Annotated in this window: 115 protein-coding genes, 1 pseudogene and 1 other annotated feature (1 of these 117 running past the window's edge); of the genes and pseudogenes, 13 read left to right on the top strand and 103 right to left on the bottom strand. The window is 42.6% G+C overall.

Going from position 1 to position 115,343, the window contains the following annotated elements:
* The 13 genes from NFR56_RS02205 to NFR56_RS02145 all read right to left on the bottom strand — a co-directional run.
* Positions 1 to 931, bottom strand: the 5' portion of a protein-coding gene (locus tag NFR56_RS02205; protein ID WP_251457396.1) for an ABC transporter ATP-binding protein. Its footprint begins 824 nt before the window's first position; only the first 931 of its 1,755 coding nucleotides appear in the window; the start codon lies at positions 929 to 931; its stop codon lies off the left edge, out of view.
* Entirely contained in the window at positions 918 to 2,672 is a 1,755-nt protein-coding gene (locus NFR56_RS02200; protein ID WP_251457393.1) for an ABC transporter ATP-binding protein, read from the bottom strand. The genes NFR56_RS02205 and NFR56_RS02200 overlap by 14 nt, the downstream gene beginning before the upstream one ends.
* Position 2,673: 1 nt before the next feature.
* Positions 2,674 to 3,339: an MmcQ/YjbR family DNA-binding protein gene (locus tag NFR56_RS02195; protein WP_155167682.1), complete on the bottom strand. Its 666-nt coding sequence runs from the start codon at positions 3,337 to 3,339 to the stop codon at positions 2,674 to 2,676.
* Positions 3,340 to 3,442: 103 nt separating this feature from the next.
* The gene (locus NFR56_RS02190; RefSeq protein WP_070665323.1) at positions 3,443 to 4,078 is read right to left on the bottom strand and encodes a copper homeostasis protein CutC; all 636 of its coding nucleotides are present in this window, start codon (positions 4,076 to 4,078) and stop codon (positions 3,443 to 3,445) included.
* 21 nt (positions 4,079 to 4,099) lie between these two features.
* Positions 4,100 to 4,702, bottom strand: coding sequence for a hypothetical protein (locus tag NFR56_RS02185; protein ID WP_070665322.1), 603 nt, complete (start codon positions 4,700 to 4,702; stop codon positions 4,100 to 4,102).
* Positions 4,703 to 4,977: 275 nt separating this feature from the next.
* Entirely contained in the window at positions 4,978 to 5,934 is a 957-nt protein-coding gene (locus tag NFR56_RS02180) for an ABC transporter permease (protein WP_021153355.1), read from the bottom strand.
* The gene (locus tag NFR56_RS02175; protein ID WP_049489017.1) at positions 5,934 to 6,995 is read right to left on the bottom strand and encodes an ABC transporter permease; all 1,062 of its coding nucleotides are present in this window, start codon (positions 6,993 to 6,995) and stop codon (positions 5,934 to 5,936) included. The genes NFR56_RS02180 and NFR56_RS02175 overlap by 1 nt, the downstream gene beginning before the upstream one ends.
* Positions 6,988 to 8,523 carry an ABC transporter ATP-binding protein gene (locus NFR56_RS02170; RefSeq protein ID WP_195326813.1) on the bottom strand — a complete coding sequence of 512 codons (1,536 nt, stop codon included), beginning with the start codon at positions 8,521 to 8,523 and terminating at the stop codon, positions 6,988 to 6,990. The genes NFR56_RS02175 and NFR56_RS02170 overlap by 8 nt, the downstream gene beginning before the upstream one ends.
* A gap of 135 nt (positions 8,524 to 8,658) precedes the next feature.
* Positions 8,659 to 9,720, bottom strand: a complete 1,062-nt coding sequence (locus tag NFR56_RS02165) for a BMP family lipoprotein (RefSeq protein WP_023918305.1) — start codon at positions 9,718 to 9,720, stop codon at positions 8,659 to 8,661.
* Positions 9,721 to 9,795: 75 nt separating this feature from the next.
* The gene (locus tag NFR56_RS02160; RefSeq protein WP_049498278.1) at positions 9,796 to 10,185 is read right to left on the bottom strand and encodes a cytidine deaminase; all 390 of its coding nucleotides are present in this window, start codon (positions 10,183 to 10,185) and stop codon (positions 9,796 to 9,798) included.
* Positions 10,172 to 10,834: a deoxyribose-phosphate aldolase gene (gene deoC, locus NFR56_RS02155; RefSeq protein WP_021153359.1), complete on the bottom strand. Its 663-nt coding sequence runs from the start codon at positions 10,832 to 10,834 to the stop codon at positions 10,172 to 10,174. The genes NFR56_RS02160 and deoC overlap by 14 nt, the downstream gene beginning before the upstream one ends.
* A gap of 17 nt (positions 10,835 to 10,851) precedes the next feature.
* Positions 10,852 to 12,129, bottom strand: a complete 1,278-nt coding sequence (locus tag NFR56_RS02150) for a pyrimidine-nucleoside phosphorylase (protein ID WP_251457390.1) — start codon at positions 12,127 to 12,129, stop codon at positions 10,852 to 10,854.
* On the bottom strand, positions 12,126 to 12,719 hold the full coding sequence (locus NFR56_RS02145; protein ID WP_037615364.1) for a class I SAM-dependent methyltransferase: 594 nt from the start codon (positions 12,717 to 12,719) through the stop codon (positions 12,126 to 12,128). The genes NFR56_RS02150 and NFR56_RS02145 overlap by 4 nt, the downstream gene beginning before the upstream one ends.
* Before the next feature lie 90 nt (positions 12,720 to 12,809).
* Here NFR56_RS02145 and coaA point away from each other — a divergent pair, with 90 nt between their 5' ends.
* From coaA to NFR56_RS02130, 3 genes are all read left to right on the top strand, one after another.
* Positions 12,810 to 13,730: a type I pantothenate kinase gene (gene coaA, locus NFR56_RS02140; RefSeq protein WP_118228093.1), complete on the top strand. Its 921-nt coding sequence runs from the start codon at positions 12,810 to 12,812 to the stop codon at positions 13,728 to 13,730.
* A 96-nt stretch (positions 13,731 to 13,826) separates the two neighbouring features.
* Positions 13,827 to 14,075 (top strand): 30S ribosomal protein S20, encoded by a 249-nt coding sequence (gene rpsT / locus NFR56_RS02135; protein WP_003007640.1) that lies wholly within the window; start codon positions 13,827 to 13,829, stop codon positions 14,073 to 14,075.
* Between the two features lie 66 nt (positions 14,076 to 14,141).
* The gene (locus NFR56_RS02130; RefSeq protein ID WP_251457387.1) at positions 14,142 to 14,651 is read left to right on the top strand and encodes a DNA topology modulation protein; all 510 of its coding nucleotides are present in this window, start codon (positions 14,142 to 14,144) and stop codon (positions 14,649 to 14,651) included.
* Between the two features lie 317 nt (positions 14,652 to 14,968).
* Here NFR56_RS02130 and ldcB read toward each other — a convergent pair whose 3' ends face one another.
* From ldcB to hemW, 16 genes are all read right to left on the bottom strand, one after another.
* Complete coding sequence (ldcB, locus tag NFR56_RS02125; RefSeq protein ID WP_003007645.1) at positions 14,969 to 15,748, bottom strand: LD-carboxypeptidase LdcB/DacB; 780 nt, start codon at positions 15,746 to 15,748, stop codon at positions 14,969 to 14,971.
* 10 nt (positions 15,749 to 15,758) lie between these two features.
* Entirely contained in the window at positions 15,759 to 17,546 is a 1,788-nt protein-coding gene (locus tag NFR56_RS02120) for a TcaA second domain-containing protein (protein WP_251457385.1), read from the bottom strand.
* 66 nt (positions 17,547 to 17,612) lie between these two features.
* Positions 17,613 to 18,752: a DUF6574 domain-containing protein gene (locus NFR56_RS02115; protein WP_070594893.1), complete on the bottom strand. Its 1,140-nt coding sequence runs from the start codon at positions 18,750 to 18,752 to the stop codon at positions 17,613 to 17,615.
* 445 nt (positions 18,753 to 19,197) lie between these two features.
* A complete protein-coding gene (locus tag NFR56_RS02110; RefSeq protein ID WP_070594894.1) occupies positions 19,198 to 19,482 on the bottom strand; it encodes a rhodanese-like domain-containing protein in 285 nt (94 codons plus the stop codon).
* Between the two features lie 13 nt (positions 19,483 to 19,495).
* On the bottom strand, positions 19,496 to 19,987 hold the full coding sequence (locus NFR56_RS02105) for a prolyl-tRNA synthetase associated domain-containing protein (RefSeq protein WP_155167664.1): 492 nt from the start codon (positions 19,985 to 19,987) through the stop codon (positions 19,496 to 19,498).
* Positions 19,988 to 19,999: 12 nt separating this feature from the next.
* The gene (locus NFR56_RS02100) at positions 20,000 to 20,584 is read right to left on the bottom strand and encodes a uracil-DNA glycosylase family protein (RefSeq protein ID WP_070594896.1); all 585 of its coding nucleotides are present in this window, start codon (positions 20,582 to 20,584) and stop codon (positions 20,000 to 20,002) included.
* 52 nt (positions 20,585 to 20,636) lie between these two features.
* Positions 20,637 to 22,043 carry a dipeptidase PepV gene (gene pepV / locus NFR56_RS02095; RefSeq protein ID WP_070594897.1) on the bottom strand — a complete coding sequence of 469 codons (1,407 nt, stop codon included), beginning with the start codon at positions 22,041 to 22,043 and terminating at the stop codon, positions 20,637 to 20,639.
* Positions 22,044 to 22,077: 34 nt separating this feature from the next.
* The gene (locus NFR56_RS02090; protein WP_134974693.1) at positions 22,078 to 22,683 is read right to left on the bottom strand and encodes a nitroreductase family protein; all 606 of its coding nucleotides are present in this window, start codon (positions 22,681 to 22,683) and stop codon (positions 22,078 to 22,080) included.
* Positions 22,684 to 22,831: 148 nt separating this feature from the next.
* Positions 22,832 to 23,674 (bottom strand): metallophosphoesterase family protein, encoded by an 843-nt coding sequence (locus NFR56_RS02085; protein WP_134974694.1) that lies wholly within the window; start codon positions 23,672 to 23,674, stop codon positions 22,832 to 22,834.
* A 95-nt stretch (positions 23,675 to 23,769) separates the two neighbouring features.
* Positions 23,770 to 25,602, bottom strand: a complete 1,833-nt coding sequence (gene uvrC / locus NFR56_RS02080) for an excinuclease ABC subunit UvrC (RefSeq protein ID WP_134974695.1) — start codon at positions 25,600 to 25,602, stop codon at positions 23,770 to 23,772.
* A gap of 197 nt (positions 25,603 to 25,799) precedes the next feature.
* On the bottom strand, positions 25,800 to 26,783 hold the full coding sequence (locus tag NFR56_RS02075) for a CPBP family intramembrane glutamic endopeptidase (RefSeq protein WP_251457383.1): 984 nt from the start codon (positions 26,781 to 26,783) through the stop codon (positions 25,800 to 25,802).
* A complete protein-coding gene (locus tag NFR56_RS02070) occupies positions 26,780 to 27,400 on the bottom strand; it encodes a TIGR01906 family membrane protein (RefSeq protein WP_251457381.1) in 621 nt (206 codons plus the stop codon). Before NFR56_RS02070 ends, NFR56_RS02075 begins: the two co-directional genes overlap by 4 nt.
* Positions 27,393 to 28,163: a TIGR01457 family HAD-type hydrolase gene (locus NFR56_RS02065; RefSeq protein ID WP_003016193.1), complete on the bottom strand. Its 771-nt coding sequence runs from the start codon at positions 28,161 to 28,163 to the stop codon at positions 27,393 to 27,395. Before NFR56_RS02065 ends, NFR56_RS02070 begins: the two co-directional genes overlap by 8 nt.
* On the bottom strand, positions 28,164 to 28,850 hold the full coding sequence (locus NFR56_RS02060; RefSeq protein WP_003016180.1) for a hypothetical protein: 687 nt from the start codon (positions 28,848 to 28,850) through the stop codon (positions 28,164 to 28,166).
* The gene (locus tag NFR56_RS02055) at positions 28,840 to 29,595 is read right to left on the bottom strand and encodes an acyl-ACP thioesterase domain-containing protein (RefSeq protein ID WP_227197433.1); all 756 of its coding nucleotides are present in this window, start codon (positions 29,593 to 29,595) and stop codon (positions 28,840 to 28,842) included. The genes NFR56_RS02060 and NFR56_RS02055 overlap by 11 nt, the downstream gene beginning before the upstream one ends.
* Before the next feature lie 3 nt (positions 29,596 to 29,598).
* Positions 29,599 to 30,729 (bottom strand): radical SAM family heme chaperone HemW, encoded by a 1,131-nt coding sequence (gene hemW / locus NFR56_RS02050; protein WP_251457379.1) that lies wholly within the window; start codon positions 30,727 to 30,729, stop codon positions 29,599 to 29,601.
* A 317-nt stretch (positions 30,730 to 31,046) separates the two neighbouring features.
* Between hemW and NFR56_RS02045 the strand changes: the two genes are divergently transcribed.
* Positions 31,047 to 32,570: an ATP-binding cassette domain-containing protein gene (locus tag NFR56_RS02045; protein WP_251457377.1), complete on the top strand. Its 1,524-nt coding sequence runs from the start codon at positions 31,047 to 31,049 to the stop codon at positions 32,568 to 32,570.
* Positions 32,571 to 32,602: 32 nt separating this feature from the next.
* On the opposite strand, the gene proC is transcribed toward NFR56_RS02045, so the two are convergent.
* From proC to NFR56_RS01925, 24 genes are all read right to left on the bottom strand, one after another.
* Positions 32,603 to 33,418 carry a pyrroline-5-carboxylate reductase gene (proC, locus tag NFR56_RS02040; RefSeq protein WP_251457375.1) on the bottom strand — a complete coding sequence of 272 codons (816 nt, stop codon included), beginning with the start codon at positions 33,416 to 33,418 and terminating at the stop codon, positions 32,603 to 32,605.
* Between the two features lie 3 nt (positions 33,419 to 33,421).
* Positions 33,422 to 34,669, bottom strand: coding sequence for a glutamate-5-semialdehyde dehydrogenase (locus NFR56_RS02035; protein WP_251457372.1), 1,248 nt, complete (start codon positions 34,667 to 34,669; stop codon positions 33,422 to 33,424).
* Between the two features lie 10 nt (positions 34,670 to 34,679).
* Positions 34,680 to 35,789, bottom strand: a complete 1,110-nt coding sequence (proB, locus tag NFR56_RS02030) for a glutamate 5-kinase (RefSeq protein ID WP_003016508.1) — start codon at positions 35,787 to 35,789, stop codon at positions 34,680 to 34,682.
* Between the two features lie 74 nt (positions 35,790 to 35,863).
* A complete protein-coding gene (locus NFR56_RS02025) occupies positions 35,864 to 36,754 on the bottom strand; it encodes an RluA family pseudouridine synthase (protein WP_251457369.1) in 891 nt (296 codons plus the stop codon).
* Entirely contained in the window at positions 36,744 to 37,205 is a 462-nt protein-coding gene (lspA, locus tag NFR56_RS02020) for a signal peptidase II (RefSeq protein WP_251457366.1), read from the bottom strand. The genes NFR56_RS02025 and lspA overlap by 11 nt, the downstream gene beginning before the upstream one ends.
* Before the next feature lie 3 nt (positions 37,206 to 37,208).
* The gene (locus NFR56_RS02015; RefSeq protein WP_251457363.1) at positions 37,209 to 38,111 is read right to left on the bottom strand and encodes a LysR family transcriptional regulator; all 903 of its coding nucleotides are present in this window, start codon (positions 38,109 to 38,111) and stop codon (positions 37,209 to 37,211) included.
* A gap of 127 nt (positions 38,112 to 38,238) precedes the next feature.
* Positions 38,239 to 39,645 carry a 6-phospho-beta-galactosidase gene (lacG, locus tag NFR56_RS02010; RefSeq protein WP_338146942.1) on the bottom strand — a complete coding sequence of 469 codons (1,407 nt, stop codon included), beginning with the start codon at positions 39,643 to 39,645 and terminating at the stop codon, positions 38,239 to 38,241.
* A gap of 87 nt (positions 39,646 to 39,732) precedes the next feature.
* Positions 39,733 to 41,430, bottom strand: a complete 1,698-nt coding sequence (locus tag NFR56_RS02005; protein ID WP_251457357.1) for a lactose-specific PTS transporter subunit EIIC — start codon at positions 41,428 to 41,430, stop codon at positions 39,733 to 39,735.
* A complete protein-coding gene (locus NFR56_RS02000) occupies positions 41,430 to 41,747 on the bottom strand; it encodes a PTS lactose/cellobiose transporter subunit IIA (protein WP_003007713.1) in 318 nt (105 codons plus the stop codon). The genes NFR56_RS02005 and NFR56_RS02000 overlap by 1 nt, the downstream gene beginning before the upstream one ends.
* A 34-nt stretch (positions 41,748 to 41,781) precedes the next feature.
* Complete coding sequence (locus NFR56_RS01995; protein ID WP_195423368.1) at positions 41,782 to 42,615, bottom strand: PRD domain-containing protein; 834 nt, start codon at positions 42,613 to 42,615, stop codon at positions 41,782 to 41,784.
* Between the two features lie 450 nt (positions 42,616 to 43,065).
* Complete coding sequence (gene lacD, locus NFR56_RS01990; RefSeq protein ID WP_251457354.1) at positions 43,066 to 44,046, bottom strand: tagatose-bisphosphate aldolase; 981 nt, start codon at positions 44,044 to 44,046, stop codon at positions 43,066 to 43,068.
* Position 44,047: 1 nt separating this feature from the next.
* Complete coding sequence (locus NFR56_RS01985; protein WP_049515165.1) at positions 44,048 to 44,977, bottom strand: tagatose-6-phosphate kinase; 930 nt, start codon at positions 44,975 to 44,977, stop codon at positions 44,048 to 44,050.
* 10 nt (positions 44,978 to 44,987) lie between these two features.
* Complete coding sequence (gene lacB / locus NFR56_RS01980; RefSeq protein ID WP_003002763.1) at positions 44,988 to 45,503, bottom strand: galactose-6-phosphate isomerase subunit LacB; 516 nt, start codon at positions 45,501 to 45,503, stop codon at positions 44,988 to 44,990.
* A 16-nt stretch (positions 45,504 to 45,519) separates the two neighbouring features.
* Positions 45,520 to 45,945, bottom strand: a complete 426-nt coding sequence (gene lacA / locus NFR56_RS01975) for a galactose-6-phosphate isomerase subunit LacA (RefSeq protein WP_251457351.1) — start codon at positions 45,943 to 45,945, stop codon at positions 45,520 to 45,522.
* Positions 45,946 to 46,147: 202 nt separating this feature from the next.
* Positions 46,148 to 47,623, bottom strand: coding sequence for a PTS transporter subunit IIC (locus tag NFR56_RS01970; protein ID WP_251457348.1), 1,476 nt, complete (start codon positions 47,621 to 47,623; stop codon positions 46,148 to 46,150).
* 99 nt (positions 47,624 to 47,722) lie between these two features.
* Positions 47,723 to 48,028: a PTS sugar transporter subunit IIB gene (locus tag NFR56_RS01965; protein WP_003002828.1), complete on the bottom strand. Its 306-nt coding sequence runs from the start codon at positions 48,026 to 48,028 to the stop codon at positions 47,723 to 47,725.
* 35 nt (positions 48,029 to 48,063) lie between these two features.
* Positions 48,064 to 48,540, bottom strand: coding sequence for a PTS sugar transporter subunit IIA (locus NFR56_RS01960; RefSeq protein ID WP_023918370.1), 477 nt, complete (start codon positions 48,538 to 48,540; stop codon positions 48,064 to 48,066).
* A 189-nt stretch (positions 48,541 to 48,729) separates the two neighbouring features.
* The gene (locus NFR56_RS01955; protein ID WP_049498244.1) at positions 48,730 to 49,476 is read right to left on the bottom strand and encodes a DeoR/GlpR family DNA-binding transcription regulator; all 747 of its coding nucleotides are present in this window, start codon (positions 49,474 to 49,476) and stop codon (positions 48,730 to 48,732) included.
* A gap of 216 nt (positions 49,477 to 49,692) precedes the next feature.
* Positions 49,693 to 49,986, bottom strand: a complete 294-nt coding sequence (gene rpmA, locus NFR56_RS01950; RefSeq protein WP_003002805.1) for a 50S ribosomal protein L27 — start codon at positions 49,984 to 49,986, stop codon at positions 49,693 to 49,695.
* 17 nt (positions 49,987 to 50,003) lie between these two features.
* The gene (locus NFR56_RS01945) at positions 50,004 to 50,348 is read right to left on the bottom strand and encodes a ribosomal-processing cysteine protease Prp (protein ID WP_049498243.1); all 345 of its coding nucleotides are present in this window, start codon (positions 50,346 to 50,348) and stop codon (positions 50,004 to 50,006) included.
* Between the two features lie 15 nt (positions 50,349 to 50,363).
* Positions 50,364 to 50,678 (bottom strand): 50S ribosomal protein L21, encoded by a 315-nt coding sequence (gene rplU / locus NFR56_RS01940; RefSeq protein WP_003002830.1) that lies wholly within the window; start codon positions 50,676 to 50,678, stop codon positions 50,364 to 50,366.
* 34 nt (positions 50,679 to 50,712) lie between these two features.
* Positions 50,713 to 50,800, bottom strand: a sequence feature (ribosomal protein L21 leader region).
* Between the two features lie 137 nt (positions 50,801 to 50,937).
* Complete coding sequence (locus tag NFR56_RS01935) at positions 50,938 to 51,480, bottom strand: membrane lipoprotein lipid attachment site-containing protein (RefSeq protein ID WP_049498242.1); 543 nt, start codon at positions 51,478 to 51,480, stop codon at positions 50,938 to 50,940.
* 52 nt (positions 51,481 to 51,532) lie between these two features.
* The gene (thiI, locus tag NFR56_RS01930) at positions 51,533 to 52,753 is read right to left on the bottom strand and encodes a tRNA uracil 4-sulfurtransferase ThiI (protein ID WP_049498241.1); all 1,221 of its coding nucleotides are present in this window, start codon (positions 52,751 to 52,753) and stop codon (positions 51,533 to 51,535) included.
* Between the two features lie 18 nt (positions 52,754 to 52,771).
* Complete coding sequence (locus tag NFR56_RS01925; protein ID WP_201087738.1) at positions 52,772 to 53,914, bottom strand: cysteine desulfurase family protein; 1,143 nt, start codon at positions 53,912 to 53,914, stop codon at positions 52,772 to 52,774.
* A 192-nt stretch (positions 53,915 to 54,106) separates the two neighbouring features.
* On the opposite strand from NFR56_RS01925, the gene NFR56_RS01920 reads away from it, so the two are divergent.
* Positions 54,107 to 54,541, top strand: coding sequence for a DUF6556 family protein (locus NFR56_RS01920; protein ID WP_049498239.1), 435 nt, complete (start codon positions 54,107 to 54,109; stop codon positions 54,539 to 54,541).
* Positions 54,542 to 54,762: 221 nt separating this feature from the next.
* Here the strand turns inward: NFR56_RS01920 and NFR56_RS01915 are convergent, their stop codons facing one another.
* From NFR56_RS01915 to NFR56_RS01860, 12 genes are all read right to left on the bottom strand, one after another.
* On the bottom strand, positions 54,763 to 55,206 hold the full coding sequence (locus NFR56_RS01915; protein WP_049498238.1) for a hypothetical protein: 444 nt from the start codon (positions 55,204 to 55,206) through the stop codon (positions 54,763 to 54,765).
* Positions 55,207 to 55,240: 34 nt separating this feature from the next.
* The gene (locus tag NFR56_RS01910; protein WP_049498237.1) at positions 55,241 to 55,678 is read right to left on the bottom strand and encodes a hypothetical protein; all 438 of its coding nucleotides are present in this window, start codon (positions 55,676 to 55,678) and stop codon (positions 55,241 to 55,243) included.
* Between the two features lie 30 nt (positions 55,679 to 55,708).
* The gene (locus NFR56_RS01905; RefSeq protein ID WP_049498236.1) at positions 55,709 to 56,170 is read right to left on the bottom strand and encodes a hypothetical protein; all 462 of its coding nucleotides are present in this window, start codon (positions 56,168 to 56,170) and stop codon (positions 55,709 to 55,711) included.
* A 38-nt stretch (positions 56,171 to 56,208) separates the two neighbouring features.
* The gene (locus NFR56_RS01900; RefSeq protein ID WP_049498235.1) at positions 56,209 to 56,679 is read right to left on the bottom strand and encodes a hypothetical protein; all 471 of its coding nucleotides are present in this window, start codon (positions 56,677 to 56,679) and stop codon (positions 56,209 to 56,211) included.
* Between the two features lie 120 nt (positions 56,680 to 56,799).
* On the bottom strand, positions 56,800 to 57,870 hold the full coding sequence (locus tag NFR56_RS01895; protein WP_003016505.1) for an ABC transporter substrate-binding protein: 1,071 nt from the start codon (positions 57,868 to 57,870) through the stop codon (positions 56,800 to 56,802).
* Positions 57,867 to 58,640, bottom strand: coding sequence for an ABC transporter permease (locus NFR56_RS01890; protein WP_003002847.1), 774 nt, complete (start codon positions 58,638 to 58,640; stop codon positions 57,867 to 57,869). Before NFR56_RS01890 ends, NFR56_RS01895 begins: the two co-directional genes overlap by 4 nt.
* Positions 58,637 to 59,443: an ABC transporter permease gene (locus NFR56_RS01885; protein ID WP_049475040.1), complete on the bottom strand. Its 807-nt coding sequence runs from the start codon at positions 59,441 to 59,443 to the stop codon at positions 58,637 to 58,639. The genes NFR56_RS01890 and NFR56_RS01885 overlap by 4 nt, the downstream gene beginning before the upstream one ends.
* Positions 59,424 to 60,581 (bottom strand): ABC transporter ATP-binding protein, encoded by a 1,158-nt coding sequence (locus tag NFR56_RS01880; RefSeq protein ID WP_003002881.1) that lies wholly within the window; start codon positions 60,579 to 60,581, stop codon positions 59,424 to 59,426. The genes NFR56_RS01885 and NFR56_RS01880 overlap by 20 nt, the downstream gene beginning before the upstream one ends.
* Positions 60,582 to 60,788: 207 nt before the next feature.
* Positions 60,789 to 61,685, bottom strand: a complete 897-nt coding sequence (gene murB / locus NFR56_RS01875) for a UDP-N-acetylmuramate dehydrogenase (RefSeq protein WP_023918387.1) — start codon at positions 61,683 to 61,685, stop codon at positions 60,789 to 60,791.
* A gap of 118 nt (positions 61,686 to 61,803) precedes the next feature.
* The gene (locus NFR56_RS01870; protein WP_155167645.1) at positions 61,804 to 62,784 is read right to left on the bottom strand and encodes a hypothetical protein; all 981 of its coding nucleotides are present in this window, start codon (positions 62,782 to 62,784) and stop codon (positions 61,804 to 61,806) included.
* Positions 62,785 to 62,867: 83 nt separating this feature from the next.
* Positions 62,868 to 63,734, bottom strand: a complete 867-nt coding sequence (thrB, locus tag NFR56_RS01865) for a homoserine kinase (RefSeq protein WP_155167643.1) — start codon at positions 63,732 to 63,734, stop codon at positions 62,868 to 62,870.
* Between the two features lie 2 nt (positions 63,735 to 63,736).
* Entirely contained in the window at positions 63,737 to 65,023 is a 1,287-nt protein-coding gene (locus NFR56_RS01860; protein WP_251457345.1) for a homoserine dehydrogenase, read from the bottom strand.
* A gap of 175 nt (positions 65,024 to 65,198) precedes the next feature.
* Here NFR56_RS01860 and NFR56_RS01855 point away from each other — a divergent pair, with 175 nt between their 5' ends.
* On the top strand, positions 65,199 to 66,077 hold the full coding sequence (locus NFR56_RS01855) for a polysaccharide deacetylase family protein (RefSeq protein ID WP_251457343.1): 879 nt from the start codon (positions 65,199 to 65,201) through the stop codon (positions 66,075 to 66,077).
* A gap of 185 nt (positions 66,078 to 66,262) precedes the next feature.
* Here NFR56_RS01855 and NFR56_RS01850 read toward each other — a convergent pair whose 3' ends face one another.
* A complete protein-coding gene (locus NFR56_RS01850) occupies positions 66,263 to 66,832 on the bottom strand; it encodes an HD domain-containing protein (RefSeq protein ID WP_155167637.1) in 570 nt (189 codons plus the stop codon).
* A 99-nt stretch (positions 66,833 to 66,931) separates the two neighbouring features.
* The gene (locus NFR56_RS01845; RefSeq protein ID WP_003010925.1) at positions 66,932 to 67,501 is read right to left on the bottom strand and encodes a TetR/AcrR family transcriptional regulator; all 570 of its coding nucleotides are present in this window, start codon (positions 67,499 to 67,501) and stop codon (positions 66,932 to 66,934) included.
* A 129-nt stretch (positions 67,502 to 67,630) separates the two neighbouring features.
* Here NFR56_RS01845 and NFR56_RS01840 point away from each other — a divergent pair, with 129 nt between their 5' ends.
* The gene (locus NFR56_RS01840) at positions 67,631 to 68,473 is read left to right on the top strand and encodes a DegV family protein (RefSeq protein WP_155167635.1); all 843 of its coding nucleotides are present in this window, start codon (positions 67,631 to 67,633) and stop codon (positions 68,471 to 68,473) included.
* A gap of 193 nt (positions 68,474 to 68,666) precedes the next feature.
* On the opposite strand, the gene NFR56_RS01835 is transcribed toward NFR56_RS01840, so the two are convergent.
* Genes NFR56_RS01835 through NFR56_RS01820 form a run of 4 tightly spaced genes read right to left on the bottom strand, consistent with a single transcriptional unit; the run spans position 68,667 to position 75,851 of the window.
* The gene (locus NFR56_RS01835; RefSeq protein WP_201087741.1) at positions 68,667 to 70,313 is read right to left on the bottom strand and encodes a hypothetical protein; all 1,647 of its coding nucleotides are present in this window, start codon (positions 70,311 to 70,313) and stop codon (positions 68,667 to 68,669) included.
* Positions 70,303 to 71,046 (bottom strand): ABC transporter ATP-binding protein, encoded by a 744-nt coding sequence (locus NFR56_RS01830; protein WP_003010968.1) that lies wholly within the window; start codon positions 71,044 to 71,046, stop codon positions 70,303 to 70,305. Before NFR56_RS01830 ends, NFR56_RS01835 begins: the two co-directional genes overlap by 11 nt.
* Before the next feature lie 39 nt (positions 71,047 to 71,085).
* Positions 71,086 to 72,717: a M20/M25/M40 family metallo-hydrolase gene (locus NFR56_RS01825; protein ID WP_251457340.1), complete on the bottom strand. Its 1,632-nt coding sequence runs from the start codon at positions 72,715 to 72,717 to the stop codon at positions 71,086 to 71,088.
* Between the two features lie 23 nt (positions 72,718 to 72,740).
* Entirely contained in the window at positions 72,741 to 75,851 is a 3,111-nt protein-coding gene (locus NFR56_RS01820) for a CocE/NonD family hydrolase (RefSeq protein ID WP_134974573.1), read from the bottom strand.
* 172 nt (positions 75,852 to 76,023) lie between these two features.
* Between NFR56_RS01820 and NFR56_RS01815 the strand changes: the two genes are divergently transcribed.
* Entirely contained in the window at positions 76,024 to 77,505 is a 1,482-nt protein-coding gene (locus tag NFR56_RS01815; protein WP_251457336.1) for an alpha-amylase, read from the top strand.
* A gap of 331 nt (positions 77,506 to 77,836) precedes the next feature.
* Here the strand turns inward: NFR56_RS01815 and trxA are convergent, their stop codons facing one another.
* From trxA to NFR56_RS01655, 32 genes and pseudogenes are all read right to left on the bottom strand, one after another.
* Positions 77,837 to 78,151: a thioredoxin gene (trxA, locus tag NFR56_RS01810; RefSeq protein WP_003002728.1), complete on the bottom strand. Its 315-nt coding sequence runs from the start codon at positions 78,149 to 78,151 to the stop codon at positions 77,837 to 77,839.
* A gap of 97 nt (positions 78,152 to 78,248) precedes the next feature.
* On the bottom strand, positions 78,249 to 81,278 hold the full coding sequence (locus tag NFR56_RS01805; protein ID WP_251457333.1) for a CocE/NonD family hydrolase: 3,030 nt from the start codon (positions 81,276 to 81,278) through the stop codon (positions 78,249 to 78,251).
* Positions 81,279 to 81,397: 119 nt separating this feature from the next.
* The gene (locus NFR56_RS01800) at positions 81,398 to 83,383 is read right to left on the bottom strand and encodes a peptide ABC transporter substrate-binding protein (protein WP_251457331.1); all 1,986 of its coding nucleotides are present in this window, start codon (positions 83,381 to 83,383) and stop codon (positions 81,398 to 81,400) included.
* A 403-nt stretch (positions 83,384 to 83,786) separates the two neighbouring features.
* Complete coding sequence (locus tag NFR56_RS01795) at positions 83,787 to 84,824, bottom strand: M42 family metallopeptidase (RefSeq protein ID WP_049506597.1); 1,038 nt, start codon at positions 84,822 to 84,824, stop codon at positions 83,787 to 83,789.
* A gap of 63 nt (positions 84,825 to 84,887) precedes the next feature.
* Positions 84,888 to 85,334: a riboflavin biosynthesis intermediates N-glycosidase gene (locus tag NFR56_RS01790; RefSeq protein WP_277612643.1), complete on the bottom strand. Its 447-nt coding sequence runs from the start codon at positions 85,332 to 85,334 to the stop codon at positions 84,888 to 84,890.
* Positions 85,321 to 85,965 carry a hypothetical protein gene (locus tag NFR56_RS01785; protein ID WP_251457328.1) on the bottom strand — a complete coding sequence of 215 codons (645 nt, stop codon included), beginning with the start codon at positions 85,963 to 85,965 and terminating at the stop codon, positions 85,321 to 85,323. Before NFR56_RS01785 ends, NFR56_RS01790 begins: the two co-directional genes overlap by 14 nt.
* A gap of 33 nt (positions 85,966 to 85,998) precedes the next feature.
* Positions 85,999 to 86,382 (bottom strand): hypothetical protein, encoded by a 384-nt coding sequence (locus NFR56_RS01780; protein ID WP_251457325.1) that lies wholly within the window; start codon positions 86,380 to 86,382, stop codon positions 85,999 to 86,001.
* Positions 86,383 to 86,466: 84 nt separating this feature from the next.
* Positions 86,467 to 86,796, bottom strand: coding sequence for a hypothetical protein (locus NFR56_RS01775; protein WP_251457322.1), 330 nt, complete (start codon positions 86,794 to 86,796; stop codon positions 86,467 to 86,469).
* Positions 86,797 to 87,065: 269 nt separating this feature from the next.
* Positions 87,066 to 87,488, bottom strand: coding sequence for a hypothetical protein (locus NFR56_RS01770; RefSeq protein ID WP_251457320.1), 423 nt, complete (start codon positions 87,486 to 87,488; stop codon positions 87,066 to 87,068).
* A gap of 188 nt (positions 87,489 to 87,676) precedes the next feature.
* Complete coding sequence (locus NFR56_RS01765; RefSeq protein ID WP_049499501.1) at positions 87,677 to 88,360, bottom strand: enhanced serine sensitivity protein SseB C-terminal domain-containing protein; 684 nt, start codon at positions 88,358 to 88,360, stop codon at positions 87,677 to 87,679.
* The gene (locus NFR56_RS01760; RefSeq protein ID WP_251457317.1) at positions 88,350 to 88,598 is read right to left on the bottom strand and encodes a hypothetical protein; all 249 of its coding nucleotides are present in this window, start codon (positions 88,596 to 88,598) and stop codon (positions 88,350 to 88,352) included. The genes NFR56_RS01765 and NFR56_RS01760 overlap by 11 nt, the downstream gene beginning before the upstream one ends.
* 26 nt (positions 88,599 to 88,624) lie before the next feature.
* The gene (locus NFR56_RS01755; protein ID WP_251457315.1) at positions 88,625 to 90,562 is read right to left on the bottom strand and encodes a hypothetical protein; all 1,938 of its coding nucleotides are present in this window, start codon (positions 90,560 to 90,562) and stop codon (positions 88,625 to 88,627) included.
* Positions 90,559 to 90,912: a DUF3958 family protein gene (locus tag NFR56_RS01750; protein ID WP_118228051.1), complete on the bottom strand. Its 354-nt coding sequence runs from the start codon at positions 90,910 to 90,912 to the stop codon at positions 90,559 to 90,561. The genes NFR56_RS01755 and NFR56_RS01750 overlap by 4 nt, the downstream gene beginning before the upstream one ends.
* Positions 90,913 to 90,914: 2 nt before the next feature.
* Positions 90,915 to 91,262, bottom strand: a complete 348-nt coding sequence (locus NFR56_RS01745; protein WP_200773422.1) for a TIGR04197 family type VII secretion effector — start codon at positions 91,260 to 91,262, stop codon at positions 90,915 to 90,917.
* A gap of 210 nt (positions 91,263 to 91,472) precedes the next feature.
* A complete protein-coding gene (locus NFR56_RS01740; RefSeq protein WP_251457314.1) occupies positions 91,473 to 91,850 on the bottom strand; it encodes a hypothetical protein in 378 nt (125 codons plus the stop codon).
* A 67-nt stretch (positions 91,851 to 91,917) separates the two neighbouring features.
* Positions 91,918 to 92,415: a hypothetical protein gene (locus NFR56_RS01735; protein ID WP_251457312.1), complete on the bottom strand. Its 498-nt coding sequence runs from the start codon at positions 92,413 to 92,415 to the stop codon at positions 91,918 to 91,920.
* A gap of 48 nt (positions 92,416 to 92,463) precedes the next feature.
* The gene (locus tag NFR56_RS01730; protein ID WP_251457310.1) at positions 92,464 to 92,958 is read right to left on the bottom strand and encodes a hypothetical protein; all 495 of its coding nucleotides are present in this window, start codon (positions 92,956 to 92,958) and stop codon (positions 92,464 to 92,466) included.
* A gap of 161 nt (positions 92,959 to 93,119) precedes the next feature.
* A pseudogene (locus NFR56_RS01725) lies at positions 93,120 to 93,404 on the bottom strand (hypothetical protein); the annotation flags it as partial.
* A gap of 12 nt (positions 93,405 to 93,416) precedes the next feature.
* On the bottom strand, positions 93,417 to 93,839 hold the full coding sequence (locus NFR56_RS01720) for a hypothetical protein (RefSeq protein ID WP_251457308.1): 423 nt from the start codon (positions 93,837 to 93,839) through the stop codon (positions 93,417 to 93,419).
* 12 nt (positions 93,840 to 93,851) lie between these two features.
* Positions 93,852 to 94,274: a hypothetical protein gene (locus NFR56_RS01715; protein ID WP_251457306.1), complete on the bottom strand. Its 423-nt coding sequence runs from the start codon at positions 94,272 to 94,274 to the stop codon at positions 93,852 to 93,854.
* A gap of 95 nt (positions 94,275 to 94,369) precedes the next feature.
* The gene (locus NFR56_RS01710; protein WP_251457303.1) at positions 94,370 to 94,801 is read right to left on the bottom strand and encodes an Imm63 family immunity protein; all 432 of its coding nucleotides are present in this window, start codon (positions 94,799 to 94,801) and stop codon (positions 94,370 to 94,372) included.
* A gap of 104 nt (positions 94,802 to 94,905) precedes the next feature.
* A complete protein-coding gene (locus NFR56_RS01705; RefSeq protein WP_251457301.1) occupies positions 94,906 to 95,214 on the bottom strand; it encodes an ABC transporter in 309 nt (102 codons plus the stop codon).
* 156 nt (positions 95,215 to 95,370) lie between these two features.
* Positions 95,371 to 95,955 (bottom strand): DUF1307 domain-containing protein, encoded by a 585-nt coding sequence (locus NFR56_RS01700; protein WP_251457297.1) that lies wholly within the window; start codon positions 95,953 to 95,955, stop codon positions 95,371 to 95,373.
* Positions 95,956 to 96,083: 128 nt separating this feature from the next.
* Entirely contained in the window at positions 96,084 to 97,082 is a 999-nt protein-coding gene (galE, locus tag NFR56_RS01695) for a UDP-glucose 4-epimerase GalE (protein ID WP_118095322.1), read from the bottom strand.
* Between the two features lie 63 nt (positions 97,083 to 97,145).
* Entirely contained in the window at positions 97,146 to 98,618 is a 1,473-nt protein-coding gene (gene galT / locus NFR56_RS01690) for a UDP-glucose--hexose-1-phosphate uridylyltransferase (RefSeq protein WP_251457294.1), read from the bottom strand.
* Between the two features lie 12 nt (positions 98,619 to 98,630).
* Positions 98,631 to 99,809, bottom strand: a complete 1,179-nt coding sequence (locus NFR56_RS01685) for a galactokinase (protein WP_207185578.1) — start codon at positions 99,807 to 99,809, stop codon at positions 98,631 to 98,633.
* A 239-nt stretch (positions 99,810 to 100,048) separates the two neighbouring features.
* Positions 100,049 to 102,460: a glycoside hydrolase family 3 N-terminal domain-containing protein gene (locus NFR56_RS01680; RefSeq protein ID WP_251457291.1), complete on the bottom strand. Its 2,412-nt coding sequence runs from the start codon at positions 102,458 to 102,460 to the stop codon at positions 100,049 to 100,051.
* A 126-nt stretch (positions 102,461 to 102,586) separates the two neighbouring features.
* The gene (gene gtfA / locus NFR56_RS01675; RefSeq protein ID WP_251457288.1) at positions 102,587 to 104,029 is read right to left on the bottom strand and encodes a sucrose phosphorylase; all 1,443 of its coding nucleotides are present in this window, start codon (positions 104,027 to 104,029) and stop codon (positions 102,587 to 102,589) included.
* Between the two features lie 298 nt (positions 104,030 to 104,327).
* Entirely contained in the window at positions 104,328 to 105,161 is an 834-nt protein-coding gene (locus NFR56_RS01670; protein ID WP_021153463.1) for a carbohydrate ABC transporter permease, read from the bottom strand.
* 13 nt (positions 105,162 to 105,174) lie between these two features.
* On the bottom strand, positions 105,175 to 106,041 hold the full coding sequence (locus NFR56_RS01665; protein WP_251457285.1) for a carbohydrate ABC transporter permease: 867 nt from the start codon (positions 106,039 to 106,041) through the stop codon (positions 105,175 to 105,177).
* Positions 106,042 to 106,054: 13 nt separating this feature from the next.
* On the bottom strand, positions 106,055 to 107,314 hold the full coding sequence (locus NFR56_RS01660) for an extracellular solute-binding protein (protein ID WP_134974561.1): 1,260 nt from the start codon (positions 107,312 to 107,314) through the stop codon (positions 106,055 to 106,057).
* A 14-nt stretch (positions 107,315 to 107,328) separates the two neighbouring features.
* Positions 107,329 to 109,491, bottom strand: coding sequence for an alpha-galactosidase (locus NFR56_RS01655; protein WP_251457282.1), 2,163 nt, complete (start codon positions 109,489 to 109,491; stop codon positions 107,329 to 107,331).
* A 161-nt stretch (positions 109,492 to 109,652) separates the two neighbouring features.
* Between NFR56_RS01655 and NFR56_RS01650 the strand changes: the two genes are divergently transcribed.
* The 5 genes from NFR56_RS01650 (at position 109,653) to NFR56_RS01630 (ending at position 115,264) form a co-directional block, all read left to right on the top strand.
* Positions 109,653 to 110,486, top strand: coding sequence for an AraC family transcriptional regulator (locus NFR56_RS01650; RefSeq protein WP_134974560.1), 834 nt, complete (start codon positions 109,653 to 109,655; stop codon positions 110,484 to 110,486).
* A gap of 67 nt (positions 110,487 to 110,553) precedes the next feature.
* On the top strand, positions 110,554 to 111,561 hold the full coding sequence (locus tag NFR56_RS01645; RefSeq protein WP_134974559.1) for a LacI family DNA-binding transcriptional regulator: 1,008 nt from the start codon (positions 110,554 to 110,556) through the stop codon (positions 111,559 to 111,561).
* A gap of 8 nt (positions 111,562 to 111,569) precedes the next feature.
* Complete coding sequence (gene birA, locus NFR56_RS01640; protein WP_134974558.1) at positions 111,570 to 112,511, top strand: bifunctional biotin--[acetyl-CoA-carboxylase] ligase/biotin operon repressor BirA; 942 nt, start codon at positions 111,570 to 111,572, stop codon at positions 112,509 to 112,511.
* Positions 112,512 to 113,469: 958 nt separating this feature from the next.
* A complete protein-coding gene (locus tag NFR56_RS01635; RefSeq protein ID WP_070846072.1) occupies positions 113,470 to 114,573 on the top strand; it encodes an ABC transporter permease in 1,104 nt (367 codons plus the stop codon).
* 1 nt (position 114,574) lies between these two features.
* A complete protein-coding gene (locus NFR56_RS01630) occupies positions 114,575 to 115,264 on the top strand; it encodes an ABC transporter ATP-binding protein (protein WP_134974556.1) in 690 nt (229 codons plus the stop codon).
* Positions 115,265 to 115,343 lie beyond the last annotated feature (79 nt).

The following is a 115,343-nucleotide window of genomic DNA, read 5'->3' as shown; positions in this document are numbered from 1 at the left end:
TCTGCAAGGTAGCAAAGTTCTGCGTAACATCAATCAAGGGTTGGAAAAGCTGGCTAACATACTGGATAAAGGCATAGATAAGACCGGCTGTAAAGCCAGAGTTACGCCAATTTAGGCCGAAAAAGGTTAGAATAACCGCATAAGCCAGGACCTGTAACAGGGTCATAGCTGGCCTCAAAAAGAGGGAATTGACATCTACAGATCGGTTGGCATAGTCCAAATGTTCCCCATTAATCTGTTCGAATTCATCCGTCAAGCGCTTTTCTTGACGAAAGGCCTGCACGATCCGCATTCCTTCAATGGATTCCGATAATTTCACATTGATATCTGATAATTTTTGTCGGGTCATCTTGACCAAGCGATTGGATAACTTGCGATAGAGACGGATGGAAAACCAAATGATGGGAAGAAAAGGCAGGATCCAAATAGTCAAATGCCAGTCCAAGCTAAACATGGTTACCAGGGTGACTAGAAAAAGTAAAAAGGATGAAACCAGGCTTGAAAAGACCGTAGAAAACATATCTGCGACTGCCTGGGTATCATTGGTCACACGCGAAACAATCGAACCTGCTGCTGTCTGGTCATAAAAGGACATGCCCAGCCTTTGAAGATTTTTGAAAATATCTAGACGAATGTCTCTTACGATAGAATTGGATACGCGCGCAAAGGTTAACTGGCTCAGGTAAGTCGCCAGCACGCGACCAATGAATAACCCATAGTAGAGAATCAAAAACTGAAAAGTTGTCAGTACTGGGGAGCCTGCTTCTGTTGGATCCACTAGGTGGTCAATGTACCAGCGAGCTGCAAGAGGGATCGCCGTCAATAACAGACTAGTCAGGAAGGTAAAGGCTAAGGCTAGGGCTGTTAACCACTTATAACGCCACATGTAAGTCAAGAGCCGCTTCATCACACGAGCTTCAGATGTTTTCATTCAGCTTTCCCTCCATTTCTTCTGATAATTGTTGGGCTTGGTAGGTTTCATAGTACCAACCTTTTTGAGCCATTAATTCCTCGTGATTTCCTCGCTCCTTGATCTGTCCATTCTCCATTACCAGAATCAAATCCGCATGAACGATCGCTGATAGGCGATGGGCTGTGATGATGGTTGTTTTCCCCTTGCGTTCCTGCTTCATATTTTCAATGATTTGGTGTTCTGTCTTAGCATCTACTGCAGATAAGGAGTCATCCAAGATCAAGATCTCAGGATTCATGACCAAAGCACGACTCATGGCAATCCGTTGCTTTTGCCCGCCAGAAAGAGAGACTCCTCTCTCTCCCAGCACTGTCTCCATCTGGTCTGGCATGGCCAGAATATCCTCATAGACTCCACAAGTTCTCAGAGCCTTCATCACCTCTTCTTCCTCGATCTGTGGATCTGAAAAAGCGACATTCTCTCGAATGGTCATGGCAAAGAGGATCTGATCTTGAGGGACGTAGCCGATCAAGCTTCGAAGATCTTCTAAACGATAATGTTTGATGGAGATCCCATTTAGCAAGATATCTCCCTGCTCCAAGTCGTGCTCTCTAAGCAAGAGACGCAACAAGGTAGTCTTTCCAGATCCAGTTGGACCCACAATTCCAAGGGTTTGCCCTTTTTCAAAATGAAAGACAACCTTTTCAAGGACAGGATCATTCTCATAGGCGAATTCTTCAATATCATATTCCAGATCTCCGTTTTGAATGTCTGTGACTGGTTGACTTGGATCTTGGATATCAGGTATTTCTGCTAAAAGTGTCTCAATCCGATCATAGGAAACACTAGCACGCTGACTAATATTAAACAAGAAGCCCATGGCTTGAAGGGGCCAGACGAGCATATTGAGATAGGTAATAAAGGTTACGATTTGTCCAACCGTCAGGCTCCCTTCCTGAACAAATAGCCCTCCGAAGTAGAGCGTCAAAACATAGGAGAGACCGACAAAAAGAAGAGTAGTCGGATCAAACAAAGCATTGTAACCGGCTGAAGTCATATTCTTTGAAAAGACCATTTGATTGGTTTTTTCAAAAGCCCGAATCTCATCTGCCTGAAAACCAAAAGATTTGGTCACCTTGACTCCTGATACGGATTCCTGAACAAAGTTGTTCAGCTCTGAGAAGCCTTCTTGGGCCTCTTTGAAGGCTTTGTGGTTTTTGCGGCCAATAGCTGAAGTCACTACCACCATAACCGGTAGAGGCAAAATAGCTAAGAGGGTTAAGCGCCAATCAATCATGAAAAACATGCTGACCAGGGTCACCAAGGCTGTCACGGAAGCATCCACTGCAGACATAACCCCGCCACCGGCAAACATGGTTACCGCATTGATATCATTAGTAGCATGGGCCATGAGATCCCCTGTGCGATAACGCTGATAGAAAGATGGAGACATGAGCGTAAATTGCTTAAACAAACGGTAACGCAAGATCCGAGCCAACTTATTAGCCGTCCCAAAAATATAGCGTCTCCAGACAAAACGAAGGCCATACATGGCTAGAGCTGCGAGAACCAAAAGAGCGATATCCACAACTAACTGCCCCAGTGTCAGCCTTCTTTTATCGATCAAATCGATCACAAGTCCCATGATTCTTGGAGGAATGAGGTTTAAAAAACTAACCAAGATCAAGGACCCTATCCCGATCAAGTATCGCTTCTTCTCTAAATTAAAAAACCAAGATAATTTCCTCAACAGATTCATCTTATTTCCCCTTTTTGGTGAGTTGCCAGCTACTATCCACCAGAGCAAACAAGTCCTCATCAGCAATTGTTCCATCTAAGGGGATACTCACCCAATATTTTTTATTCATATGAAAAGCTGGATAAATCCCTTTCTGCTGGATGAAATGGGCTACTTGATCAGACTTAACATTCAAAACTTCTATTTTCCCAGACTTGCCAGCATCCAGTTTTTTCCAATCAATGGTCATAAAGACACCATACCACTTGAGGGTGTCTCGGTGGCGAATAGCGCCGGATTCCGGAGATCTTTCCCACAAATACTCAATCGTTCCCTGATAGTGCAGGGAGATATAGGCCATGAGACGCTTGGCTTGAGGATAGAGAAATTCTTCTACCTCAAAACAAGCTTGGCGGATCCTTGCAAGACTTTCCTGACAAGCTTCTCTGACTTGGCCAACGAAATTTCCTTGTAGCTGTTCCAGATGGATCTGGATATACTCGTCCCCTGTATCCTGATCATAGACCTGAAAAGAAATCTTCCGGTCGCAGACCTGGACATTTAAGAGAAAAGTGTCCGATAAGACGGGACACTGGTACTCATAGCCTGCCCCTTTCTTCTCAAATCCGTAAGCCAATCCCTTTTCTGGCTGAAAGGTGTACCGGTCAAAATAATGCTCTAAAAACATTTCCTCTCCCTTATTCATTTTTACACTAGAAGAGGCTGGAAACAACGTCCCCAACCTTGATAACGGATCTTCAAAACTACTTCAAGCAGTGATCGTTTCTTTTTTAAAACACAATGCGCGTGCCATGCAGTTGACAAACGCCCAATTGCTCCAAAAAGAGCTGACGATTGTCAAGGGTCACACCTCCACCTGGCAGGATCTGAATCTTTCCCTTAGCCGCATCTAATAAACGATGATAGTGGGCAAAACGTTGCTCTAGTGGGTCACCTGGACTTCCGGCTCGTGTTAAAATGCGGGCTACACCCTGATCAGAAAGCCACTCAATCGCTTCTAGCTGATCTGTATGAGCTAACTCATCAAAGGCCATATGAAAGACAACCTCTGCCTCTCCACAGGCTGCTAGTAAAAGCTGCATGATCCTCTGGTCCAACTTTCGATCGCTCGTCAGCGCTCCCAGCACAAAACAAGTAACCCCTATTTCTTTCGCAGCACGAATATCCGTCAGCATAGCTTCGACTTCCAGATCAGTATAGACAAAATCGCCACCTCGGGGTCGGATAATGACACATAGATCCACGGACTTCTCTCTTGTCAGTTTGATTGCTTCATTGATCACACCTATACTAGGTGTGGTCCCTCCTACTGCCAGGTTATCGCACAGTTCAATGCGACCTGCCCCAGCAGCAATCGCCTTATCAATATAAGTTAAATTCTCTGCACAAAATTCAAAGACAAGCATGACAACTCCAATTACAAAGACTTAAAACAAGGATATACTAACAGTTACCTTAGCATTGCCATTTTCCACTCTCGCTTTTGAGATGCTATAGCCTGCTTGAGGGATATCAAGGGTGATTTGATCACCATTCACTGTGAAGCCGCCTCCATTTTGATTGGATTGATCCTTCAAATAGTTGAGAACCAAGAATTTTGGAATGGGCATTTTCCCTAATTTAGCACCGGTCACGGTCAAATTCATGACATTGTTTTCAACTTGACCGGTCATGGTTAAATCTAGATAGCTATCGATTGGCCCTAATGATACAGGAACTTTGACATGAAGGTCATTGCCATCCATTCCTAATGCCATCTTTTGATAGTCAGAATTGTCAAGGGCGGATCCAGCACTTGTTTTTACGACCTGACTCAATTGCACTGAATTGAGACTTAGCTCAGTTGAGAGCCCTTCAGTGCTCACAGAGGCATTTGAAACAGCATTTTGAGCCAACTCAATCAAAGAACTCCCTGCCTGCACATTTCTCAGTTGCTCCCCTTCAGGGATAGAGCCAGGAACCAACAAGATCACTAATAACATAAATAAAACGATCACCATGCCAATTAGGCGTCTCATCCACTTAAACATCTGCTCCTCCAATACGTGAAAAGTTGTATTCTTATTGTACCCTAAATCTAAAGAAATTGCGACTAAGAGGGGCCTTTAGAAAGCAAAAGAGAGCGTGGGACAGAAATCGGTAATTCGTTAGAATTCGATTTCGTCGTCCCACCTCCGCACAGTTGAGTAGGGCTGTAAAAGCTTATAAAATCAGCGTAGTAGAGCCCACTCAACCACTGCGTCTTACTCGACAATCCAAAAACAATTGAGAGGCTAGGACTTTTGTCCCAACCTCTCTCTGTGCATTATTTCGATTTAATGTAGTTAACACCATCTGCTTTTGGTGCAACTGCTTGTCCAAAGAAGGCTGCCAAGACAACCATGGTCAAGACGTAAGGCGCAATTTGCAAGTAGATAGATGGGATACCTTTAAGCAAAGGCAATTGATTCCCGATAACAGCCAAACTTTGTGAAGCTCCAAAGAAGAGACTAGCAAGCATGGCCCCGATTGGATTCCATTTCCCGAAAATCATAGCCGCGAGAGCGATAAATCCAGGACCTACAATAGTAGTTACTGCGAAGTTAACAGAAACTGACTGAGCGTAAATGGCTCCTCCGATTCCTGCTAGGGCACCAGAGATCATCACTCCTAAGTAGCGCATTCTATATACATTGATTCCCAATGTATCTGCTGCTTGTGGGTGTTCACCAACTGAACGAAGACGCAATCCAAATTTCGTCTTGAACATGATAAACCAAGCAAAGAATGAAAAGAGAATCGCAACCCAGCCGATGATGCTGGCATTGTTGAAGAAAATATCTCCAATGACCGGAATTTTAGATAAGACCGGAATCGATGTTTTCCCAAAGGCAACTTTGATATTATCAGTTTGCCCCTTGTTGTACATTGCTTTGACAAGGAAGACCGCCAATGGTGGTGCCATCAAGTTCAATACCGTACCTGAGACGATATGGTCAGCACGGAAATGAATGGTTGCCACCGCGTGGATCAAGGAGAAGAGTACTCCAATCCCTGCAGCAACGATCAAGGACAACCATGGTGTCAAACTTCCTAACTCAGGCTCAAAAGTCAAGTTAAAGATAATACCTGAGAAGGCTCCCATAACCATGATTCCTTCTAGACCAACGTTAACAACCCCAGCGTGTTCTGAGTATGCTCCTCCGATACTTGTGAAGATCAGCGGCGCCGCATACACAATCATAGAGGAAACAAGAATACTTAAAATCGTTACAATACTCATTAGTTTGCTCCTCCTTTTTTAGCTGAACGCATCGAGATCATCTTTTCGATAATGTAGTGAGCACATACGAAGAAGATAATAGATGCTGTCACAATTTGAACGACTTCTTCAGGGATTGCAGCTGGCTTCATACCAACTCCCCCAATTTGAAGTGCTCCAAACAAGAAGGCAGCAAATGGAATACCAATTGGTGAATTCATCGCAAGAAGGGCAACGGCCATTCCGTTAAATCCAACACTCATTGAGCTGGTTTGAACGTAGACATTTGAGTAAATCCCTAGACCTTCTGCTACCCCACCAATACCAGCAAGAGCACCAGAAATGATCATAGAAAGGATAATGGTCCGTTTTGCAGACATCCCTGCGTATTCCGCCGCATTCGCATTGAGACCAACGGCACGGATTTCAAAACCAAGTGTTGTTTTCTTCATCAAGAACCAGATGACCACCACTGCGATGATGGCAAAGAAGATCCCGATGTTCATTTGTGATTTGTCCGTCAAATTACGTAACCACTCCGTCTGGTAGACAGCATTGGCTCCCACATCAATGGTTGAGTCCTTATTTTTCATCAAGGAAGCTGGGAAGCTATGAATCAAGGCATTCCCACCATAGAGAACAATGTAGTTCATCATAATGGTGATGATGACCTCACTGGTTCCGAGATAGGCACGAAGGAAACCAGGAATCGCTCCAATAAATCCACCTGCGACAGCCGCAATCAAAACGGTCATCGGAATCATCAGTAAGCGAGGCATATTTGGGAAGGAAAGGGCAAACCAAGTCGCCATGATCCATCCAGCAAAAGCCTGACCAGGAAGTCCAACGTTAAAGAAGCCGGCCCGGCTGGCTACTGAAAACCCAAGAGCAACCAAAATCAGTGGCCCCATGGCACGGGAAATATTTCCCCAACTCTTAATCGAACCAAAGGCTTTTTTAAACAACAATTCATATCCCCAAAGGGCATCATAGCTGAAGGCCCACATAATAATGGCACCCAAGACCAATCCTAAAAGGACAGACACCAATGGAACGGCAATTTGTTTTAAATTCTTATTCATTTGATGCTCCCTCCTTTACTTGTCCACCTGCCATGAGGATTCCAAGTTCTTGCTTATTCGTTGTTTCAGGGGTTACGATCCCTTGGATCTTCCCATCATGAATAACCGCAATACGGTCAGAAACATTCAAAATTTCATCTAATTCAAAGCTGACAACCAGAACAGCTTTCCCATTATCCCGTTCTTGAATCAAACGTTTGTGGATATATTCGATCGCTCCAACGTCCAATCCACGAGTTGGCTGGCTAACGATCAAGAGATCCGGATCACGATCAATTTCGCGAGCGATAATAGCTTTTTGCTGGTTCCCTCCAGAGAGAGCCTTAGCTGGTACCACTTCACTGGCTGCACGAACGTCAAACTCTTCCATCAACTTCTTGGCATAAGATGTAATATTTGGATAATTCAAAATACCATTCTTGCTAAGAGGTTCTTTATAATAGGTTTGAAGGGCAATGTTTTCAGAGATCATCATATCAAGGACTAATCCATCCCGGTGACGGTCTTCAGGGACGTGCCCTACCTTCATTTCTGTGATTTGACGTGGGCGAAGTCCTACAACGTCCTTGCCTTTAATCTTGATTGAACCGGATTTTACCTTCCGTAGACCTGTAATCGCTTGGATCAACTCAGACTGACCATTTCCATCAATCCCTGCAATCCCGACGATTTCACCAGCACGAAGTTCCAACGAAAGATTCTTAACAGCTGGGACACCACGGTTTTCGTTTACAACCAAGTTTTCGATCGACAAGACGACTTCTTTCGGTTGAGAAGGACCTTTCTCCGTTTTAAAGGAAACAGAACGACCGACCATCATTTCGGCCAAGTCTTGGTTGGTAGCTCCACCAATCTCGACTGTCTCAATCGATTTACCACGACGGATAACTGTTACCCGGTCTGAAACAGCACGGATTTCATCCAACTTGTGCGTAATCAAGATAATAGATTTTCCTTCATTTGCCAAGTTCTTCATGATTGTCATCAATTCTTCGATTTCAGCTGGTGTCAACACCGCAGTTGGTTCATCGAAGATTAGGATGTCGGCTCCACGATAAAGCGTCTTTAAAATTTCCACACGTTGCTGCGCACCGACGGAAATATCCTCAACTTTAGCATTTGGATCCACTGCTAAGCCATATTTTTTAGACAAATCAAGGATATCTTGACTGGCTTTCTTAAGATCCAAAATACCATGTTTAGTGGTTTCAGACCCAAGGATGATATTTTCAGCAACAGTGAAGGCTTCAACCAACATAAAGTGTTGGTGCACCATTCCAATTCCTAAAGAGGCTGCTTTTGAAGGTGAGTCTAGGTTAACAGTTTTTCCATTTACCACGATGTCTCCGCTAGTTGGTTCCAACAAACCAGCCAACATATTCATCAGGGTAGATTTCCCTGCACCATTTTCTCCAAGAAGTGCATGGATTTCACCTTTGCGCAACTGAAGATTAATCTTGTCATTTGCTACAAAGTCACCAAATTTTTTGGTAATCTCACGCATTTCGATGACATATTCGTGTGTCATGTGGGGTGTTTCCTTTCAAATCAATTTTTATTTCAATAAAACCTATTAGGACAGCTAATAGATTTTACTGAGACAAAAATGTCTCAATTTATTAAAAGGAACGGCCCTTGAAGGTCGGGCCGATCCAATCAATGATTATTTTTCAGGAACTTTAAGTGACCCGTCAAGGATCTTAGCTTTAGCGTCTTCGACAGCTTTTTTAGCTTCTGCAGAAAGATTGTCAGTTGTCAAGTCAACTCCACCATCTTTCAAGCTATAAGTAATCACTTTACCGCCAGGGAATTTACCATCAGCAGTTTTCTTAGCCAAGTCTTTTACAGATTCTCCGACTTTCTTCAAGCTTGAAGCCAATACAAAGTTAGATTTTTTACCATCTTTAGAAGTGTATTCACCTTCAGCTTTTTGGTCACGGTCCACACCAAGAACCCAAACTTTTTCGTCTTCATTTTTCTTCTCGTTCAAGTCTTTAGCTTCAGAGAAGACACCTGCACCAGTACCACCAGCTACTTGGTAGATAACGTCTGCACCTGCAGCATATTGTGCAGCAGCAATTGTTTTACCTTTAGCAGAGTCACCGAATGAACCAGCGTAGTCTACTTGAACTTTGATAGATGGGTCAACAGATTTAACACCAGCTTCAAATCCAGCGCGGAAACGAGTGATAACTTCACTTTCCATACCACCTACAAAACCAACTTGTTTAGTTTTTGTAGTTTTCGCAGCAGCGATACCAGCAAGGTAACCAGCTTCGTTATCGGCATAAACAGCAGATGCTACGTTCTTTTGTCCTTCAATACGGTCATCGATGATGACATAGTTCACATCTTGGTTGTCTTTTGCAGCTTTTTTAACAGAGTCGCTCAAGGCAAAACCAACACCAAAGATCAATTTGTAGTCGTTAGAAACAGCTTCATCAAGGTTTGTCGCATATTGAGATTCATCTGTTGATTGGAAGTAGTCAAATCCGTTCCCTTTAGAAAGACCGTTTTCTTTACCCCAAGCTTGCAAACCTTCCCAAGCAGATTGGTTGAATGATTTGTCATCCACACCACCAGTATCGGTAATGATAGCAGCTTTCAAATCTGTTTTAGATTCTGAGTTTGCGCTATCTTTTTTAGACGCACGATTTCCACATGCTGCAAGTCCGATAGCAGCGACAGTTACTAGACCAAGGCCTAGCCATTGTTTCTTGTTCATTACTGAACCTCCTAAATTATTGTGCAACATTGTTGCGAAGTATTGAAAGGGTCAAAAGACCGCCTCACAGACCTATTAAGTCAGGTCTGTAAAGGAATATGGAAGTAATTCCTTGACCGTCATCACGACCGTCGATTTATCTTTAGATACTAAGGTTACAGGAAGGTCTGGCTCAAAAAATTCAGCCATGACCTGGCGACAAGCACCACATGGAGAGATGGGCTTTTCTGTTTGCCCGTAGACAATCAGCTCTTTGAACTCACGAGCTCCTTCAGAAACTGCTTTAAAAATAGCTGTCCGTTCCCCACAGTTGGTTAAACCAAAACTGGCATTTTCGATATTGACCCCTGTATAGATTTCTCCATCCTTCGTTAGCAGTACAGCTCCAATTGGGAAATGAGAGTAGGGCACATAGGCTTGTTGACTCACTTCAACTGCTAAGTTGATCAATTCAGTAGTCGCCATGAGCCACTTTTCCTTCCATGATTGCTACACCAGAGGAAGTTCCGATACGGGTCGCACCAGCTTCGATAAATGCAAGAGCATCTTCATAAGAGCGAGCTCCACCAGAAGCTTTAACACCCATGTCTGGTCCAACTGTTTGACGCATTAAGGCTACATCTTCTACCGTCGCTCCTCCAGTTGAGAAACCAGTTGAAGTCTTCACAAAGTCAGCTCCAGCTGACTTTGCAATCTGACAAGCGACGATCTTTTCATCGTCTGTTAAGAGACACGTCTCAATGATGACTTTGACCAGCTTATCACCGCTTGCTTCGACAACAGCTTGGATATCTTCTTCAACTAGTGCTAAATTCTTAGACTTCAAAGCACCGATATTAATGACCATGTCAATTTCATCGGCACCATTTTGAATAGCATTTTTTGTTTCACACGCTTTGACAAAAGGGGTATTTGCTCCCAAAGGAAAACCAATGACGGTACAAACTTTTACATCTGAATCGCGCAAGCCCTCAGCCGCAAAATTCACCCATGTTGGGTTCACACAGACACTGGCAAAATCATATGCCTTAGCTTCTTCGATCAATTTTTCGATCTGTTCTTGTTGCGCATCTGGTTTTAAAAGAGTGTGATCAATATATTTATTTAACTTCATACAATCTCCTGAGCTACTTAAGATATTATTTCAATAATTTCTTTAACGCTTTCAGCCCCTTCTAGTATTTTAACATTTTTTTTGAATTCTGTAACGCTTTCTTGTGAATTTTTTTCATTCACGAAAATACGAGCAATGCGTTCCCCTTTTTTAACGTGCTCTCCCACTTTTTTGTCAAATACAATCCCTGTTTCATAATCAAGCGGATCCGATTTGACAGCACGGCCAGCACCAAGTCGCATGGCTAACAGGCCAAATTCCATGGCAGGTAAAGCTGCAATAACGCCATCTTGATCTGCTGTTACTTCAAGGACCTGATCTACTTTGACGGGACGATGCAAATCCTCTAAGTTTCCACCTTGTGCCACGACCATTTCTTCAAACTTGGCTAAGGCTCGTCCATTGCTCAAGTGTTCATGAATGGCTTCAATTGATTGATCTACATTGGCCAATTTCAACATGATTTGTGCTAATTCACAAATAAACTCTGTGACATCAGCACGCCCCTGTCCTTTTAGAATATCCAGGGCTTCCAAAATCTCTAAACGATTACCAATGCTGGTTCCCAATGGTTGGCTCATATCTGTAATAACAGCGATGGTTTTCCGACCCACTGCATTTCCAAGATCCACCATGGTACGGGCTAAGCGACGAGCATCCTCAATATTCTTCATAAAGGCACCCTCGCCTACCGTCACGTCCAAAAGAATGGCATCCGCACCAGCAGCAATTTTCTTACTCATGACGGAGCTAGCAATCAAAGGAATGGTATCCACTGTCGCCGTTACATCACGCAGAGCATACAAGAGTTTGTCTGCTTTTACAAGTTGGTCGGATTGACCAATGACCGATAAGCCGATCTCCTGCACCTGCTGTATAAATTCCTCTTGGGTCCGTTCAATCTGGAAGCCTTTAATGGATTCCAACTTATCGATGGTTCCACCCGTGTGGCCTAAGCCACGACCGCTCATTTTAGCAACCGGCACTCCGAAACTTGCAACCAAAGGCACCAAGACCAAGGTTACCTTGTCTCCTACACCACCAGTCGAGTGTTTGTCCACCTTGATTCCTGGAATAGCTGACAGATCAAACTGTTGCCCCGTTTGGACCATCTTCATGGTCATATGAGAGATTTCTTCCGTCGTCATCCCTTTAAAATAAACAGCCATAGCAAAAGCAGACATTTGATAATCTGGTACTGTTCCAGCCACATAGCCCTCAATCAGCCATTCAATTTCTTCCTTGTTTAAGGCAAGACCATCTCTTTTTTTCTGAATGATATCTACTGCTCTCATGATTCTTTCTCACTTCTTAAAATATAATAGCCTTTGTCTTTTTTTACGGTCTCACAATTGCCAAACGTCTCTTCCATCTTGGCCTTAGCGCTCGGAGCCCCTTGTTTTTTCTGAATGACAATGGTCAAGTCTCCACCTGGTTTCAAATGTTCAAAACTACCAGTGATCACTTGGTGAACCACTTTCTTACCTGCTCGGATCGGCGGATTACTGATCACATGGTCAAAGACCCCTTCTACTGCTTCATAGACATCCGAAGAAAAGATCTGAGCTTCCACGCCGTTTCGGCTAGCATTTTTCTTAGCCAAGTCTAGTGCCCGCTCATTGACATCGACCATAGTCACTGCAACTCCCTGAGCTTTAGCGAGAGAGAGACCGATTGGACCATAGCCACAGCCAACATCAAGGACACTTTCTCCTTCTTGAAAATCCAGGGTTGATAAAAGCACCTGGCTTCCATAGTCAATCATTTTTTTACTAAAGACGCCGGCGTCCGTATAAAAATTCATCTTTTGCCCCAATAAAACAACAGCCAGATCATGAATATCATGGGCTGCATCTGGGTTTACATCAAAATACATTTTACTCATAAGGTTATTTTATCATAATTCACTCCTTTTTTAAATCGTTTACATGACCTCTAAAAATTGGTATACTAAAGACTACAATAGGAGTGACATATGGACAAAGAATTTCTACATTTTGAAAAAATTAATCGGGAAACTTGGCAAAATTTGCACCGCAAAACCACCCCACCTCTCTCTCAAACAGAGCTCAATTCTATTAAAAGTTTTAACGACCGCATCAACCTCCAGGATGTACGTGACGTCTATCTGCCTTTGACAAACCTGATAGGCATCTACAAGCGTTCCAAAGAAGATTTGGCCTTCTCAAAAGGTATTTTTCTTCAAAAAACGAGTGAACGCCAACCCTTTATCATTGGGGTTTCAGGAAGTGTTGCGGTTGGAAAATCTACCACTAGCCGTTTACTTCAAATCCTGCTGTCACGAACCTTCGAAGGCTCGACAGTGGAGTTGGTGACGACGGATGGCTTTCTCTATCCAAATGCTATCTTAAAAGAACAAGAGATCCTCAATCGGAAAGGATTTCCAGAAAGCTATGATATGGAATTGCTCCTTGATTTTCTTAATCAAATCAAAAACAATAAGAGTGTAGAAATCCCTGTCTATTCCCACGAAATATACGATATTGTCCCAGATGAGAAGCAAACGATTTTACCGGCTGATTTTGTCATTGTCGAAGGGATCAATGTCTTTCAAAATCCGCAAAATGACAGTCTCTATATGACCGATTTCTTTGATTTTTCGATCTATGTGGATGCCGCGGTCGACGATATCGAATCTTGGTATATCGATCGCTTCCAAAAACTTCTTGAATTAGCTCAAAACGATCCCAATAACTACTACTATCGATTTACAGAGCAACCCCTAGAAGAAGTTTTAAGCATGGCCCATCAGGTCTGGGAATCCATTAATTTAGTCAACTTGCAACATTACATTCAACCAACCAGAAACCGAGCTGATCTGATTCTCCATAAAGCAACCAACCATGAAATCGACGAAATTTATCTCAAACGCTAGAGAAAATCGCCTGTTAACGGTACTTTTTTAAGGAAAAGCTATTTTAGGCTTGTCAAATCTTAACTTTTCATATATAATTAGATAGTTAGATTATCAATGGAGGTGAATAACTTGGCAAACATTAAATCAGCTATCAAACGCGCTGAATTGAACGTTAAACAAAACGAAAAAAACTCAGCTCAAAAATCAGCTATGCGTACTGCAATCAAAGCTTTTGAAGCAAACCCATCTGAAGAACTTTACCGCGCTGCTAGCTCAGCTATCGATAAAGCAGAAACTAAAGGTTTGATCCACAAGAACAAAGCTAGCCGTGATAAAGCACGTCTTGCAGCGAAACTTGGTTAATCAAGAACAGCATAAAAATCAAGCTCTCCGGAGCTTTTTTTGTTCCTAAATTTTTGAGAGGTGCTTATGAAAATCGTTATTATCGGCTATTCTGGATCAGGTAAATCCACCTTGGCTGAAAACTTATCCCGCCACTACTCCATTCCCAAGCTCCACATGGATACCCTTCAATTTAAACCGGGTTGGATAGACAGTGACCGGGAATGGATGGAGAAAGAGATGAGACAGTTTCTCGGCGATCATAGAGACTGGGTCATTGATGGTAATTACTCTTGGTGCTGCTATGAGGAGAGAATGGAGCAAGCCGACCAGATTATCTTTCTCAACTTCTCTCGTTGGAACTGCCTCTTTAGAGCCTGGAAACGATACCGCCGTTATAAAGGACGCGTCCGTGAGAGTATGGCAGCAGGCTGCCCTGAACGCTTTGACTGGGAATTCATCCGTTGGATTCTTTGGGACGGACGAACAAAAACTGCCAGAGAAAGGTATCAAAACATCCACTCCACCTACCCCCAAAAATTTATCTCTCTCAAGAACCAAAAAGAGCTGGATGAGTTTCTAAAAACAATCCAATAAAAAAGGTTGGAGATTTTAACCCCAACCTCAGATTGTTAGACAAAGTCATATTAAAAACTTTCCTTAGGTGAGTACGGACGTCAGCGAACTTCTACGAAGTTCCATGACTAATTATTGAGCCTAGGGTCTCAATAATTCCTAGTGCCTGAAATGTTATTGTTTCAGGCACTTTTCTCACAGCGGAAAGTTTCGGTATTTTCTTGATTCAATCTAAAAATTGGAACTCAATTTTATTTCTTATCAGAATCGCTTAATTTATTTTACTTTAAAATAGTTTGTCTACATTTTAAGGTTGGGATATCTATCCCAACCTTTTCTTATTTATCAACGTAATCGCCACCGGTGAAGCCATAGTATTCTTCTAGACTCAAACCTGAGTCAGCAATATCTTGCGCTTCTTTTCCGATATAGCGGAGATGCCAGCTTTCTGGCATGTAGCCTGTCACTTTTTCTTTACCTTCTTGGTAACGAACCACAAAGCCATATTTAGCGGCGTTCTTGAGCAACCACTTACTTGGTCCAGGTTCTGTCACCAGATTACCACTGGTATCGATCAAATCAAAGGTCAAACCAGTTTGGTGTTCACTATAACCCGGTCTTGCGGAATAACGATCTGCTGCTTCCTGACCATCTTGATTGACATAGTTTTGGTAGAGGCCAACTTGGGTGTCGTAGCTACGAAAACCACTATATTGGTCACTGATCGGATAACCTTCTGCCTGCATGGCTGCAATCAATTCATGAAGGGCTGAAACAGCTTCAGGATCTTCACCTGGGTTAAAGTCAGGCGACAAGGGATAATGTTTGTTGGCGATCATGACCTCACCATATTTCCCTTTAACACTATAGTATGAACCATTATAGCTCACACCAGAGTCCACTTTCACATCTGACTTACCAGCTTTTGACGACTCTTCTTTGCCAGTTTCTTTTGACGTATCCTTTGCAGAAGACGTTTCTTTGGAAGACTTGGTTTGCGTTTGTTTGCTTTCTTCTTTTGCAGAAGATTTAGAACTAGTGGATTGAGATTGGGAGCAAGCTGTCAGGGTTAACAAGGCAACTGTCACCAAAGTTAATTTGGAAAATCTTGCTTTCATGAGGAATCTCCTATGATTCTTTTGTTACGACAATATCCGTAATCACATAACTTGCACCTACTTTTTTCAAGGTGTAGGTCTTGTACTTGCGGTTTTGTGAATCTGGATGGCTATCTGTATAATGCACGGTAAAGTCTTCATAAGTCTTGATCGTTACCACACCATTTTCTTCAGTGACACTTTGAATGTCCAAAGCTCCTGGAGTATAGTAGTCAATTTTAGCCTTTCGAACACCATCACCAGTTGTGAACTCAACCATGTCCTTGTATGCTTGACTTTGTGTGTCATAGTATTTAGAGTAGGTGTTGTTTCGATTTGAAACGGAGCTAAAGACAGCGTCGCGGTACTCTTTCAAGAACTCTTCCACCAAGGTCCGATTTTGTTCTTCTTTGGCTGCTTGCGCTTTCTTAGCATCTTGTGCACTCTTGATGCGTTTTAGGGTATCTTTGGCTAGTTTGAGTTCGATCGGGTCGTTCTCACCCTCTTCAATCGTCACCTTAGCTTTTTCAGTTGTATAGGTTTCCCCATTCATGTTGAAGACAGCATGCACTTCAATTTCTTGATAAGGGATGCTATCTACCTCAAAGGTCGTGCTGGTTCCGACTTCTTTGCCGTTAACCACAACCTTCACATCTGTTGGGTTTTCAACTTCATCTGGAAACTCAACTTCTAAATTGCGTTTTTCAGAATTCAACTGCAATTCTAAGTTATTCTTGGTTGCTTTTTTAGGATTGAGATGGATCTTAGAAGTAACATTTCCGACCTCTGTTTTAGCAGTCAATTCCATTTCTTTTGTATTGTAATGGAAAGAACCAAGGTCTGTCACTGCATCTTTCTTCAAGGTCACCGTTTTATTGGCAGCCACTTTAAGTTTGGCTTGATCCAAATTAGTCTTGACCTTCACTTGCACTGGATAGCTAGCCACACGATATTCTTGGAAGATTCCAAATTTCTTGTCCGCCTTTTCCAAACCAAAGATCTTGTTTCCAGATTTATCCGTATAGCTGCCTTCTCCACCATTATCGATGATCTTGTTCAACTCTGTACCGATATCAATCCCTTGATCTTCCATGCTGGTAATCAAGCTTTCGGCTTCATCCTTTGTCCATTTATCGTTATCGGTTGAAAGCAGATCTGCTGCTTCGCGATAATCCTTGGTGTCCACTGCCTTAATAAATTTATCTGCAGTCACTTCGACACGCGTTGTTGACTGGAAGTAAAAGAAGGCTGCTACCAAAGCGATCACAAGGACTGCAATAGCAGAAATAATCCCAATTTTCTTCTTGGAAAGTTTCTTTTCACCCTTCGTTTTAGGGGCCTTTTGTTTTTTCTGAGCTGGGCCTGCTTCTGTAACATTTGGACCAGCAAAGACCTGCGTTTGCTCAGCGGCAAGTGGAGCCGTATACTCTTGAGTTTGCTGTTGAGGGACATATTCCTGTGTTTCTTCAGTTGCATCTGGGGTTACAAATTCTGCTTCAGGCACAGGTCCTACAAAAAACTCAAAGTTTTGACTTTTAGCCGCGGTAAATTCTTCTGCACTTGGCTTTCGCCCATAGGTTTCTTCAAAATGTTGCAACCAAGCCTGACGAGCTGCTAGAAGTGGATCGACATTCTTCACTTCTTCAACTGGTTCAACCACTGGTTCCTCAACAGGAGCGTCTTCCTCTGCTGGGGCATTTCCTGCGATAGACTGAATTTGTTTCAAATCAAATCCACAAGCTTTCCCAGCCATAAACTCTTCTGGTGACGGTTTGCGACCGATCACTTTTTCAAATAATTCAACCCATTTCTTTTGCATGGATCTCTTCTCCCTCATTATAAAATAGGGAAAGTGGGTTCCCCCACCTTCCGTTTTGTGATATTGTTAGAATCCAAAGTTAGAGAAATTTGGAGCACTTGGAATAAATCCTACGGCTACTTGTTCTAAAATACGAGCATTCACATAAATGACAAAAATGGCAATGAGAAGCAAGACAACAGATGATGCTACTAGAAGCAAGAATTTATCTGTTTTAAAGCTTGTCTTGTTCAATCCTTGATGAACGACATAGCATGTTCCAACAAAGAACAAGAAGAAAATAAGGAAGTTTACAAAGCCATAAAATTCATAAACTTTTACAAGACCTACTAAGAAAGCAAGGAGGGCAAGTGGCAATGTGTAAACAGACAAACGTCCAAACTCTTCAAATGAACGACCGTAACTGTATTCCTTGTCTTGAAGAACCACACGACGAACAAAGAATCCAGCTACTTGGAAGGCGTAAAGGCTAAAGAATAGGGAAATCAATGTCAACATAAAGGCACGGAAATCCATTCCATAACCGCCTGTAAATCCACTAGCTGTGAAGAAAGTTGATAGGGTCAAGACAAAGGCAGTTAAGACATACTGTAAAATTCCGTTAAGAGCTTTTGGATTTTCTACAGCTGTTGGACGTTTCAAAGCTGAAAGGAACCAATTCCAGTAACCACCAACGGCTACACCAAATTGACTTGGTTGGGCAGGATAAGGTTGTCCTGGTTGACCTTGGTAAGGAGCTTTTTGATAAGCTGCTTGAGTCGGTTGTTGGTAGGCTTGTTGTGGAGCTTGTTGGAAAGCAGGTCCATTCGTTGGAGCAGCCTGAGGAGCCGGTTCTTGAACTGGAGCTACAACTGGTTCTTCTGCAGGAGCAGCTGGCGCTGCGACAAACTCTGGAGCTTGTGGAGCTGCGACTGGTTCTTCAACAGGGGCAGTTGGTGCTGCGACAAACTCTGGGGCTTGTGGCGCTGCGACTGGTTCTTCAACAGGGGCAGTTGGCGCTGCAACAAACTCTGGAGCTTGTGGAGCAGCAACTGGTTCTTCCACAGGTGCAGTTGGTGCTGCGACAAATTCTGGGGCTTGTGGGGTTTCTGGAACCACTACTTCTTCTTGAAATTCTCCTGCAGCCAGTGCTTGAGCAATTTCTTCTGCACTAGCAGAACGACCATTTACGGCTTCGAAATAATCCAGCCAATCTTGTTTTGACATATTTAATCTCCTTAACTATTGTTTATACTAGGGTATTATACAAAATTTCTGAACCATTTTCAATGAAAGACTGGAAAATCCCTGTAATATCTTTTGAAAAACATACAAATTCTACTCATTTTTAGAAATTAGTAAAGAAAACGACCTCTTTTCAGAGGTCGTAGAATGTAGACAAACTATTTTAAAGTAAAATAAGTTAAGCTATTCTTCAAAGAAATAAAAATGAATTCCAATTTTTAAATCGATTCAAAAAAATACCAAAACTTTCCGCCGTGAGAAAAGTGCCTGAAACAATAACGTTTCAGGCACCCGGAATTATTGAGACCTTAGGCTCAATAATAAGTCTTGGAACTTCGTAGAAGTTCGCTGACGTCCGTACTCACCTAAGGAAAATTTTTAATATGACTTTATCTTCAATTTGAGACCTCTATTCAGAGGTCATTTCTTAAGATTCAAATGCATCCATGCCACCTTGGACGTTGGTCACATCATAGCCTTGCTCTTCCAAAAATTGGCAAGCACGTGCTGAGCGTCTCCCTGACTTGCAGATGACATAATAGGGATGATCCTTCTCTAATTCCTGGTAGCAATTTGCTAACTCAGATAAGGGAAGAAGACGAACCCCATCTAAGTGAAGGGCATCATATTCCTCCTGCTCGCGTACATCAAGAACGTGTATGTTTCCTTTTTGATAAGCTTGGTAAAAGCTTGAAAATGGAATTTCTTTCATGATTTCTCCTTTGTTATGGAAGGGTTAGAATTTCATAATGAAAGCCAATAGCCTCTAAAAATCGGAACAAGTCTTGGGTTTTAATAAAGATCGTTTTTTCGTTGGTATTGGGATGAAAGGTCATGATCTCCTCTGACACAATGTCTTTATCGAAATAGACACGAATATCTTTTTCTTCATTGTTCAATAAACCAAATGGAGAAACCGTACCTGGCGGTAATTGCATTTTTTCAGCTAAAGAATCTGCTGAAGCCATGCGGATCCGGTTGGCTTCCACTTGCTCTTTGAAATCATCCATATCCAATGGCTTCTGGTCATCCATGATGAGCAAATAGTATTGAGTTTTCTTTTTGTTGGTCAAAAACATGGTCTTAGTGCGGACACCTTCTAAGCCTTCAATATAATAATCCGCCTGCTCCGTCGTAAATGCAGGTGGGTGTTCCACCACATCAAATGAAATTCCCAACTCATCTAATTTTTCTTTAACTTGTTGATAAGGATCCATCTTCGCTCTCCTTTATTTTTGAATGATCTCTTGTACTAAGGTTTGCAATTCTGGGACTACTTCTGCCTCAAACCAAGGATTTTTAGCCATCCAGATTTGATTGCGAGGGGAAGGGTGAACAAGTGGAAAATAGGTTGGCAAATAATCTTTAAAATGGTGAACCCGTTCGGTTACCTTGCCACTAACCTTTTCATGAAGGTAGTATGCTTGGGCATATTGTCCAATTAAGAGGGTTAACTCAATATCCGGACACTCCTTGAGAAGTTGAGGGTGCCACTTTTCCGCAAAGCCTTTGCGAGGTGGAAGGTCACCAGATTTTCCATGCCCTGGGAAATAAAAGTCCATAGGAATGACCGCAAACAAACCAGAATTATAAAAGGTGTCTTCGTCAACTCCTAACCATTCGCGCAGGCGGTCACCACTCTTATCCTTCCAGTAAATACCAGCTTCTTGCGTTTTCAGTCCAGGTGCCTGTCCGATAATATTGATGCGAGCAGTTTTTGGTGCTGCAAAGAGTGGCTCGATTCCTTTATCCGTATATGCTTTATTTTGAGGATCTGCCATAATGGCTTGTTTAATGCTTTCAATCGTTGACATAAGTCCTCCTTCTATGGAAAAACTCAGCCAGAAAAACTGGCCGAGTAGTGGATTATTTGATTAGTTCATAGATAGCTTCTGCGTAAATAGCAGCTGCACGATATAGATCTTCGACATCTGCAAACTCATTCGCTTGGTGCATGGTATTGACATAGTCAGGGAACATAGCACCAAAGGCAACCCCACGTTTCAAGAGACGACCAAAGGTACCACCACCGATCACTTGTTCGTGTCCTTTGAGGCCAGTTTGTTTTTCATAAACACGCAAGAGAGTGGATACCAATTCGTCATCCATCGGAACATAGTGAGGAGTGTGACCATGAGCGGACAAGCTTACTGTAGCCACTCCTTCGATCTTTTCAAGAATGGCTTTGATAGTTTCAGGATCTGTACCTTGAGGGTAACGGATATTGAGGGCAATGGTGTTGTCTGCTTGGCTTTCATCAAAATGGAAGACCCCTGCATTCATGCTCAATGGTCCCATTTTAGCATCGGTATAGGCAATACCTAATTTTTCACCAGCAAAATCTTCGTGAAGAAGTGAAGCTGTCACATGAAGATAAGCCTTAGCAGCACCACCAAAATCAAATTGGTTCAACAAGAGAGCCAAGTAGGTCGCACCATTGATCCCATCTTCAGGAGTTGATCCATGAGCAGATTTCCCAACAATCGTCACGGTATAGGTTTCTTCATCGACAGTTGAGATTTCATACTTGAGCTGGTGTTCCTTGGCAAAGGCATCTAAGAGGCCAGCAAGATCTGGAAGTTGACCAGAAACGACTGCAGTCGCTGACTCTGGTACCATGTTTTCACGAAGGCCACCTGTAAAGCTATGAAGATGGGCACTTCCTGTGTTGTCATTTCCAAAATGAAGGTACTCAGTGATGTTTCCTTTTTCCCCATTGATGATTGGGAATTCCGCATCTGGTGAGAAGCCAAAATCTGGCTCAGGAAGTCCGACATGTTTGAAATAATAATCCATGTCGCCCCAGCCTGATTCTTCATCCGTACCGACAACAAAGCGCACGCGCTTAGAAACAGGGAGTCCTAGGTCTTTAATGATCTTCAAACCATAGTAGCAGGCCATTGTAGGCCCTTTATCATCAGACGAACCACGCGCATAGAGCTTACCATCGATAATTTCTGGTTTGTAGGGATCCGTTTTCCAGCCACTACCTGCTGGCACGACGTCCATATGGGCAAAGATCCCAAGCTCTTCTTCTCCTTCACCAAAAATAAAGTGACCGGCATAATTGTCGACATTCTTGGTTTCATAGCCATCACGTTTGGCAATTTCCAAGAATTTTTCAAGAGCTTTTACAGGACCAGGTCCAAAAGGATGCTCTGCATCTGCCTTGCTGTCATCGCGTTCAGAATTGATTTCCAAGAGGCTGTATAGGTCAGCCATCATCTCATCGCGACGTTTTTCTACTTCTGCTTTAAAGTCAACTGTTGTCATGAATTCCTCCTCGATCTTCTATTTGCTAATTGGCTTAGCGTTTGTCAATGATTTCGTCCACTGGTAAGCGATAGCTTGGCTCTACTTTTTCAGCCGCATAGCCAACCGTAATCAAGACTTCCGGACGGAAGCGCTCTTCGATGTCCAATACTTCATTGATTTTTGATTTATCAAATCCCAAGATAATATTGGTTCCAATGCCTTGGTCCGTCAAAGCAAGTACCAAGTTCATCGCCACAAGACCGGCATTCAAAGCCAAGTAATCACTTGTTTGTTGGGCATCATAGCGTGCAAATTCAGCAGGAAGATTTTGCATAAAGTATTGCAACTGCTCGTCTGTGAAGTTTTTCACCCCACCAACACGCGCAATCTTGCGAGCCCGTTTTTGCAAATCAGTATCTGTAAAGAGGGCAATGGTCACAGGTGCTTCCATGACTTGATCGTAGTTTGCACCATAGGCTAATTTTGCCAATTCTGCATTTTTTTGACGAACGACCACAAATTTCCAAGGCTGGCTATTGTGGGCACTAGGGGCCAAGGTTGCGATCTCAATGGCAGTCCGTACATCCTTTGGATCGACCGATTGGTCAGTGAAATGCTTGATCGCATGGCGTTTTTTATTGAGCTCTAGAAATTTCATAAGCTTCTTCCTTTTCTATTTCTGTTACTCCTATTTTAACACAAAATGAAAGAGCTTGCAGGGTTTTACAGCCTAAGATTGTGAAAAAAGAAGCGGACATTTTGAAGATCCGCTTCTTTTTTATAGGTTGAATACACAAGAGATCTACCTATGATTCATTGGAAAGATTGAAATAGGTAGCTACTTCTTTAGCATAACCGTATTTCTCAATTAAGCTAGTTAGAAGCTCGATGTTATGGCCCCGATAGTTATCCTCGCGTCTTAATTCTTCGTACATCTCAATAAAGGGAAGGCCTTGTTCCTTGGCATCTTGAAGCTCTGCTTCATAGTCATAGGCCACCTTACGAAATTGCAGGTTGGTCACTCCATCTTCTTCAACATCGATCAGAGCATATTGAGCTCTGTGGTTTTGAATTGGTTCCCAGTCGAAATAAGGCATGCCAATAGTCCCTGGATTAAGAATCTGTTGGCCCTGACTGCCATAGCGAAGCAACTGCTTGTGGACATGACCGTAGATCGCCATATCCGTCTGATCATCCAGCAACTGGTCAAAGTTCTCCGTCGCATTAGCTGGACGCAAGTCTCCACCGTAATTCTTTTCTGGCAAGTTGTGGGTCAGTGAAAAGCGAATACCGTTGACCTCCTTCTTCTCTACCAAGGGAAGGGAGCGAAGCCAATCGATCCGCTCAGGATCTAGTCCTTCCATGAGGTACTGAGTGAGCCGAAGAAGTTGGATTTCCTGCGGATTTTCAAGACCGTACTCGCCATCCAAGGCCTCTAGGACACAATCATCCCAATTTCCACGAACAGCCACTGTAATCGGAATCGCATCCAGCAACTCAAAAAGGTCCTCTCGTCCAGGCCCCGGTAGCAAAATATCCCCTAAAAGCCAGTATTCCGTCGCGCCTTGAGCACGCGCATCCGCAATCACTGCCTCCAGGGCTGTCGTATCTCCGTGGATATCAGATAAAATAGCAATTCGATGGTTCATTATTACACCTCATTTGAAATATATTTAGATTTGAATCTAGTATAACAAAATTAGGAGTAAAACGTAAAAACCATCCATGAAAATGGATGGTGAAATTACTCAAATCCTTGGGAGGACTCCGCAACTTCCATCAAGGGACCTGCTTCTTCCTGCTTTCCTTGTTGGAGCTTGGCTTGCACTGCCTCCGCGACTGCTCGTGGGATGCCGACTGTGACGATCTCATCTATAGTGGCCTCTTTGATCTTGGTCAGCGACTTGAAGTGCTTCATCAGCAACTGCTTGCGTTTTGGTCCCAAACCTTCGATGCCGTCCAGCTGGGAGGAGAAGGAATTCTTGGATCGGAGCTGGCGGTGGAAGGTGATGGCGAAACGGTGGACTTCATCCTGGATCCGTTGGAGGAGGAAAAATTCCTGCGAGGTTCGAGAGAGTTCGATGACTTGAAGGGGATCACCGAAGAGCAATTCATGGGTCTGGTGCTTGTCATTCTTTTGCAGACCTGCAATGGGAATATCTAACCCCAACTCTTCTTGGATCACCTGTTTAGCGATATTGACCTGGCCCTGACCCCCATCGATAACGATCAGATCTGGTGGCGTCAGGCCATCCCGCATGACCCGGCTGTAGCGTCTGCGAATGACTTCCCGCATGCTGGCATAGTCATCTGGCCCGACGACGGTCTTAATCTTGTACTTGCGGTAGTCCTTTTTGCTTGGCTTCCCATTGACAAAGACCACCATGGCTGAGACCGGACTGGTCCCCATGATGTTGGAGTTGTCAAAAGACTCAATGCGCACAGGGGTTGGAATTTGCAGGAGTTTTCCAAGGTTTTCAATAGCACCTTGAGTCTTTTCCATCGATTTTTCAAGGAGATTGAACTTCTGCTCCAGACTGACACGCGCATTTTTAATAGCCAGATTGACTAACTGCTTCTTCTCGCCGCGCTGGGGCTTGAGGACCTTGGTATCCACTAGGGCCTTGACCGCTTCCTCATCGATATCCTGAGGGATCAGGATTTCATTGGGGATCAGGTGAGATTTCTCCTGGTAAAACTGCCCCACATAGGTCAAGAAATCCTCGTCCGGATCATTGTAGTAAGGGAAGAGATTGACATCGCGCTCGATCAGCTTGCCCTGACGGACAAAGAAGACCTGCACACACATCCAGCCCTTGTCCACGTAGTAGCCAAAGACATCCCGGTTCTGCAAATCCTTGGCCATGACCCGCTGTTTGGTCCGCAGGGTCCCGATGGCCTGGATCAGATCGCGGTACTCGGCTGCCCGCTCAAATTCCATGTTTTGCGCAGCGGTATTCATTTTGAGCTTGAGCTCATCGATAATCTTATCATCCTGCCCCTTGAGGAAATCAGAAACCTCCTGTGCCATGCCCCTGAAATAGGCCTCGTCCTTATGGCAGACCGTGTGGGCCATACATTGCCCTAAATGGTAGTAAAAGCAGACCTTGGAAGGCGGATTGGTACACTTTCGGAATGGGAAAATTCGATCCAAGAGTCGCTTGATCTCATTGGCCGCTCCTACATCTGGATAGGGGCCGAAATAGAGACCACCATCCTTTTTGACCTGGCGCGTAATGATGAGGCGTGGATAGCGCTCATTGGTAATCTTGATGAAGGGATAGGACTTATCATCCTTGAGCATGATATTGTATTTGGGCTTGTTCTCCTTGATGAGGTTGATCTCAAGAAGCAAGGCCTCAATATTGGACTCAGTGACGATAAATTCAAAATCCACAATCTCAGATACCAGCGCTTCCGTCTTGGTATCGTGGCTCCCTCTGAAATAGGACCGCACCCGGTTGCGAAGATTCTTGGCCTTCCCCACATAGATGATGGTACCGTTCTTGTCTTTGTGAATGTAACAGCCCGGACTCGTCGGCAAGAGCTCGAGCTTGGATTTAATCAAGTTATTCATACTCTCTATTATAGCAAAAAAGGGAGGGGTTAGCCTCTCTCTAATATGTTTGTATTATTATCCACCTTCACCAAGTTAAAAATAATTTTTAAATTATATATCAGACCCTCATCCTCAATCCTTTATCTTCACTTGCCCTTTTTCATAGCAAAAAGAGAGATCTAAAAGGATCCCCCTTTACTAGCAATCGATAATCTTTATCCTTTGAGATTAGCCATCTGGAAGATCGGAATCACATAAGGAACAATAGACATCAGGATAGTAAATAACACGAAGAACCAGAACCAGAAGGACGCGAGGGCACGCTGGAAAACTCCCGGTTGAGGTTTATTGGCTTGAATATAAGCCTTGATGGCTGGCCATTTGGTCGCAAGAACCACTATCATCACAATGGAACCAATGACTAAAACACCGATTTGAAGCCAATTCGCTAGTCCCTCGTCCACATGATAGGCCACATAATGCAAGCCTTGCGAAATCACAAAGTTATTGAAAATGTGATAGAAAATAGCCCACCAGATATTGTATTCAAAGGCAATGTAGCCGAATCCTAGACCAATGATACCTGCGAAAAAGAGCTGGTCAAAATTAGCATGGAAGAGGCCGAATAAAATAGCCGTCATGACAATGGCAAAGATTTTGCCATACCGTTCCAAGCCTCGCAAGCCGGCCCCACGGAAGAAGAATTCCTCTGTGATAGGACCAAAAAATCCAGCATACAAGAGCATAGTCCATGATCGCTCAATCGTATCACCTAGATCGGGTGTTGGAGAATGAAGGCCAATGGTCTCAAACATGCGCTCAATCACTTGTGTCATCACAGATGAAAAGACTTGAGAAAAGCCAAGAAAGGCGAGAAGAATAAAGAAGACTGAAAGAGTCATCTTACGTCCCTTTTGCTTGAGATCATATTTATAAAGGGCCTTCTTACGATAGGCATTAAAGAGAAAGAGTCCAATGAAAATAGAGATAAGATAGGGAATACCAGCCCAAACATTCAGGGCATTGAGTTTCTCCGTTACTTGACTTGGATCTTTTCTGAGAGAGCCTGCTATGGTCAATCCAAGGAGGACTTCCCACAGGACGGTTACCAAGGTCATTACCAAGAGATAAATGGCAAGTGTCCCGGAATACCTTCCTATATCTTTTTTAGGGTCTAATAATCGGTTGTATTGGTTCATTTCTTCCTCCTAGAAAATAGATAAAAACTCGCACACATTCCTTCGTATAAGACAAAGAAAATCAAAAAGGCATGCATAAAGTAGTCTTCTGGTAATGCAAGAATAATCGAATCCACGCGCGGATCAAAGAGCCAAGTATTGTCCCCAGCAAATAAGACCTGATGAAAGAGCGTAAAGAATTGATCAAAGCCAATCATAACAGCTATCACCGCAATCACCACTGGTAAAACCATCATCCAAAAGAAGAGACTACGGTACAAGGCCAGGTAGCCTTTTTTGACGACTGTCCGCATAAACTGGATAAAACCAGGTAGTGTCACCACGAAAACAACTGTCACTAAGTGAAATAGGTACTTGACGGCCTCAAAATGGTGCAGTCCATTTTTTGAAGACGGGAATTGAGGCATCTTCAACACCCACTGAAACGGATTGGTCAAGTAGTTCATCAAGACATTAAAATTCTTCATGATGACAGAAGCCGAAAAACCAGTCCGGCTTTGAATCCCCAACCAATGAATCTCCAAGGGATAGATGACCCAAGCTAGAGCAATGGTGAGAAGGATTGCAGCTGACAAGATAAAGAAAAATTGGTTGATTGATTTCAGACTTTTAAGCATCAAAATCCCACTCCGCTAGACTGGCAACAACATGTGTCGGTGCGATTGGTAAGGTCGGCACTTCTTCTGGTTTGGTAAAACCTGTCGTCACCAAAAGGGTTGGAATCCCATTGTCAATACCCGCACGAATATCTGTTAGGTAGTTGTCGCCAACCATGACCACTTCTTCTCTTGCAAGCCCCAGGTGTTCAATGGCCTTGTCCATGATGATGGCCTTTGGTTTGCCAATGATCACTGGCTTGACCCGTGTCGCTGCTTCAACAAGGGCAATCAGAGATCCTGCTCCTGGCATCAAGCCACGCTCCGTTGGAATGTTCAGGTCAGGGTTGGTCCCTATAAAGTGCGCTCCCTTTTGAATCGCCAAGGTTGCTTTAGCAAATTTCTCATAATCCACTTGCCAATCGAGGCCAATCACAACATAATCAGGTGCTTCTTCATCGATAATATAGCCAGCTTCTTCCATAGCATCTTTGAGTCCTGCTTCTCCAATCACATAGACTTTTTTGCCCAAGTTTTGGTCATTCATGTAGTCAATGGTCGCAAGGGTAGCTGTATAGATGGTCGACACAGGGGTTTCAATATTGAAGTGAGTCGCCAGCATATCCCGAACAGTCTCTGGTGTCCTGGTTGTGTTATTGGTGACAAAGAGATAGGGAATCTCACGCGCCTGCAATTCATGGACAAAAGCTTCTCCTGCTGGAATTCGTGATTTTCCTTTGTAAATGGTGCCATCCAAATCAATTAAATAGCCCTTGTAGTGCATTTATTCTTCCCTTTCTGTATCAGCTTTTTCATGCAACTTCTCTGCATCGACTCGTCCACCAGACCCATACAAAAGCAAGGCTCCAGCATAGAGGACAAATTGTAAAATCAACCCTGTAAAATTGATTCCTTGACTTCCTGATTGAGTAAACAAGAAGGAAGCCACCATGAGAATCACAATGGTCAATAACAAGCCTATTACAGTTGCCTGATCCACACTGATTTGATAAACCGTGCGCTTGGTGCTCCGGTTCCGTCCGTCTGACTTGGTTTCTGGTTGCAAATTCTCCACAAAATCAGTCACCAAGGTCGCAGCGAGGCTGACAGTTGTGCTAAAGAGCACGCCTTGAGACAAACGATGATAGAAATTTGACCAGAAGGAGCCTGATTGACTGGTAATGCCGACCGAAAAGATCACGACAGGTAAGAGAAAGGCCAGGGTGAAATGGATCCAAACCCGATACCAACGCACATCTTCTTTCAAGAAACGACTAAAACTCTCTAAATTCAAACGGTATCGGAAAAATTTGTAAATTTCTTCCACCAGGATGATGCCCAAAGCACAAAGAGTCAAGAGCCAATCTCCCAACATGTACAAAGGGTTCTTTTGACGCTTAGCATAGGCCACAACCCGTTTTTGGTAGCCTGCTAGCTCTTGTTTTTTATTTTTTAATCTTCTACTTTCCATAAGTCCAACCCTTTTCTTCTACTTCTTCCCACTCAATTTCAGCTTGGGCATTGATATGACCATCTGAGCTAATTTGGTGCTGGGTCTTCAAGCCCTCTTGTTCATATTGAGAGGTGATGACACCTCCTGCCAGCACTTCTTTGACATATTTTAGATGAACTTTTTTAGGGACATGATGGGTCAAGAAGTCTGCTCCCATCACCTCAAAGACCCAGTCCAAGTACTTGCTATTGTTGACATGTCCGTTCATATCCAAGTCGTAAAACCGAACTCGGTATTCTTGTTCTACGCCCCCTTCTAATTCTTTGAAACGGGGACCACGGAGCATGGTTTTTGAAAACTCTGAGTCAAAGGCATCCGTAATCTCAGACATGACAGGATGGACCTTGCGTGTATCACGATCCATCAAGACAAAGGTTGCGACCATCTCAATAATGGTATTGCCTTCCTCATCTTTGATATTAAAGGCCCGGTAACAAAATAGTCGATTGTGACTCTTGGCATAGGTTTCGATGGTGATCTTTTCATCAAACACAGGGAGACGCTCGATCTTCATATTGTAATCCGTGATAATCCAGACCAGATTATAGTTCTCTAAAATGTACATATCACTCATACCCAGCTCAATTGATTGCATGCCAGATACCTGTAAAGACAGCAAGATTAATTGGGGAATCTTAATATAACCATTGACATCGCTCATATCAAAAGGAATTTTCATGCTGTATTCAAATGTTTTTGCCATCTTCTACTCCAAAATAAACTTCTCTGCTACAGTGTCTCCTAAAAAGAGACCTTTCTTGGTCATGCGAACAATGTCCTTGTCAGGCACCAAAAGTCCCTGCTGGGTCAATTCATCGACCACTGGTCCATATTGTTGGTCAAAATTCACACCAAACTTTTCTTCGAAACGCTTCTTGGAAACGCCTGTTTTCTTACGGAGTCCCAGAAACATCTCTTCTTCCATCATTTCTGTCTGAGTCAGATGTTCTTCTTGGACACGCGCATTTCCCTCTTCGACTGCCTGCATATAGTGGCGAATAGGTCCATGGTTCTTGTAGCGAACACCGTTGACATAGCCGGATGCACCAGCTCCCAAGCCATAATACTCTGCATTATCCCAATACATGAGGTTGTGGCGACTTTCAAAACCAGGCTTGGAGAAATTTGAAATTTCGTAATGCTCAAAGCCCGCTCGCTCCAACTCCTGAATGATGTATTCAAACATCTCCGCTTCTAACTCCTCTTTTGGTAGAGGAAGCTTGCCCCGTCTCATCCGATTCATAAAGACGGTGTGATTCTCCAGAATCAAGCTATAGAGGCTCATATGGGGAATTTCGAGAGCAAGAGCCTTCGCGACATTTTCCTGGACCTGCTCCATGGTTTGCGTCGGAAGCGCATAGATGAGGTCGATCGAAATATTATCAAAACCAGCTAGCTTCAAACGCTCGATATTGTCATAGATATCCTGCTCCTGATGGCTCCGACCAATCTTTTTAAGCAAGCGATTATCAAAGGTCTGTACGCCCAAAGAAACCCGATTGACCGGTGAATCCTTCAAAACAGCGATCTTATCCGGATCCAAATCACCAGGATTGGCCTCGATAGTCAACTCTTCCATCTGAGAGAGATCAAGCGACTTGGTCAGCTCCTTGAGAAGATACGCTAGCCGATCTGCAGATAAGGCTGTCGGTGTCCCACCCCCGATATAGAGAGTCCGTAAATTTGTGATTTCCTCCCGACGAAATTCTTGGATCAAATGATCTAGATAAGCATCGACCGGTTGGTTCTTGATAAAGACCTTCGAAAAATCACAATAAAAACAAATCTGGGTACAAAATGGGATGTGGACATAAGCGGACGTTGGTTTTGTATGCATACCTTTAATTATACCATAAAATCCCCCTAAGTCCGAGAAGAAAAGGGTGGATGAAGCAAGGATTTCCTTGACAAGAAGGAATGAAAAGAATAGAATAAAGCTAATCACATTCGGAGGTAAGGAGATATGAACAACTAAGTTTCGTTAAATAAAATACTTTATTTAGTGGACTGCTTGTTCTATCTCTTTATGTGTGCCCTCTCGCCTATTCTCCAACTTTTTGTTGGCTTAATAAGGTCTTTTTCTGTTTGGGTCCACTTGAATACAGCTCTACTAAATAGGTAGAGCTGTTTTTTGTCCCAGTAGAAAGGAATCTTATGCTAAAACTATCCCACCTCACCATCCGCCATACAAAAGATTTACGAGATTTGGTTCGCGATCTTTCACTAACCATTCATGAAGGAGAAAAAGTTGCCATTATTGGCGAAGAAGGAAATGGAAAATCTTCCTTACTTCACGTCCTCATGTCCCCAAAATTTCTACCAGATTATCTGACAATAGAAGGCGAAATCACCACTTCCTTTCACTCCTATGCCTATATTCCCCAGTCTTTGCCGGAAGCATTGAAGGGAAAAACATTGGAAGAATATTTTTTTGGAGAAGACGAGCTAGACTATGCCACCCTCTATAGACTGGCTGATCAATTGCATTTCGATAGCGACCGCTTTGCAAGCGACCAAGCTATTGGAAGTCTATCTGGAGGAGAAGCCCTCAAAGTCCAACTGCTTCACGAACTTTGTCGTCCTCATGAATTACTATTTTTAGATGAACCTTCAAACGATCTGGATTTGGAAACCCTGGACTGGCTCCAACAGATGATCCAAACAAGTCCCCAAACCATCCTATTTATTTCCCATCATGAGGATTTTTTGACGCAGACGGCGGATACCATTATTCACCTAAGACAGATCAAACACCGCAAGGAGGCTGAAACCATTGTAGAGCACCTAGGCTATCAAGACTACAGTAGCCAGAGGGAGCAACAATTCAAGCAACAGTCCCAGCAAGCTGCCAACGATCAACGAACCTACAAGAAAACAATGGAGAAGCATCGCCGCGTCCGTCAGCAAGTCGAAACTTCCTTACGAAACACCAAGGATAGCACTGCTGGACGTCTCCTGGCAAAGAAAATGAAGTCCCTCCTCTCACAAGAAAAGCGCTACGAGCGAGAATTCCAATCCATGACTTCCCAACCCTATGATGAGGAAGTTATCAATCTGCATTTTTCTCCCCTCACTCCCTTGTCTCCTCAAAAACGAATCCTTCTCTTAGATCAGGAAGTGCTCGCAATTGGTGACCGGGTCCTGGTCAAGAACCTCTCCCTTACTCTTCTAGGACAGGATAAAATAGGGATTATCGGTTCCAACGGTGTAGGGAAATCCACTTTTCTAAAAATGATATGGGGCCTCTTACAAAAGAATGAGAGCATCCGCACTGTCTATATGCCTCAAGATTACACTGAAGGCCTCCCTTTAACCCAGACACCGGTTCAATTTCTACAGCATTCAGGCGATCGCGAAGAAATCAACACCATTCAATTGCATTTAGCCTCCCTCAACTTTACCTATTCTGAAATGCACCATCCGATCTCTGAACTTTCTGGTGGTCAGCAAGGAAAACTCTTTCTCCTACAACTAGTCCTCACAAGTCCCCAGTTTCTACTCTTGGACGAGCCTACCCGCAATTTTTCCCCTACTTCCCAACCAGAAATTCGACGCCTATTCACAGACTACCCAGGCGGACTAGTCACGGTCTCTCACGACAGGACCTTCCTCAAAGAAGTCTGCCAAAAAATCTATCGTCTGACCGAAAATGGTTTGGTAGAGATAGAGGCTCTCTAAGGTAAAAAAGATTGGCAAAAACCAATCTTTTTCTATTCCTTCGTTGCCTCTTGTCCCAATTCTTGGGTACGTTTATAGGCTGCTTCCACTCCTGCAATGATGTCGCCCCGCAAGCCGACTTGTTCTAAGCGGTTGACTCCTGCGATGGTAGAGCCACCTGGGCTACAAACTGCATCTCGCAAGCGGGCTGGGTGTTCTCCTGTTTCTAGGACCATTTGACTGGCTCCTTGGAAGGTCCGGGCAGCCATCTGCAAGGCTTGCTCTCGTGTAAGTCCTAAGCCTACTCCTGCATCTGCCATGGCTTCAATTATCTGATAGACAAAGGCTGGTCCACAGCCTGCGACAGCCGTTGCAGGATCCATCAATTTTTCCTCGATTTCATAGAGAGCTCCAGCTCCTGCTAAAAGCTGCTTGACCTGGGCTACCTGCTGGTCTGTTACTGCTTGGGAGCGGGCCAGACTGATGACACCCTGACCAATGGCTACAGGCGTATTGGGCATGATGCGGATGAGACCCACCTGGTCGTTCTGGATCACGTCAGACATCTTTTCTAGTTCCAGGCCTGCAGCCATGGAAACCAGCAAGAGATTAGAGCGTTGAGCCAAGATGCCTTTATACTCTTCTAAAAGAGGGCAAATCTGATAGGGTTTGACCCCTAAAAAGATTACTTCAGCCTCTTGAAAGGCTTGTTCAAGCTCAGACGCCGTTCCCCCATACTGGCTGATAAAATCCTGCACCTTTTGTGGAGAACGATTAACCAAGAGCAAGTCTGTAGCAGCCACTTCTTTTGCGACTGCTTTGGCTAGACTAGCTCCCATGTTTCCTAGTCCAATAAATGCTACTTTCATTTCTTACCTCACTTGACCATTTCCACTGATGATATATTTGTAACTGGTCATTTCCCGTAATCCCATCGGTCCACGCGCATGGAGTTTTTGGGTCGAGATCCCCATTTCACAACCTAGGCCAAATTGACCCCCGTCTGTAAAGCGTGTAGATGCATTGACATAAACGGCTGCTGAATCTACTTGCTTGGTGAAATAAGCGGCTGTCTCAGGATTTTCAGTGACAATAGCATCTGAATGATGGGTGCTATGAGCTTCAATGTGGTCCACTGCTTCCTCTACTCCATCAACGATCTTGACTGCTAAAATATAATCTAAAAATTCGGTATCAAAATCCTGTTCCTGTGCTGCTGTTCCAGAAATGATAGCCTGTGCTTGCTCATCTAGGCGCAACTCAACGGATCTTTCCCGTACATCCACTAAACGCTCTTTAACCAAAGGCAAGAAATCAGACGCGATCGCTCGATCCACCAACAAGACCTCCATGGCATTGCAGACAGATGGACGGCTGGTCTTAGCATTTTCAATAATGGCGAGGGCTTTCTGGAAGTCAGCATCTTTATCCACATAGACATGGACAATACCAGTTCCTGTCTCGATCACGGGGACAATGGCATTTTCAACCACCGCTTGAATCAACCCAGCACCACCACGTGGAATAAGCAAATCCAGATAGCCCTTAGCCTTCATCATAGCAAGGCTAGAAGCTCGACTCGTATCTTGGATCAGTTGAAGAAGATCGGGATGGAGTCCGGCTTCTTCCAATCCAGCCTTGAGGGCTGTCACGATCGCTTGAGCAGAATGAAAGGCATCCTTTCCAGTACGAAGGACCACTGCATTTCCACTCTTGATGGCAAGCGCTGTAGCATCAGACGTTACATTTGGACGGCTTTCATAAATGATGCCAATAACACCCATGGCGACTCGAACTTTCTGGATTTCAAGGCCATTTTCCAAGACTTCAGTATCCAGCACCTCCCCAATTGGATCTGGCAGGTCTATTAAAGCACGAATTCCTTGTGCCATCCCGGCAATCCGCTCTTGATCCAGAAAAAGGCGATCCAGCATGACTTCAGAGATCTTCCCACGTGCCGCTTCCATATCGATTTGATTGGCTGCTAAAATGGCTTCCGTCGCTTTCAAAAGCTGGCTAGCCATGGCCTCCAAGGCCTGATTTTTAAGAGCTGTGCTGGCTGTATTGATACTTTTCTTAGCTGATCTCGCTAAGCTTAATTGTTCTTGTGTTGTTCCCATACGTTTTCCTCTAAAATTCTGTAAAGAGTAGGTCAATCTCAGGAGTTACCGAGATCCAATCATCCCGGTGGATAAGGATTCCCTTAGCTTTTTTAGATTGGAGTAGATCGCGCACAGCTGATTGGCCGAGACGGACCTTGCCTTTTCCGAGTAATTGACCAGTCTCTTGATGATAGACGCTGACGATGTCGTGATAAGAGAAATCCCCTTCTGCCTTGGTCACACCAGAAATCAATAAACTCTTCCCATGATCCAACAGGGCTTCCGCTGCTCCAGCATCCACCCAAACAGCACCTTTGCTTTCAGCATAAAAGGCTAGCCATTGCTTCTGGGTTTTTAAGCCCTTGTCCTCTGCAAGGAAGTAACTGCCATCTGCTTGCTCTTGCGCTGCTTCGAGCAAGGCATCAGACTTGAGAGACGAGCAAATATAGACAGGAACCCCTGACTCGGTCGCAAGGGTCGCTGCCTTGAGTTTGGTCAGCATTCCACCAGTTCCGTTGCTACTGCCAGCACCACCAGCCATCTCGATCATCTCACGAGAAATATGTTCGATTCGATCCAAGCGCTTAGCTGTTGGATCCTGAGAAGGATTGGCTGTATAGAGGCCATCTACATCTGTTAAAAGTACCAAAAGATCCGCTTGAACCATGGCTGCAACCTGCGCACTCAATGTATCATTGTCACCAACTTTTAGCTCGGCAATCGAGACCGTATCGTTTTCATTGATAATCGGGATGGCCCCACGATTAAGCAAGACAGAAAGGGCCTGGTGGGCATTCTTATAACGGCGCTGATCCGCAAAGTCATCCTGGGTCAACAAAATCTGCGCAGAAACAATGTTGCGCAAGAGCAGGTTGGCTGTGTATTCTTCCATCAGTAAGCCTTGTCCAACTGCCGCAGAGGCTTGCTTGTCTGCCACCTTGGTCGGACGTTTCTTAAAACCAAGGGCACCAAATCCAGCAGCAACTGCCCCTGATGAGACCAAGATCAACTCATGGCCCGATTCGTGTAAGAGAGCCAGCTGCTGGGTAATGACCTTGACCTTCTGTCTAGAGAGGCTCCCGTCTGGATTAGTTAAAGACGAGGTCCCTACTTTAAAGACGATTCGTTTTGCTTTCATCTCTATGTTACTTTCTAATACTATTTATTTCGTATGTAATGAAAGTGACTGAATCTCCATTCAGCCATTCTTCATTATCCTTTTCGAAGGTCTTCCAGCGTTTTCTCAAAGATCGCTGGCACTTCTGCTGTAAATTCCAAAGTCTCTCCTGTGCGAGGGTGGGTAAAACCTAGTGTCCGTGCGTGAAGAAACTGACCTTGTCCTTTGAGTGTCTTCTTAGGACCATAAGCAGGGTCTCCAGCCACTGGATGGCCGATATAAGCCATGTGCACCCGAATTTGGTGGGTGCGACCGGTCTCCAGTTGCAACTCTACCAGCGTGTAATTTCCAAAGCGCTCCAAGACTTGAAAACGGGTCACTGCAGGTTTTCCTTTAGCTGTAACCGCTTGTTTTTTCCGGTCCTTTTCACTGCGACCAATTGGTGCTTCGATCATGCCCCGATCGTTAGGAAGATTGCCATGTACAATGGCCCAATACTTCCGGAGAGATTTTTTGTCTTTGAGTTCCTCTGCTAAGGCGACGTGGGCTTGGTCATTTTTTGCGACCATCAAGAGGCCTGACGTGTCTTTGTCAATCCGGTGGACGATTCCTGGACGCAATTCCCCATTAATTCCTGAAAGGTCTTTGACATGGTATAAGAGCGCATTGACCAAGGTCCCACTGGTATGGCCCGCACTGGGGTGAACAACCATGCCTTGGGGTTTATTGACGACGACGACATCCTGGTCCTCATAGATGATGTCTAAGGGCAGATCTTCTGCTTCATAACTGACCTCTTCCACTTCTGGGACTTCATACTGGATGATGTCTCCTTCTTTGACCGTATACTTAGCTTTTTTCACAGTTCCATTGACCAGAACTTTTCCTTCTTTGATCTGCTCATTGGCTACAGCTCGTGACAAGGGAGTCAAATCCGCCAAAGCCTTATCCAGTCGCGCACCGGCTACTTCGATTTTAATTTCCATGCGTTTCCTCTTTCAACATCAGGATCAGGAGCAAGAAAACTCCAACTGTCAAATAACTATCTGCTACATTAAAAATGGCAAAATTCATAAAATCCAGGTGGAACATATCGACCACAAAGCCCTGACGCAGGCGATCGATAAAATTCCCCAAGCCACCTGCAATCACCAAGGTCAAGCCCGTCACCATCCAAAGCGACCCCTTGAGGTGCTTATAAAGATAGTAAAAGGCCCCCACCATCACGACTAGAGTGATGAGGGTAAAGAACCATTGCTGATTTTCAAGAAGTGAAAAAGCTGCACCTGTGTTTTGAAGATAGGTCAGGCTGACCACATGGGGAATAAAAGACTTAACGACACCCAGTGGAATGTTCTTGACTACATACCATTTGACCAACTGATCCAGTAGGACCAATAGCACGATTGTTACTGGAACCATTGTTTTTCTCTTCATTTCTTACCTCTTTTGATCAAAATACTCTACCATGACCTCGACAAACTTCTCTGCTACAGGGGAGAGATCCATCTCTTCGCGTTTGACATAGACCATTTTATTGTCCAAGTTGTCTTCTAAAGGAATCACGGTAATGCCATTCACTGACTGGCTATCTAAAAAGCCTGATCCTGTCGCATAAGCATCTGTCCGCTCCAAGATCCCATTCAAGGTAGCCCGGTCGGTTACATTGAACATTTGGGAGCTCGAACTGGTATCGACAAAGTTCTCTGAATAATAGAGGTACTCATCTTTTTCTTGGGTAAAGCGAACAGTTGGCAATTGAGCTAGATCTTCCATGACCAGCTTTTTCTTCTTAGCCAGAGGGTGTCCCTTACGAAGGTAAATATGAGTCTGAAAAGGAATTAAATCCACCACTTCCAGCCCTAATTTATCAACCCGTTGTATAATCCCCTTGGTATTTTGACGGTTGAGATAAATAATCCCCAACTCACTATGCCCTTGAGCCACTTCATCCAAAATTTGGACCGTCGTTGACTCAAAGATGCGGAAGTTTTTATTTTCCGGATAGCGGATCGAGAATTCCGTCATCAAAGGCGACAAGAAGTCATAGTGTTGACTAGAAATAGAGAATTCTTTCTTCTCTTTTTCAGGACTGGCATATTGATTTTGAAAAATATCAAACCCTTTGACCACATCCTGCGCTTTTTCATAAAATTCCATTCCCCGACGGGTCAAAAAAGTCCCAGAACTGGTCCGACGAAAAATCTTAAATCCCAGTTCTTTTTCCAGATCTCTAACGGAGATGGACAAGCTAGGCTGACTCACATACATTTTTTCAGCAGCCTCACGAAAAGTACCACTGTTGGCAATCGCCACTACATATCGTAATTGTTGTATATTCATTCTATTTTCCTTATTACAGTATCGATCTATTATACCATAAATTAGGGGCTGAAAGAAGAGATGCGTTTAAGAGACCTTCTTCTCGTGAAAATAAAAAAACTGGAACTAAAACAGTTCCAGTTGATACTTATTCAATCACTTGAGTTTCAGCTAATTTCTTGTACCAATGTGCCGATTTCTTCGGATAGCGCTCTTGGGTTTCAAAGTCTACATAGAAGAGACCATAGCGTTTTTCATAACCATTTGACCATGAGAAGACATCCATCAATGACCAAATGAAGTAGCCCTTGACGTTTGCTCCATAGGCAATCGCATCAGACAATACTTCCAAATGTTGTTTCACATAATCGATACGGCCATCATCGTAAACAGTGTTGTCCACAAATTCATCTTTGTATCCAAGTCCGTTTTCAGTGATGTAGATCTTCTTGTAGTTTGGATAATCTTTCTTGACACGCATGATTTGATCATACAAACCTTGAGGGTAGATGATCCAGTCCCAGTCAGTACGAGGTACATAGTCAGGAGCTACACGACGTCCAACACCTTTGATTTGATATTTAGAGCTTCCTTTCTCCCCTTTACCATTGTGGATGATTTCAGTTTCACCATCAAAGGCTTCCATCCAGTCACTCATGTAATAGTTAATTCCAAGGAAGTCGTTCAAATCTTTAGCTGCTTCAAGCGCTGCAAAGTCTTCGTCACGAAGATCCAAGCTACCACCATTGACGGATAAGATGTGATTTACCCCTTCCATGGTTGCATCTGAATAGTGACCAAGGTAAGTAGCATCCAAGATAAATTTGTTGTGGATGATATCTTCCAACTCAGCAGCTCGAACGTCTGCAGGATTTTTAGGATCCAATGGATATTTAGTTGGAAGGGCGTGAACAACTCCAATTTCACCTTCATACCCTTTGTCTTTATACAATTTCACAGCACGCGCATGAGAAACCATCATATTGTGGTGTGATTGGAACACTTTGGCAAGATCATACTGAATGCCTGGTGGAAATTTACCGACTAAGTATTGACCATCACCGATTGGGCCAATTTCATTGAAGGTTGTCCAGTAGTTGACTTCTGGGAACTCTTCAAAACAGAAGGCAGCATAATCTACGAAGTGTTCGATATTTTCACGATTCAAGAAGTCTCCGTTTGAGTGAAGAGCTTCCGGAGTATCAAAGTGGTGAAGAGTTACGAATGGTTCTACATGACGTTTATGACATTCTGCAAATAACTTATGATAGAATTCTACCCCTTTTGGATTGACTTCACCATAACCAGTTGGGAAAATACGTGACCAAGCAATAGAAATACGAATTCCGTTTACGCCATATTCTTCCGCCAACTGTAAGTCTACTGGATATTTATGGTAAAAATCACTAGCTGGTTCTGCTGTATACCAATAGTTATCAGCTAAGTATTTGTCCCAGGCAACAGGACCTTTACCATCTGTATGCGTAGCTCCTTCTGCTTGATAGGCAGCCGTTGCCCCACCAAAAATAAAATCTTTAGGAAGTGTTTTTGTCATTTTTTCACCTATTTCTTGATTGGATAAAATGAAAAGTGAGGGGAGAGGAGTTAGTGAGCCATCCATCTCCATCTCACTTTTTAGTTCTTATTCTTCAAATTGCGCCTGAACGAATGCGAGAGCGCCTTTACCATCACGAGTCAACTTGATGTATTGAGCTCCTTCAGTCTTCGCCAATTTGATGCCTAGTTTATCTGTTTCAGCCTTCATATCTTCGAAGTTGGAAGCAACCTGAGGCGCCAAGATAACAAGGTCAAATTCTGGCAACATTTCACGGTGAGCACCGTAGCCACCTGCTGCAGCTTTAACTGGAACTTTATACTCTTCTGCGGCTTTATTCAAAGCATTGGCAAGAAGACCACTTGTTCCTCCACCCGCACAAAGAACGAGGACGTTTGTTTCTTCAGTAATTGTATTTTGTACTGATTCTACACCAGCTTTTTCAAGAATCGCATCTGCTTTTGCAGTGTTAAAGTTTGCAGCTACTTTTTCTTTTAATTCATCATTTGATTTTCCAGAACGTTCTTCTTCGAGAATTTGTTCATCATAAACCTTAAGGAATGGATAGTAAATAGCAATATCTACGACAATTAACAATGCTGCAAGAGCGAATGATAAGAACTGGAAGTTTGTACCAAGAACAATACCAAGAGGTCCTGGTGTAGTCCATGGAAGGTTGGCAGTAAATGAGTTCATGCCAAGTGTTTCAATAAAGAACTTAAAGATCCATACGTTTGCAATTGGTGCAAAGATGAATGGGATAAAGAAGATTGGGTTCAAAACAAGCGGTGCACCAAACAAGATTGGTTCGTTTACACCAAAGAATGTAGGAACTACTGAAGCGCGTCCAATAGCACGATTTCGTTTTGACTTACATAGCCACATAAACATGAATGGAACCACAAGAGTTGCCCCTGTACCACCCATAGTGACGATAAACATTTGTGTACCAGATGTAAGGATCTTATCAGCGTGCATACCTTGTTGAAGAAGGTTCAAGTTGACTTCGGCATTTGCGTAAGTAATCGCTGCAATCGCAGGCTCAACGATAGATGGGCCATGGATACCAATAAACCAGAAGAATGCAAAGGCACCGAAAATGATCGTAATACCGACATAACCATCAGCTGCTGAGAATAGAGGAGCAAGAAGGGTACCGATTGATTCAGCAACCGTTACATGAAGGCTTGCTTTCACAACTAATTCAAGTGCATACAAGAGTACAACTGACAATGTAAATGGAATCAAGTCTTTAAATACTTGTGAAATATTTGGTGGAACCTCGTCCGGCATGCGAATCGTCACATTATTTTTCACACAGACCTTATAAACATTAACTGTAACAAAGGCTGCAATGAAGGCTGTCAACAGACCTTTTGTACCCATGAAGGCTGTTAAGAATCCACCTTCTTTAGCAGGTTCGGCAGCCATGAGCAAGAAGCCAACCATAGAAGCCAACATTGTAGAAATGAAGTTGATTTGGTTGGTTGCTGGGAGGTCACGGTTCATTGAATCAGTCAAAGCCTTAGCCGTTGTCCCACCAACGAAGAAGGCCAAGATGCCCATAGAATAGCTATATGGAGTCATCAAGAAAGTTTCAATATCTTTAGACCAATGGAATCCCCAAGCGTTTGGTACATACGCAATTAGGATGAAGATAGATGAGAATAAGATTACAGGCATTCCTGCAATAAAGCCATCCCGAATCGCTCGCAAATATTTGTTTCGAGAAATCTTCTCAAAGAATGGTTTCCCTTTTTCAATAAGTTCAATGAGTTTGTTCATTATTTAGCTCCTCTTTTATATAGTTCAATCAGATGGTGAATCACGTCTTTTAATAGGATCGTTGTCATGAGATGGTCTTGACCATGCATCATGGTAATGCTATAGGGGATTTCTTCTCCTGCTGCTTCATGCGCTAGCATGGTCGTTTGAGATTTGTGAGCCTCAGCGATACAAGACCCTGCTTCTTCTACTAAGGATTCTGCTTTAGCAAAATCACCATTTTCAGCAGCTTTTAAGGCTTCCACTAATTTTGATCGAGCGTCACCGGCATAAGCGACAATTTCAAACCCAAGTAATTGGACTTCTTCTTTATTCATGTTGGTTCCTCCTTATGATACCTTTTGAAAATTTTTATAATAGACGTTGAATATGAAGGGCTAAATAGACTTTTTCATTAGGAGATATCTTGGCTCCTGTCTGTTCAGCGATGGTTTGGTAGATTTGATGACTAATCTCATAAGCCTTTGGATAACTTAGCTGAATCAGTTGTTCCATCTCGCTCAAACCTTCTGGATCTTCTCTTCCCTTATCTAGCGAATCTAGGAAATAATTGAGATGGATCATAAAGCGATCATAGAAATGACTGTTTTCTTCTTTCCGTTTCAAGCCATTTTGGGCTAGTTTTTCTTCTACAGCTTTCAAAATAACTTGTCGGTCCTGGACATCTGGATCTTGCTCATGAATCATTTCCCCTTGTGCATTAATGAAATGATAAGCGATGCGATTTACTTCATCGTCAGGAAATTGATCCAAGAGCCGCTTTCGAAAGATCTCAATCGCTTCTTTTGCGATTTTATAGGGAATCGGATGCATAGCAGACGCATCAGGAAGGTCACTGTGTTTATATCTTCCCTGATGAACTGCCTGGTAAGAACAAAAGATGTGATCTGTTAATGTCACATAGATATATTCTTGAACAGGATAGGCATATTTCTTAGACAAGGTATCAATCACTTCATAAGTGGTTGTAATGAAATCAAGAGGAACATCCTTTAGAAGGGCCATAAAGTTTTCTCTTGACTCATCCGTATTTAAACGAAATACTTTTTCGACCTTATCATCAGCTACTAGATCATTCTTCTTTTTCCCAAAAGCAATCCCACTCCCAATAACAATCAACTCTTGTTGTAGTTCATTTTGAACCAAAGCAACATTATTGTTCATTGGATGGATAATACGATACATGAGGCTCTCCTTTGTAAAATTTGTTAAAAGCAAATAAAAATGACCACGAAGCAACTGAAAAAACTAGCATACACTAATTGTTCATCTACTTGTGGTCACGCCTAATCTAACTTAGTAACGCTCACTGCTATTCAACTTATAAACTTATTCTATCATAAGCTTTTTGTTTTGTAAACCCTTACAGCGAAAATTTTTAAACATTTTTTTATAAAAAATAAACAAGACCTTGAAATAATGAAGAGGCTGGGACAAAAGTCCTAGCCTCTCAATCATCTTTGGATTGTCGAGCAAGACGCAGTGGTTGAGTGGGCTCTACTACGCTGATTTCATCAGCTTTTACAGCCCTACTCAACTGTGCGGAGGTGGGACGACGAAATCGAATTCTAACGAATGACCGATTTCTGTCCCACTCTCTAACTGTTGCTTTAGGAGGCAATCTTCATTTGAATCTTATACGCGTTCTGTCCAAGGTGTTGCTACTTTAGCCAAGACTGCGTTCAATTCTTCAATATTTTGTCGACCTTCTGTACGAAGCCATTCACGAGCAGCTGCTTCTCCATCTTTGATGTAAGCTTCTACTGAACCTGCCCATGTCGCACGTCCACAAAGAACACCGTTGAAGTTTGCACCAGATGCATGAGCAAATTCCAAGGTTTCTTGGAAGAGCTTAGCTGATACACCTGCACTGAGGTAGATGTATGGAAGGTTGGTTGCTTCTTCTTGTACTTTGAAGAAAGCAGCTGCTTCTTCACGACTATAGACTACTTCTCCTTCTCCAAATCCTTCCACGAAGTTCACATTAACTGGAACTTCCACTTTCAAGACATCGATATTGAAACGAGGATCTGAGAAGACTTTCATAGCCTCAATCACCTTACGAGGTTTCACTTTCGCATATTCAGCAGAGGTTGCATCTGCAATTCCTTCATCATAAGCCAAGATTTCAAGGAAGAATGGAATATCTTCAGCAGCGCATTCAGAACCGATGCGTTCGATATAAGCTTGTTTTTCTTGGTTGAGTTCATCTGCACTGTCTACATCATAGTAGAGCAAGAATTTCACAGCATCTGCGCCTTGTTCTTTGATGCGTTTTGCTGACCAAAGGTTCAAGCAGTCAGGCAAGCGTTTGGTGCTAGACGTATCGTAGCCTGTCTTTTCGTATGCGAGCAAGAGTCCTGCATCTTTGTCCAAGGCTTTTGTAGCAGGTAGACCATATTCTGGGTCCAATAACATAGATGAAGCATATTTTGTCAATTCATCTGCTACAAGGACTTTCAATTCTTCCATTTGTGCTACTGTTGGTTCTGTGTCTTGATATTTGGCCATCAAGCGTTTCAAAGCTCCACGTTGGTCGAAGGCCAAAGCTGAAATGACACCGTCTTTTGTACTAAGACGTTCCAAATAGTTGCGTTTTTGTTCTGTTAATACCATTTTATACCTCTTTTACGATTAATTGTTGATACAAGGCATCATAGTGCCCCATGTTGACATGTCCTGTTTGTGCTTCTTGTGCATTTAACATTCCAAGAACATTTGCTTTCTTGAGCAAGTCTGCGTCACTCTCATGATGATAGAGACCAGATGCAATCCCTGCAACAGTCGAATCACCAGATCCAACTGGATTGACGACATCAATCTTAGGAATATCTACCTTATAGAAGACATCCCCATGCTTAGCGAAAGCGCCATTTGCACCAAGGGAGACAATCACCCATTCGATGCCATCAAAGAGAGAATCCTGAAGAACTTCTTTTAAATCTTCCACATTCTTACTCACTTCTTTTCCTAACAACTGTGATAATTCTTCATTGTTTGGTTTAATGACCGTAGGCTTGACAGCTGCTTGAATGGCAGCTTCTAAAGAAGCTCCCGAGCAATCGAGTACGACTGGTTTTCCTGCTTCGCTTGCAATCTTGACAAGGCTAGCATAGTAGTCCACTGGTAAACCAGCAGGAAGACTTCCAGAGATGGCAACAACCTCTACTTGTTCAACCAAGTGACGATAATGGTCGAGAAAGTCTTGCCCTTCTTTCTCAGAAATGGTTGGACCTTTTTCTAAGATTTCTGTTTGCTTGCCTTCGTGAAGGATGGCGATACAATTACGTGTATCTCCAGCAATTTCAAAGAAACGTTCCTCTATCCCTTCTCCTAAATGATCGAGAATGAATTGCCCCGTTCGACCACCAAGTAGGCCAGTCGCTGCCACTGGATCCTTTATCTCAGAAAGTACACGAGTAACGTTAAGACCTTTCCCACCAGCTGTCTTACTCACCTCAGCCACACGATTGACAGTATCCAACTGGAGTACATCCAAAGGATAAGAAATATCAATCGAAGGGTTCATCGTGACCGTTAATATCATACGTCACCTCTTAGTCGTGGTATTCACCACGGTCCCATTTTTCAAGGAATTCTGTAAAGAAATCAGCATCCGCTTGATGAGCATTATGGGTTTCCACATGTTGGATCTTAGCGATCAATTTTTTATTTTCTTCAGTTGGTTTGTATTCAGCGTGGATGAATGCTTCAATGATATCGCACATGAGCAATTCACCAGTAATTTTACCACCAAATCCGATGACATTTGCGTTCAATTCTTCTTTAGCATAGAGAGCAGTTGTCATATCGCGTACCAAGGCAGAACGGATACCAGGTACTTTGTTAACCGCATTGTTAATCCCAACACCAGTACCACAGATACAAACACCAAGATCTGCTTGGCCACTTGCTACGGCTTCACCGACTTTCTTACCAAAGATTGGATAGTGGGTACGTGTATGGTCATAAGTCCCAAAGTCGAGCACTTCGTATCCTTTTGATTTCAAAAAATCAGAAACAGCCATTTTTTCATTTGTCACAATGTGATCACAACCAATTGCAATTCTCATTTGAATTCTCCTCTCATTAGCACATCTTATTCAACATATCAACACGGATTTGGTGACGGCCGCCGTCGTATTTACCATTGACGAAGCCTTTGGCAATGTTTTTCGCCAATTCATCTCCAACAATTTCAGCTCCCATGGTAATCATTCGAGAATTGTTGTGTCCACGTGTCATATAAGCAGAACGTTCATCTGAAACTTCTGCTGCCACCATTCCTTTGATTTTAGTCGCAACCATAAATGGACCAGCTCCATAAGCATCAATCACGATTCCAAGATTTTGATCGTTTTTGTTCACTTCGCTCGCAACTGCAAGTGTCACATCTACAAAATCTTGACCTTCAGCGGTTACATCTACAACATCGAAGTTTTCTTTTACAAGAAACTCTTTCACGAGATCTTTTATTCTTAATCCTGCAGCATCTGCACCAATTACAATAGACATGTCCTGTCCTCCTTTTGTTTGTTTCAGCAAATATTCCTGTTGTTAATTTTTCACAAAGAAACATTTTCTTACTTTTGATATTATATTACACCTATTTCGAACGAAAGTCAACATTAAATTGTTTATTTTCGAACATTTTTTAAAAATAAAAACACCATATCTAGAAAAGATATGGTGTCAGTTTTCAAACTACATGCAACGATTATTTTGCATTTGCAGCATATTCTTCGTTACGTTTGATCATTTGTTTTCTGTACCAAGCGAAGATTCCGATATAGAATGCCAAGAAGACAACTACACCAAGGATAGCTTTGATATCACCAGTTGTTGCGTTACCGATTGTCCAACCGAGCAATTTTTCAACTGGTCCTTCAAGAGTTGAGTGAGTGATCAATTGAGTAGAAGCCACCCCTTTAGGGAAGGCATCAACACTCTTAGCCAATTGAGTTGCAAATGGTGCAATCAATGTACCTGAAAGAAGGAAGAGTGGCAAGAGAAGGCTTCCGAAGATGATCATACGGATCAATTTACCGCGTGTTACAACCAACAAGGCTGGAGTTACACCCATAGCGATGATACCAGCAAGTGGCAAGATACCATTTCCGACTTTAGAAAGAAGCACTGCTTCGATCAACATGATTGGTGCAAGTACGTTGGCACAAGCCCAGATTTCAGCACGACCAGCGATAAATGGCCAGTCCAAACCGATGTTGAATTTACGTCCTTGAAGACGTTTAGTAGCAACGTTTGTAATACCTTGTGACAATGGTTCTACCGCTGCGATGAACCAAGAACCGATCAATGAGAACAATTCCAAGCAGACACCGGCAGTCAAACCAAGGCTCAACCAACCTTTAATAACCAATTCCCATTTGGCAGCATCTTGCACACCAGCAACTGGATGTGGAGTACCCATGATACCGATGACGATACCAAGAAGGAAACCGATAAAGAATTTAGATCCCCAGAAACCGATCTTCTTGTTCAATTTAGCAGCGTCGAAGTCGTATTTATCAAGACCTGGGAAGAATTTGTCAAAGATTTTATCCAAGACCATGATGATTGGGTTCATCATGTAGTTCATGTGAGTAGATGTCATAGGTGATGAACTTGGTGCATTCAACAAATCATCAAATGTTGGTTTCATCAAGTCTGAGTTGATGATTTTCATAACCCCTACAAGGACAACGGCAAGAGTTGCAACGAAAAGTGAAACTCCTTGGCTGACACCGTTATTGTCAGCATACCATTTGATCAAAAGACCAGTGATAGACAAGTGCCAGATATCGAAGATATCGACGTCAAGCGTATCCGTTTTCTTGATCGCAAGCATGATAACGTTGACGATCAACATAATCAACAAGAAGTAAAGTGTCCAGGCAGACCCCCAAGTAATGGTCGCAAGAGGCGCCCAACCAACGTCTGTGATATTCAATTGAATACCAGTATTCTCAACGAATTTTGCAAGAGATGCTGAGAAAGCTCCATTCAACATACCGATGATAGCACCGATACCAGTAAGGGCGATGGCAAGTTTAATACCACCTTCAAGCGCTTTGGAGAATTTCACTCCAAACAAAAGTGCCAATAGAGTTAGGACGATCAACATGATGATCGGAGCACCCATGTCTAGGATGGGTTTGAAAAATTTATTGGCAAAATCAATAATGCCATTCATAATAAATCCTCCCGATTTATGAATTTTTTTGTAATTTACAGCATAAAGTGTTCCCAATTTTATAATTGGATAACGCTTACAATCATGTTTAAAAAAATATTAACTTAATCCATGTTCTTTAATGGCAGCTTCGATGTTATCAAAGACTGGCGCACTCATCGCTGGAATACGGAACAAGATTGGTCCTGCTTCTACCACTGGAATACCAGGATCGAATCCCAAATCAGTAGCAGCAATTGGAGTAAAGATGTCATAACCAGAAATCAAATCTTCATTGACGTCTTTGACCATGACAGCGTCACAACGCACATCATAACCACGGTTTGACAACTCTTCTTCCAAAGCATTCTTAATTTGGTGGCTAGAGTTAACACCTGCACCACAGGCAGCTAAAATTTTAATCATTTGGATGTCCTCCATTATAAATATTTACGAATGTTTTAGGAAATAGTTTCCGTAATGTATTGATAAAGCTTATCTTCACTATCTAATTTTGATAGAGCTTCGAGATTTCCATTGGATGTAAAGAAATCCATCAGTTGGGCCAAAATATTGGTTTGGCTTGAGCTCGTATTATTGATAATGAAGAATAAAAGTGAAACTTGAACTTCCTTATCTGGAGCAATCATATTATGGAAAGTTACGGGTTGATCCAAACGAACCACAACCACATTCTCAGTGAGATTATGGACAATGTCTGTGTGCGGGATCGCCACATTTGGTAAGTCCTTACCAAGAAATTCCATGTCTAATCCAGTCGGGAAAGACTTTTCACGCTCAATCAAAGCGGAACGATAGGTTGGTGTCACAATCTGTCGCTCTTCCAATAAGCTTGCTACCTGCTCAAAGAGATCTGTTTGATCCTTGGCATGTAGGCAAAATACAAGATCTTTGTTAAAGAGTTGATTTAATCCCATTGTTGCCACCTCCTTATCTAACTATTTATTTATAGCTTCAGTATATCACTATATTGATTGATTGTCAATCATTTTTTGTCTAAATTTGTTTAATTTTGTTTGTATATCTCTCTAAAGCGCTTTCTATCCGTCATTTTCCAACATCCTTAAATCAGTAAAAAGTGGTCTCTTTTTTGAGACCACTTTGTTTTATATGATTTTCGTATACAAGCCGTATTTGTCTTTGATCTTCTTTGGAATACTATCATCGGTAATAATGGCATTTAGATCTTCCACACGATAGAAACTGTAGAAGGAATAACTATCAAACTTGCTGTTATCAGCTACCACATATTTCTCTATCGCATTGTTCAGAATAATGGCATTGCCATTTCCTTCTTCTTCATTAGCTGTGGAGACACTATGGCCATCGATTCCATTCACCCCGATAAAGGCTTTAGAAACCTTGATTTCTTTCAAGAGTTTATTGGCAAATTGACCGACAAAGGTTTGTGTCTTTACCCGGTAGCGACCACCAACTAATATCAAGTCATAATTCGGGAAATCCTTGAGCTTCTCAAAAATAGGCAGGGAGTTGGTGACGATGCTAATTTCTTTCCCTTCCAAATAATCTCCGATAAAGTCTGTTGTTGTACCAGAGCCAATAAAGACGGTATCCCCATTTTCGATCAAGTCTGCACATTTTTTGGCAATGCTTCGTTTCTCATCAATATTGATCAGATTTTTTTCACTGTGAGAAGCTTCTAATAAGCTATCTTTGACTTTTTTGTGGGCCCCACCATGTACACGAACTAAAAGACCTTGTTTTTCAAGATCAATCAGATCGCGACGAATGGTCATATCTGTCACCCCAAAAAGTTCCTTGAGCTCTTTGACCGATACCACACTTTTTCGATCCAGTTCCTGAAGAATTTCAACATGTCTGCTATCTTTCATGGTACTACTTCCATTCCTACTATATTTGTCTCTATTATACTACATTTTTCAAAAAACACAAATTCAAACATTATATTAACAAGAGTAAACACGATATTTTTAAATAAATAAAAGAAAAAAGCCTTCCGTCAATCCGGAAAGCTTTGATTTATGCTATTTCTAGCTTCCTCACCTTAATATTTCAAGGCTCGGGATAAAAAGGTTCACTGAACCTTTTTATTTTGCGATTGGGTAAACAGAAACTTGTTTTTTATCGCGACCTTTACGTTCGAAGCGTACTACGCCTTCAACTTTTGCGAACAAAGTATCGTCTCCACCACGTCCAACGTTCACACCTGGGTAGATGTGAGTACCGCGTTGACGGTAAAGGATAGATCCACCTGTTACAGTTTGTCCATCAGCTGCTTTAGCTCCAAGACGTTTTGCTTGTGAATCACGTCCGTTTGATGTAGAACCTCCACCTTTTTTGTGGGCGAAAAGTTGCAAGTTAGCAAGATTCAATTTCAACATAATTGTTTTCCTCCATGTTAGTTTTCTGTGATAACTCTTGTTTGGACGAACTCCGATGAGTTCTTCGATAAGTTTGCCATCCCTAAGAAAAATGATTCAAAGAATAGTTGGGTCATTTCTCTTTGATGTGGTGGAATATCCGTCGGGATCGTCACCCGCAGGAAGCCACCTTCTTCTTCGTTTAATTCTAGATCCGGTTCGTAGCCTGCAAATTTCTCAACAGAGTTGACAAAGTTAATGGCTAGAGTCGAAACCGATGCACACACGACATCAAAGCCGTATTCACCGCTTCCAGCGTGCCCAGTGATTTCTGCACTCCTCAGCTCGCCATCTTCGGCTCGTTCAAAGACTGCTTGTATCATGTGTTCTCCTAAAAATTAAGCGTTGATAGCGTTGATGACAACTTTAGTGTAAGGTTGACGGTGACCTTGTTTACGGTGGCTACCTTTTTTAGGTTTGTACTTGTAAGTAACAACTTTCTTTTGTTTTCCTTGTTTTTCAACAGTTCCAACAACAGTAGCTCCTGAAACAAGTGGAGTTCCGACAACAGTGTTTTCACCACCAACAAGAACAACTTCGTTAAATGTAACTTCTTGACCAGCTTCAACGTTCAATTTTTCAACGTAGATAGCTTGACCAACTTCAACTTTAACTTGTTTTCCGCCAGTTTTAATGATTGCGTATGTGCTCATTATGCACCTCCTATGTATTTTTGGGTTTCCCCGTATTTTTGTGAAGACTCGCCTAGCATCGTGGGACGAACCACTTACTCTCATGGAAATGAGCGACGATGTTCGAGCGGTTGCACAGGCATGTGCATAGTCAACTCTCTTAGTATATCACTTCTATCAGACAAAGACAAGTATTTTTTCGCTTTGAAAACGAATTTCTTTTATAAAATGGATGATTTTGTATCTTTTATTTTAAGATCGCTTGTCGGTCCGACTTCTTCTACTTATCTTTAAATTTAAAGTCATTAAAACTCATTTTTGCTTTTGAAGAATCGTTCATGCTCTTCATTTTTTCTTCTTGTTCCTTGGTGATTTTGATAGGAATAGCTGCAGCCGTATTCGGTTTCAATACACCTGATTCATTGATTTCATAGTCAACTGTGACATCTTTGAAAAGTGGCTCCCTATCATATTCCAAATTCAGGACAAAGGATCCATCACGATCGATGGTTGTGGTGGTACGATTCACAATAAAGAACAAGGCGAAGCGGCTTTCCTCATTTCCAAAGGTATAGCCTGGGAAAAAGACAAATAATTTTCCAGGTTCTCCAAGCGTTGGATGTTCCTTGATAAATTTCTCAGACGCTTCCAGGACTTCGTTGTCCTGGTCTTTGTACTGGTCGGCTCTGACAAATGTGAGCGGTTCTTTTTTACTGCTGGTTGACTGGCTGGTCTTTTCTTCTTTTTTCGGACCAGTAAATGATACTTTGACGCAGCCTGTCAACAGAAGCAAACTTGTCATTAAAACGATAATTTTTTTCATCTTGTCTCCTTTAAGTTGGTTAGAAAAAGAGGCTGGATACTCCCAGTCTCTCCTATAGCAAATCCTCGATCAGGTCATCGACCTCATCTTTTTCTGCTTTTGGTGTGATCTCTGTTACGATGATGCCTGCTACCGCACGCTCCACCAAAGCTTCCACATCCATGCGTTGCTCATATTGCTCCGCATTTTTGAGTTTCGGATTCGTCTTTGGACGATCCGGTGCAAAGATGGTACAACAATCTTCGAATGGCTGGATAGAGATTTCAAAGGTATCAATCTCTTGGGCAATATCGATGATTTCCAACTTGTCCATGGTCACCACCGGACGGATAACCGGCGTATTGGTCACGGCATTGATGGCCTGCATACTCTCTAAGGTTTGGCTAGCCACTTGTCCCAAGCTTTCACCATTAATAATGACCAAACCACCGCGAACCTCGCGAATACGGTCTGTAATACGCATCATAAAGCGACGGGTCAAAGTCATGAGGTAAGCTTCTGGCGCTTTTGCCTTGATTTCCTCTTGGATCTCTGTGAATGGCACCTCGATAAATTGGATATTGCCCCCAAACTTGGTCAACTTCCGTGTTAAATCATGGGCTTTTTTAAGAGCTCCTGGGCTGGTATAAGGTGGGCTAGCAAAATGGACGGCCTCGATATCTACTCCACGCTTCAAGGCTAGGTAACCAGCTACTGGAGAGTCGATCCCACCAGAAAGCATGAGCATGCCCTTGCCAGACGTACCAACAGGAAGGCCTCCTGCTCCTTTAATGGTTTCATAAGAGATATAGGCTGCTTCTTCTCGAATTTCAACTTGCAAGTTGATATCTGGTTTTTTCATCTGAGCTTGAATCGTTGGGATCGCTTCAAAGACCGCACCTCCCAAGGTTTGATTAAGCTCGCGACTATCGAGTTCAAAGGTATGGTCACTGCGTTTACTTGAGATTTTAAAGGTCAAGCCTTCCTTGTAAATCTCCTTCATGATCTCTTGCACTGCCGCTTTTAAGGCCGGAACAGATTTTTCAATCTTGTAAACGGGTGAAAAATTTTGGATTCCAAAAACCTGTTTGAGGGATTCTGCTACTGGTTCATAATCCGTCCCATGTAGATAAGCATGCGCTCGATCACGGTCTGCTGTCACTTTGACAGCTGGATAGATAGATAAAACATCTTGGATATTATTGCGAAGTTTATTGATGAAACGCATGCGGTTCTTTCCTTTAGTAGAAAGCTCTCCATAGCGAATCATAATTTCTGAATAGGTTAAGGTCATGTTGATTTCCTTCTAAAATTAACGTACTTTTCGTGTTTGCTCGTAAATCAGTTTGAACTTGGTCAAGAATTGCTCGACTTGGCTCATGTCATTCTCAAGGTCAAGACTCAAGCGAACAGCAGTCTGTGCGATACTCTTGTCCACTCCCATGGCAATCAAGGTTCCAGCTGGCTTACCTGCTTTGGACGAACAGGCACTAGTGGTCGAGATGTAAATATCAAACTCTTCAAAGGCATGGACCACTACTTCTCCACGAACTCCCTTGATCCCGAAAGTCAAGATGTGAGGCGCAAAGTGATCCTCACCAGAAAAGATAGTGACATCTGGATAGTTGGCCAATTCTTTGCGGATGACTTCTTTCATCTGCTGGGTTTTGCTGGCAAAAGCTTCTTGGTTTTCCATGGCTAAGCGTAGGGCTTTTGCTGTTGCTGCGATTCCTGCCACGTTCTCAGTTGTCGAGCGCATTTCTTTTTCTTGACCACCTCCGGTTAAGAGAGGGGTGATCTTTTTGCCTTCTTTAATGTAGACAAATCCGACTCCGCGAAGTCCATGGAATTTGTGACTAGAGAAGGTCGCAAAGTCCACGCGCTCTGGTAGATAAACTTCTGTTGCTACCTTTGCCAAGGATTGCACAGCATCGACATGGAAACTAATCGTTGGACGATCTTCCAGGAGAGCTGCGATTTCATGGATGGGCTGGATGGAACCAATCTCATTGTTGACGGCCATGACAGAGACCAAGGTCGTATCCGGACGGAGAAGACTAGCCAAGGCATCCACCTTGACAAAGCCACGCGCATCCACTGGAGCGTAATCCACTTCGAATCCCTGCGTCTTTAGCCAAGCAGCTGACTCCTTGATAGCGGGATGCTCGATGTCAGAGACAATGATATGCTTGCCATAAGGAGCTTTCTCAAAGGCGACACCCTTTAGGATCCAGTTGTCCCCTTCTGTCCCACCAGACGTGAAGTAAATTTCCTCAGCTTTCTTGCCAATTAGCTCCGCAATTTGTTTCCGAGAAGCTTCCAAAATACGAGTAGCTTGACTACCTAGATTGTGCAAACTAGAAGGGTTGCCCCAGATCCGAGTCGCTACTTCTGTATAAGTCGCAAGGGCTTCTGGATAGGGTTTAGTCGTTGCTGAATTGTCAAAATAGATCATGTCCTACGCATCCATCACTTTCTTTTTACGTAACTTCTATTTTATCATTTCTAACCGCTTGGGACAAGGATTTGATAAAGAGAGATGCGGCAAAATCACTCTATAAAATTCAGTTCTTTTTAGACATTTTTCAGAAAATGACTTATAATAGGAAAGTGTTAAAAAACAATTTTTGATAGAAAGAGAATGAACATGTCACAATATTCAAGAAGTAACAAAAACCAAAAACCTGAGGAAAAAGTTGATACAAGACCATCTCGCGGTGAGAAAGTCAAACAAGGTTTGTCCGTATTTCAAACGGTTGTAGCTACGATTGCCAGTCTCCTAGGGATTATCGTCACTTCCTTTACCATCATGAGTCTGCTCAATAAAGACAATCAAAAAACAGAAGACAAACCATCTAGTAGCACCAGCGTCGTCGTGGTCCACGATAAGGGATCTGACTCAAGCGCTACTAATACAGATGCTAACACCAATACACAAACCAATTCAAGCAATACAGAAACAAGTTCACAAAAAGAAACCGATAGCTCATCTGCTACTGAATCTAGCTCGTCTGCCGCACAAGACCAAGGCTCCACAGCAACAGACAGTGGCGCAGATACAGCATCATCTGGAACCAACTAAAAAATCAGTAAGGACAACCTTACTGATTTTTTTTATCTTTCGATTCCAGCTTTTTCTGATTTTTATAGAAAGCATCTATCTCGTTGTCATACTCCCATTTGAGCTTTGAACGCTCTTCCTGGAATTGATCCAATCATTCATATGGAAACTTTTTGGGTCTATATCTGTAAGCTGATTCTGCTAATGAAGCATATAGATTATCAAAACTTTTTAAATTCCAATTAGTCAAATAATCTCCCCCCAATTCTAATGTCGGATCCTATATACATCTCATCTAAATTTAATGTATTGTCCTCATTAATTGGGATATCTACTCCCCAACTCGATTCTTCAATATGATTTATACCTCCATAAACACTCATGTAATATTCAGGAGTTGTCAGTCCACCATCACCCCACTGCGTCTGATCCCAATCAATCTGAACGGATTCAACTTTTGAATTTTGTGCTTTGACTAAATCAATAACCTTCTGTTCGTGTTCTTTTAGATAGTCCAGTTGTTCTTTTTTTATGTCTTCATCTGGTTTTTGTACGACTTTCTTTGAAGATGAGGTCGTTATCTTCTGTTCGGGGCTTTTGGTCAGGGTCATGATTTTTCCTCCAAGAAAAACCAGTCCTAGGATCGGTAACAAAATGATCAAAAGTAGTTCCATTTGTCTCTTCATAAATCCTCCTTACAGGCTTTGAATCTTCCAGTTCTTACTCAATATAATCACCCTTAATACTAATATTATAGCCCATACTGAAAGTCATCTTTTGATCAGAATCAAATACAACATCCACCCTCCATCCTGAATCTTCTAGCTGATTGACTGTACCAAAAATTTCTATGACCTCATCTCCACCTTGTGGTGTCCCATTTCCACCCTCAATCCATTGCGTTTCGTCCCAATAAATTTGAACAGATTCAATCTTTGAACTCTTCGATTTCACAAAATTGACTATTTCTTGCTCGTGCTCTTTGAGATAAGCGAGCCGTTTTTGTTTGATCACTTCTATATCTTCTTTGGAGGAGGAAGTGGTGACAGTTTGTGCTTGTTTCTTATGCGCTTTTTGCTTTACAGTACAACCTCCAATACTTGTGAAAATAAGCATTAAAGCTAATAACTTAAGTGTACATTTCATTTTATTTTTCATTTTCCTCCTAACACTAATACTTCTATTTACTTAGGAAAAAATTTTCCAGCCACCATTTTCCTCGATATAGATATCATTAAGCATGCCCATTTTTTTGATAGTTGGTATGCTATTTTGATCTTCTAAGTAAAAATCAACGGAGAATTTTGTGTTTTTTAATTGATTAATTTTACCAGAAATAGATAAATTGTATCCACCACCCTGAGGCGTTCCATTCCCAGACTCTTCAATTACCATACTATTCCAATCAATCTGGACGGATTCGATTTTCGGACTTTGAGCTTTCACAAAATCAACAATTTCTTTTTCATGTTCTTTCAAATAGGCTAGCTGTTTTTGTTTAATGGTTTCTTTGTCCTCTTTTGTAGTTGAAGAGGTGACAGTTTGCGCTTGTTTCGTTTGCTCTTTTGATTTTATAGTGCATCCTTCGATACTAAATAAAGCAATTATCGATGTTACTGTTAGCAAAATAATTTTAGTATGTTTCTTCATAATTTATCCTTAAATTTCAACATAGATCAAAAGAACTACTACTCCAATATTTCTTCACCGATGGTTATATGGTTAAATATGGAAATTTTTTTCAAATCGATTGAATCATCATCATTAATCGGCATAGAGGCACTCCATCCTGAATCTTCAATATGATTCACTGTTCCATAAACTTCAATAGAATAATCAGGAAACAAGAAACCTCCATCACTCCATCTCACATCAGTCCAATCAATCTGAACTGACTCAATTTTTGAATTTTGAGCCCTCACATAATCAACGATTTCTTGCTCGTGTTCCTTGAGAAATGCGATTTGCTCTTTTTTTATTTCTTCTTCTGATTTTTGTACGACTTTCTTTGAGGATGAAGCCGTTACCTTCTGTTCGGGTCTTTTGGTCAGATTCATGATTTTTCCTCCTAGAAAAACCAGTCCTAGGATCGGTAACAGAATAATCAAAAAAAGTTCCAGTCGTCTTTTCATTTTTTCTTCTCCAATCCTTCCTTTCATGACTGAATGGGCCAGTCACTTTCCTTACTATTATAGCATCTTTCATTTGAATCTCAATCTAACTCACTAGTTAGAGACTATATGCAGCAATCAAAAAGGAACCCTGAGGTTCCTTTTGTGTTATTTTCGATACATCTTGACCTGAAGGTAAAGATCGTTATAGACTCCAAGCAATTTCTTGCCTAATTGTTGATAGACTTCCAAATGGTCCAGCGTTTCATCGCTTGGATAGAAGGATTGGTCATCTTGGATTTCTTTTGGCAACATGGCTTTGGCTTTTTTATTTGGCGTTGAGTAGCCGACATAAAGAGCATTTTTCAAAGCATTTTTAGGACGAAGCATGAAGTTAATAAAGGCATATGCTGCTTCTTTATTTTTCACGGTTTTTGGAATGACAATGTTATCAAACCAAAGGTTGCTGGCTTCAGTTGGGACGACATAGCGAAGATCCTTATTGGCTTCGAGCATTTGGCTGGCTTCTCCTGAGAAGGTAACCCCAATAGCCGCATTGTTTTGGATCATATAGCCTTTCATCTCATCAGCAACCAAAGCTTTGATGTTTGGCGTCAAGGTGTAGAGTTTATCTACTGCCTCTTGCAATTTCTTTGGATCCTTTTCATTGAGGCTATAGCCCAAGGTATTGAGACCAATTCCCATGACCTCACGCGCACCATCGTACATCATGATGTCATTTCTGTACTCTTCACGCCAGAGATCTGACCAATGTTCAGGAGCATTTTTGACCATCTTGGTATTGTAGATAATCCCCAAGGTACCCCAGAAGTAAGGGACTGAATATTGGTTGCCCGGATCAAACGATTGGTTCAAGAGTTTTGGATCGATATTTTCCATCCCTTTGATCTTGGATTGGTCCAACTTTTCAACCAGATGCTCATCCATCATCTTGGCAATCATGTATTCACTAGGAATCGCAATATCGTAAGTGGTTCCACCTTGCTTGATCTTGGTGTACATGGCTTCGTTGGAATCAAAGGTATCATATTGCACCTGAATCCCTGTCTCTTTTGTAAATTCCTTGAGCAATTCCGGATCGATATAATCTCCCCAGTTGTAGATGACCAGCTTGTCACTATTCTTGGTATTCATGCTCGCTTCGATCTGGTGGCTAATTCCCCAGAGGACCAGAATGACAAGGACAATCCCAGTTAGGAATGAATAAAGTTTTTTCATGCTGCTTCCTCCTTTTCACGGGTGATAAAGTAATAACCGATGACCAAGAGCACACTAAAGAGAAAGACAAGGGCGGACAAGGCATTGATACTGAGGGAAATCCCTTGACGCGCACGTGAGTAGATCTCTACAGACAAGGTTGTAAAGCCATTTCCGGTTACAAAGAAGGTCACGGCGAAGTCATCAAGAGAATAGGTAAAGGCCATAAAGTAGCCCGCAATGATGGCTGGTGTCAGATACGGCAACATGATCTCTTTGAGCATTTGCACTTGAGTAGCTCCCAAGTCATAGGCCGCATTGACCATATCCCGGTTCATTTCCTTGAGTCGTGGCAAGACCATCAAGACCACAATGGGAATCGAGAAGGCCACGTGGCTAGCCAGAACAGATAGGAAACCTAGCTGGTACTTCACCGTCGTAAAGAGAATCAAGAAGCTGGCCCCAATCATAACGTCTGGTGCTACCATGAGAATGTTGTTGATGGAGAGCAATGGTCCTTCTAACTTTTTCTTGGATTGGTAAATATAAATGGCTCCAAAGGTTCCAATCACTGTCGCAATCAAGGCTGACAAGAAGGCCAAGAGGAAGGTCTCTGATAAGATCAGCATCAGGCGACTATCTGCGAACAATTCATTGAAATGCTCAAGCGTGAAGCCCGTGAAGGCATTCATATCTCCCCCTTTATTGAAGGCATAAAAGATCAAATAGAAGATGGGAAGATAGAGGATCAGAAAGACGAAGCCTAGATAGAAATGGGATACTTTTTTCATCGTTCTCTCCTTTCTCTCGTTGCCCACATGGTAAGGAGCATAGCAAGGATCAGAACAACTCCGATGGTGGAACCCATTCCCCAGTTTTGTGTAGTCAGGAAGTGCTGTTCAATCGCAGTCCCCAAAGTAATGACCCGGTTTCCACCGATCATCCGTGTCAACATGAAGAGGCTCAGACTAGGAATAAAGACAGATTGTACACCTGAGCGGACTCCATTCATGGACAAGGGGAAGACCACATGACGGAAGGTATCCCAACGATTGGCTCCCAAATCATAGCTGGCATTGATCAAGTTTGGATCTAAGTCATCTAAGACATTAAAGATCGGCAAAATCATAAAAGGCAACTCGATGTAGCTGGCTACAAAGATAAAGGAGAAATCGGTAAAGAGGATCTGCTGGGGAGCGACTCCGAGAAAGCTTAAAAAGCTATTGATGGAGCCGTTTTGACCAAAGATTCCGATAAAGGCATAGGCCTTGAGCAAGAGATTGACCCAGGTTGGCAAGACGATCAACATCAACCACAACTGCCGGTGTTTGAGCAGCGTCAAAAAGTAAGCAGTCGGGTAGGAGATCAAGAGCGTCACCAGGGTGACGATTCCGGCATAAAGGACCGAATTAAAGCTCATCTTTAAATAGGTCAGATTTTGCGAAGTAAAGAACTCTTTGTAGTTTTCAAGTGAAAACTGCCCTTCAACGTTAAAAAAGGATTGAAAGATGATCATGACTACAGGAGCCAAGACAAAGAGAAAAATCCACAAGAAATAGGGGAGGATAAATAGATTAGAGGTTGTTTTCTTCATCTCTTTCCTCCTCAATGGCATTAATCAAACCAGCTTCTTGCTCTTCCACTTCAACGTACTCTTCGATCCGTGCATCGAATTCTTCTTCGGTTTCGTTGAGACGCATAACGTGGATATCTTCTGGTTCAAAGTCTAGCCCGATAACTTCTCCCACGATAGCCTTACGAGTGGAGTGAATCATCCACTCATTTCCCAAATCATCATAGGCGATGATCTCGTAATGAACACCACGGAAGAGCTGGGTGTCCACTTTCACTTGGAGCTTGCCTTCTTCAGGAAGAGTGATTTGCAAGTCTTCAGGACGAATGACGACTTCAACTGGTTCATTTGGACGCATCCCCCCATCGACCGCTTCAAAGCGTTTGCCATTGAACTCAACCAAGTAGTCCTCGATCATGCGACCATCTAGAATGTTAGACTCCCCGATAAAGGTGGCTACAAAGTGGTTAATCGGTTCATCATAGATATCAACCGGTGTACCAGATTGGACGATTTCTCCTTCATTCATGACAAAGATCCAGTCACTCATGGCAAGAGCTTCTTCTTGGTCATGGGTAACAAAGACAAAGGTAATCCCCAAGCGTTGTTGCAATTCCCGCAACTCATACTGCATGTCTGTCCGCAGTTTCAAGTCAAGTGCAGACAAGGGCTCATCTAAAAGGACCACTCGTGGTTCATTGATAATAGCCCGGGCAATAGCTACCCGCTGGCGTTGACCACCGGATAATTTTTGGATCGAACGTTTTTCAAATCCAGCTAACTGGACCATTTTCAAGACTTCTGAAACCCGACGTTCGATCTCAGCCTTGTCCACCTTTTTCAAACGAAGGGGAAAAGCCACATTTTCAAAGACCGTCATATGTGGAAACAGGGCATAGGACTGAAAGACGGTGTGGACATCCCGTTTGTTGGTAGGGACATCATTGATCCGTTCCCCGTCAAGATAGACATCTCCAGTCGTCGCATCCAAAAGACCGGCAATGATATTAAGGATGGTCGATTTTCCAGATCCAGATGCACCGAGCAGGGTATAGAACTTCCCTTCTTCCAATTCAAAATTGATATCCTTTAGGACAACGGTTCCGCTATCTTCAAAGACCTTTGAAACATTTTTAAACTCAATAATTGGTTTTTTCAATTCACATAAATTCCTTCTTTACTGCAATTACCAAACTGCTTTTCAAACGAAAATGCAGCGGCTGACAGGAAGACCTGTCAGACCACCAATACCTCTCGGGGACTTACTAGACTGCCCCACCTATTTACGGTATCGATAGGCACTCACCCCCTCTCCGACTGATGCTATCGATGGTTCACTATCAATTGTTCTTCAATACTTAAGCTCTTAGGCTTGGCCGATAATACGAACTTCTGGTTCTAAACGGACGCCTGAATGAGCTTCTACTGCCTCAATGACATGGGCGATCAAATCTTCGTAGTCCTTAGCTGTTCCATTATCGACATTGACCATAAAGCCGGCATGCTTTTCAGAAACTTCCACACCACCGATTCGATAGCCTTTTAGACCTGCTTCACTGATCAATTGACCTGCAAAATGACCGACAGGACGCTTAAAGACAGATCCACAAGAAGGGTATTCAAGGGGTTGTTTCAACTGACGAAGATGGGTCAACCGATCCATCTCCTGCTTGATCGCCTCGTGATTGCCTGGTGACAAAGCAAATTTGGCAGAGATGACAACAGCGCCTGTCTCTTGAATCTTAGAATGACGGTAGCCAAAAGCTAGTTCACTCGCTGACAGAGTTTCGATCTCTCCGTCTTTGGTCAAGACCTTACAGGATACAAGGACATGCGCGATCTCTCCCCCATAGGCTCCCGCATTCATAAAGACAGCACCACCGACACTGCCTGGAATGCCACTAGCAAACTCGAAGCCTTTCAAACTATGGTGCAAGGCCACATGAGTGGTGTCGATGAGTTTAGCTCCTGCCTCTGCTTCGATCACATAGCCGTCCACACTGATGTCACGCAAGCGATCAAACATAATGACAAATCCCGGAATGCCCCCATCACGGACAATGATATTGGACGCATTGCCCAGGACCATCCATGGGATTTGCTCTTGGTTGGCAAATTGGACGATGCGTTTTAATTCGTATTGATTGCGAGGAAAGGCTAAAAATTCAGCATTCCCACCTACCTTTGTGAAGGTATAATATTTTAAAGGTTCTTGAAAACGGATATCAATCCCTTCAAGAATTTGATTCATTTTTTCATTCATCTTTCTGTCTGTTCTCTCTCTATAAAAATACAAACTATTATACCAAATTTTTGACTATTTTTCGACCCTAAAAAACAAAAGAAGACCTATAATATTCAGGCCTTCCTTTTATCATTCACTATGCAATTTTACGAGCGATAGTACGATTCTTCTGTCCATCCAGAGCTGATTTGACCGAAATCCAAGCACCACCAAGAGTGAAGACAGCTAAGAGTCCTAGATTCAAGTAAAATTTATCTGGGACGTCCCCTGAGAATGTCGCTTCATTGAGAAGCGTCCAGGACATACCAAATGGCAAATCCAGTTCACTCATGAGCGCCAACGTATAATCTAATTGGTTGACCAAAAAGACCGTCAAGACCATCAATATAGCTGAAACTACCACACCTTTTTTAGTCAATTTCTTACCAAGGATCTCATAACCTTTGATAGTACAATAACCGAGGGCAGCCCCTGCTAAAACAGATACATAGCCAAGACGCGCTACCAAGAGGGCAACTGCTCCACCGATGATTACACCGATCACAGCCCCTACAATCCCTAAAAGGAAGTTTTCTTCCCGCGCTTCATAAGCCTCAACTGTATCTTGCACTTCGGCTTGGTAAGCTCTAAAGGTTGCATCGTCGATTAAGAAGATCGCATCTCCAATTTGATACAGACCAATTGGTCCTTCCTCACCCGTTTGCGCATTCACTTGCACAAATTGGTGGTTGAGCAAGAAATCAACAATATCTTGGATAGCTGTCCATAAGGTTTCGACAGCCTTGCCTTTGGTCATTCCACCTTTGACGACGATCGAGGTCAAATAACCATCAGAAGAGATAGCATTAAAGGCTTTTGATTGTTCTTTTAATTCATTCCAAAGAATTTCACTATCTTCGATCAAGTCTCCTTCGGAACCTTGTTTCACACTGAGTGAAATGGTAAATACATTCTTGGTTTGAGCGCCTTCAATGACTAACAAGAAGCCTTCACGCTCTCCATACATCACACAGGCTTCGCCATCAAATTGCAGCCCAAGATCGGTAGCAATACTATATAAATATTCTGGTTTCATGTTTCCCCCTAAACTTTCGGGAAAGCTTGAGCTTTTCCCCATACAATTCCCATTCTACCATAGGAGAAGCAAAAAGGACATATACATTTGTATACATCCTTCTTTCATTTGTGTTACATTGAGGTTTATTTCTCAACACGAACGCCAAATGTGTCAATTTTAAGTTGGAAAATCTGACCATCTAGCCCGAGTTTTTCGAGAGCTGCGACAAAGGCTGCTGTATGCTCTGGCGCTAAGAGGTTCATGATCGTTGGGCCTGCTCCCGACAGATAGGTGGCGTAAGCCCCATGCGCGTGTGCTACTTCTTTGACCTGAGGGAACTCTTTGACAAGAGATTGACGGTAGCGCTCGTGGAAATGATCTGACTCGATGGAGCGACCAGCCGTCAGCAAATCTCCCTTGAGGAGAGCTGCGATAGCGACATTGGCTACGCTACTAGCTGCAACTGCTTCCTTATAAGACCATTCTTTCGGTAGGACATTCCGACTATCACTGGTCTTCAATTGGTAGCTCGGTACAAAGGCCACAAGGTCACAGCTTGGAAAGTCAGCCGTGACATATTGGACATCTTCACCGATGTAGCTCGCGATGACCATATTCCCAAAGATAGCCGGAGCTACATTATCCGGATGACCTTCGATCTCGGTCGCGATGCGTAATTTCTCAGCGTCTGATAGCTGGAGGTTAGCTAATTGGTTGGCCAATTCAATCCCTGCGACAATGACCGAGCTAGAAGAACCAAGACCACGCGCCAAGGGCACTTCACTAGTCATCTTGATCCGATGAGGCTGCATATCAGTTGAGATAGAAAGAGATGTTGAGAGCAAGAGGTTTTTCTCATCTGTCGGAATCCCTGCTCCTAGATCATGCTCAATGAACCAAGCATCAGCTGGTTCAAGGACTTCAATGGTCAAATAGCGAGTCACGGCAATCCCAACCGAATCAAATCCTGGCCCTACATTGGCACTTGTTGCTGGAACAATAATTTTCATGCTTATTCTCCCAAGACTTTAAAGGTATTCAAGAGTTCGAAATTCGCCTCTGAATCCAATTTTTCAACCAAGTTCTTGAATTGTGTTTGGTTGACTTGGTGGGTAATGATGACGACACTTGCAAATTGACCATCTGAGTCCTCTTGAAGGATTTGCTTGAAGGAAGCTCCTTCTGCATTAAAGATTTCCGAAAGACGCAAGATTTGACCAGTCGCATCTGGTGCCTTGATTGAGAAGTAATAATTGTTCTTCACGTCTTCTGGCTTAGCCAATTTAAGAGGGCGGCTGTATTCATTGAAGGCTTTACCGATTGTTCCTTCTTTTAGTCGACGGACAATGCGAACGAGGTCGGCTACGACACTTGTCGCAGTTGGTTTTTGACCAGCACCTGGTCCGTAGTACATAGACTCACCAATACCGATGGATTCCACATAGACCGCATTCATAACGTCGTTCACGCCAGCAAGTGGATGTTGTTTTGGAAGGAAGGTTGGTGTTACTTCTGCTGCGATCCCTGATTCTGTTTCAACGATAGATCCGACCAGCTTGATAACATATCCAAGGCTTTGAGCAACCGATACATCCTGAGGAGTGATCTGGCTGATTCCTTTGTGACCTACTTGGTCAAATTGGATGTTCATCCCAAAGGCAAATTGGCTCAAGATTACCATCTTGTAGGCAGCATCGATCCCTTCGACGTCATTGGTTGGATCACTTTCAGCGTAACCAAGACGTTGCGCTTCTGCTAAAGCATCCTCATAAGTCCAGCCTTCTTCGACCATTTTAGTCATCATGAAGTTAGAGGTTCCATTGACCACACCGAGCACTTTGGTCACCTTGTCAGAAGCAAGGGAATTGACCAAGGTCCGAAGGATTGGGATCCCACCAGCTACGGCAGCTTCGTAATAAAGTGCCACTTTGTGTTTTTGAGCAATCTCTAGCAACTCGCTTCCATGAACGGCAAGAAGGTCTTTGTTAGCAGAAACTACATGCTTGCCTGCTTCCAGCGCACGGGTGATAAAGGTCTTAGCTGGCTCGATACGACCCATCAATTCGACCACGATGGCAATGTCCTTGTCTTCAATGATCTCATCAACATTGGTCACAAAGTTGTAGTTGTGACCAGCAGCTTGCAATTTTTCCTTTTCCGCATCATCACGAACCAAGACCTTAGCGATCTCGATTTCATCTTGAGCTGCCTGGGTGATTTTTTCATGGTTTTCTTTTAATAAAAATGGTACGCCACTTGCAACAGTACCAAATCCTAGTAAGGCAATCTTAACAGACATCCTATTGACTCCTTGAATTTTCTATAGTAGCTCCATTATAACAAAAACTTGAGCGTTTGACAGCCAATTGCCTTAAAAATTCTGAATTTTCATGACAGGATCTGCCTGTAGCAAGTTCTGGAAAAGAACATAGAATTTGTGGTACAATAAAGAAAATAATGAAAACGGTGACACTATGAGTAAACGAAGAGTACCTAAAAAAATCAAAGCCCTACTTGGAATCAATGCCCTCCTCCTAGTCTGTATCTTTATTTGTAGCTTTCTTCTGATCAAACGGATCACTCAGCCGAGTGACGGGAATACCAGTGGCACTGCCGTAACGCGTTCTCTCGAGGAAGGTAGCTCCTCTATCGAGTGGACTCGTGTGAAAAAGCCGGTCAAACTGCCCATCCTCATGTACCACTCCGTGCACAATATGGCCGAGTCTGAAGCTGCCAATGCTAATTTGATCGTCGATCCAGAAACCTTTGAAAGCCAACTAAAGGCCCTAAAAAAAGCGGGTTACTACACCCTGACACCTGGGGAAGCCTATCGCATCCTCGTCAAGAACGAAGTACCCAAAGGAAAGAAATATGTCTGGTTGACCTTTGATGATGGTGTCGAGGATTTCTATACCATCGTCTATCCGCTTCTCAAAAAATATAAGATGACCGCCACCAACAATATCATCACGGACTTTACCCAAAAGAAAAAAGAAAATGTCCTGACCTTTGACCAAATCAAAGAGATGAAAAATGCTGGCTTGACCTTTGAAAGTCATACAGTCAATCATCCAGACCTAGCCAATTCCAGTCTTGAAACCCAAAAGAATGAGCTAGTCGCTTCTAAACGCCTGCTAGATAAGGTGCTGTATCAAAATACTAGCGTTATCGTCTACCCATCCGGTCGCTACAGTCAGGTCACGATCGACCAAGCTAAGAAAGCTGACTACAAACTTGGCCTCACCACTAAAAATGGACTAGCCAGCTCCGCTGATGGACTCTATTCCCTCAAACGAGTTCGGATCCTTCCAACCACTACAGGAGAGGACCTCCTAGCCATGATCCAAGAATAAAGAAAGAGAGTGGTACAGAAATCGGTAATTCGTTAGAATTCGATTTCGTCGTCCCACCTTCGCACAGTTGAGTAGGGCTGCAAAAGCTGATGAAATCAGCGTAGAAGAGCCCACTCAACCACTGCGTCTTGCTCAACAATCCAAAAATAATTGAGAGGCTAGGACTTTTGTCCCAGCCTCTTTTGTTAGAGTTCCTTCTCTAGTTCTTTTAGAAAGGTGATTAAAAATTGATGGCGACTTTCTGCTATTTGCTTAGCAGTCTCCGTGTTCATTTCATCTTTTAAGAGAAGCAACTTGTCGTGGAAATGTTGGACGGTATCAGTGAGGGACCTCCCTTTGTGGCCACCATAGGAAAATGTTCGCGCAATTCCTACAGCTCCTATCGCATCCAGGCGGTCTGCATCCTGGACAATCTTGCCTTCTAAGGTTTCTGGATGTTTCCCGCGATTTTTGCTGAAAGAAACAGCATTGATAACCCGACAAATCTGGTCGATTTGGTCTTTAGGAATACCGATTTCTTCTAGAAACATGCGAGCATTCGCATTATTCTCAGTTTGAAACAATTTATCATCATCAGCATCGTGAAGAAGAGCTGACAAGCCCACTATCTCCAGATCACATGGACCTTCTGCTTGTGCGATTCTCATAGCATTGGTAAAGACGCGGAGAGTATGATCCACATCATGGCCATCCGCTCGATCAGCAAATAAGGTTTTCACATACTGCTTAGCAGCAAAAATTCGTTCTTCGATCATCGTTCTTGTCCTTTGTACAATCTGTGCTCAGTTTTATCTATTCATTTGAACTAGTTATGGAGATGTGCAGTTTACTTTAAAACCACCTCTCGGTGGTGTTTACTTTTTCTTTTGTGGAAAGAGGGGTAGGCCTAACGTAGCGATCTTCTCAGCGGGAATCTTCATGCCATCCTTGATCCATTTGGAGATGACAGAGACAATGGCTGAGCTCCAGAAGGAATTGAGGTAGCTGCCAGCGCCATTCGAGGAGCTGCCATTTCGTTTTTCTAGAAAATCATAGACTGCCTTGGTCAAGAGCCGCTCGAAATTGTAATCAATAGCCAGGCTAATGATCTTGGCTTCTTTCTTGACTTCCTTAAAGAGGTAGACCCAGACTTGGTAGAGGTCTGTCTTGAGATTGTAGCCATCTAAAGACTTGGTAATCTTTGCGATACTAGATTGAAAGATGGACTCTAGAATCTCTTCTTTGGAGTCATAATTACGGTAAAAGGCTGCGCGAGAGACACCGGCACGCTGAACCAGCTCAGAGATGGTGATCTTTTTCAGATCTTTTTTCTCCAACAATTGCAGGAGAGAGATTTCGATGGATTCTCGTGTAATCGCATTGTTTTCTCGGTTAAATCGTTTGAGATTTTCCAAGGATTTCTCGGATATTTTTCTTTCTGCCATAACATTTACTTTCTATCTGTCTCACCTGATGATATCTGCTTGGATAGCATTGTACTTCATGATATAATTGTAAAAGAAGACATACTACTTGTCAATGTACATTTTTATACAATTATGAGGTATGAACTGATGAAATGGAAAATTATTGCGGATTCAGGCTGTGACTACCGCTCTTTGGACAATCTGGCACCGGATACGGAGTTTGTCAGTGTCCCATTGACCATCCAAGTGGGAGAGACCATCTATACAGATGACGCCCAACTCAATATCGATCAGATGATGGAAGAGATGTATGCGACTACGACAGCTTCTAAGTCTGCCTGTCCAAGTCCAGATGATTATATGAAGTCCTTTGAAGGAGCTGAAAATATCGTCGTTGTGACCATCACTGGAACCCTTTCAGGTAGCTATAATAGTGCTGAGGTGGCCAAGAAGATTTATCTAGAAGAGCATCCGAATACCAATATCCACGTCATTAATAGCTTGTCAGCTGGGGGTGAGGTGGACCTGATCGTTCGCAAGCTCAATCAGTTGGTCGCTGAAGGCCTCGATTTTGATCAAGTAGTCGATGTGATCACGACCTACCAGTCTAAGACGAAGTTGCTCTTTGTTTTGGCCAAGGTTGATAATCTGGTCAAAAATGGGCGTCTCAGCAAATTGATCGGGACTGTTGTCGGTCTCCTCAATATCCGTATGGTTGGGGAAGCTAGTAAGACGGGTACTCTTGAGCTACTCCAAAAAGCACGGGGCCAAAAGAAAGCGATCAAGGCAGCTTTTGATGAATTAATCAAGGCAGGCTATAATGGCGGACATATTACCATTGCCCACCGCAACAATGAAAAATTTATCGAGCAATTCTCTGCATTGGTTCGTGAAAAATTTGCCCGTGCAAACATCGAAGTCCTTCCTACTTCCGGACTTTGTAGTTTCTACGCCGAAGAAGGCGGGCTCCTCATGGGATATGAGATTTAAGTTACCACTAAAAAGAGGCTAGGACAAAAGTCCTAGCCTCTCAATTGTTTTTGGATTGTCGAGCAAGACGCAGTGGTTGAGTGGGCTCTACTAAGCTGATTTCATCAACTTTACAGCCCTACTCAACTGTGCGGAGGTGGGACGACGAAACCGAATTCTAACGAATGACCGATTTCTGTCCTACTCTCTCTTTTTATTCTCCGATCTCTTGGTAGAGAGTGCGGATTTTTTTGCGGTAGATGGTCGAACTGATCCCAGCTCCGATTAGCAGGATGACACTATAAAGGATCACAGCCAGCAGGGTGCTGACGGAATGATAGGTCCAAATGAAGCTAACAATGATCAAGAGAAACATCACAAAGATAAAGACAATCAAGAGGATAGACTGAAGAACTGCATTCCCACGATGACGGGTCATCAACTCTGTGATATTGGTCCAATTGGTACTAAAATTTTGAAAATCTTTGACATAGTCTCGAATGCAGATCGGAATGGTGGTTACGACCCAGATCAGCAACATGGCAAGGATGGCCAAGGGATGCACACCAAAATAGAGACAAACACCAACCAGAAGAATGACAGGAAGGATAGATTGCACCAGATAGAGCAACCAAAATTTCATAAAGAGATAGCGTTTAAAATCAATAGGGAGCGATCTCAAGTATTCAAAGTTTTCGCGCTCTAGCGAAATACCGATACTGGTCAAGCCTCCAAAACTATTGAAAACACCGATCAAGATGGCAACAAGGGTCAGTGGTACCAGATACTGGGGTGTTAAGTAAGGACTGAGGCCCCCTATATTTTTTGATGCTCCTGCTGCTCCACTGAGGAGGAAAATATATGGCAGAATACTCATCATCAAGAGGACTTGCACCATAAGGGTTCCATCGCTCAAGAGTCTGCGATGATACTGAATGACAAATCGTCTAAAGGAGTCTTTCTGACCCACATGGAGCACTTTCACGCGCTCTTTAACGGTTTGGTTGGTCGCAACTGCAAGGGCCGCATCATAGAACTGCGGGATCACGATTTTGCGAACCAGGCCAATCAAGACCAAAAGCACCAGGATCCAGCCTAAGAGGCCCAGGAGCGCTTCTCCATCAAAAGGATTGAGGATGAACTGATGAAAAGCCGTAAAAGGTGGAAATAGAATGGGAATATCCGTTCCACCCGACACCTCTACCCGGTGAGTTTGGACTAGATTGAGATAGAGATAAGCTCCTAGACTCAGAAGGGAACCAATTCCGACCATGATGTTGGAGACCAGGGTCGTATGTTTTTTAAAAAACACGGTCTTGGTAATCAAATGAGCTAGGATGATCGTCGCTAAAAAGAGAACGCCTAAGAGAATTAAGGCACAAAAGAGGCCTAGCAGGATCCCTAACGGATTGAAGCCGCCTGCTTGGACAGGCAGAATCAGAAAATAGCTGACCAAGGGAAGGATAGCCATGAGGAGGGTCAGGATGACCGAGATACTCTTTCCAGCAATGACTTCCGCATCTGAGAAGGCATAGGGCCGGTAAAACTGGAGGTCCTTGCTTTCATAAAAGACATTGTAAAAACTCATAAAGCCTTGGGAAATGGTCATCAAGGAAAAGAGGGCGACCATATTGACAAAGAAGGCTGGTTGATGGACAAAATCATAGATGCTAAAGAGCAAGCCAAATATGAGGAAATAGACCAATCCTAAAAAGAGGTAGTTGAGCACCGATTTGCGGGCGACATTGAGTTTGACGTCCGGTTTTTTGGCCTGTTTGGCACGTAATTTTGCGATCTGAGCAGGCTGACTGGCATAGATGATATTAACATTGACCAGCTGCTGGATGATCTTAAGACGCATGATCGCCACCTTCTTCCTTCCGACCCGCTAGGCTGAGATAGATACTTTCCAGACTTTGTTCAGGATGCTGGCCCTTTAATTCCTCGATCGTCCCATAGAAAATGAGATTTCCCTTTTTGAGAATGGCGATTTTATCACAGAGTTGTTCGGCCACTTCTAAGACGTGAGTAGAGAAAATGACCGTCTTTCCCCGATCCGCATGCTGGCGCATCATTTGTTTTAAATCGTAAGAAGCCTGTGGGTCCAAACCGGTCATCGGTTCGTCCAAGACCCAGATATCCGGATCTGACAAGAGGGCTGCAATGACGAAGACCTTCTGGCGCATCCCATGTGAAAAGGATTCAATCACTTCATAGCGGTGGCTCTGAAAATCAAAGATCCTGAGAAGCTCTTCCAAGCGTTGGTCACAGTCTTTCTGACTCATATCATAAGAGGTCGCAACCAACTCCCAGAATTCATTGGCTGTGAGACGCAAGAAAAGATCTGGCGAATCCGCCACATAACCGATCTTCTTCTTGATCGCCAGCCGATGGCTATAGAGGTCCTGACCATCCACTTCAATGGATCCAGTGGTTGGGGTGATGACACTGACCAGGCTCTTAATCGTCGTGGACTTTCCAGCACCGTTGTGGCCAATCAGGCCGACAATTTGCCCATCCTCGATGGTCAGATCCAAGTGGTTGAGGGCAATGTGCCCATCGTAATCTTTGGTAACTCCGTGAAATGTAATCATGTTAACTCCCTAATTGATCCTCATTGGGACCGTTTTTTCTTATTCTGTTGATAAGCGATCATCGAAATGGTAGAGCAATTCTAACAGATAGTTTGGAATGGTCTCCAAGAAGTCTTCTTTATAGACCCGCTCTCCTCGCTTATGCAATTCTTTACCCCAAGGGCCTAGATTGACCGCTGGAACCTGAATTTGAGCAATTTTTTCCAGATCCAGATCATAGACCTGAGCTGGTGTAGCTAGGCTATCTAAGACGACTTGATAAGAGGCCACATCCTTTTCCAAGGCACAATAACTGGTGTCGTTAATCCCCATAAAGTATTCTTCGACTTTTAAGTGGTAACCTCTTTGGTCCAGATACTCTCGGTAATCAGTGATGAGGGACACGATATTGAAATCGGTATTGTCTAAAAAGCGGCAATTCATGGAAGGATAATAGGGGGGCGCAAAACCGATGACCACCATAGGATCCTTATCTCCGAGAAACTCAAGGAGTCGCTGGATTTGCTGAATTGCAAGGCTCTGGTAGCTGGTTCCATTACGAAAATCTTGCTCCGCTTTTTGGTTAGATCTTTCTTTAAAGGCTTGGTAGCCCTCTAAGGCTTGGCAACGTTCCTCTAGCTCTTGATAGGTGATGACTCTTGGTCTTGCAATAATATGGTCTTGGCCAGCCTGATCCTGCAAGTGCTCATACTTCTTATAAAAGGCATCCAAGGCCTCTTGACTAAGCTCATAGATTCGTTGCAAGATCTCTTGGGGTGTTTTCTTCAAATGCAATACACTGAAATAACCAGCCGCATAGAGCACGGTCGATACATCGTACTGCTCCTTCAAATCTCTGAGATAGGACCAAGAAGGAAGAGGAGACGTTTCTCCCAAGGCCTGATCTGCCAGATCGGGATGAAGATCCAGCTGGCTTGCAATGACTACTAAGAGCGACAAGGCATTGATCCCTTTAAGAGGTTCCTTCATATGGGACAAGACACCTTGCGCCACAACGACTGGCATTAGTTTACCGACTGTGCCAATGTGAAGGACCTTTTCTTTTCCTACTTCCGATTCAAAGGGCTCTGAATCCACTGCCAATACATAATTCAGATCAAACTTTTCCTGCAAATCTGTGAGGAGGCCCAAGGCTCCACGCATCCCACGTGAATAGGATTCCTCATCCCCAACAGAGAGATAGAGCAGATTGACCTGACCTTCTGTGGGGTCTGCTGCATAGGCTTCCAGAACCCCCAATTGAAGGGCTAGGGCTGCTTTCATATCGCAAGACCCTCTGCCAAATTTCCAATCCCCAGAAGCTAAATCTTCCTGCATATCTGGTCGCATATCCAGTGTTTTCAAGGCTTCTGCTACTTGATCAGAATCGAGCGCGATCTCTGACAAATTTCCATAGTCTTCTAGATCGACTGTATCATGGTGGTGGAAAAGGATCACTGTTTTTTTCTTGCCCTTATCAACCAAGGCCCAATTGACCGACCGACGCAAGTGATCCTGTGGCACCTGATAGCGCCCAAAATGGTCCAGATGTTCCTTGAAATAGGGGATTTGTCCAATCCGTTGATCCAGGTAGGCTTCGATTCCTTGCTCGGTCTCAGTATTGGTGAAGCTTGGAATCGCCAAGGCTTCGGAAAAAATCGTTTCGATGCTCTCTCTATTGGTGGTTTTCACTTTCTCTCCATCCTTCTTTTCTACTATTCATCTTTGTGAGCTTTGCCAAGTGACAAAAGGCTGGTGAGCATGAGTCCTAGGAAGCCAAAGAGAGTCCAAGAGCTTGTTGCTTGACCTGTTTTTGGAAGGCTTGGTTGGCTTGTCACTTCTATCTTATCTTTATCAGCTCTTTGAGCCAATTCTTGTGCAGTTTCTTCTTTTTGTTCCTTACGGAAGTCCATCGGATCTCGACCGTGGCTTGGTTTTTGAGGAATTTCAGAAATAGCTGGATTGGTTGGCGTCATTGGATTACTTGGAACAATTGGTTTTTCCGCTTGATCTACTGGACTTGGGTCTTGTTCAGGATCTACTTTTGGTTGAATGGTTGCAATTGGCAAGATCCGATCTGCCAATGACGCATAGTCTGTATCTTTTTCACTTGGTTGATAACGGAACAAGAGAGATCGACTGTCTTCTACGATTGGAATCGTTGCAGAAATAGAATCTGTCTTGAAGGTCACTTCATAAGGATCTGCAAAATAGATGTAATCTGGATCATAGGTGTGCAAACTCAAAACCAGTCGATGGCCTTTTTTCACTGTATAGAGATTTGGTTGCAGATACATGGTGTAATCATGATATTCGTTTTCTTTCAGATCAATAGAATGACTAGAACTTGCTGAGTCATAGCGAGATGCTGGATTGGCCAGATTCATCCAACCACGCGCAATCACCACACTCTTAACCTTGTGGGTCTTGTAACGTTTGAGAGGCAAGGTTTCAAGGTTGCTACCATTCCAGTAGCCTGTCTCATCGATGGTTTCTTTTTCCAATGTGCGCGTGCTATAACCGTCTTTGTCATAGGTGATTTCTTCTTTGACCACATCAAAGTCTTCGTCTGAAACATCCATCAGGGTCGCACTGACATGAGCATGGTTTTTGTCTCCCTTGACAAAAGCAGCGCTAAAATGCACAGGAATATGGCCTTTGATGGTGACATCTTGGTCGACGGTGGCTGCATAGGAAGCTGCCACTTCGGAAGAATGGAAGGCTGCATCTTGGTTACGTGTAGTCCAGTTATTTCCTGTACCATAGTAATCGCCAGTTACTGTCACATCCTCCCGTTTAGAGTAGATTCGAGCGGAGATGGCATTGTTGGTATCCCATTTATCAAAACGACGCCATTTACTTGGATCTAGATTGTCCTGAGCTGTTACTTGTGGAAGGTTTTCAATCCCATTTTCAATACCGTAGAGGTAATGGCTATACCAGAGATTCATCAGGTCATTAAAGGCTTGGCCTGCGACTTCTGTCCCTGACCAACGAGTAGATGGATAGATGTGATTGCCCTGGTGGAGCAAGACCTTGGCATCGATCCCCGCCTTTTTATAGGCTTCTAACATGAGTTCAAAATGTTTGGGTTTGACATTGTCATCATTGAGCCCTTGGATAATGAGAGGGGCCGCTTTCAGATTGGCTGCATTGAGCGTGTAGTCGCGTTTAGCATATTCTTCGTTGTAATTATGACCATCCTTGTGTTGGAGCTCATTGAGCTTGGTGATATAGGCTGCATAGTAATCCTTGACCTTGTCCCAATCTTCCTTGTCAAGGATACGACCAGAGGTATAGACAGATAACCAGGAAAGGTCATTGGAAGCTCCTGTATCAAGGGGAGAGCCTTGGCTGTTGAAATGGTCATACCAACTAGCAATCCCTGCGGCTGGCACAATGGTCTTGAGCCCTTCAACCCCAGTGGACGCTACACCAAATGTCGTCGTACCTGCCCAAGACAAGCCTGTCATAGCGACATTGCCGTTGGACCAGTCTGCCTTAACTTCCTGGTTGCTAGTCTTATCAGAGTAGGCTTTGCGTTTGCCATTGAGCCATTCAACGATATTTTTGTAAGCAGCTACTTCAAGGTCAGAGCCGGTCGTATTGATCCCGTCTGATCCTTTAGAGCCCAAACCACTACTGGTCACCACTGCATAGCCACGAACCAAGTAGTAATTGTACCAGTTGAGATTTTCATAGTCATAGTGTGTATAGTCATCCGAGCTTTCACGAGGATTGACATAGTACCATTCTTTTGGATCGGTCGCCTTGGCTACTTCTTCTGTCGTAACAGTCTTGGTTGCTTGGCGTTTGGCAGGTTTTTCATAGAGCTTGGCCATATCGAAGTTTCCACCTTCTTTGAGACCAATTCCCTCTAAGGTGCGCTCCTCTGTTGTTCCTGTTACATAAGGACTAGCTTCAAAGATGGACGCAGCTTTATAGTCCCCATTGACAGCAGCTTTTGGCACCTGCACAAAGGTCTTGACCAAGTCAGGCTTGCCGTCTCCATCCGTATCATAATCGGTTTCCACATAGACAATATAGCGGACGATGTCACTCTTGTCATAGGAGTAATGCTCCGGATCGTCCCCTGGCGTAAATGGGAAAATAGGTTGTGCTTTGCCATTCAAAAAGAGAGGTGACTTCTTGTCTGCGCGGTAAGCGGCACGGAGCTGTTTGGCTACATCAACCATTGAAGTGAGATTAGTAACTGGAGCAGATCCCTCCACTCCTTCCTTGACCATCCCTAGGCTCTTGGCAAAAGCTAATCGGTCTTTATCAGTAGATCCGACTTGATTTTCCTTGGTTGAAGCCCAGTTCAATAGTTGATTGACTGCCTCCGTCACAGTGACTTCTTTTTCACGATCCTGGTCGGTTACAGTTGCACCAGTAATTTCAGCCAAGTCTCCTTGGGTTACTTTTGGAGTCGCGCTCTCCTCTTGACTGCCAACGGTAGGCGTCGCAGGCACAGGGCTTGGCTGATTGGTTAGAGTGGACTCAACAGTTGGGGCGCTCACTACCGCTGGGCTTGACGCAGGTTCTTCATGTAGCTCAGTCGTCGGAGTAGTTGTCGGAGCGGTTGGCGAAGTGGTTGGTCGGTTAATTTCTGAAACCTCTTCCACTTTTTCAGGCTGTACGGTTTCTTTAGTGTCTCCTTGTGTTGAGGTCACTGTTTCAGTAACTTCAGGACTTGCCGTAGAAGGAGTAACCGTCTCCTCAGTAGTTGTGCTACTTACTTGGTCTGCTTGCACATGCTGGGCAAGTACAGCAGGACTAATCAGTAAACCTGCAACGAGTAGAGAAACAAGAGTTGTTTTTTTCATAAAATGGTCTCCTTTCACCATTTTCAAAGTCAGTCCTAGCGGAACCCGACTCTATTTTTTTATATTCTCACTTTATTTCTTTCATGTATGCGATTTCTTTTTTAGAAAGGGCTTGCTTCCAGCGCAAACGTTTGTGGCATCCAACTATTTTTGGTAAAATAGGGACATTCACATGAAAGAAGAAATAACGATGGAAAATCAAACCTTAATGCAATATTTTGAGTGGTATTTGCCCGCTGATGGGAACCACTGGTCGCGTCTTGCTGAAGATGCGCAACACTTAGCAGACTTGGGTATTCGCAAGGTCTGGATGCCGCCTGCCTTTAAAGCTACTTCTAACAATGACGTTGGGTACGGAGTCTATGACCTCTTTGATTTGGGCGAGTTCGATCAAAAAGGAACGGTTCGCACCAAATATGGCTTCAAAGACGATTATCTTCAAGCCATTCAAGCCCTCAAAGATGCAGGGATTCAACCAATGGCCGATGTCGTTCTCAACCATAAAGCTGCTGCCGATGGCTTAGAGGAATTCGAGGTCGTTGAGGTGGATCCAATGGATCGAAACAAGGTCCTCACTGAGCCCTTCACCATTCAAGGATGGACCAAATTCACCTTTGATGGCCGAAATGGCGCCTATAATGACTTCCACTGGCATTGGTACCATTTCACCGGTACGGACTACGATGCTTCTCGTAATAAGAATGGAATCTACCAAATCCAAGGGGACAACAAAGGTTGGGCTCATGGAGATCTGGTAGACAAAGAAAACGGAAACTACGATTACCTCATGTACGCCGATATCGATTTCAAACATCCCGAGGTTGTAGAAAATCTCGATCAATGGGCTGAATGGTTTATCGAAACGACAGGGGTTGAGGGCTTCCGTCTGGATGCAGTCAAACACATTGACTCCTTCTTTATGAAGAATTTCATCCACAATATTACCAAAAAATATGGTGAAGATTTCTACGTCTTTGGTGAATTTTGGAATGGGGACACAGAAACCAACGATGAGTACTTGGAAAGCATTGATTACCTGTATGACCTGGTCGACGTAGCCCTCCACCAAAATCTCTTCAGAGCTAGTCAAGAAGGTGAAAATTTCGACCTGCGAACTATTTTTGACGGAACACTAGCGCTCAATCATCCTGAAGAAGCCGTAACCTTTGTGGACAACCATGATACCCAACGAGGACAAGCCTTGGAATCTACCATTGAAGAATGGTTTAAGCCTGCAGCCTATGCCTTGATCTTACTTCGTGAAGCTGGTTTGCCTTGTGTCTTCTATGGAGACTACTACGGGATCGAGGGCAAATTTGCGCAAGAAAGTTTCCAAGAGGTTCTCGATCGCCTCTTATGGGTTCGTAAAGATCTGGCCTATGGGGAACAAACGGACTACTTCGATGATCCTAATTGCATCGGTTGGACACGTTCAGGTACAGAAGAATCAGCACCAATCGCCTGCTTAGTTTCGAATAACCAAGCCGCTACAAAAGTCATGGAGATCGGCTCATCCTACGCAGGCCTCACCTACTATGATGTCCTAGAAAATTGTAGCGAAACCGTCCAAGTCCAAGAAGACGGTACTGCCGAATTCCCAGTGGCAGAACGCTCCGTCAGTGTCTGGGTAGCCCAAGATACAGAGGGCCAATAACCTTTATATATGATTTTCTCCTAGGATCTACATTTTCCTAGGAGAATTTTTTCCTGTAAAAATTTTATAGGAAATACAGCTTCATTTTAGCACTATAAGAAAACGCTGTCAATGGGTATCACATCTATTTGAAAGAAATATAGAGCATCAAAAAAAGCTGGAAAAATTATCCAGCCTTCGATATTTGATAGAAATAACTGCATGACGCAGTGGTTGAGTGGGCTCTACTACGCTGATTTCATCAGCTTTTACAGCCCTACTCAACTGTGCGGAGGTGGGACGACGAAATCGAATTCTAAAGAATTACCGATTTCTGTCCCACTCTCTCTTTTTAGCTCAATTCTGCAATGATTTCTTTCAATTGGGCTTTCGTATGAACTCCAGCCACTTGTTTGACAACTTGTCCATCTTTTTTAAAGAGAAGAGTTGGAATCGACATGATACCGAATTGACGCGCTGTATTTGGATTTTCATCGACATCCATCTTACAGATTTTCAAATCATCTTCATGTACTTCTTCTGCCAACTGATCCAAGATTGGAGCTTGCATGCGGCATGGACCACACCAAGTTGCCCAAAAGTCAATCAGGACAAGGCCTTGGCTGGTTTCTTGTTCAAAAGTTGCATCTGTGATTACGTGTGCCATATTTCCTCCTTTTTCAGTAGTGACTACTGATTCTGCATTTCTACTTTTATTTTACACTAAATGATGCCATTTTAGAAATATTTGCTACGGGGAGTCCTTAGGCATTTTCTCTCTTTTTGCGCCAAAAGATGAGACTAGAAGCTGTTAGACTGATCACCCCTAAGAGACCCAGAGCATGATCTTTGCTCCCTGTTTGAGGAAGGGTATGGTCTACCTGCTCTCCTCCTACTGCAGGAGTCACTTCTTGAGGATCTTCTGCCAATCCTTGTGAAACAAATTGAGGGCCATAGGATACAGCTAGTGTAAGATGAGGTTGCTCTTGTCTTGCTGATCCTGTTTGCATCTGTCCATCTTTTTCAGGAAGAGTTTGGCTTGGTTGGACAAAGTATTCTGGAGTTGGAAGCGTATACTCTTCCTTGTAGTGGACTTCTGGAGCAACTAGAGCAGCTCCTTCAACTTCTGGCAAGTTTGCATAGTCTGTATCTGTTGCACTTGGCACATAGGCTGCCTTTTGGGCGCGGGTCTTTTCGACAATTGGAATCGCCGCCTGGATAGAATCTGTCTTAAAGGTCACTTCATATGGATGCTCCACCGTTAAATCAGATGGGTCATAGGTGTTGAAAACAAGCGCTAACTTGTGACCTTTCTTAACCGTATAGAGATTTGGTTGGAGATAAACCGTGTAATCGTGGTATTCTCCAACTTTTGGCTCGATGCTAGCGCGTGAGCTTGCTGAATCGTAGCCAGACTCAGGGTTCGCAAGGTTGATCCATCCTTTAGCGATCACCTTGTACTTGGTCTTGATGGTTTCGTATTCGGCAACAGATAGGTTGCTTAAATTGCTTCCCATCCAGAAACCGTCTGCTGTTTTATCTTGCTTGACGCTACCATTTCCTACCACGTCAAAGTCCTCATCTGCCACATCTACCAAGAGGGCGTTGATTTGGAAATTCTTTCCTTGACCTTTGGCAAGAGCTGCCTTGAAATGAACGGGGATGTGGCCCTTGATCGTAGTGTCCTCAGTAACATCAGAAACAAAGGTCAGATTGGCCTTAGAGGAGGCTTTGCTGACTGTTTCATTGCGGTTAGCGATCTCAACACCTGCAGCCGCATAATCACTAGAAATTGTTTCTTCTAGACGTTTCGAGCTTGCATTCAAGAAGAGACGTTGACTGCTCTTCCAGTTATCATAGCTGGTCCACTTGCTTGGATCATAGTTGTTTTGAGCTAGGACCGCTGGCAAGCTTTCGACGTGATTGTCCACTCCGTAGAGGTAATGGGTCAGCCAAGTATTGAGCAGGTCATAAAAGTCCTGACCATTGGCGGTGATGCCGTATCCCCGTGACATAGCTGCTGGGTAGACGTGATCCCCTTGGTGGAGATAGAGCTTGACATCTTGGCCTGCTTTCTTGAGAGCATCGTACATGAGTTCAAAGTGTTTGGTCTTGACATTGTCATCATTCAAGCCATGGACGATCAGGGCGCTGGTCTTGAGATTTTCCGGATGAAGGGTATAATCCCGCTCCTTCCAGACATCGCTGTAGTTACGATCATGGGCGTACTGGTCCTTGTTCAGTTGGTTGATGTAGTTAGAATAGTTTTGCCAAATACCTGCCCAGTCGTCTTGGTCCAGCATCCGTGTGCTAACGTAAAGGGAGAGCCATGAAAGGTCACTATAAGGTGCATTACCAAACTGGGTACCTTGGCTATTGAAATAATCATACCATGAGGCGATTCCTGCTGCCGGAACGATTGTCTTTAGGCCTTCTACGCCTGTCGCTGCCACACCAAAGGTCGTGGTTCCAGCCCAGGAGAGACCTGTCATAGCGACATTGCCTGTTGCCCAGTCTGCCTTGATTTCAACATTGCTAGTCTTATCGGTGTAGGCCTTGCGTTTGCCATTAACCCATTCGATGATATTCTTAAAGGCATTGATTTCGAGATCGGATCCCGTCGTGTTAAATCCTTCTGATCCCTTGGTACCAAGTCCAGCGCTGGAGATAAAGGCATAGCCCCTGACCAAGAAATAGTCGTACCAGTTCAGATCTTCGTAGTCATAGATATACTCGTAGGGACTGTAGTAATACCAATCCGATGCCTTGGCTTTTTTGGCTGCTTCTACTGTTGTTTCACTGCTTACTGGCTGTCTCTTTGCAGGTTGGCTGTGCAGTTTCTTCATATCATAGCTACCGTCCGTTGGAAGGCCCAGGCTTTCAAGAGTGACGTAGTTTTCATCGAGCGTCCCCGCTACGTATGGGCGCGCTTCGAGAATAGTGGCTGCCTTAAAATCGCCTTGTGCTACGGCTTTTGGTAATTGAACAATGGCTTTGACTAAGTCAGGCTTGCCATCTGCATCGGTATCGTAGTCCGTTTCGACATAGACTGGGAAGCGTACAATTTGGCTATCTTCATATTTGTAGTCTTGGTCTTCTTTTTCTCCCGTCGTATAAGGGAAAATCGGCTGGGCACGACCATTTAAAAAGAGCGGACTTTTCTTTTCAGCCCGGTAGGCATCGTATAGTTTCTTAGCTGTTTCATACATCTTGGCCAATTCTGGCTGACTAACCTTACGAGTCAGATCATCAGATTTTTCAATCAAGCCTAAACTCTTGGCAAAGCGTTCGCGATCTGCTTGGCTTTGGCCCAATTGGCTAGGATCTGTTGCTGCCCATTGAAGCAAGCCATTAACAGCATCTTGGACCGTCAACTCTTTAGAGGCCTGATCCGCTGCAAGGGTGCTACCTGTAACCTTTGCCAAATCATTACTTGTTGCCGGAGCTTCTGAACTGGGAGCAGATTGAGGCCCAGCTTCCCTGTTGGTTGTTGCTGGACTTGCTACTGGGACCGTAGGCTCACTTTGTCTTGTGTGTTCTTCTGTAGCAGGGGCTACTTGATTTGCAACTGTCGTCCGATCCAGCGATGCCTCACTCAAGCTCGCTCCTTCTTCACTAGAGCTAGTACTTGTGTCACGTGCTGTCGGTCTTGCTTCAGTAGATGGAGCATGGACCACTTCTGTCGATGGAGCTAACTCTTCTGTCTGCTCATCTGCTGCTGCTACTTGATGCAAGACCATCGGTGCGATCAATAAACTTGATGCGACAATGGAAACCATTGTTTTCTTTTTCATGTCAGTCTCCTAACTTTTTGTAATCAACACTCCCATTATACTATGTAAGCGTTTTAAGATCAAACAGATATTCATCTGATCCACAAAAAAACCGAGGCATCAGCCTCGGTTATCGATCCTTATTTAACGTGTTTCTTAAGATCTTCTTGTGCTTTTTTATTTGACTCTGCTTGTTCTTTTTGCCATTTTTCAAGGGCTTTGTTGTAATCAGCACTTGTCACAGCTTTGTCTTGGAGTTTCATTCCTTTGTAGATCACGTGGTCTTTTCCTTTACCACCAGTCCATGCAAATGGAGCTGAGAATGGTTCGATACGTGTCAAGAATGGACGTCCAGTTGATGAAGAAGTTGGCATAACAAGGGCGCTATCAGTCAACCAAGCTTGCGCAGCCGCATATTTTTCATAGCGTTTGTTGACGTCTTGTGTTTCTGCACCAGCATCTTTGATCATCTTTTCAAAGTCGTACAGACCAACTTTTTTAGCTGCTTCATTGTTTTCACTTGGGTCAAATCCAAGGAAAGTCTTAGTATTTTCACCAGATGAAGCTTTCAAGATATCCATGTAAGTTGATGGGTCTTGGTAGTCAGGGCTCCATCCAACATTATCAGAGAGATCCCAGTCTTCGCCAGCCGCATTTGGTGCAAAGAGGGTCACATTTTGAAGGTCTTCTTTCGAAAGCATTTGGATATCGATGACGACATTTTCTTTACCAAGCGCTTCTTCAACTGATTGTTTGAAAGATTGCACCCGTTGAACTCTTGATGGAGTGGTTTGGTCCACAGGCATATCGATGTGAATTGGGAATTTCACACCATCTGCTTCCAAGGCAGTCTTCGCTTTTGCAAACTCTTCCTTCGCTTTCTTCGCATCGAAGAGACCGTTTTGACCATCATCTAGTTTAGTAGATTTCCACTCATCTCCATAGGTATCCAATTGTGTTTTCACCATTTCACCGAAGGTCTTGCCATCAGCTTGGACAAATGTTGGTGGAATGTAGAGGTTACGGATGATCTTGCTTGCTCCGTCTTTTCCGTTCAATTGAGCAGCATAAGCTTCACGATTGAAGGCAAAGCTGATCGCTTGACGGAAGTCCTTGTTCAAGAGGGCTTTCTTAGTAGATTGTTTTTCTTCATCGGTCTTCTTAGCTGTGTGTTTGTAAGATTGACGGTCGATGTTGGTACCAATAACATAAGAAGCGGCGTCTTGAGGAGTGTAGGTGATTTCGTCTTTGAATTCTTTGGCTTGCTCTGAGTAACCAGATCCAGTTGGGAAGAGTTTGGCCAAGCTAAGAGCATTTTCTCCGAATGATTTAGCCAATTTACTTTGGTCTTGTCCATCGTAGAATTCCAATTTCACATCTGAGATGTAGACCTTATCTTTATCCCAGTAGTTTTCATTCTTGGTCATTTCGATAGAAGATTTTGAAGTAAAGCTCTTCAAGATGTAAGGACCATTGTAAAGAAGGGAGCTGGTGTCACTTGCTTGAGCGAATTTATCCCCTTTTGATTTCACGAATTTTTCGTTGACAGGGAAAGTGATCCCAAGAGTCAATTTAGAGTTCCAGTAAGATTCTGGTTGGTTCAAAGTGATTTGAAGGGTATGATCATCAACTGCTTTTACTCCTACAGCTGAGAAATCTTTATTTTTACCACTGACGTAGTCATTCAAGCCTTTGATAGAATCTTGGATGATGTAGAGCATTTCTGATTTGTTATCAGCCGCATATTTGATCCCTGTGACGAAATCTTTAGCTGTTACATCCGCATACTCTTCACCTTCTGAATCATACCATTTAGCATCATCACGAAGTTTATAAGTATAAGTCAAGCCATCTTGGGAAACTGTCCAGTCTTTTGCAAGAGATGGAATCAAGTTACCGTATTTGTCATTTTCAAACAAACCATCAATCAAGTTTCCAGTGATATCGTGGGTTGCTGCTTTACCAGATGTGATATAGTTTAGGTTTTCTGGCTCAGTCTCATAGACATATGAGAATTTTTGACCGTTGCTTGAGCTAGATGATTTAGAACCACCCGAACAAGCAGCTAGGATACCTGCTGAAAGGAGGGCAACTCCCGCAAGTGCAATGACATTTCTTTTTTTCATGTAAAACTCCTTAAGAAATTTTAAGTTTATTTTAAGTTTATACCACAAAGATTTTCAGAAGAAAAGGAATTTTCAGAAAATTTTAGTTTTAGTTTAAGAAAAAACTACTCCGGAGAGTAGTTTTGAATAGAATCAAATACTTTTAAAATCAAGTGACATAGCGATTTATAATAATTGTAATCATTGATTTTAGATCCAAACAAAAGTATACTAAAACTTTCCGCCGTGAGAAAAAGTGCCTGAAACGTAATTGTTTCAGGCACTCGGGAGTTTTGAAACTTTAGGTTCAAAACTAAGTCATGGAACTTCGTAGAAGTTCGCTGACGTCCGTACTCACCTAAGGAAAGTTTCTAAAATAACTCTCTCTTCAATCTAAACCACTACGTAATCTAATTGTTTCTTTTTAATCTACTAAGTCGCTCTTGAGGTAGGCATCGACCATGCGCTCTGTTGCGACTACAGAATCCAAGTGAGTCCGCTCATAAGAGTGACTAGATTCGATCCCTGCCCCGAGAAGAGCATGTTTGACTTCTGCTCCTGCGCTCATGGCTGCAGAGGCATCTGATCCATAGAAAGGATAGATGTCCAACTTATAAGGGATTTCTTGGGCTTTTGCCAAGGCTACCAAATGCTGACGGAACTCGTAGTGATACGGTCCTGAAGCGTCTTTGACACAGATGGATACCGTGTATTCATCCGTCGCTTGGTCATCTCCCATAGCCCCCATATCCACTGCCAAGTATTCGACCACTTCAGCTGGAATACTAGAATTAGCCCCATGCCCCACTTCTTCAAAGACTGAAAAGGCAAAGGTGGTCGTTACTGGCAATTGGATCTGTTCTTCCTTATACACGCGCAGAAGATTCAAGAGAATCGCCGCACTCACCTTGTCATCTAAGTGGCGAGATTTGATAAAGCCAGTATCTGTCACAATGGTCCGGGGATCAAAGCTGACAAAATCACCTACTTCAATGCCAAGGGCACGGGTTTCTTTTTCATTGGTTACTTTTTCATCCAGACGGACTTCCATATTGTCCTGGGTCCGCTCGACAGTCCCTGCATCCTTGTAGACGTGACAAGAAGTCTGATGGACCAAAATCGTCCCCGAATGGGTCTTTCCTGTATTGGCTACATGGACTGTACAATTTTCCCCTTCAATCATATTCCATGGGAAACCACCGATACGGTCTAGCTTGAGGCGACCATCTGCTTTCACAGCGCGAACAATAGCCCCCAAGGTATCCACATGGGCTGTGACGTAGCGTTGCTTGTCTGTGATCACACCAGGCACGGTTACATTCACGCCGCCCTTAGCAGTCCGAGTTACTTCGTACCCAAAGCCTTCAATGGTTTTGACCAAGTAGTCTGCAATCTCTCGTGTAAAACCGGTCGGGGAAGGAATGGCTGTTAATTCCTGCAAATAAGTCACTGTCTGATTCATAATGCCTCCAAATGTGTTTTTCTTTATTCTAGCATGAAATAGGTGGAATAGCTAGAGGAGAGGTTACAGAGTTGCGTTTTTTAACTCCTCCCGCACTTGCATTAAGAGCAGGCCTAGCTTGTTCTTCCCAGAGCCATCTCCCCCATCAGCCCAGTAGGCATCATTTCGCGTATGTTCGATGATGATGGCATCTCCTGTTGCGAGCAATTCTCTTGCGATTTCGGGATTTTGTCTAAATTTCATTCGAAGGGCCTGGAGCATCACCCCATCTTTGACCTCTTCCCAATCTGGTCTCAAGGGATTTTGACGATTGCGTCCCTCTAAAGCAGCATCCATTGGTGATGCTATCTGACGAATTTTCTCTTGAATTTCGGGTACTAAAAACTTTTGTGCTTGAAAATAATGCTCTGATGTTGGCCATATTCTGCTACCGTCTGAAAAAGGGTAGGGAGCAAAATTGGACATAAAACCATACTCATCATGTACTTTATAAAATTTAATGTCTTTCACCTTTAACCTCGATTCCAAAATCTCCTAATGATTGTTGCTTTTCTTTTAATAACTGTGTCACATAATCAGGCTCTACCTTTAAGAATAGCTTCAAGGTATCATGAATTCGCCAATAATTATCCTCAGGTTTGTCCATAATGGTTGACAGAAAGTGTTTCAAGTAGGGGATGTATTCCGTATAATGTTCCTCGCTAACCAGTCGATATATTTTGAAAATATCATAATATCCAGTCTCAGCCTGTTCGATGATTTTACAAACATAAGGATAAATTTCCCCTCTAGCTATCTTCTCTTCGCCCAAATCATACCGGCTCGCCCAATAATTTACGATATCATATAGAAAAATCCGATTGGTATCATCATAACCATACAGACGATGCGAAATCATCCACTCTAATTGCCCTTGACTGAACATCTGAGTCAAGACATCAAAGCCTTCTCTAATTCCCCAAATGGTCAACAATCTAGAGGCTTGATAGCGTAAATGGTCATCATCACTGTCCAATAATGAAGTCAACTTTTGAATCGTTTCTTCAGGAACATCCTCTAGATCAACATCTTCCAATATATCTGCATAATCAACCCCTTCAGGGACTTTATAAAACAAATCTTCTAATTCTTTATTGTTCATCACTTCTCCATTATTTGGGGAATTATTTCAACATCAATCCTCTAAAGTCACTGGAAAAATGTCTTCCCCTCTTTTCATTCTTTCTTCCATTTCTTTCCATTCAAGAACTAATTTATACAGTTCTTCAGTTGGAATAAAGCAAGGGTCTCCTAAAAGTTCTTCCTCAAATTGGAAGTAAACTTCTGTGATTTCTTTTCCAACTTCGATTCCCAATAAATTACCATCGAAAGCGTACTCTTCCATATTTCCAGAAATGACAGTCTCCAAAGCTTCGCGAACATCCGAGTAAAAATTATGAACCTCCGAATTTAAAAAATTCGACAGGGATTGAAATTTTTGATCAGTAAACTTCAAGATCATCATCTGATCTGTTCGCTCATTTCCTAAAGCGACTATGGAATACGTTCTTTTCATCATTTTTACCTCTGTGGCTTCTGCATTCTTTCAATTTAAAATACATTTAATTGTATTATTCCCTGTTACTTGAAATAATCTATTCCCTTACCATCCATTCTCGTGATAAAATTTATCCACTAATTCCCAATCGTAATCAGAAATAGCTGAATGATTATCAACTTTCCTTACGTCAATTCCTAATTTTCTTAATGCAGCTAAAGACATATGTCCTAAACAAATTGGTCCTAAAACTGAATCATTGACAGACAGTTTGACAGAAATTTCTATTAATTTATGAATCACGTTAATATCATTGTTCTTACTGTTAACAATTTCTTTAATGATATGATAGGAGACTATAGGATTTAAATCTATGTTATTTATTAAGTCCTCTTTTTGATATGTTTTATCTTCAATTTTTTTAAGAATATTCATTATATGCTCCTTATTATCTTAAATAATTTGTCGATAAATTTCTCTCGCTCATATAGATCTTAAATAAACTGTTAGCTATATCCTTGTAACCTAATCATTCTTTTTTTTGATCTTTTAGGAATTTGAATCATCATGTGAACTAAAAATCGTCAGGTTCTTTCAGTGTGAGTCTTGGAATTCTGTCAATATTTTGCGATTCATTTAGTCCACTTAAAGTGAAAACAGGAACTTGCCTACAACTAACAGTGTATAAACAAGTTCCTCACAGGCTATTTCAATGGTGATACATAATCATCTGGAAGTTCTCCTTCAGATTCAATCCACTGCTTCTCAGCAATCGGAATCAACTCTTCAAGTTCTTCCTTAGAAAAAAGTTTCCTATTTTTAGGGACATCTATCAAAGAAGCTGGATGTTTGCTTATAAATTTTCTTCTAGATTCTCTTCTCTCTTCTTCCGTTGGTGGCCAACAATCATTCTGAATCTTCCAAGAAACTTCGCGTATCGTTCTCTCACCACTCTCTAGTAAGGAAAATAACTCATTTGGCAATTCATAAACCACACGCCGAGAGGCAATTCCTCCCTCCTCAGTAACGTAATAAAGATTATTACCATCTCTCCATATATGCTGACCGTATACTTTTACCTCTTCAAACTGGATAACATCTTCCCAGCCTAATTTACTATGTTCCATGTATGTTCTCCTCTCTTGGTACTAATATCTTTCATAACACCTTCTGGGATATCTCCTGGGAAAGTTCGTCCAGTTGACCTCCACCAGTCATTGGCTCCGGCTTCTTTCCCACTTGGTATGGATATCCCTTTTTCGCTATTACTTCTGGAGTTCGCATTGAGATAGAACAGTACATATTTAACAACATGTTATAAACGACGTTCGTAGATTGGTAATACATCTCTTGTTATATCATACGAAAAGTCAGTTTTTAATTGAAGGAAATCTATAATTTCATTTTTTGGGAAAAGAGAACTTGCCTCTCTAGAAAATTGAGTGATTATCAAATTAAATTCTAAACAATCAATAACAAATAGCCAATGAAAATTTGTTTCTGTTGCTTTTCTAATCTTTAACAGAAAAACCCTGTCAATTACTTTGAATTTTTTAAAAACATCAACAAATTTTTCTAATTTTTCAAAAATTGGCTCATTTGATATTTCCGATATAATCTCGACGCTATCTTCTGAAAATGATTCAATAATATTTTTTAAATCATCTAATCTTATATTAAAGTTAGTAGTTCTAGGATTTATAGACACTCCACTAAATTTTTTTAATCTAATTACTAGATCAGTAGCATTTTTGATCGATATTTCTAAATATTCAAGTTCTCTGTCTTTTCCCTTAATATCAGTTTCCTTTATGTAAAGGGGTAAAAAGTTTAAATCATTACTATCTACTACACTATTAATAGTTAAATTTTGTTGATCATCAATACTGATAGGGCACAAAAATTTTGTCTGTAATAATTCTTTAAATAATTGTATCTCTATACTTTTATCATAACAAATTCTTAGATTCGTTATCAAATCAATTAATTTATTTTCCATCAATTTTCTTTTTTAACTCTTTCTCTAATTGTTTTAAGACTACTAAAATTTCGCTTTTATAATCCATAGTTTCATCTACAAATCTTCTTGCTAAACTAAAAAAACTAATATCACCGATATTTTCTCCTCTTCCTATACGCTTAGTTAAGTTATATATATCCTGTATAATTCCCGGGTATAACTTCTGACTTGGATATTCAAAGTCAATTAAATCTTGTAATTTGTCTGCATACTTCATATATTTGTTTTCCATAATTCAAAACCTCAATTTGGTACAATTCGTATATCCACTATCCAGTCTAATGGCCATTTATTTGGTAATAAAACTTGATCCGCCCCTCCTTTTAATATAAATCCTGAGGAATTTATTGTTTGAGGAGCAACTTTTCCAATATTTAATTCTACTCCCTTTGGAATCTTTATTACTGCTTCATATTGTCTCGTATTCTTCCATTCAGGTAATAGTGCAGTATCTATTTTAGCTTGTATACGATTTGAAGCAGGGGTTGTAGTTACAAACCCTCCTCCAGCATCAGAGTATCCACCAAATGTTCGATAGAGTGTTACTTCCTCTGTCGTAACAACCGTCCTATAATTACTATCTGTAAAGGATTCTCCAATCCAATCTGGTAATTTTGCTTTATCAACAATTTTGACTTTACTATCTAATAAAGTTGGATACTTTATCAATGATTCCTTCGCCAGATATTGGTCAAAGTTACTGGATTCCCTAGCAATTTTGCTTTCTTCTATATTTCGTAAAATATGTTCACGATCATAAGTTTTTGCTGGTTCTGATATAGTTTTAACATTGGTTTCTACCTTAGGGTTCACCTCAGGAATTACTGGTTTCCTATTGACAAATGGAACCTTCCCTTTTACTTTACTAAATACATCCGAGAAAGATGTGTAGGGTTTATTGTAGTACTGATTATATCCAACATAAGATGTATACAAGGTACTTGCTAGTTGGAGGCTATCAGTAAAAGCTCTCACCTTCTTGATATCTTTTGCACGATTGATTTCTTCCTGTGTAGCAGGTTTGCCTGTAAAAGGATCAATACCTTCTTCAATTATATAATAATCATATTTAGTTTGAAAAGCAGGATCTCGCCAACTGAGCATTTTTTGACTATCTAAAAGGAAATAGCGGTCTAGTAGGTAATCATAATTAGCTCGCTCTGTTTCAGATTTAAATAGTTGTGCATATGGATTCACATGAGCCATGGAGATCAATGTTTTAAGTTCTGGGTAGGCCTCTTCTAACGCTTCTTGATCCATTGCATCGATACGTTTCTTAAATTTTGGGTCCACCTTGGCTAATTCTGAAGGTAATAATCCTAAGTGATCATCCTTCACTTCATTATACCGCTTCCAAATTAGTTTCACATCCTCAAAATCCATAGTAGCAGTCACATTATCGCCTTGTCCCATTGTAAGAAACCTTTTATAGGATTGAATTACAGTACCATACTCTTCCTCCAGTTCTGCACGTGACATTTTTGAAAGTTTTTCCTCTAACGTTTTAACTTTCGGATTCTTCACTTTGTTCAGAATGGCTTGTCGTTTTTGCCATCCTAAAGAGATTGTTTGCTTCCACGATAGATCAGTTCCACTACTTGGAGGCAAATAGGTTCCGCTAGCAGCATCCCATGATTGTGCAGCTTGGGCAAAACCATTTTGAACGGCCAATAAATACCGCTCTGAATTTAAAAAGATAGTTGGAGATACTGCATTAAAAGTAAGCAGGCTAATTAATATTTTCTGTAATTTTTGTTTTGCTCCTTCTAATACGGCTATGGATACCGAAAGATTTAGAAATGCTGAAATCTTATTATCCGATTTTGTTTCCATTAACTGTCTTAGACTGGAAATCTTTTGATCTGCTTCCCTAATTTTTTCTTCTAAATTCACTTGACGCCAACTTTTACTATCTACATCAGAGGTATATTGACTGACAAATTTTTGACACTCCTCCGCCAGTGATTCTTGGTACAAGACAATCCCTTGGATTAATGGAATTACAGTACTTGTAATATGCGCCTTTGCTGAGTCGTAAGCATGCCCTTTTAACTCTTCTTCAGCTACAAAATTTTCAAGAACTTTAATCAATTCAATATTCTGTTGCACGCACTGGGCGGATATACTAGATAAACTAGTTGCCTGACTTTTAGCGGATTCTAGATACATATCTATACTCATGTGATTTCCTCCGTCACTAATCGTCTTTTTTCTTGGTGAATCGAATCTAACTTCATTTCAATAGATTTATGTTCTTTCCGAAGTTTTTCTAATTCTTTATCCAGACTGTATTCCATTATTCTCACTTGATGCTGGAATTCTAACTGATCATCCATCATTTGACTTTGATATCTGCTACCTTCGAAAAGAAAATCTAGATCATTTAACCAATGTGAATCATTCAACAGCTGATCCATTACTTCCATTTTCTTCGAATCTAATTTTTCTATCCGCTGGTATAAGTCCCACTCCTTATCTGAAAGTTGTCGTTCTTTCTCATGGAGCTTATTCCATGTATCTTCTACATTCATATCTAATCCTCTAACACATCTAAGTATTTTGATTTCGCTTCATTTGAGAATGATGGCTTAGACTGAATAGTATTCAGAATATTTAAATTTTGACGAATCATGGCATCCTTATCTTCAAATTGCTCAGCTAAGCTATGGATATTTTGAATCATATTCACAATATGATTCGATAGCTGAGTCTGAAGATTCTCAAATTGACTAATACCATTTTTAGCACTATTATTACCAGCAACTGTCGTTTGTTCATCTCTTTGAACTGTAATAGCTGAATGATTATTGGCAGATCCTATTGCAGTAGCATGCTTAGCAGCCACCGAAAGATCACTTTTTACGGTGTATTTATCTCCCATTCATTTCTCCTTTAAATTTTTTCATATTATAACATCTTTCACAGCTATAAAAAAGCCTAGTTAGTGGTATTCCCAGCACATTCGCTCACACAAAAAACTCAAGCCGACTGACTTGAGTTCCTTATTATTGATCATTGCGGAATTCATACCAAACTTAGGGTGTTAAATAGAATAGCTTGAGGAGAGGTTACAGGGTGAGGTTTTTCATCATTAATCCTCTAAAGTCACTGGAAAACAATCTTCCCCACTACGCATTTTACCTTCCATTTCTTTCCACTCTAAAACTAATTTATACAGTTCTTCAGTTGGAATAAAACAAGGGTCTCCAAGGTTTTCATCATCCATTTGATAATATACTTCTGTTTCTTCTTTACCTATATCAATATTGAGCATATTACCGCCAAAATCAGACGCTTCTTTTTGACCTGTAACAACTGCCTCTAATTCTTTATAAATGTGAGGGTAAAAATTATGAACTTCTGTATCAAAAAATTCGCACAAGGTTTGATAATAGGGGTCATAAAAACTTATCATCAATCTAGTACTATTGTTTTGATATTTGAATATATCATATTCTCTTTTTAACATTTGTAACGTCCTATATCCTTCTATTTATTTACTGCTAGGTAAAGTTAGAATCAACTTTTTTAAATTATTAAAGTTTAAAACTATCTTTTAAATCTTCATATTCTTCATCTTTTAAATCCAGCAGTATGATAGTTACTAATCTTTCGTCTTGAGAAAATCCTAAACAGACTCTCCCGTTAACTAAATAAAACTCCTCTTCTAGATCGATTAACTGGATCTTTAACTTATCTTTAGACAAGAATACTTCAAATGACTGGTCTAGATCATGTAGACCATTGGAAAACGAAATATCATCAAGAAAAACAGGGCATCCTTGTTTCATTTCTACGTTTTTTAGAGATAGTTTCTCAACTAAGCTGACCTTTGATGATTGAACTAGAATAATATTGGTTAATTGATAAGAGGTTGCATCCAATCCAATTTCGAGTAAGTTTTCATTTTTTACCAATCGAAAATAATTCTTATCTGAATAAGGAGGTATATTGGTTACTTCAATCGAAAGAGGAGTATAGTAGTCTACTTTGACATTGTAAGGATGTTGAACCAAACGACCTAATTTTAACATACTAAATTCCTTTTGAGGATAGAGAATCCTTTATTTTGAATTGCAAAATTACTGAGCTATCTCGGACCAGAATGCAATCTGTGGTAAGACCGTTAGCTCAGTTCCCTGTGTTATTGTTTTACCTTTTAAGAAATCTGTTAAACTTGCTGAATAATAAATAATTTCTGATCCAACAATTGAGAATACCGGTGAAACCGCAGTAGGTTTACAAGCAATATATCGATGGCCAACTATCGGCATTAAAGCAAGTGCAGATTTCATTTTACTTTTTATAAAATGATGAACATCATGAATGGTATTTGGACATTCTCCCCAGTTATCATTCCATTCAATATCATCTATTTCATCCGCAATCTCCACCATCACTTCTTTCATTTGTTTCTTTAAATAGTCAGTGTTTTCTCTTGAAAAATCTGCCCAGTTATACCATCCATTTGGAAGTTGTTCAAGATCACGATACACTTGCTTAAATTCAAGAGGCAAAAGCACCCCATAAATTTCTTCAATTTTTGTAAAGACTTCATCTGTATATTTGCTAATCATATGCTACCGTATTCTATTAAATGTTTGATAGTGATCCTCAGTAAACCAAATTGAAGCATCATCACCAATGGCTATTCGTTCAGGGCCCCGAGATTTATCTTTTTGATAAGGATGAACATCCAATTTGTTACCATAAAACAGCTCCATAGCTACAGTTCAGCTTCTGGGAATTTCCTCAAGAATTTTCTATTAGCTTCTTCTTGTGTCACGTTCGGTGGCCAACAGTCGTTTTTTAGCTTGAAATGAATTTCTGTCAGTGTTTTTTCTCCAGACTTTAATAATTGAAATAGTTCTAATGGGAATTCATAGACTACCCTCTGTTCAGCTATTCCTCCTTCATCTGTAACAAAAAAATATTTCTCATGATGTCGCCAAACATGTTGACCATAACCTTTTATTTCCTCAAACATACTAACGTCTTCCCATTCTAGGTTTGTTGGTTTCATTTTATACCTCCCTTACTTAAGCGGCGATACATAATCATCTGGAAGTTTACCTTCAGATTCGATCCAAATCTTCTCTGCAATGGGCATTAACTCTTTTAATTCTTCTTGTGTAAAAAGTAATTGATTTTTCGGATTAGCTATCAGTATCTTTGGTCGTTCTTTGGCTCTTCCTCTTTTAATTTTATTGATTTCTTTTTCCGTTGGGGGCCAGCAATCGTGCTTAATCTTCCAAGATATTTCGAGTAGTGATCTCTCTCCACTATCTAATAAGGCAAACAGCTCATTTGGTAATTCATAAACCACACGCTGAGAAGCAATTCCTCCCTCCTCATCAACATAATAAAGATGATTACCATCTCTCCAGATATGCTGACCATAACCTTTTACTTCTTCAAACTGGATAACATCTTCCCATTCTAGGTTTGTTGGTTTCATTTCATACCTCTTTTACTTAAGTGGCGATACATAATCATCTGGAAGTTTGCCTCTCCAGTCAATCCACATTTGCTCAGCAATCGGAATTAATCTTTTAAGCTCTTCCTGAGTAAATAATTCTCTAGTTTCAGGTATATCAATTAATGATGTGGGACTCTCTTCTATGAATCGTTTCTCACTAGCTTTCTTTTCTTCTTCCGTCGGTGGCCAACAGTCATTCTGAACTTTCCAGGAAACTTCATGTAGTGTTCTCTCTCCACTCTCTAATAGAGCAAATAATTCTTGTGGGAGTTCATAGATTACTAACCAAGAAGCTACGGTGCCTTCTTCTAAAACTAAATAATATTTGTCCTCATTTTTCCAAATGGATTTTCCATATCCTTCAATTTCCTCAAATTGGGTAACATCTCCCCATTCTAGGTTTGTTGGTTTCATTTTATACCTCTTTTACTTAAGCGGTGATACATAATCATCTGGAAGTTTGCTTCTTCAATCAATCCACATTTACTCAGCAATCGAAATGATACGAATTATTCATGCTCTCTTTCGTACCATGAAGTATATAATGGACTAATCTTTTCAAATAATTCCTTTTCATATCTATATCTATTCTCTTGTACTTTCTCAACTAATTGACTAACTTTTTCAAATTCATTATTTTTGATCAAATTATCAATTAAATCTACATCTTTTTCATCAATGTTATGTGATGAAATATTTTTAATGATTATCTTTAAAATTTGATAAGTTACCTCGTTATCATCTAATTTGGAAATCTCAGATGTTATTGCCCCTCGTTCAGTAAAGACTAGATTATATCTTCCATTTCCATCCTCTATTACAGAAATTCCCTCCGGATAGTAGGGAGGTTGTTTTGAAAAATAAATTCCAAATTCATCTAATTTTAAATTTCCAATTTTTGCAACTTCGGATTCAATTTTGTTTTTTAATTTTATTAGCATTTTATTATTCCTATTTCAATCTATGTAAAATTCTACCTTTTTCTAATTCATAAATCGAGTTCTAATTTTAATACCTTTACATAATCCATTAATATCAGCAAAGGTTACCGTTCCAATAAATAATTAGCAATAACCTTTTTTAATTCGGTAATAGTCTCATTAGTCTGTTTGCTTAATTCAACATCATTATTCCAATAGTAAATATCAGAAAGTCCCCCATGTGGTGGAAAAAGGGCTTGATAAATTGTCAATTTATCTCTTAGACTCATTTCTTTATTAGTATTTACATATTCTTTCAAAATATGTAGCTCATCCACTTGTGGACCAATATTTTTAATATTATATTTGTCAATGATAGACAACAAATGATCGATCGCTTCTATAAAAGTTTCTTTCATACTACTATTCATCATTAGAACAACCTCATTAACTACTGCTTTTTTTTCATACAACAGTTAAGTTAAACTTCTTTAAACTCACCTTTCCTTAAATCCTATTCTACCAAAATATGCCCATGAATTCATGCCAAACTAAAAAAGAGCAGCAAACTGAGCTGCTCTCCTTTTGGTTTATTTTTCGACCATACCGCCCTTGATAAGACTGTCTTTCGTTACTGAATAACTAACTGTTTTGTCATCTAGGGGATTAAAGCCTGGGACGATTTCTTTTAATTTATTAAAATCGATTTTTGTGTAATCAATGGTATTGCGGATATAAAAGATTCCGTCTTTGTATTCTGATGTCAGTTCAAATCCATGGCCCATCAGATCTTTGAATTTTTCTTGGCTCTTAGCAACGGCTTCTTTCATGGTTTCAAGAGGGTTCTCACCAGGCACTTTTGAGACGTCGTAATCATCAACTTTTTCTTGTAATAACAAGGTATCTCCCTTGTAATACAAGGTGATAGTTGACTTACCTGCTTCATCACTCGTTTCGAGAACGGTTTTTTGTGCACCTGCTAGTGCATCTTCTTTTTTGCTTTCATCAGTTGATGACTCTTTTGTCTTTTCTTTAGCTGATGATTTGCTTGATGCTTTACTGGTCGCCTTAGTAGACGATTGACTAGTAGATTTTGTAGTCTCTTTTTGTGCGCAACCAGCTAAAAGAAGACCCGCTGTCAAGAAGACGGCTAACATTTTTGTGGTTTTATTCATTTTGAATACCTCACTTTTTTATGATGGTTAAGGAAATGACTGACGTCTGAAACGAGTCATTTAGCAAGATCAACTGTCGTTTTAGATGTTATTAAAAAAGTCTCAAAAATGATGTCCGCAGTCCCTCCTTATCGATCATTGTAGCCATCTGGGTGGCTGGAATGCCAAGCCCAGGCTGTTTGGATAATGGTTTCGATATTGTCAAATTTGGGTTGCCAACCGAGGATGGCACGCGCCTTCTCAGAGGATGCGATCAAGGTATCTGGATCTCCTGGTCTGCGATCGGCCAGCTCAAGTGGGATCGGATGTCCTGTCACCTTGCGAGCAGCTTCAACGATTTGAAGATTGGAGAATCCAGTCGATGAGCCCAGATTAAAGGCGGTCGATGGGTTGCCATTACGCAGATACTCCACTGCTAAAAGATGGGCATCTGCCAAGTCAAATGGATGGACGTAGTCCCGAACATTGGTGCCATCTGGTGTCTGGTAGTCATCTCCAAAAATAGAGATCTTTTCGCGTTTGCCTTGGGCCACTTGCAAGACGATCGGCAAGAGATGGGTCTCTGGTCCATGGTCTTCTCCGATAGATCCGTCAGGCTTGGCACCCGCTACATTAAAGTAACGAAGGGGCACATACTTGATCCCGTAGGCTTGATCGGCCCAGCGCATGATGGTTTCCATCATGAGCTTACTTTCGCCATAAGGGTTAATCGGTTTTTGTGGAGTGGTTTCAAGTATCGGAATTTCTTCTGGAATGCCGTAGGTGGCAGCAGTTGAAGAAAAGACGATGTAGTGCACCCCACATTCATGCATGACTTCCAAGAGTTTGACCATGCCTGCTGTATTGTTATCAAAATATTTCAATGGATCGGCCATGGATTCAGCGACCAGTGAGTAGGCCGCAAAGTGGATGACCGCATCGATATCTGCATGTTCCTTAAAAACAGTGCGCATAAAGTCTTGATCCGCCAGGTCTCCTTGGTAAAAGACGGCATCTGGATGCACCGCTGCACGGTGACCTGTGACCAGACTATCGACCACGACGACTTTTTCCTGTCCTTCATTGACCAAGCGGTCAACCATGTGGGAACCGATATAGCCAGCTCCTCCGAGTACGAGTATTGCCATTTGTTTTCCTTTCGCTTCTTGTCTTCTCTCTTATTGTACCAAATTTCTGCCGCTTCTCCACACTTAAAGTGTCGCAACAAAGCGTCTAAAGGCAGCTTGTCCTTCTACTGTTCGCTTGTAGACTCCAGCATCTTCCAGCACGCGCGCAAAGATCTGGCCAACCGATTCACGGACAAGGGCCTCTGCCTCTGCTTCGTCTGTGATGGATGGGTGAGTGGCTTTCAAATCATCTGCCCAAGGCTGGTGGTAGGTCGCCACAGTATTCTCACGTCCAAGCAAATAGTTTTGGACCTGCTTGAGCTCTTCCTTGAGGCGAGGTGGCAAAATGGCCAAGCCCATGACTTCGATCAGGCCGATATTTTCTTTTTTAATGTGTTGCACATCTGCATGTGGGTGATAGATCCCATCTGGATGCTCTGGTGAGGTTTGGTTGTCACGGAGCACCAAGTCCAGTTCATAATGCCCATCACGAATCCGTGCAATAGGGGTAATGGTATGGTGGGGCTGACCATCGGATGCCGCTAAGACCTGAACAGCTGGATCCGAGTAGCCTCGCCAGGCTGTGAGGATATGGTCTGCCAGGGCAATCAATTGCGCCTTGTCGTCTGATTGCAAACGTAGAACCGACATGGGCCAGTTGACAATCCCTAGCGATACAGCCTCAAAGCCCTCAATGGTAAAGCTTTCCTCCACAGGAGCTAGCTCCATAGGGAAGGTGTGGCGTCCGCCTTGGTAATGATCATGAGTCAGGATAGATCCCCCTACAATGGGCAGATCTGCATTGGACCCTGCAAAATAGCCTGGAAAAGTCTCGACAATGGTCAAGAGTCGCTCAAAGGTCTTGCGACTAATGGCCATGGGCACATGCTGGCTATCGAGGAAAATGCAGTGTTCATTGAAGTAGGCATAAGGGGAATACTGAAAGCCCCAATCATGACCGTCCATATCAAAGCGAATAATCCTGTGATTAGCCCGGGCTGGATGGTCTAGGCGACCTTGATAGCCTTCATTTTCAAAGCACAATTGGCAGGCCGGATAATGACTGGCTTTGGCAAGCTTGGCCGCTGCAATGTCTTTAGGATCTTTTTCAGGTTTTGACAGATTGATGGTGATTTCAAGAGAACCATAGGGAGTTTCTGCCTCAAAGGCAATATTTTGCGCAATCGCTTTGACCTTGATGTAATCATTGCGCTTAGAGAGGGCATAGAAATCCGCAATCGCGTCTTCTTTGGACTGACGATAGGTCTCCCAGAAACGATGGTTGACCTGACTAGGACTAGGGGTGATCCAATCCATCAACTCCGCACCCAAGCTGTCCTTTGCGGCCATGCTATCTTGGATCTTACTATTCGCAACAGCGATTTCCACCAGCTGATCTTTGAGTGCGATCAAGTCAGCCTGATGAGCTGGGGCGTCTAGACCTTCTTCTCCAACGCGACTCATGATGCGATTTTTTAGATAAATCCGATCCATCTCTTCGTAGTCACTCGCCACAATGACGGCTGTAACAAATGCATCTAATACCTGTTCTGTCATCCTATCTCCTTTTTAATCGATTACCCGTGTCCCTGCCGCAACTTCTGCGATATAGAAGCTTGGCGCATAGCCAACGACTTCTTCATAACGGTTGCCGACAGTTTCTTCAAATGCTTCAACCTTATCTTTGTTTACAAGGGCGATGGCGCAACCACCAAAGCCTGCTCCTGTCATACGAGCGCCCAAGACACCTTCTTGTTCCCAGGCTGTATGCACCAAGGTATCCAATTCTAGACCTGTCACTTCGTAGTCATGCTCCAAGGATACGTGGGAAGCATTCATGAGACGACCAAAACCTCCCAAATCACCTGCTTCAAGTGCCTTACGAGCTTGGAGAGTCCGTTGGTTTTCAAGTACAGCATGACGAGCTCGTTTGATGCGATTTTCATCCTTGATCAAGTAGCTATAGGCATCAAAAGACCAGAGATCCAATTCCCCTAAGGTTTGGATATCCAATTTTTCTTGGAGTTCAGAGACGGCGGTCTCACATTCTGAACGACGTTCATTGTATTTTGAATCCGCTAATTCCCGGCGTTTGTTGGTATTCATGATAACTACGACATTGTCTTTGAGGTCCAGCGGTACCAGATCATACTCTAGGGTGTTGGTATCGAGATAAATAGCCCGTTGATCAGCTCCCATACCGATGGCAAATTGGTCCATGATCCCAGAGTTGACTCCGATGAAGTGATTTTCAGTTTGTTTCCCGATCTTGACCAGATCTAGACGATCTAACTGAAGATCATATAGTTTCTCAGCGATGACGCCAATCAAGAGCTCAAGCGAAGCTGAAGAAGAAAGACCGGATCCGTTTGGAATATTGCCGTAGACATAGACGTCCATTCCGCTATCAATGACATGACCAGCTTCTTGCAAGAAGTGGAGCACGCCTTTTGGATAGTTGGTCCAGTTGTGCTCTTTTTCAAAGTGGAGATTATCCAGTGGAACTTCAATGATCCCCTTGTCTTCAAAGTTTCCTGAGAAGAAACGCAAGACCTTATCCTCACGCTTTCTTGCAGCTCCGTAGGTACCAAGTGTAATGGCTGCTGGGAAGACATGCCCACCATTATAGTCCGTGTGTTCACCGATCAGATTAATCCGTCCTGGTGAAAAGAAAGTGTGGTCAGCCTTTTCCCCAAAGACAGCCTGGAATTTTGCTTGTAAATCTTGAGATGTGATTGTTGTCGTCATGAGAAACTCCTTTAGTTTTGTAAACGTTTTTATACTTGTATTATATCTGATCGCAAGTAAAACTTCAAGTATTTTTAGTAAAATTTTATTAATTTTTTATTTTATGCCAAAGAAGGCTATAACAAAGGGTTTTCCTCCGATTAAAACTTCTATTCGATAATTGCCGACTTGAGTTAATTTTAGTAAAACTTTACCAAAAAATCTCAATTGGGAGTGACCCAATTGAGATTCTGAATCCTTTAGTGTTTCTTTCTTGGATAGACAAAAGATCCAAGGAAGGTTAAGAGGCTGATGCCCATGAGAGCTAGGAGATTCTCTGTTTGACCAGTTTTTGGCAATACAGATGATGCAGGACTTGCTGACACGCTGACAGGAGCCTGATCAGTGGCTTGTTTCACAGCGATCGGAGTAACTTGTGGACGATCAAGAGTGCTAGCTTTTTCCTGCTTGCTAACAAGAACCTGTGTTCCAGTGTGACCAACCTCTACTGGTTGTGTCTGATGGGTTGGATCTTGGACTGGTGAAGTTGGATCTTGGGTTTCTGGTGTTGGCAATGGTGCAGGTGCTGGATAGAAGAGACCATGACCAATGCGGTAGGCGTACTCTGTTTCCGACATTTTTCCGTCTACAATTTTTGGAATATCAACCGGTAAGGTACCTAGATGTTCCTTGCCATTGAAGATGACTTCCACTCCTGCAGGAATATTAGGACCAAATGCATTGTCTGGTTTGAGGGATTCCGTTGGATCCATTCCCTTATTTCCATAGACTGCCAAAATGGCTTTTGCCGCTGGATAGTTGGCTACATCATAAGGTTTAGAGATAGAAAGGACAGCTGCCTTCTTATGGTTGGTATTGGCATAATTGACGATTTCTGTTGGGATCTTGGTCCGCCAGAAATCTTTATCCAGTTGCCCTTCATAACCGATCTCTGAAATCACTACGATGTGAGTGGCTTTCTCTAGGTCTTCTTTTAGACTATCAAGGGTAGATTCTTTAGTGAAGTTCTTGGCCACAAAGGAGGTATCTTTTGGAAGCACTCCGTCCGCAATTAAGCGACGCATACCCAAATCGAGTCCAGGGACTTCATTTTCAAAAGCTCCTAAGAGTAAGACATGGTCCCCTGTTTGCACCTTAAATGGCAGAGTATTTTCTTCATTTTTTACAACCGTCACCGCTGCTGCTGCAATCTTGCGTTCCAAGTCACGGTTGAGGGTTGATCCGACTGCTTCTTCTGCTTTTTCAGCCGTCCGAGCACTTGGATCAAAATTCAAGACCCCACGTTTTTCTTTGAGGGTCAGGATCCGACGAACCGACTCATTTAAGCGATCTTCTGAAATGTCACCGGTTTTCACGGCATCTACCACTGCATCGACAATGGTATCAATCTTGCTCAAATCGGCTTTACTGCGAAGGGTCGTTGGCATCAAGACCAGGTCAACTCCTGCTTTGATGGCCATCTTCACAGCTTCCACCTCACCGAAGTTCTTAGCGATAGCATCCATTCCCATGGCATCGGAGACAATCACGCCCTTATAGCCATATTTCTTCCGTACCAAGCCCGTTAAAATATCATCAGAGAGCGTCGCTGGAACATAGATTTTCTCACCTGTTTCTTTTGAAACGACCTGATCTTTTTCAATCTGCGGGTATTGGATATGAGCCGTCATCAAGAGGTCTACCCCTTCATCCATAGCTTTTTTGAATGGAAGGAGTTCCAATTTTTCAAGCTCAGCAAGAGATTTATCTACCAATGGCAGACCTGTATGTGAATCGACCGCTGTATCTCCGTGACCTGGGAAATGCTTGGCTGCCACAGCTACATTGTAGTCCTGAATGCCTTTCATCATCGGAATACCCAAGTAGGCAACCCGGTTTGGATCAGATGAGAAGGAACGAAGCCCAATCACAGGGTTTTGAGGATTGTTATTGGTATCTAGAACCGGAGCAAAATCCACATTCAAGCCTAGCGCAGAAAGTTCACGTCCGATAATTTGACCGGCTTCTTTCGCTAGTTTGGGATCATTGGTAGCTCCGATGGCCATATTACCGGGAAGGGCTGTACCCGTACCCAAGCGGTAGACGATCCCCCCTTCTTGGTCGATGGCTAACAATAGCGGAATCTTCCCATTGTTGGCCTTGTTTTCGATCGCTGCCTTTTGCATATCTTGCGTCAGAGCAAGGGTCTGCTTGGTTTCTTTGACGTTTTCAGCAAAAAGAATGACGCCTCCAAAATCGTATTTATCAATCGCATCCGCTACTTCAGCATTGACCTTGGTGAGATCCTGTGGCGACTCCTGATTAGCCTCCTGCCACTTACGGAAGTCCGGCATGATCATTTGAGTCACTTTTTGCTTGAGTGGCATGTTTTCAATCAGTTTTTCCACTTCAGGAGATGCCGTCTCTGTCGATGTTACCGTTGGAGAAGCAGCAGGGACAGCTGCACGATCTGTTGAAGTCGGCGTTTCGGACACTTCTCCCTGATTTTCTGTAGTGCTTTCTGGCGTTGGAGAAGCCACCACCTCTTCTACTGTTGCTGCCGGTTCATTGGCTTGATCCGACGCTTGAGCTGTGTCTGCTTTTGCTGTTTGGACGGATAATAGAGCAAAAGCCGTTAATAGGGCCGCAGATGGATAAATGATTTTTTTCATAAAGCGACCTCCTTTCTTTCAATAGATATTGTACCATTGTTTTATAGTTTTGTAAACGGTTGCAAGGTGCTTGTTTTAAAAAAGGATAAGCATTTTTTACTTATCCTTTAGTTCGTTCATATTTTTTTAAAACACCATTTCTTGACCATTTTCTGTCACTTGGTAAGTGCCCTCAGCAAGATCGATTCGAGCTACTGCTGTGACAGTTTGGTCTTTGTTTTGGCGCGTGATGACAATGGTATGTTCATCTGGTGTTTCCACCTCAATGCTTCCTTCTAAGTCAAAAGCTTGCGAGTTGTTCCGGAAACTAAAGAGCTTGAGAAGGGATTGCACGACTGGTCGCTCTACTTCTTGAGCGATTTCTTCATTGCTGTAGTAATGACGGTTGATATTGCGGCCTTCTTTGGTGTTTTCTAAGAGTTCCAAATCATTTTTCCCAGCTAGGAATCCAACATAATAAACCTGCGGAATACCTGGTGCAAAGGCTTGAATTAGGCGGGCTAGGAAGTACTTACGATCGTCATCTCCAAGTGCTGAATAATAGGTCGAATTGATTTGGTAGATGTCCAAGTTGTTGTATTCTGCTGTGGAATATTTGCGTTTAACATTTGCCCCTACCTTATAGAGCTCATTTGAAGCATAGTCAATCTCTTCATCTGTCAAAATATCCTTGACATCGACCACCCCAATTCCATCATGGGTGTCCAGCGTCGTGAATTGCTTCATTGGACTCATCTTCAACCACTTGGCAAGGCGCTCCACTTTTGAACTATAGAGGGTATAGAGGGTTACCATTGGAAGGGCGAAGTCATAGACATAATAGTCGTGATCGGCAATCTTAAATTGGATGGAATAGTGCTCATGAATCTCTGGAAGAAGCTCAGCACCGTAGCCTGCCGCCATATCGCGCACCTTATCCAACAAATCCCAAATGTCTGGCTCCACGAAGAAATCATTGGTGTCCAATTTCTTGACTGCATAGGCAAAGGCGTCCAAACGAATGAGGTCACAGCCATTGCTCGCCAGGTGTTCGATGGTCTTGCGAATAAAGTCCATGGTCACGTCCTTGGTCACGTCTAGGTCAATCTGCTCTTCCCCAAAGGTATTCCAGAGGTGCTCGGTCGTCCCATCTGCAAAAGTAATGGCTTGTTTAGGAGCCCGGTCCTTGCGCTTATAAATCAAATCTACATCTGCTTGAGTTGGGCGATTCTCCGGCCAGAACTTGTCCCAGTTGAGGAAGAGGTCCTTGTAGGCACTTTGGTCGTGTTTTTCTTGGTAGTCTTTATAATACTTAGACTGGCGGGAAATATGATTGATCATAAAGTCAAACATAAGATAGTACTTATCGCCCAAGCGTTTGACATCTTCCCAATCTCCAAAGGCTGGATCCACTTGGTCATAGTCTACAGGCGCAAAGCCACGGTCACCAGTTGATGGGAAAAATGGCAAGAGGTGAACCCCACCTACTGCATCCCCAAAATATTTCTCCAGATTTTCATAGAGGTCCTTGAGGTTATTTCCTAAGCTATCTGAGTAAGTGATTAACATGGTTTTGTTTTGAATTGGCATAATGGTTTCCTTTTCTTTTTTTGAAAGCCAAGTCTTAAGAGACCTGGCTTTCTTGAGTTTTTCTATTTTAGAATTGCTTCCTAGGATACGATTGAAATCAGCAAGCTGAATCGTCCCTTTGTATCTGGAATTGAACACGGGACTAATTTCTTAGGAAAAAAGATAAATCTCCTTGTGTGCAAGCACACTAAGTCGATTTCCTATATTTCCACAGCCGTTACTACTTCAGTAGTCTACGGATGTGGATGCCCTAGGGTACTACAGAAATTTTCAGCAAGCTGAATCGTCCCTTTGTATCTTATTTCACTGCGCCGTTGCTCATTCCTGCAATGATATGGCGTTGGAAGAAGAGATAGACAATGGTGATACTGATGATACCGACCACGTAAGAGGCAAAGCTTGGTCCGTAGTCGTTGAAATATTGGCCTGCGTAGTTGTATTGGAACAAAGGCAAGGTCCACATTTTTGAATCGCGGTTCAAGACAAGGAGTGGCAACATGAAGTCATTCCAGAACCAAAGGGCATTGATGATCATGGTTGTCGCATGCATGGGTTTCATCATTGGGAAGATGATGCGGAAATAAGTTGTAAACTTATTAGCCCCATCGATCTCTGCTGCTTCATCCAGACTTTCTGGGATAGAGATTTTGATATACCCTACATAGAGGAAGAGGGTCTGTGGAATCGCATAGGTCAAGTAGAGCAAAATCAAACCAAAGGTATTAGCCAAACCAAGTTTACTCATCATAACCGTAATCGGAATCATGATGACTTGGAAAGGTACGAAAATCCCCAGGATCAAGAGGGTGTACATGATGGTAAAGGCTTTTCTCTTACTCATATTGCGAGCGATGGAGTAGGCTGCCATAGGGATAAAGATCATTACTGCAAGTAAAGACAAGACAGTGATGACGACAGAGTTCCAATAATAGCCTCCGATCCCATCAGCCAAGAGACGGCTAAAGTTGTCCCATGTGAAATTCGTTGGGAATCCAAAGAAATTGTCTACGATATCCTTGGTGGGTTTGAAGGAACTAAAGAGGGTGGCAAGGAGCGGCACTAAAATCAGAACCGATCCTAGAATCAATAGAATGTATTTGCCAATCAAGGCTTTTCTTTCATCTTGTTTCATCGTGCTTCTCCTCTTAAATTTCAAATTTCTTAGATACTCTCAATTGGATGATCGAAATCACTACAATCAAGAAGAACAAGATTACGGCAATGGCATTGGCGTATCCGAATTGGTTGTTTTTAAAGGCGTAGTTATAAACCAAGAGCCCAAGTGAGGTTGTGGCATTGTTTGGACCCCCACCAGTCATGGCAAAGACTTGGTCAAAGGCGGTAAGCCCACCTTTTAGGGCTAGGATAAAGACCATAGAGACACTTGGTAGCAAGTAAGGCAATTCAACATTCCAGAAGACTTGCTTGCTCGTTGCACCATCGATTCTTGCTGCTTCTGTAATCTCAGTTGGGATAGATTGCAGACCAGCTAGGAAGATAATGATGGGCATGGCCACCCCTTGCCAAAGAAGGACAAAGACAGCCGCAAAGATCGCTCCCCACTTAGTCCCTAAAAGACTGGTTTGGAGAAACTCAATATGAAGGGTATTCCCAATGGCTGGTAGACCGTAGTTGAAGACTTGTTTGAAGATCAAAGCCACTGTCAAACCAGACAAAACAGCTGGGAAGAAGAACCAAGCACGGAAGAAGGTTTGCCCTTTGATTTTAGAGTTCAAGACACGCGCAATGAAGATCCCAAGGGCAATTTCACCAACCACCATGGCAATCGTGATGATCGCAGTAAAGCCAATCGCATTCATGAATTTTGGATCCATAAAGAGGAGCTTAAAGTTGTTCAAGCCAACAAACTTGTAGTTATAGGTCAAACCTGTCCAGTTGGTAAAACTGTAAAAGGCTCCTTGGAACATTGGCACATAGAAGAAAATTGCTTGTAATAAGAGGGGAATGACCACAAAAGCCCATGCCCAATATTTTTGTAATACTTTTTTCATCGTCTCTCTACTCCTAATCCACATCCGCTTTCATCGGGTTAAAGAAGGCATTCAAATCATTGACCATTCCTTGCTTATCACCTGTCAAGACATAGTTCATCGTCAAGGTATGGAAGTCTGCTTCACTGGTCCAGTATTGTTGCAACCACACCAAGTGACGATCCGTAAAGGCATATTTGGTCATCCCAGCAAGCGGTGAATCCTCTCCTGCTTGTTTGACCCCTTCGATCGCTGTTGGAGATCCGTCCACATCATAGTACTTTTGCATGACTTCTGGACGGGTCATGTATTCCACAAAGGCATTGGCTTCTTTTGGATGTTTGGTAGTAGCGGAGATAGACCATGCTAAGTCTCCCGCACCAACGGTTAAGCTTTGTCCTTTTTCTTTCCCTGGAATCATGAAAGTCCCAATCTTAAATTTCGGTTTTTGTTCATTGATCGCGGTGATAGCCCAAGATCCATTTGGTGTCATGAGGACATCCCCACGCGCGAAGGCTCCGATAACGTCTGTATAACCTGCACCTTCCCAGTTCTTTTGCTTCGAACCTTTAATGCGAAGGATATCCATGACCTTGATGTCATCTTTCATAATCGGATCAGACAATTTAATGGAATTTGGCTTAGAATAACGAAGGTATTGGTTGGCTTCTTTTCCTCCACCTGCTGCTGTCGCAAAGGCCAATTGATTGTAACCATTGAGGGTCCAAGCTTCTGCTCCTGCAATCCCAAATGGGGTTTGTCCTTTGGCAACGATGTCTTTTACCAACTGTTTAAATTCGTCCCAAGTTTCAGGAACCTTCAAGCCCAATTCTTCGAATTTATCTTTGTTGTAGTAGATTCCGTAAGCATTGGCTGTGAAAGGAACGTTGTAGACTTTTCCATTTACGGCATATTTTTCAGCGTAGCCGTTTTTCACGCGTTTGAGATAGTCTTTATTGCTTAAATCTTCGAAGACACCCGCTTTTGCCCATTCTTGCAATTCGATGGACTGTGGGTAAATATTGACTACATCTGGCACATCTCCTGCGAGAACACGTGTTTTCAATACTTCACCAGCATTTGGTACATTGACAACTTTGACCTTAACCTTTGGATTTTCCTTTTCAAAATCACGCGCGATTTCTTCCAAGGTTTTGGTCATTTCTTTTTTCTGGTTGAAATACTCGATGGTCACTGTGCCATCCGCAGATTTTCCATCGTTGGAGCAAGCACCGAGCCCAAACAAGGCTAGGCCTGTTGTCGCAAGAAGTCCGATTTTTTTATACCATTTCATTTGGCTGTCTCCTTTTATTTTTTGACAAAAACATATTGTTTGCTGAGGAAATCTCCCTGAGGAAGAACGACGGTTAAGCCGGCATACATGAGCTCAGCTCCTGAATAGACTTGGTCCGTCCCTTCTAAGCGATAGAGCGCATCTTCTTCCAATCCTTTGAGGTATAGGGTCGGCTCGATCTCCTCAACCGTTGATAAGACCCGTACATAGGTTACAACCGTGCGGTCTTGATAAGTGAACTGGACGGCTGCTTGATTGCTACCTTGGCTTGGATTGATCAAGCGGTAGTGTTTTCCGAACTGAACAAGTGGTCGAATCGTTTTGTAATGAGCGACTTGAGCTGCAATCCTATCCAACTCTTCTTGCGGAAGACTGGTTAGATCCAATTCATAGCCCAGATTTCCCATCATAGCTACATGACCTCGCGTTTCAAGTGGTGTCATCCGTCCCATCTGGTGATTTGGAACAGCTGATACGTGAGCCCCCATAGAAATGGTAGGATAGAGGTAGCTAGAACCGTACTGGATCGGAAGTCTGGCAATGGCATCCGTATTGTCACTTGCCCAGACCTGAGGGAAGTAACGCATCATACCGAGGTCATTGCGGCCACCGCCTCCAGAGCAAGACTCAAAGAGAATGTTCTCATACTTCTCTGTTAAGTAAGAAACCACTTCATAGAGGCCCAAGATATACGCATGGGATTGCATCTTGGTTTCAAGGTAGGTTTTACCATTTCCAAGTTTGGTGATATTGCGGTTCATATCCCATTTGATATAGTCGATCTCATGGTTTCCAAGTAAGTCATCCAAGACCTGCTTGATATAAGAAACCACTTCTTTATTTGCGAAATCGAGTACTAGTTGATTCCGTGAATAGGTGTGTTCATAGCCTGGGACTTGAATAGCCCATTCCGGATGAGCCCGATAGAGGTCGCTATCAACAGAAATCATTTCTGGCTCCACCCAAAGGCCAAATTGAAGTCCCTTGTCGTGGATGCCTTGGATCAGTTCTGCTAGGCTTCCCCCTAATTTTTCTTCATTGACAGTCCAGTCACCGAGAGCCCGATTGTCATCATAGCGATTACCAAACCAGCCATCATCAAGAACAAAGAGTTCGATTCCCACTTTTTGAGCCTCATCTGCCAGCTCCAATAATTTTTCTTTCTTAAAATCAAAGTAGGTGGCTTCCCAGTTGTTGATCAGAATTGGACGTTCTTTATGAGCAAAGGGACTAGGAATGATATGGTTTTGGACAAATGCTTGACTTTCTTGACTGAGACCGGTCAATCCCTCATGTGAGTAGCTAATCATGGCTACCGGCGTATCAAAGCTCTGATTCGGTGCCAACTCCCAGGAGAAGTTTTCTGGATTGATTCCCAATCCAACGCGAACTTCATTGATTTGATTCTTTTGAACAAATCCTTCAAAATTTCCACTGTAGAGCAGTTGGAAAGCAAGGGCAGAACCAGCATCTTCTGTCACTTCATGGTCAGCAAGAATGAGAGCTGGGGTCTGCGCGTGTCCAGAAGCACCACGGTTGGAGCTGATGGAGAAGATTCCTTGTTCCACTTGTTGACGGCGGACTGTTTTTTCTCTCGCATAGGCCCCTTGAAGGGTGATGACATCATAGTCACCTGCTGGGATATCTGCCATCACACTGAGGGCCTTGTGGATCACGACGGTTTCATCACTGCAGTTTTCAATCTTTGAAAAGCTAGTGATGGTTGCTCGATCCTCGTAAGCCGTGTAATAGAGGGTCAAACGCAGGGCCGCTTGATCATCTTCAAAGACCAAGGCCAAGGTTTCAGCCTGATCTACCGAGTGAGGATTGGGAAGACCAGTTGCCTCGACACTGCCAGAGTAGATATTGGCTCCGACATAGAGGAAATCTGTCACCTCTGTAGTGCCGTGCTGGATCTGAATCGACGGCTTTCGAAAATCTCCAAGCCCATGCTGTCCCAAGACCTGACGCTGGGTATCCAAGCTAAAGATGCGATTGTCAGGTGTTGGATTCCCAGAGAAGGCATGATCTTTTTCATGTACGGTATTGGAAAAATGATAAGACGGGATCGGACGTCCCAGATGCTTGAGCATCAGGTAGCCATCTCGATTTTCAAGGATCAGGCTCAGTCCCTTACTTTCTACATAGAACAAATTTTGTTCGATACGAATTGCCATATCTTCCTCCATTGGACCCGAAATAATATCACTATGTATTTTTAAATTCGATTCCAATAACTTTCTTTTTTAGCATGTCTTTATTTTACATGATGTAAACGCTTACTAAAATAGAATTTTGTTGGACATCTATGGTAAAATGTTAGGTAGGAGGTTTACCTATGTTAGTCTTTTCTGAATACCAAACTGATACCATTGACCTAGCCCTTGATTTTTATGGCTATGAAGATTGTCCGAAGAACTATGAATTTGGCCCTAGCGTCCGAGATAATTTTGTCTTGCATTTTATTACAGAAGGAAAGGGAGTCTTTCACTTCAATAAGAAAGAAATCCACCTAGAGGCTGGGGATCTCTTTCTCCTCCCTAAAAATATGGTGACCTACTACAAGGCCGATGCCGAAGAACCTTGGTCCTACTACTGGATCGGTATTAGTGGCACCAAGGTGAGTGATTTCATGCGTTTTTCAACCCTGCATGCAAAAGGTTTTCTAAAGAAAACAGAGGTGGAAACAGAAAAGATCGGCCAGTTTATGGAGCGACTCGTCCACAAGGCAGAGGCTTCAAAGATGACTTCACACTACCAACTCCACCTTCTCTCTCAGATCTATGAACTGCTATTTCTTATCAGTGAAGTGGCTCCCGATATCTATCGGAGCCATCCATCTCCCACCTATCAGCTCTATCTGACCTGCAAGCATATGATTGAGACGCATTACAATAAAGATCATCTAAGTATTCAAGAGATCGCCGATGACCTCAATGTCCATCGCTCCTATCTGACAACTGTCTTTAAGGAGTTTCACCAGATCTCTCCCAAGGAATTCTTGCACTCGGTCCGCATGCAGCGTGCCCAGCAGTTACTGACCAACACAGACGAAAGCATTAAGATTGTAGCTTACTCGGTGGGCTTTTCGGATCCCCTCTATTTTTCAAAGGCTTTTAAGGCCTATAGCCAACTGACTCCTAGCCAATATCGCAGCAAACATAAAATTTAGTAAAATTTTATTTCTTTTTACTAGTTTTTAGAGTATACTGGAAGTAGAAATCAATAAAGGATGAACTATGGCAACGATTAAAGACATTGCGGAAAAAGCAGGCGTTTCTCAGGCAACGGTCTCTCGCGTTCTCAACCAGGATGCGACCTTATCGGTCAGTGAAGACACGCGCAGTCGGATTCTTCGCATCGCTGAGGACCTGCATTACCAAAAGAAGAGCCGCAAAACAGCGCCTCAACCAGTTGAGGATTTTCATAAAATCGTCATTTTTGAATGGTACACGCGTGAAGAAGAATTAGATGACCTCTACTACTATGCCATTCGAATGGGGTTAGAAAAACAAGCCCAGGAATTAGGCTATGAGATCTTTCGTATCTTTAATAATGACGATTGGTCCTTGATTCAAGAGGCAGACGGCATCATCGCTCTTGGAAAATTCAGTCCCAAGACCATTCGAGATCTAGAAAGCTACGGCAAACCTCTGATTTTTGTCGATAGCAATACCCTCTATCTGGGATATTCCTGTGTGACGACCGATCTAGAAGATTCTGTTATCACGGCTCTCCAGTATTTCCTTGATCATGGCCACAAGGAGATCGGGCTCTTGGTCGGGCAGGAAGAGACGGCAGATGCGACACCGCTTCAGATGGATCCCCGTCAACGGACCTTTCAACAGTTTCTCACGGAAAAAGGACTTTATGAGGAGCGCTTTGTCTCTGTTGGTCAATTCTCAACTGAGTCAGGTTATCAGATGATGGAGCAGCTGATTCAAGACTTGGGCGACGACTTACCAACTGCCTTTTTCATGGCTAGTGATGCCTTGGCAGTCGGGGCCCTTCGCTCTCTTCAGGAGTACCAAATCGCTGTTCCTGAGCGCGTCAGTCTCATTTCCTTCAATGATACTTCCATCGCCAAGTATGTCTTTCCTGCCCTCTCTACAGTAACTGTCTACACAGAAGAAATGGGCAAGCAAGCCATTCAGATGTTGCGGCAGACCTTTCAAGGGACTCAACCAAGTGTTCCCTATATGGTCAAATTAGCCACCAAACTGACGATTCGAGATAGCAGTCGTTAGGAGGTCTTATGAAAACACACGAAATCCTCTTTCAAACCCTTTCTCAGGTAGATGATTATGTCAACGGAGAGCAGCTGGCAAAAGAATTAGGTGTTTCCCGCACCTCTATCTGGAAGGCCATCCAACGTCTAGAAAAAGATGGGGTCGTCATCGAATCCCTCAAAAAGAAGGGCTACAAACTGGTCTCAGGCGATATTCTGCTACCTGAAGTGATCGCAAAAAATACCCAATTGACCGTTTCCTTAAACGAACAATGTAGCTCCACCCAATTGGATGCCAAATTAGGCATAGAAACCCATCAAGAAGGCAAGGCCCTCTACCTAGCTAATTCGCAGGCTGCTGGAAAAGGTCGCTTTGGTCGTGACTACTACTGTCCCGATCAAGGGGGCATCTACATGTCCCTTCATCTCAAGCCTCAACTGCCCCCTGCGGAGCTCCCCCCTTATACCCTCATGGTCGCTGGAGCCATCTTCAAGGCTATTAAAAACCTGACCCTGATCGATATCGATATCAAGTGGGTCAACGATATTTACTACCGCCATAAAAAAATTGGGGGAATCCTCACCGAAGCTATCACGTCCATCGAGACTGGTCTCGTCACGGATGTCATTATCGGAGTCGGTCTCAATTTAGCCATTCCTACTTTCCCAGAAGAGCTAGAAAGTAAGGCAGGTTCCTTATTTGAAGGGCCTTGTCCCATCACCCGCAATGACCTCATCAGTGAGATCTGGAAGGAATTCTTCCAAACAGATGTCGATGAACTGGTCTACCTCTACAAAGAGCGCTCCCTGGTCCTAGGACGAACTGTCACTTTTGAGCAGAACCAACAGACCTATCAAGGCCTCGCCAAAGACATCTCTGATACCGGCCAACTCTTGGTCCAATTAGACAATCAAGAAGAAATCTGGCTCAATAGCGGCGAAGTCTCCCTCAAGCAGTGGAATCTATAAAACAGAGCTCACAACTCAAAAAAGAGTCTGGGACAAAACGCTGTCTCAGACTCTTTTGTGTAAAGAAATATCAAAACTTTTTAAACCAATTCTTGATATACTCTAAGCATATATCCAGTAAGAATTTGATAAATAATAATACAATTCCAATCTTCACAAACATGTAATATTTAAATGTGGTGTCATCAAATTCACTCACAAAAATCGGAAAGGTGAGAATATTAGACGGATTGATAAGAAAATAAAGTGAGATACAAATGGATAAAACCAGCGCTACTATAAAAATTTTTTTATGTATTTGCATTTTTTACCTTTTCCTTTCTTGTTTTACAACATTGAATACCAATCACCAATTTTATATAGCCTGATTCATTCTTTCATTCCCCTTTCTAACAGGCTATTTTATAGTTCTTACACCTTCATCATATACAAATTTCAAAATAATACAAGTCTGTTTTTCTAATTATTTTCATGATATAATAATAAAGTTTGGATATTAAACAAAAAACTCAGTAACTATTCCAACAAACTCTATAAAATTAACTTTTTTGATAGCGCCATGATATATTTAAGCTACTAAACAGTTCAATTCAGTATGTTTTTTGCCCTACTTTTAAATCATGACATTGAAAATACCTAAAAGCGCCTTCCGAAATTCAATTAAATTTCAACATTATTAATTATTCTCAATATGAAAGTCCTTTCCAAATCCATGCAGGGGGCTCTAAATCAACAGGAAAAGCCTTGAAATCAAGGCTTTTTTTGTCTATAGCAGATTTATTTTTGTATTCATTAACAATTAATAATTGAGAATCAAATTGAACACAGTAAACAAATCCGATCCTTTCATACTCTACCAAACACCATCCCCCTATTATCCCTCCACTTATGGTATGATGGTAGAGTATGTTTAGGTGCCAAGCTACTTGAGCACCTCCGTGCTAAAAGGAGAACGAATATGAAAATCGCATGGAATGAAATTAAATACCAACCCAAGAAGTTTATCCTGATTGAGCTCCTCATTACCATTCTCATGTTTATGGTGGTGTTCTTGTCCGGGCTGACAAATGGACTGGGCCGTTCGGTATCGGCTCAAATCGATAACTATGGGTCGCTGCACTACATCCTTTCTACGGATTCAGAAGGGATTATCCCCTTTTCAACCATTACGGAGAAAGATTTAGATGAGGTCCAAAAGATAGAGGGGATGGACTATTCGGGTTTGTCCATCCAGCGGGCAACCGTCTCAAAATCAGAGGATTCCAACACTCTGGATATCACCTACTTCGCGACCGATCACAATGAAGAAGAAATCCTCAATCCAATCATGGAAGATACAGACCTCAAGATCTCCGACTTAAAGAAAAACGAGGTCATTTTGGACAGTTCTTTCAAAGAGGATGAGGGAATCCAAGTCGGCGATCGCGTGATCGATAAAACCTCTAAGCAAAAACTCAAGGTCGTGGCCTTCGCGAAAAATGCCAAATACGGCTACAGCGAGATTGGCTTTATCAGCTCGGAAACCTACACAGGCATGCGGCAAAAAACAGATCCAAGCTATCAATGGCAAGCCCAAACCCTTGTGACCAAGAAAAACATCCCTTCTAGTGATCTAGCCAGCAACTTAATGGTGGCGGATAAGAAGCAGGTGATCGATAAAATCCCTGGCTACAAGGCTCAAAACCTGACGCTACGGATGATCACGTGGGTGCTCTTGCTCGCTTCCTCTGCTATCCTTGGGGTTTTCTTCTATATCCTCACCCTGCAGAAGTTGAAACAGTTCGGCGTCTTGAAGGCTATTGGCATGTCCATGAGCCAGATTACCTATGTCCAACTATCCCAGCTCACCATTATCTCCCTCATCGGAGTGCTGCTGGGACTTGGCTTGGCAACCATGATGGTGCCATTTTTACCCAATAGCGTCCCTTCCTTTATGACCCTAAAGGACAATCTCACCATCTCGGTTAGCTTTATCCTGACCTCTATTTTGTGTGGTGCCTTGTCCCTTGTCAAAATCAAAAAAGTAGATCCAATCGAAGTCATTGGTGGAAATGGAGAATAAGATGGCCATTATCGAATTAGAAAATATCAGAAAATCCTACGCCGATGGTAGCCAGATGCACCATGTCCTCAACCAGCTGAATTTAAGCGTCGAACCCAACGAATTCGTCGCCATCTTGGGCCCTTCAGGATCTGGTAAGTCCACGCTTTTGGCCATCGCTGGCTTGCTTTTATCAGCGGATGAGGGGCAGATTCGTATCGCTGGCCAAGACTTGACCGGCCTCAACCAAGGCCAATGGACGCAAAAACGGCTGGAATTGCTCGGCTTTATCTTTCAAGATCACCAGCTCCTCTCCTATATGAAAATCGGTGACCAGTTAGAACTGGTGGCCAAATTAAAAGGGGAAAAGGACAAGAAAAAACGCCAAGAGGAAGTCAAAGCCTTGCTGGCAGATCTTGGTATCGAAGCTTGTTACCACCAATACCCGAATCAGATGTCCGGTGGGCAAAAGCAACGGGCAGCCATCGCTCGTGCCTTCATCGGAAATCCGCAGGTCATCTTAGCCGATGAACCAACAGCTAGCCTAGACCCAGATCGAGGGCAAGAAATCGCCCAATTGATCCAAAAAGAAGTCAAATCCAAAAACAAGAGCGCCATCATGGTGACCCATGACCGCTCTATCCTGACCTATGTGGATACCATTTATGAATTAAAACACGGCCAATTGCTAAAGGTAGAAAAGGTTGATTAAATACAAAAAGAGGCTGGGACAAAAGTCCTAGCCTCTCAATTGTTTTTGGATTGTCGAGCAAGACGCAGTGGTTGAGTGG

This window comes from Streptococcus caecimuris, from assembly GCF_943193075.1.
Lineage (GTDB): Bacteria > Bacillota > Bacilli > Lactobacillales > Streptococcaceae > Streptococcus > Streptococcus caecimuris.
Note: the sequence above shows the minus strand (reverse complement) of the source record. Positions and strands in the feature narration are given on the sequence as shown.

Excerpts from the sequence above, each read along its gene's own strand:
- thrB (WP_155167643.1), bottom strand. The coding sequence starts at position 63,734 with ATGAAAATTATTGTTCCAGCAACAAGTGCCAATGTAGGGCCAGGATTT.
- NFR56_RS02085 (WP_134974694.1), bottom strand. The coding sequence starts at position 23,674 with ATGAACCATCGAATTGCTATTTTATCTGATATCCACGGAGATACGACA.
- NFR56_RS02195 (WP_155167682.1), bottom strand. The coding sequence starts at position 3,339 with ATGTTTTTAGAGCATTATTTTGACCGGTACACCTTTCAGCCAGAAAAG.
- lacD (WP_251457354.1), bottom strand. The coding sequence starts at position 44,046 with ATGGTATTAACAGAACAAAAACGCAACTATTTGGAACGTCTTAGTACA.
- NFR56_RS01655 (WP_251457282.1), bottom strand. The coding sequence starts at position 109,491 with ATGGCAATTCGTATCGAACAAAATTTGTTCTATGTAGAAAGTAAGGGA.
- NFR56_RS02015 (WP_251457363.1), bottom strand. The coding sequence starts at position 38,111 with ATGAATATACAACAATTACGATATGTAGTGGCGATTGCCAACAGTGGT.
- NFR56_RS02130 (WP_251457387.1), top strand. The coding sequence starts at position 14,142 with ATGAAAATCGTTATTATCGGCTATTCTGGATCAGGTAAATCCACCTTG.
- NFR56_RS01650 (WP_134974560.1), top strand. The coding sequence starts at position 109,653 with ATGTTAGTCTTTTCTGAATACCAAACTGATACCATTGACCTAGCCCTT.
- NFR56_RS01905 (WP_049498236.1), bottom strand. The coding sequence starts at position 56,170 with ATGAAGAAACATACTAAAATTATTTTGCTAACAGTAACATCGATAATT.
- NFR56_RS01630 (WP_134974556.1), top strand. The coding sequence starts at position 114,575 with ATGGCCATTATCGAATTAGAAAATATCAGAAAATCCTACGCCGATGGT.
- rplU (WP_003002830.1), bottom strand. The coding sequence starts at position 50,678 with ATGAGCACATACGCAATCATTAAAACTGGCGGAAAACAAGTTAAAGTT.
- NFR56_RS01855 (WP_251457343.1), top strand. The coding sequence starts at position 65,199 with ATGAGTAAACGAAGAGTACCTAAAAAAATCAAAGCCCTACTTGGAATC.
- NFR56_RS02025 (WP_251457369.1), bottom strand. The coding sequence starts at position 36,754 with ATGGAAATTAAAATCGAAGTAGCCGGTGCGCGACTGGATAAGGCTTTG.
- NFR56_RS02075 (WP_251457383.1), bottom strand. The coding sequence starts at position 26,783 with ATGAACCAATACAACCGATTATTAGACCCTAAAAAAGATATAGGAAGG.
- NFR56_RS01935 (WP_049498242.1), bottom strand. The coding sequence starts at position 51,480 with ATGAAAAAAATTATCGTTTTAATGACAAGTTTGCTTCTGTTGACAGGC.
- NFR56_RS01760 (WP_251457317.1), bottom strand. The coding sequence starts at position 88,598 with ATGAAGTATGCAGACAAATTACAAGATTTAATTGACTTTGAATATCCA.
- NFR56_RS01795 (WP_049506597.1), bottom strand. The coding sequence starts at position 84,824 with ATGAATCAGACAGTGACTTATTTGCAGGAATTAACAGCCATTCCTTCC.
- NFR56_RS01720 (WP_251457308.1), bottom strand. The coding sequence starts at position 93,839 with ATGAAACCAACAAACCTAGAATGGGAAGATGTTATCCAGTTTGAAGAA.
- NFR56_RS01910 (WP_049498237.1), bottom strand. The coding sequence starts at position 55,678 with ATGAAAAATAAAATGAAATGTACACTTAAGTTATTAGCTTTAATGCTT.
- NFR56_RS01845 (WP_003010925.1), bottom strand. The coding sequence starts at position 67,501 with ATGGCAGAAAGAAAAATATCCGAGAAATCCTTGGAAAATCTCAAACGA.
- NFR56_RS01645 (WP_134974559.1), top strand. The coding sequence starts at position 110,554 with ATGGCAACGATTAAAGACATTGCGGAAAAAGCAGGCGTTTCTCAGGCA.
- NFR56_RS02190 (WP_070665323.1), bottom strand. The coding sequence starts at position 4,078 with ATGCTTGTCTTTGAATTTTGTGCAGAGAATTTAACTTATATTGATAAG.
- NFR56_RS01705 (WP_251457301.1), bottom strand. The coding sequence starts at position 95,214 with ATGATGAATAGTAGTATGAAAGAAACTTTTATAGAAGCGATCGATCAT.
- NFR56_RS02105 (WP_155167664.1), bottom strand. The coding sequence starts at position 19,987 with ATGGATCCTTATCAACAAGTTAAAGAAAAATTAGATGAGTTGGGAATT.
- NFR56_RS01890 (WP_003002847.1), bottom strand. The coding sequence starts at position 58,640 with ATGAAAAAAGTATCCCATTTCTATCTAGGCTTCGTCTTTCTGATCCTC.
- NFR56_RS01740 (WP_251457314.1), bottom strand. The coding sequence starts at position 91,850 with ATGTTAAAAAGAGAATATGATATATTCAAATATCAAAACAATAGTACT.
- NFR56_RS01765 (WP_049499501.1), bottom strand. The coding sequence starts at position 88,360 with ATGGAAAATAAATTAATTGATTTGATAACGAATCTAAGAATTTGTTAT.
- NFR56_RS02185 (WP_070665322.1), bottom strand. The coding sequence starts at position 4,702 with ATGTTTAAGTGGATGAGACGCCTAATTGGCATGGTGATCGTTTTATTT.
- NFR56_RS01985 (WP_049515165.1), bottom strand. The coding sequence starts at position 44,977 with ATGATATTAACGGTCACGATGAACCCTTCGATTGATATTTCTTATCCT.
- NFR56_RS01665 (WP_251457285.1), bottom strand. The coding sequence starts at position 106,041 with ATGAAAAAAGTATTACAAAAATATTGGGCATGGGCTTTTGTGGTCATT.
- NFR56_RS01635 (WP_070846072.1), top strand. The coding sequence starts at position 113,470 with ATGAAAATCGCATGGAATGAAATTAAATACCAACCCAAGAAGTTTATC.
- NFR56_RS01995 (WP_195423368.1), bottom strand. The coding sequence starts at position 42,615 with ATGTATCGTATTATCCATCCAATGAACAATAATGTTGCTTTGGTTCAA.
- NFR56_RS01730 (WP_251457310.1), bottom strand. The coding sequence starts at position 92,958 with ATGATTAGCAAATATACAGATGAAGTCTTTACAAAAATTGAAGAAATT.
- NFR56_RS02045 (WP_251457377.1), top strand. The coding sequence starts at position 31,047 with ATGCTAAAACTATCCCACCTCACCATCCGCCATACAAAAGATTTACGA.
- NFR56_RS01800 (WP_251457331.1), bottom strand. The coding sequence starts at position 83,383 with ATGAAAAAAAGAAATGTCATTGCACTTGCGGGAGTTGCCCTCCTTTCA.
- rpsT (WP_003007640.1), top strand. The coding sequence starts at position 13,827 with ATGGAGGTGAATAACTTGGCAAACATTAAATCAGCTATCAAACGCGCT.
- NFR56_RS01925 (WP_201087738.1), bottom strand. The coding sequence starts at position 53,914 with ATGATCTATTTTGACAATTCAGCAACGACTAAACCCTATCCAGAAGCC.
- NFR56_RS01860 (WP_251457345.1), bottom strand. The coding sequence starts at position 65,023 with ATGTCTGTTAAGATTGCCTTACTAGGATTTGGTACTGTTGCAAGTGGC.
- coaA (WP_118228093.1), top strand. The coding sequence starts at position 12,810 with ATGGACAAAGAATTTCTACATTTTGAAAAAATTAATCGGGAAACTTGG.
- murB (WP_023918387.1), bottom strand. The coding sequence starts at position 61,685 with ATGAATGAAAAAATGAATCAAATTCTTGAAGGGATTGATATCCGTTTT.
- lacG (WP_338146942.1), bottom strand. The coding sequence starts at position 39,645 with ATGACAAAAACACTTCCTAAAGATTTTATTTTTGGTGGGGCAACGGCT.
- lacA (WP_251457351.1), bottom strand. The coding sequence starts at position 45,945 with ATGTCTATTGTAATTGGTGCAGATGCTGCAGGATTAAGAATAAAAGAT.
- gtfA (WP_251457288.1), bottom strand. The coding sequence starts at position 104,029 with ATGCCAATTCAAAACAAAACCATGTTAATCACTTACTCAGATAGCTTA.
- NFR56_RS02120 (WP_251457385.1), bottom strand. The coding sequence starts at position 17,546 with ATGCAAAAGAAATGGGTTGAATTATTTGAAAAAGTGATCGGTCGCAAA.
- NFR56_RS02060 (WP_003016180.1), bottom strand. The coding sequence starts at position 28,850 with ATGGAAAGTAGAAGATTAAAAAATAAAAAACAAGAGCTAGCAGGCTAC.
- NFR56_RS01670 (WP_021153463.1), bottom strand. The coding sequence starts at position 105,161 with ATGAAACAAGATGAAAGAAAAGCCTTGATTGGCAAATACATTCTATTG.
- NFR56_RS01835 (WP_201087741.1), bottom strand. The coding sequence starts at position 70,313 with ATGCGTCTTAAGATCATCCAGCAGCTGGTCAATGTTAATATCATCTAT.
- NFR56_RS01710 (WP_251457303.1), bottom strand. The coding sequence starts at position 94,801 with ATGCTAATAAAATTAAAAAACAAAATTGAATCCGAAGTTGCAAAAATT.
- NFR56_RS01885 (WP_049475040.1), bottom strand. The coding sequence starts at position 59,443 with ATGAAGAAAACAACCTCTAATCTATTTATCCTCCCCTATTTCTTGTGG.
- NFR56_RS02175 (WP_049489017.1), bottom strand. The coding sequence starts at position 6,995 with ATGAATAAGAATTTAAAACAAATTGCCGTTCCATTGGTGTCTGTCCTT.
- NFR56_RS01770 (WP_251457320.1), bottom strand. The coding sequence starts at position 87,488 with ATGGAACATAGTAAATTAGGCTGGGAAGATGTTATCCAGTTTGAAGAG.
- NFR56_RS01685 (WP_207185578.1), bottom strand. The coding sequence starts at position 99,809 with ATGACGACAACAATCACATCTCAAGATTTACAAGCAAAATTCCAGGCT.
- NFR56_RS02055 (WP_227197433.1), bottom strand. The coding sequence starts at position 29,595 with ATGGCAAAAACATTTGAATACAGCATGAAAATTCCTTTTGATATGAGC.
- NFR56_RS01920 (WP_049498239.1), top strand. The coding sequence starts at position 54,107 with ATGTCACAATATTCAAGAAGTAACAAAAACCAAAAACCTGAGGAAAAA.
- NFR56_RS01955 (WP_049498244.1), bottom strand. The coding sequence starts at position 49,476 with ATGAAAGATAGCAGACATGTTGAAATTCTTCAGGAACTGGATCGAAAA.
- NFR56_RS01750 (WP_118228051.1), bottom strand. The coding sequence starts at position 90,912 with ATGAATGTAGAAGATACATGGAATAAGCTCCATGAGAAAGAACGACAA.
- NFR56_RS02115 (WP_070594893.1), bottom strand. The coding sequence starts at position 18,752 with ATGTCAAAACAAGATTGGCTGGATTATTTCGAAGCCGTAAATGGTCGT.
- NFR56_RS02200 (WP_251457393.1), bottom strand. The coding sequence starts at position 2,672 with ATGAATCTGTTGAGGAAATTATCTTGGTTTTTTAATTTAGAGAAGAAG.
- NFR56_RS01785 (WP_251457328.1), bottom strand. The coding sequence starts at position 85,965 with ATGAACAATAAAGAATTAGAAGATTTGTTTTATAAAGTCCCTGAAGGG.
- trxA (WP_003002728.1), bottom strand. The coding sequence starts at position 78,151 with ATGGCACACGTAATCACAGATGCAACTTTTGAACAAGAAACCAGCCAA.
- galT (WP_251457294.1), bottom strand. The coding sequence starts at position 98,618 with ATGACAGAACAGGTATTAGATGCATTTGTTACAGCCGTCATTGTGGCG.
- proB (WP_003016508.1), bottom strand. The coding sequence starts at position 35,789 with ATGAAAGCAAAACGAATCGTCTTTAAAGTAGGGACCTCGTCTTTAACT.
- NFR56_RS02035 (WP_251457372.1), bottom strand. The coding sequence starts at position 34,669 with ATGGGAACAACACAAGAACAATTAAGCTTAGCGAGATCAGCTAAGAAA.
- NFR56_RS01830 (WP_003010968.1), bottom strand. The coding sequence starts at position 71,046 with ATGATTACATTTCACGGAGTTACCAAAGATTACGATGGGCACATTGCC.
- uvrC (WP_134974695.1), bottom strand. The coding sequence starts at position 25,602 with ATGAATAACTTGATTAAATCCAAGCTCGAGCTCTTGCCGACGAGTCCG.
- NFR56_RS01755 (WP_251457315.1), bottom strand. The coding sequence starts at position 90,562 with ATGAGTATAGATATGTATCTAGAATCCGCTAAAAGTCAGGCAACTAGT.
- NFR56_RS02065 (WP_003016193.1), bottom strand. The coding sequence starts at position 28,163 with ATGCACTACAAGGGCTATTTAATTGATTTGGATGGCACCATTTACAAA.
- NFR56_RS01960 (WP_023918370.1), bottom strand. The coding sequence starts at position 48,540 with ATGGGATTAAATCAACTCTTTAACAAAGATCTTGTATTTTGCCTACAT.
- hemW (WP_251457379.1), bottom strand. The coding sequence starts at position 30,729 with ATGCATACAAAACCAACGTCCGCTTATGTCCACATCCCATTTTGTACC.
- NFR56_RS02150 (WP_251457390.1), bottom strand. The coding sequence starts at position 12,129 with ATGAGAGCAGTAGATATCATTCAGAAAAAAAGAGATGGTCTTGCCTTA.
- NFR56_RS02005 (WP_251457357.1), bottom strand. The coding sequence starts at position 41,430 with ATGAACAAACTCATTGAACTTATTGAAAAAGGGAAACCATTCTTTGAG.
- NFR56_RS01715 (WP_251457306.1), bottom strand. The coding sequence starts at position 94,274 with ATGAAACCAACAAACCTAGAATGGGGAGATGTTACCCAATTTGAGGAA.
- lspA (WP_251457366.1), bottom strand. The coding sequence starts at position 37,205 with ATGAAGAGAAAAACAATGGTTCCAGTAACAATCGTGCTATTGGTCCTA.
- NFR56_RS02170 (WP_195326813.1), bottom strand. The coding sequence starts at position 8,523 with ATGACACACGAATATGTCATCGAAATGCGTGAGATTACCAAAAAATTT.
- NFR56_RS02165 (WP_023918305.1), bottom strand. The coding sequence starts at position 9,720 with ATGAACAAGAAACAATGGCTAGGCCTTGGTCTAGTAACTGTCGCTGCT.
- NFR56_RS01970 (WP_251457348.1), bottom strand. The coding sequence starts at position 47,623 with ATGAATGGCATTATTGATTTTGCCAATAAATTTTTCAAACCCATCCTA.
- NFR56_RS02100 (WP_070594896.1), bottom strand. The coding sequence starts at position 20,584 with ATGTCAACGATTGAAAGCATTAAACAAGCCATTATGGCAGATCCTCAA.
- NFR56_RS01850 (WP_155167637.1), bottom strand. The coding sequence starts at position 66,832 with ATGATCGAAGAACGAATTTTTGCTGCTAAGCAGTATGTGAAAACCTTA.
- NFR56_RS01840 (WP_155167635.1), top strand. The coding sequence starts at position 67,631 with ATGAAATGGAAAATTATTGCGGATTCAGGCTGTGACTACCGCTCTTTG.
- NFR56_RS02090 (WP_134974693.1), bottom strand. The coding sequence starts at position 22,683 with ATGAAATTTCTAGAGCTCAATAAAAAACGCCATGCGATCAAGCATTTC.
- NFR56_RS01965 (WP_003002828.1), bottom strand. The coding sequence starts at position 48,028 with ATGATTAAAATTTTAGCTGCCTGTGGTGCAGGTGTTAACTCTAGCCAC.
- NFR56_RS01700 (WP_251457297.1), bottom strand. The coding sequence starts at position 95,955 with ATGAATAAAACCACAAAAATGTTAGCCGTCTTCTTGACAGCGGGTCTT.
- NFR56_RS01775 (WP_251457322.1), bottom strand. The coding sequence starts at position 86,796 with ATGAATATTCTTAAAAAAATTGAAGATAAAACATATCAAAAAGAGGAC.
- deoC (WP_021153359.1), bottom strand. The coding sequence starts at position 10,834 with ATGAAGTTAAATAAATATATTGATCACACTCTTTTAAAACCAGATGCG.
- NFR56_RS01815 (WP_251457336.1), top strand. The coding sequence starts at position 76,024 with ATGAAAGAAGAAATAACGATGGAAAATCAAACCTTAATGCAATATTTT.
- NFR56_RS01660 (WP_134974561.1), bottom strand. The coding sequence starts at position 107,314 with ATGAAATGGTATAAAAAAATCGGACTTCTTGCGACAACAGGCCTAGCC.
- pepV (WP_070594897.1), bottom strand. The coding sequence starts at position 22,043 with ATGACAACAGTTGACTTTAAAGCAGAAGTAGAAAAACGTCGCGATGAG.
- birA (WP_134974558.1), top strand. The coding sequence starts at position 111,570 with ATGAAAACACACGAAATCCTCTTTCAAACCCTTTCTCAGGTAGATGAT.
- NFR56_RS02000 (WP_003007713.1), bottom strand. The coding sequence starts at position 41,747 with ATGAATAAAGAAGAAGTCCAATTACTTGGGTTTGAAATTGTCGCTTAT.
- NFR56_RS02145 (WP_037615364.1), bottom strand. The coding sequence starts at position 12,719 with ATGAGTAAAATGTATTTTGATGTAAACCCAGATGCAGCCCATGATATT.
- thiI (WP_049498241.1), bottom strand. The coding sequence starts at position 52,753 with ATGACCTTAACCTATTCAGAAATTATGATTCGCTATGGAGAGCTTTCT.
- galE (WP_118095322.1), bottom strand. The coding sequence starts at position 97,082 with ATGGCAATACTCGTACTCGGAGGAGCTGGCTATATCGGTTCCCACATG.
- NFR56_RS02180 (WP_021153355.1), bottom strand. The coding sequence starts at position 5,934 with ATGAGTATTGTAACGATTTTAAGTATTCTTGTTTCCTCTATGATTGTG.
- NFR56_RS01915 (WP_049498238.1), bottom strand. The coding sequence starts at position 55,206 with ATGAAGAGACAAATGGAACTACTTTTGATCATTTTGTTACCGATCCTA.
- NFR56_RS01735 (WP_251457312.1), bottom strand. The coding sequence starts at position 92,415 with ATGTTAAAATTAGGTCGTTTGGTTCAACATCCTTACAATGTCAAAGTA.
- NFR56_RS01680 (WP_251457291.1), bottom strand. The coding sequence starts at position 102,460 with ATGAAAAAAATCATTTATCCATCTGCGGCCCTATTAACGGCTTTTGCT.
- NFR56_RS01870 (WP_155167645.1), bottom strand. The coding sequence starts at position 62,784 with ATGGGGAAAAGCTCAAGCTTTCCCGAAAGTTTAGGGGGAAACATGAAA.
- NFR56_RS01900 (WP_049498235.1), bottom strand. The coding sequence starts at position 56,679 with ATGAAAGGAAGGATTGGAGAAGAAAAAATGAAAAGACGACTGGAACTT.
- NFR56_RS02070 (WP_251457381.1), bottom strand. The coding sequence starts at position 27,400 with ATGCTTAAAAGTCTGAAATCAATCAACCAATTTTTCTTTATCTTGTCA.
- NFR56_RS01945 (WP_049498243.1), bottom strand. The coding sequence starts at position 50,348 with ATGATACAAGCAGTCTTTGAACGAGCCGAAGATGGCGAGCTGAGGAGT.
- NFR56_RS02160 (WP_049498278.1), bottom strand. The coding sequence starts at position 10,185 with ATGGCGACTACTGAATTGATCAACTTAGCAGTTGAAGTGAGTCAACAA.
- ldcB (WP_003007645.1), bottom strand. The coding sequence starts at position 15,748 with ATGAAAGCAAGATTTTCCAAATTAACTTTGGTGACAGTTGCCTTGTTA.
- proC (WP_251457375.1), bottom strand. The coding sequence starts at position 33,418 with ATGAAAGTAGCATTTATTGGACTAGGAAACATGGGAGCTAGTCTAGCC.
- NFR56_RS01805 (WP_251457333.1), bottom strand. The coding sequence starts at position 81,278 with ATGAAAAAGAAAACAATGGTTTCCATTGTCGCATCAAGTTTATTGATC.
- NFR56_RS02110 (WP_070594894.1), bottom strand. The coding sequence starts at position 19,482 with ATGAAAGAAATTCCATTTTCAAGCTTTTACCAAGCTTATCAAAAAGGA.
- NFR56_RS01745 (WP_200773422.1), bottom strand. The coding sequence starts at position 91,262 with ATGGGAGATAAATACACCGTAAAAAGTGATCTTTCGGTGGCTGCTAAG.
- NFR56_RS01780 (WP_251457325.1), bottom strand. The coding sequence starts at position 86,382 with ATGATGAAAAGAACGTATTCCATAGTCGCTTTAGGAAATGAGCGAACA.
- NFR56_RS01895 (WP_003016505.1), bottom strand. The coding sequence starts at position 57,870 with ATGAAAAAACTTTATTCATTCCTAACTGGGATTGTCCTTGTCATTCTG.
- lacB (WP_003002763.1), bottom strand. The coding sequence starts at position 45,503 with ATGAGAATTGCAATTGGTTGTGATCACATTGTGACAAATGAAAAAATG.
- NFR56_RS01820 (WP_134974573.1), bottom strand. The coding sequence starts at position 75,851 with ATGAAAAAAACAACTCTTGTTTCTCTACTCGTTGCAGGTTTACTGATT.
- rpmA (WP_003002805.1), bottom strand. The coding sequence starts at position 49,986 with ATGTTGAAATTGAATCTTGCTAACTTGCAACTTTTCGCCCACAAAAAA.